This is a genomic window from Kocuria flava, assembly GCF_001482365.1.
GTDB lineage: Bacteria > Actinomycetota > Actinomycetes > Actinomycetales > Micrococcaceae > Kocuria > Kocuria flava.
On sequence record NZ_CP013254.1, the window covers coordinates 1,534,911 to 1,648,464 of the forward strand.

General features: G+C 75.7%; 101 protein-coding genes, 2 tRNA genes and 1 pseudogene (1 of these 104 running past the window's edge). 60 read left to right on the forward strand and 44 right to left on the reverse strand.

Annotation, left to right across the window (positions count from 1 at the left end; genetic code table 11):
- The 3 genes from AS188_RS06895 to AS188_RS06905 form a co-directional block, all read right to left on the reverse strand.
- Positions 1-61 carry the beginning of a beta-phosphoglucomutase family hydrolase gene (locus AS188_RS06895; RefSeq protein ID WP_058858236.1) on the reverse strand. It extends 3,242 nt beyond the left edge of the window, so 61 of the gene's 3,303 nt are visible here — the first part of the coding sequence; it begins with the start codon at positions 59-61; its stop codon lies beyond the left edge, outside the window.
- 210 nt (positions 62-271) lie between these two features.
- Positions 272-1,789: a sensor histidine kinase gene (locus tag AS188_RS06900; RefSeq protein ID WP_058858237.1), complete on the reverse strand. Its 1,518-nt coding sequence runs from the start codon at positions 1,787-1,789 to the stop codon at positions 272-274.
- Between the two features lie 6 nt (positions 1,790-1,795).
- On the reverse strand, positions 1,796-2,548 hold the full coding sequence (locus tag AS188_RS06905; RefSeq protein ID WP_058858238.1) for a response regulator transcription factor: 753 nt from the start codon (positions 2,546-2,548) through the stop codon (positions 1,796-1,798).
- Positions 2,549-2,776: 228 nt separating this feature from the next.
- On the opposite strand from AS188_RS06905, the gene AS188_RS06910 reads away from it, so the two are divergent.
- The 8 genes from AS188_RS06910 (at position 2,777) to AS188_RS06945 (ending at position 10,513) form a co-directional block, all read left to right on the forward strand.
- On the forward strand, positions 2,777-4,006 hold the full coding sequence (locus AS188_RS06910) for a heparan-alpha-glucosaminide N-acetyltransferase domain-containing protein (RefSeq protein WP_058858239.1): 1,230 nt from the start codon (positions 2,777-2,779) through the stop codon (positions 4,004-4,006).
- An 81-nt stretch (positions 4,007-4,087) separates the two neighbouring features.
- Positions 4,088-5,368, forward strand: coding sequence for a serine hydroxymethyltransferase (gene glyA, locus AS188_RS06915; protein WP_058858240.1), 1,281 nt, complete (start codon positions 4,088-4,090; stop codon positions 5,366-5,368).
- 5 nt (positions 5,369-5,373) lie between these two features.
- Positions 5,374-6,258, forward strand: a complete 885-nt coding sequence (locus tag AS188_RS06920) for a bifunctional methylenetetrahydrofolate dehydrogenase/methenyltetrahydrofolate cyclohydrolase (RefSeq protein ID WP_058859782.1) — start codon at positions 5,374-5,376, stop codon at positions 6,256-6,258.
- A 43-nt stretch (positions 6,259-6,301) separates the two neighbouring features.
- Positions 6,302-6,820 (forward strand): hypothetical protein, encoded by a 519-nt coding sequence (locus AS188_RS06925; RefSeq protein WP_236945074.1) that lies wholly within the window; start codon positions 6,302-6,304, stop codon positions 6,818-6,820.
- Between the two features lie 53 nt (positions 6,821-6,873).
- The gene (locus AS188_RS06930; protein ID WP_058858242.1) at positions 6,874-7,710 is read left to right on the forward strand and encodes an exodeoxyribonuclease III; all 837 of its coding nucleotides are present in this window, start codon (positions 6,874-6,876) and stop codon (positions 7,708-7,710) included.
- Between the two features lie 26 nt (positions 7,711-7,736).
- Entirely contained in the window at positions 7,737-8,804 is a 1,068-nt protein-coding gene (gene trpS / locus AS188_RS06935; RefSeq protein WP_058858243.1) for a tryptophan--tRNA ligase, read from the forward strand.
- 27 nt (positions 8,805-8,831) lie between these two features.
- Positions 8,832-9,395 (forward strand): 2'-5' RNA ligase family protein, encoded by a 564-nt coding sequence (locus AS188_RS06940; protein WP_058858244.1) that lies wholly within the window; start codon positions 8,832-8,834, stop codon positions 9,393-9,395.
- A gap of 5 nt (positions 9,396-9,400) precedes the next feature.
- The gene (locus AS188_RS06945; RefSeq protein ID WP_058858245.1) at positions 9,401-10,513 is read left to right on the forward strand and encodes a YhjD/YihY/BrkB family envelope integrity protein; all 1,113 of its coding nucleotides are present in this window, start codon (positions 9,401-9,403) and stop codon (positions 10,511-10,513) included.
- 155 nt (positions 10,514-10,668) lie between these two features.
- Here AS188_RS06945 and AS188_RS06950 read toward each other — a convergent pair whose 3' ends face one another.
- From AS188_RS06950 to sdhC, 4 genes are all read right to left on the reverse strand, one after another.
- On the reverse strand, positions 10,669-11,640 hold the full coding sequence (locus AS188_RS06950) for a succinate dehydrogenase iron-sulfur subunit (protein ID WP_236945075.1): 972 nt from the start codon (positions 11,638-11,640) through the stop codon (positions 10,669-10,671).
- Positions 11,640-13,391: a succinate dehydrogenase flavoprotein subunit gene (sdhA, locus tag AS188_RS06955; RefSeq protein WP_058858246.1), complete on the reverse strand. Its 1,752-nt coding sequence runs from the start codon at positions 13,389-13,391 to the stop codon at positions 11,640-11,642. The genes AS188_RS06950 and sdhA overlap by 1 nt, the downstream gene beginning before the upstream one ends.
- Before the next feature lie 113 nt (positions 13,392-13,504).
- Positions 13,505-13,993: a succinate dehydrogenase hydrophobic membrane anchor subunit gene (locus AS188_RS06960; RefSeq protein WP_058858247.1), complete on the reverse strand. Its 489-nt coding sequence runs from the start codon at positions 13,991-13,993 to the stop codon at positions 13,505-13,507.
- A 5-nt stretch (positions 13,994-13,998) separates the two neighbouring features.
- Entirely contained in the window at positions 13,999-14,379 is a 381-nt protein-coding gene (sdhC, locus tag AS188_RS06965; protein WP_058858248.1) for a succinate dehydrogenase, cytochrome b556 subunit, read from the reverse strand.
- 232 nt (positions 14,380-14,611) lie between these two features.
- On the opposite strand from sdhC, the gene AS188_RS06970 reads away from it, so the two are divergent.
- The 16 genes from AS188_RS06970 to AS188_RS07045 all read left to right on the forward strand — a co-directional run bounded on the left by AS188_RS06970 (position 14,612) and on the right by AS188_RS07045 (position 32,054).
- The gene (locus AS188_RS06970) at positions 14,612-15,727 is read left to right on the forward strand and encodes a mannose-1-phosphate guanylyltransferase (protein ID WP_058859784.1); all 1,116 of its coding nucleotides are present in this window, start codon (positions 14,612-14,614) and stop codon (positions 15,725-15,727) included.
- Positions 15,728-15,777: 50 nt separating this feature from the next.
- Positions 15,778-17,025, forward strand: a complete 1,248-nt coding sequence (locus tag AS188_RS06975; protein ID WP_058858249.1) for an amidohydrolase — start codon at positions 15,778-15,780, stop codon at positions 17,023-17,025.
- Between the two features lie 100 nt (positions 17,026-17,125).
- The gene (locus AS188_RS06980; RefSeq protein WP_058858250.1) at positions 17,126-18,265 is read left to right on the forward strand and encodes a BMP family lipoprotein; all 1,140 of its coding nucleotides are present in this window, start codon (positions 17,126-17,128) and stop codon (positions 18,263-18,265) included.
- A gap of 88 nt (positions 18,266-18,353) precedes the next feature.
- A complete protein-coding gene (locus tag AS188_RS06985) occupies positions 18,354-18,716 on the forward strand; it encodes a cytidine deaminase (RefSeq protein ID WP_058859785.1) in 363 nt (120 codons plus the stop codon).
- A 23-nt stretch (positions 18,717-18,739) separates the two neighbouring features.
- Positions 18,740-20,047: a thymidine phosphorylase gene (locus AS188_RS06990; protein ID WP_058858251.1), complete on the forward strand. Its 1,308-nt coding sequence runs from the start codon at positions 18,740-18,742 to the stop codon at positions 20,045-20,047.
- Positions 20,048-20,211: 164 nt separating this feature from the next.
- Positions 20,212-21,819 carry a hypothetical protein gene (locus AS188_RS06995; RefSeq protein WP_058858252.1) on the forward strand — a complete coding sequence of 536 codons (1,608 nt, stop codon included), beginning with the start codon at positions 20,212-20,214 and terminating at the stop codon, positions 21,817-21,819.
- Positions 21,820-21,826: 7 nt separating this feature from the next.
- Complete coding sequence (locus AS188_RS07000) at positions 21,827-22,954, forward strand: adenosine deaminase (protein WP_058858253.1); 1,128 nt, start codon at positions 21,827-21,829, stop codon at positions 22,952-22,954.
- Positions 22,951-23,694: a nucleoside triphosphate pyrophosphohydrolase gene (locus tag AS188_RS07005; protein ID WP_083529300.1), complete on the forward strand. Its 744-nt coding sequence runs from the start codon at positions 22,951-22,953 to the stop codon at positions 23,692-23,694. Before AS188_RS07000 ends, AS188_RS07005 begins: the two co-directional genes overlap by 4 nt.
- A 142-nt stretch (positions 23,695-23,836) precedes the next feature.
- Positions 23,837-25,120: a phosphopyruvate hydratase gene (gene eno / locus AS188_RS07010; protein WP_058858254.1), complete on the forward strand. Its 1,284-nt coding sequence runs from the start codon at positions 23,837-23,839 to the stop codon at positions 25,118-25,120.
- A 221-nt stretch (positions 25,121-25,341) separates the two neighbouring features.
- On the forward strand, positions 25,342-25,941 hold the full coding sequence (locus AS188_RS07015) for an FtsB family cell division protein (protein ID WP_169797987.1): 600 nt from the start codon (positions 25,342-25,344) through the stop codon (positions 25,939-25,941).
- Positions 25,942-25,949: 8 nt separating this feature from the next.
- Positions 25,950-26,552, forward strand: a complete 603-nt coding sequence (locus tag AS188_RS07020; RefSeq protein ID WP_058858255.1) for a DUF501 domain-containing protein — start codon at positions 25,950-25,952, stop codon at positions 26,550-26,552.
- Between the two features lie 113 nt (positions 26,553-26,665).
- Positions 26,666-27,631 (forward strand): Ppx/GppA phosphatase family protein, encoded by a 966-nt coding sequence (locus AS188_RS07025; protein WP_058858256.1) that lies wholly within the window; start codon positions 26,666-26,668, stop codon positions 27,629-27,631.
- 32 nt (positions 27,632-27,663) lie between these two features.
- On the forward strand, positions 27,664-29,067 hold the full coding sequence (locus tag AS188_RS07030) for a S8 family serine peptidase (RefSeq protein WP_058858257.1): 1,404 nt from the start codon (positions 27,664-27,666) through the stop codon (positions 29,065-29,067).
- Positions 29,068-29,113: 46 nt separating this feature from the next.
- The gene (locus tag AS188_RS07035; RefSeq protein WP_058858258.1) at positions 29,114-30,523 is read left to right on the forward strand and encodes an NAD(P)/FAD-dependent oxidoreductase; all 1,410 of its coding nucleotides are present in this window, start codon (positions 29,114-29,116) and stop codon (positions 30,521-30,523) included.
- Between the two features lie 68 nt (positions 30,524-30,591).
- Positions 30,592-30,665 (forward strand) — tRNA-Leu (locus AS188_RS07040).
- Positions 30,666-31,181: 516 nt separating this feature from the next.
- Positions 31,182-32,054 (forward strand): Bax inhibitor-1/YccA family protein, encoded by an 873-nt coding sequence (locus AS188_RS07045; RefSeq protein ID WP_058858259.1) that lies wholly within the window; start codon positions 31,182-31,184, stop codon positions 32,052-32,054.
- Between the two features lie 87 nt (positions 32,055-32,141).
- Here the strand turns inward: AS188_RS07045 and AS188_RS07050 are convergent, their stop codons facing one another.
- Positions 32,142-32,744 (reverse strand): nitroreductase family protein, encoded by a 603-nt coding sequence (locus tag AS188_RS07050; protein ID WP_058858260.1) that lies wholly within the window; start codon positions 32,742-32,744, stop codon positions 32,142-32,144.
- A gap of 140 nt (positions 32,745-32,884) precedes the next feature.
- Between AS188_RS07050 and AS188_RS07055 the strand changes: the two genes are divergently transcribed.
- Together AS188_RS07055 and ilvA are read left to right on the forward strand one after the other, a co-directional pair.
- Positions 32,885-34,219 (forward strand): AI-2E family transporter, encoded by a 1,335-nt coding sequence (locus tag AS188_RS07055; protein ID WP_058858261.1) that lies wholly within the window; start codon positions 32,885-32,887, stop codon positions 34,217-34,219.
- Between the two features lie 100 nt (positions 34,220-34,319).
- A complete protein-coding gene (ilvA, locus tag AS188_RS07060; protein ID WP_058858262.1) occupies positions 34,320-35,567 on the forward strand; it encodes a threonine ammonia-lyase in 1,248 nt (415 codons plus the stop codon).
- Positions 35,568-35,665: 98 nt separating this feature from the next.
- Here the strand turns inward: ilvA and AS188_RS07065 are convergent, their stop codons facing one another.
- The 3 genes from AS188_RS07065 to AS188_RS17415 form a co-directional block, all read right to left on the reverse strand.
- The gene (locus tag AS188_RS07065; protein ID WP_058858263.1) at positions 35,666-35,875 is read right to left on the reverse strand and encodes a hypothetical protein; all 210 of its coding nucleotides are present in this window, start codon (positions 35,873-35,875) and stop codon (positions 35,666-35,668) included.
- A gap of 7 nt (positions 35,876-35,882) precedes the next feature.
- A complete protein-coding gene (gene greA / locus AS188_RS07070) occupies positions 35,883-36,386 on the reverse strand; it encodes a transcription elongation factor GreA (RefSeq protein ID WP_058858264.1) in 504 nt (167 codons plus the stop codon).
- A gap of 249 nt (positions 36,387-36,635) precedes the next feature.
- Positions 36,636-37,076, reverse strand: coding sequence for a DUF4307 domain-containing protein (locus AS188_RS17415; RefSeq protein WP_058858265.1), 441 nt, complete (start codon positions 37,074-37,076; stop codon positions 36,636-36,638).
- Between the two features lie 238 nt (positions 37,077-37,314).
- On the opposite strand from AS188_RS17415, the gene mca reads away from it, so the two are divergent.
- Positions 37,315-38,193 carry a mycothiol conjugate amidase Mca gene (gene mca, locus AS188_RS07080; RefSeq protein WP_058859787.1) on the forward strand — a complete coding sequence of 293 codons (879 nt, stop codon included), beginning with the start codon at positions 37,315-37,317 and terminating at the stop codon, positions 38,191-38,193.
- Between the two features lie 7 nt (positions 38,194-38,200).
- Positions 38,201-38,575 (forward strand): hypothetical protein, encoded by a 375-nt coding sequence (locus tag AS188_RS07085; RefSeq protein WP_058858266.1) that lies wholly within the window; start codon positions 38,201-38,203, stop codon positions 38,573-38,575.
- A gap of 28 nt (positions 38,576-38,603) precedes the next feature.
- Here AS188_RS07085 and trhA read toward each other — a convergent pair whose 3' ends face one another.
- Positions 38,604-39,308, reverse strand: a complete 705-nt coding sequence (gene trhA, locus AS188_RS07090) for a PAQR family membrane homeostasis protein TrhA (protein ID WP_058858267.1) — start codon at positions 39,306-39,308, stop codon at positions 38,604-38,606.
- 181 nt (positions 39,309-39,489) lie between these two features.
- On the opposite strand from trhA, the gene AS188_RS07095 reads away from it, so the two are divergent.
- The 4 genes from AS188_RS07095 to AS188_RS07110 all read left to right on the forward strand — a co-directional run bounded on the left by AS188_RS07095 (position 39,490) and on the right by AS188_RS07110 (position 42,992).
- Positions 39,490-40,251 (forward strand): isoprenyl transferase, encoded by a 762-nt coding sequence (locus AS188_RS07095; protein WP_058858268.1) that lies wholly within the window; start codon positions 39,490-39,492, stop codon positions 40,249-40,251.
- A gap of 190 nt (positions 40,252-40,441) precedes the next feature.
- A complete protein-coding gene (locus AS188_RS07100) occupies positions 40,442-41,812 on the forward strand; it encodes a PhoH family protein (RefSeq protein ID WP_058858269.1) in 1,371 nt (456 codons plus the stop codon).
- A gap of 58 nt (positions 41,813-41,870) precedes the next feature.
- Positions 41,871-42,395: an A24 family peptidase gene (locus AS188_RS07105; protein WP_058858270.1), complete on the forward strand. Its 525-nt coding sequence runs from the start codon at positions 41,871-41,873 to the stop codon at positions 42,393-42,395.
- Between the two features lie 126 nt (positions 42,396-42,521).
- Entirely contained in the window at positions 42,522-42,992 is a 471-nt protein-coding gene (locus AS188_RS07110; RefSeq protein ID WP_058858271.1) for an NUDIX hydrolase, read from the forward strand.
- Between the two features lie 180 nt (positions 42,993-43,172).
- On the opposite strand, the gene AS188_RS07115 is transcribed toward AS188_RS07110, so the two are convergent.
- From AS188_RS07115 to AS188_RS07125, 3 genes are all read right to left on the reverse strand, one after another.
- Positions 43,173-44,606, reverse strand: a complete 1,434-nt coding sequence (locus AS188_RS07115; protein ID WP_058858272.1) for a class II fumarate hydratase — start codon at positions 44,604-44,606, stop codon at positions 43,173-43,175.
- A gap of 74 nt (positions 44,607-44,680) precedes the next feature.
- Positions 44,681-45,385 carry a carbonic anhydrase gene (locus AS188_RS07120; RefSeq protein ID WP_083529303.1) on the reverse strand — a complete coding sequence of 235 codons (705 nt, stop codon included), beginning with the start codon at positions 45,383-45,385 and terminating at the stop codon, positions 44,681-44,683.
- A complete protein-coding gene (locus AS188_RS07125; RefSeq protein WP_236945076.1) occupies positions 45,382-46,068 on the reverse strand; it encodes a DUF4245 domain-containing protein in 687 nt (228 codons plus the stop codon). Before AS188_RS07125 ends, AS188_RS07120 begins: the two co-directional genes overlap by 4 nt.
- A 259-nt stretch (positions 46,069-46,327) precedes the next feature.
- Here AS188_RS07125 and glpX point away from each other — a divergent pair, with 259 nt between their 5' ends.
- The gene (glpX, locus tag AS188_RS07130; protein ID WP_236945099.1) at positions 46,328-47,431 is read left to right on the forward strand and encodes a class II fructose-bisphosphatase; all 1,104 of its coding nucleotides are present in this window, start codon (positions 46,328-46,330) and stop codon (positions 47,429-47,431) included.
- Between the two features lie 77 nt (positions 47,432-47,508).
- Positions 47,509-48,729 carry a hypothetical protein gene (locus AS188_RS07135; protein WP_058858273.1) on the forward strand — a complete coding sequence of 407 codons (1,221 nt, stop codon included), beginning with the start codon at positions 47,509-47,511 and terminating at the stop codon, positions 48,727-48,729.
- A 30-nt stretch (positions 48,730-48,759) separates the two neighbouring features.
- On the opposite strand, the gene AS188_RS07140 is transcribed toward AS188_RS07135, so the two are convergent.
- The 4 genes from AS188_RS07140 to AS188_RS17425 form a co-directional block, all read right to left on the reverse strand.
- Positions 48,760-49,791: a lipid II:glycine glycyltransferase FemX gene (locus tag AS188_RS07140; RefSeq protein WP_058858274.1), complete on the reverse strand. Its 1,032-nt coding sequence runs from the start codon at positions 49,789-49,791 to the stop codon at positions 48,760-48,762.
- 44 nt (positions 49,792-49,835) lie between these two features.
- On the reverse strand, positions 49,836-51,446 hold the full coding sequence (locus tag AS188_RS07145) for an LCP family protein (RefSeq protein ID WP_236945077.1): 1,611 nt from the start codon (positions 51,444-51,446) through the stop codon (positions 49,836-49,838).
- Between the two features lie 47 nt (positions 51,447-51,493).
- Positions 51,494-51,979: a 5-(carboxyamino)imidazole ribonucleotide mutase gene (gene purE, locus AS188_RS17420; protein WP_058859789.1), complete on the reverse strand. Its 486-nt coding sequence runs from the start codon at positions 51,977-51,979 to the stop codon at positions 51,494-51,496.
- Positions 51,980-52,114: 135 nt separating this feature from the next.
- On the reverse strand, positions 52,115-53,230 hold the full coding sequence (locus AS188_RS17425; RefSeq protein ID WP_058858276.1) for a 5-(carboxyamino)imidazole ribonucleotide synthase: 1,116 nt from the start codon (positions 53,228-53,230) through the stop codon (positions 52,115-52,117).
- Between the two features lie 216 nt (positions 53,231-53,446).
- Here AS188_RS17425 and AS188_RS07160 point away from each other — a divergent pair, with 216 nt between their 5' ends.
- Positions 53,447-54,013, forward strand: coding sequence for a GtrA family protein (locus AS188_RS07160; protein WP_236945078.1), 567 nt, complete (start codon positions 53,447-53,449; stop codon positions 54,011-54,013).
- A 57-nt stretch (positions 54,014-54,070) separates the two neighbouring features.
- On the opposite strand, the gene AS188_RS07165 is transcribed toward AS188_RS07160, so the two are convergent.
- Positions 54,071-54,850, reverse strand: coding sequence for a TIGR03089 family protein (locus AS188_RS07165; RefSeq protein WP_147050675.1), 780 nt, complete (start codon positions 54,848-54,850; stop codon positions 54,071-54,073).
- Between the two features lie 312 nt (positions 54,851-55,162).
- Here AS188_RS07165 and AS188_RS17720 point away from each other — a divergent pair, with 312 nt between their 5' ends.
- From AS188_RS17720 to AS188_RS07190, 5 genes are all read left to right on the forward strand, one after another.
- Positions 55,163-55,678, forward strand: a complete 516-nt coding sequence (locus AS188_RS17720) for a WhiB family transcriptional regulator (RefSeq protein WP_058858278.1) — start codon at positions 55,163-55,165, stop codon at positions 55,676-55,678.
- A gap of 14 nt (positions 55,679-55,692) precedes the next feature.
- Positions 55,693-56,256 carry a DUF3499 domain-containing protein gene (locus AS188_RS17775; protein ID WP_058858279.1) on the forward strand — a complete coding sequence of 188 codons (564 nt, stop codon included), beginning with the start codon at positions 55,693-55,695 and terminating at the stop codon, positions 56,254-56,256.
- A 347-nt stretch (positions 56,257-56,603) separates the two neighbouring features.
- Positions 56,604-56,786, forward strand: a complete 183-nt coding sequence (locus AS188_RS16855) for a hypothetical protein (RefSeq protein WP_157570915.1) — start codon at positions 56,604-56,606, stop codon at positions 56,784-56,786.
- Positions 56,787-57,191: 405 nt separating this feature from the next.
- Positions 57,192-58,511 carry a L,D-transpeptidase gene (locus AS188_RS07185; protein ID WP_058858281.1) on the forward strand — a complete coding sequence of 440 codons (1,320 nt, stop codon included), beginning with the start codon at positions 57,192-57,194 and terminating at the stop codon, positions 58,509-58,511.
- Between the two features lie 67 nt (positions 58,512-58,578).
- Positions 58,579-59,607 (forward strand): TIGR01906 family membrane protein, encoded by a 1,029-nt coding sequence (locus tag AS188_RS07190; RefSeq protein ID WP_083529304.1) that lies wholly within the window; start codon positions 58,579-58,581, stop codon positions 59,605-59,607.
- A gap of 10 nt (positions 59,608-59,617) precedes the next feature.
- On the opposite strand, the gene AS188_RS07195 is transcribed toward AS188_RS07190, so the two are convergent.
- Positions 59,618-61,264, reverse strand: coding sequence for a dolichyl-phosphate-mannose--protein mannosyltransferase (locus tag AS188_RS07195; protein WP_058858282.1), 1,647 nt, complete (start codon positions 61,262-61,264; stop codon positions 59,618-59,620).
- Between the two features lie 195 nt (positions 61,265-61,459).
- Between AS188_RS07195 and rsmI the strand changes: the two genes are divergently transcribed.
- Positions 61,460-62,356 (forward strand): 16S rRNA (cytidine(1402)-2'-O)-methyltransferase, encoded by an 897-nt coding sequence (rsmI, locus tag AS188_RS07200; protein WP_058859792.1) that lies wholly within the window; start codon positions 61,460-61,462, stop codon positions 62,354-62,356.
- A gap of 122 nt (positions 62,357-62,478) precedes the next feature.
- Here the strand turns inward: rsmI and AS188_RS07205 are convergent, their stop codons facing one another.
- The 3 genes from AS188_RS07205 to AS188_RS07215 are packed head-to-tail and all read right to left on the reverse strand — an operon-like array spanning position 62,479 to position 67,318.
- Complete coding sequence (locus AS188_RS07205) at positions 62,479-64,842, reverse strand: transglutaminase TgpA family protein (protein WP_058858283.1); 2,364 nt, start codon at positions 64,840-64,842, stop codon at positions 62,479-62,481.
- Positions 64,839-66,371, reverse strand: a complete 1,533-nt coding sequence (locus tag AS188_RS07210; RefSeq protein ID WP_083529306.1) for a DUF58 domain-containing protein — start codon at positions 66,369-66,371, stop codon at positions 64,839-64,841. Before AS188_RS07210 ends, AS188_RS07205 begins: the two co-directional genes overlap by 4 nt.
- Complete coding sequence (locus AS188_RS07215; protein ID WP_058858284.1) at positions 66,368-67,318, reverse strand: AAA family ATPase; 951 nt, start codon at positions 67,316-67,318, stop codon at positions 66,368-66,370. Before AS188_RS07215 ends, AS188_RS07210 begins: the two co-directional genes overlap by 4 nt.
- Before the next feature lie 127 nt (positions 67,319-67,445).
- Here AS188_RS07215 and AS188_RS07220 point away from each other — a divergent pair, with 127 nt between their 5' ends.
- Positions 67,446-68,456 carry a TatD family hydrolase gene (locus tag AS188_RS07220; protein WP_058858285.1) on the forward strand — a complete coding sequence of 337 codons (1,011 nt, stop codon included), beginning with the start codon at positions 67,446-67,448 and terminating at the stop codon, positions 68,454-68,456.
- A 115-nt stretch (positions 68,457-68,571) separates the two neighbouring features.
- Here AS188_RS07220 and AS188_RS17665 read toward each other — a convergent pair whose 3' ends face one another.
- On the reverse strand, positions 68,572-69,513 hold the full coding sequence (locus tag AS188_RS17665) for a type IV toxin-antitoxin system AbiEi family antitoxin domain-containing protein (protein ID WP_058858286.1): 942 nt from the start codon (positions 69,511-69,513) through the stop codon (positions 68,572-68,574).
- Positions 69,514-70,201: 688 nt separating this feature from the next.
- On the opposite strand from AS188_RS17665, the gene rsmA reads away from it, so the two are divergent.
- Positions 70,202-71,101: a 16S rRNA (adenine(1518)-N(6)/adenine(1519)-N(6))-dimethyltransferase RsmA gene (rsmA, locus tag AS188_RS07230; RefSeq protein WP_058858287.1), complete on the forward strand. Its 900-nt coding sequence runs from the start codon at positions 70,202-70,204 to the stop codon at positions 71,099-71,101.
- A 5-nt stretch (positions 71,102-71,106) separates the two neighbouring features.
- On the forward strand, positions 71,107-72,045 hold the full coding sequence (locus tag AS188_RS07235) for a 4-(cytidine 5'-diphospho)-2-C-methyl-D-erythritol kinase (protein ID WP_058859793.1): 939 nt from the start codon (positions 71,107-71,109) through the stop codon (positions 72,043-72,045).
- Between the two features lie 193 nt (positions 72,046-72,238).
- Here AS188_RS07235 and AS188_RS07240 read toward each other — a convergent pair whose 3' ends face one another.
- The 8 genes from AS188_RS07240 to AS188_RS07275 form a co-directional block, all read right to left on the reverse strand.
- Positions 72,239-72,772, reverse strand: a complete 534-nt coding sequence (locus AS188_RS07240; protein ID WP_058858288.1) for a glycosyltransferase — start codon at positions 72,770-72,772, stop codon at positions 72,239-72,241.
- Between the two features lie 293 nt (positions 72,773-73,065).
- A complete protein-coding gene (locus tag AS188_RS07245) occupies positions 73,066-74,424 on the reverse strand; it encodes a YveK family protein (protein ID WP_058858289.1) in 1,359 nt (452 codons plus the stop codon).
- Positions 74,425-74,588: 164 nt separating this feature from the next.
- On the reverse strand, positions 74,589-76,190 hold the full coding sequence (locus tag AS188_RS07250; protein WP_058858290.1) for a lipopolysaccharide biosynthesis protein: 1,602 nt from the start codon (positions 76,188-76,190) through the stop codon (positions 74,589-74,591).
- Complete coding sequence (locus tag AS188_RS07255) at positions 76,187-77,464, reverse strand: hypothetical protein (RefSeq protein ID WP_058858291.1); 1,278 nt, start codon at positions 77,462-77,464, stop codon at positions 76,187-76,189. The genes AS188_RS07250 and AS188_RS07255 overlap by 4 nt, the downstream gene beginning before the upstream one ends.
- Before the next feature lie 7 nt (positions 77,465-77,471).
- Positions 77,472-78,455, reverse strand: a complete 984-nt coding sequence (locus tag AS188_RS07260) for a glycosyltransferase family 2 protein (protein ID WP_083529308.1) — start codon at positions 78,453-78,455, stop codon at positions 77,472-77,474.
- Positions 78,445-79,284 (reverse strand): CDP-alcohol phosphatidyltransferase family protein, encoded by an 840-nt coding sequence (locus AS188_RS07265; protein ID WP_058858292.1) that lies wholly within the window; start codon positions 79,282-79,284, stop codon positions 78,445-78,447. Before AS188_RS07265 ends, AS188_RS07260 begins: the two co-directional genes overlap by 11 nt.
- Positions 79,281-83,366, reverse strand: coding sequence for a fibrinogen-like YCDxxxxGGGW domain-containing protein (locus AS188_RS07270; RefSeq protein ID WP_058858293.1), 4,086 nt, complete (start codon positions 83,364-83,366; stop codon positions 79,281-79,283). Before AS188_RS07270 ends, AS188_RS07265 begins: the two co-directional genes overlap by 4 nt.
- 28 nt (positions 83,367-83,394) lie before the next feature.
- Positions 83,395-84,147: a hypothetical protein gene (locus tag AS188_RS07275; RefSeq protein ID WP_147050370.1), complete on the reverse strand. Its 753-nt coding sequence runs from the start codon at positions 84,145-84,147 to the stop codon at positions 83,395-83,397.
- A gap of 335 nt (positions 84,148-84,482) precedes the next feature.
- Here AS188_RS07275 and AS188_RS07280 point away from each other — a divergent pair, with 335 nt between their 5' ends.
- Together AS188_RS07280 and AS188_RS07285 are read left to right on the forward strand one after the other, a co-directional pair.
- Positions 84,483-85,724 carry an acyltransferase family protein gene (locus AS188_RS07280; protein ID WP_169797989.1) on the forward strand — a complete coding sequence of 414 codons (1,242 nt, stop codon included), beginning with the start codon at positions 84,483-84,485 and terminating at the stop codon, positions 85,722-85,724.
- Positions 85,721-86,167, forward strand: a complete 447-nt coding sequence (locus tag AS188_RS07285) for an FAD synthase family protein (RefSeq protein ID WP_058858296.1) — start codon at positions 85,721-85,723, stop codon at positions 86,165-86,167. The genes AS188_RS07280 and AS188_RS07285 overlap by 4 nt, the downstream gene beginning before the upstream one ends.
- Positions 86,168-86,171: 4 nt before the next feature.
- On the opposite strand, the gene AS188_RS07290 is transcribed toward AS188_RS07285, so the two are convergent.
- On the reverse strand, positions 86,172-87,797 hold the full coding sequence (locus tag AS188_RS07290; RefSeq protein WP_147050373.1) for a polymer-forming cytoskeletal protein: 1,626 nt from the start codon (positions 87,795-87,797) through the stop codon (positions 86,172-86,174).
- A gap of 269 nt (positions 87,798-88,066) precedes the next feature.
- Between AS188_RS07290 and AS188_RS07295 the strand changes: the two genes are divergently transcribed.
- The 3 genes from AS188_RS07295 (at position 88,067) to AS188_RS07305 (ending at position 92,770) form a co-directional block, all read left to right on the forward strand.
- A complete protein-coding gene (locus AS188_RS07295) occupies positions 88,067-89,383 on the forward strand; it encodes a ScyD/ScyE family protein (protein ID WP_058858298.1) in 1,317 nt (438 codons plus the stop codon).
- A gap of 171 nt (positions 89,384-89,554) precedes the next feature.
- Complete coding sequence (locus AS188_RS07300) at positions 89,555-90,601, forward strand: hypothetical protein (protein WP_157570916.1); 1,047 nt, start codon at positions 89,555-89,557, stop codon at positions 90,599-90,601.
- Positions 90,602-90,733: 132 nt separating this feature from the next.
- Complete coding sequence (locus AS188_RS07305) at positions 90,734-92,770, forward strand: BCCT family transporter (RefSeq protein WP_083529310.1); 2,037 nt, start codon at positions 90,734-90,736, stop codon at positions 92,768-92,770.
- A 358-nt stretch (positions 92,771-93,128) separates the two neighbouring features.
- Here the strand turns inward: AS188_RS07305 and AS188_RS17825 are convergent.
- The 4 genes and pseudogenes from AS188_RS17825 to AS188_RS07320 form a co-directional block, all read right to left on the reverse strand.
- Positions 93,129-93,209: pseudogene (locus tag AS188_RS17825) on the reverse strand (hypothetical protein); the annotation flags it as partial.
- Between the two features lie 78 nt (positions 93,210-93,287).
- Positions 93,288-94,565, reverse strand: a complete 1,278-nt coding sequence (locus AS188_RS07310) for an aminoglycoside phosphotransferase/kinase family protein (RefSeq protein ID WP_058858300.1) — start codon at positions 94,563-94,565, stop codon at positions 93,288-93,290.
- Complete coding sequence (locus AS188_RS07315) at positions 94,562-95,284, reverse strand: hypothetical protein (RefSeq protein ID WP_058858301.1); 723 nt, start codon at positions 95,282-95,284, stop codon at positions 94,562-94,564. The genes AS188_RS07310 and AS188_RS07315 overlap by 4 nt, the downstream gene beginning before the upstream one ends.
- A gap of 211 nt (positions 95,285-95,495) precedes the next feature.
- Positions 95,496-97,343 carry an ABC-F family ATP-binding cassette domain-containing protein gene (locus AS188_RS07320; protein ID WP_058858302.1) on the reverse strand — a complete coding sequence of 616 codons (1,848 nt, stop codon included), beginning with the start codon at positions 97,341-97,343 and terminating at the stop codon, positions 95,496-95,498.
- A gap of 825 nt (positions 97,344-98,168) precedes the next feature.
- Between AS188_RS07320 and AS188_RS07325 the strand changes: the two genes are divergently transcribed.
- The 4 genes from AS188_RS07325 (at position 98,169) to AS188_RS07340 (ending at position 101,684) form a co-directional block, all read left to right on the forward strand.
- Positions 98,169-98,936, forward strand: a complete 768-nt coding sequence (locus AS188_RS07325) for a hypothetical protein (RefSeq protein ID WP_058858303.1) — start codon at positions 98,169-98,171, stop codon at positions 98,934-98,936.
- A gap of 62 nt (positions 98,937-98,998) precedes the next feature.
- Positions 98,999-99,071, forward strand: a tRNA-Gln gene (locus AS188_RS07330).
- A 178-nt stretch (positions 99,072-99,249) separates the two neighbouring features.
- A complete protein-coding gene (gene glmU, locus AS188_RS07335) occupies positions 99,250-100,707 on the forward strand; it encodes a bifunctional UDP-N-acetylglucosamine diphosphorylase/glucosamine-1-phosphate N-acetyltransferase GlmU (protein ID WP_230779624.1) in 1,458 nt (485 codons plus the stop codon).
- Positions 100,704-101,684 (forward strand): ribose-phosphate diphosphokinase, encoded by a 981-nt coding sequence (locus AS188_RS07340; RefSeq protein WP_058858304.1) that lies wholly within the window; start codon positions 100,704-100,706, stop codon positions 101,682-101,684. The genes glmU and AS188_RS07340 overlap by 4 nt, the downstream gene beginning before the upstream one ends.
- 143 nt (positions 101,685-101,827) lie before the next feature.
- Here AS188_RS07340 and AS188_RS07345 read toward each other — a convergent pair whose 3' ends face one another.
- Both AS188_RS07345 and AS188_RS17440 read right to left on the reverse strand, forming a co-directional pair.
- Entirely contained in the window at positions 101,828-102,991 is a 1,164-nt protein-coding gene (locus AS188_RS07345) for a CAP domain-containing protein (RefSeq protein ID WP_058858305.1), read from the reverse strand.
- The gene (locus AS188_RS17440; RefSeq protein WP_147050375.1) at positions 102,988-104,904 is read right to left on the reverse strand and encodes a GH25 family lysozyme; all 1,917 of its coding nucleotides are present in this window, start codon (positions 104,902-104,904) and stop codon (positions 102,988-102,990) included. Before AS188_RS17440 ends, AS188_RS07345 begins: the two co-directional genes overlap by 4 nt.
- A 449-nt stretch (positions 104,905-105,353) precedes the next feature.
- On the opposite strand from AS188_RS17440, the gene AS188_RS07355 reads away from it, so the two are divergent.
- Positions 105,354-105,803 carry a VanZ family protein gene (locus AS188_RS07355; protein ID WP_058858307.1) on the forward strand — a complete coding sequence of 150 codons (450 nt, stop codon included), beginning with the start codon at positions 105,354-105,356 and terminating at the stop codon, positions 105,801-105,803.
- Positions 105,804-105,851: 48 nt separating this feature from the next.
- On the opposite strand, the gene AS188_RS07360 is transcribed toward AS188_RS07355, so the two are convergent.
- On the reverse strand, positions 105,852-106,466 hold the full coding sequence (locus AS188_RS07360) for a hypothetical protein (RefSeq protein WP_058858308.1): 615 nt from the start codon (positions 106,464-106,466) through the stop codon (positions 105,852-105,854).
- A gap of 128 nt (positions 106,467-106,594) precedes the next feature.
- Between AS188_RS07360 and AS188_RS07365 the strand changes: the two genes are divergently transcribed.
- From AS188_RS07365 to AS188_RS07380, 4 genes are all read left to right on the forward strand, one after another.
- Positions 106,595-107,107: a MarR family winged helix-turn-helix transcriptional regulator gene (locus tag AS188_RS07365; protein WP_058858309.1), complete on the forward strand. Its 513-nt coding sequence runs from the start codon at positions 106,595-106,597 to the stop codon at positions 107,105-107,107.
- 161 nt (positions 107,108-107,268) lie between these two features.
- On the forward strand, positions 107,269-107,526 hold the full coding sequence (locus AS188_RS07370; RefSeq protein ID WP_058858310.1) for a hypothetical protein: 258 nt from the start codon (positions 107,269-107,271) through the stop codon (positions 107,524-107,526).
- 60 nt (positions 107,527-107,586) lie between these two features.
- Positions 107,587-108,216 carry an arsenate reductase/protein-tyrosine-phosphatase family protein gene (locus AS188_RS07375; RefSeq protein WP_058858311.1) on the forward strand — a complete coding sequence of 210 codons (630 nt, stop codon included), beginning with the start codon at positions 107,587-107,589 and terminating at the stop codon, positions 108,214-108,216.
- 191 nt (positions 108,217-108,407) lie between these two features.
- Complete coding sequence (locus tag AS188_RS07380) at positions 108,408-109,841, forward strand: FAD-dependent monooxygenase (RefSeq protein ID WP_058858312.1); 1,434 nt, start codon at positions 108,408-108,410, stop codon at positions 109,839-109,841.
- 14 nt (positions 109,842-109,855) lie between these two features.
- Here the strand turns inward: AS188_RS07380 and AS188_RS07385 are convergent, their stop codons facing one another.
- Together AS188_RS07385 and AS188_RS07390 are read right to left on the reverse strand one after the other, a co-directional pair.
- Positions 109,856-110,248 carry a VOC family protein gene (locus AS188_RS07385; protein ID WP_058858313.1) on the reverse strand — a complete coding sequence of 131 codons (393 nt, stop codon included), beginning with the start codon at positions 110,246-110,248 and terminating at the stop codon, positions 109,856-109,858.
- On the reverse strand, positions 110,245-110,553 hold the full coding sequence (locus AS188_RS07390; protein ID WP_083529314.1) for an ArsR/SmtB family transcription factor: 309 nt from the start codon (positions 110,551-110,553) through the stop codon (positions 110,245-110,247). The genes AS188_RS07385 and AS188_RS07390 overlap by 4 nt, the downstream gene beginning before the upstream one ends.
- Positions 110,554-110,728: 175 nt before the next feature.
- Between AS188_RS07390 and AS188_RS07395 the strand changes: the two genes are divergently transcribed.
- Positions 110,729-111,352 carry a maleylpyruvate isomerase family mycothiol-dependent enzyme gene (locus AS188_RS07395; RefSeq protein ID WP_058858315.1) on the forward strand — a complete coding sequence of 208 codons (624 nt, stop codon included), beginning with the start codon at positions 110,729-110,731 and terminating at the stop codon, positions 111,350-111,352.
- A gap of 33 nt (positions 111,353-111,385) precedes the next feature.
- On the opposite strand, the gene AS188_RS07400 is transcribed toward AS188_RS07395, so the two are convergent.
- Positions 111,386-111,904, reverse strand: a complete 519-nt coding sequence (locus AS188_RS07400) for a hypothetical protein (RefSeq protein WP_058858316.1) — start codon at positions 111,902-111,904, stop codon at positions 111,386-111,388.
- 449 nt (positions 111,905-112,353) lie between these two features.
- Here AS188_RS07400 and AS188_RS07405 point away from each other — a divergent pair, with 449 nt between their 5' ends.
- A complete protein-coding gene (locus AS188_RS07405; RefSeq protein ID WP_058858317.1) occupies positions 112,354-113,463 on the forward strand; it encodes a VIT1/CCC1 transporter family protein in 1,110 nt (369 codons plus the stop codon).
- Positions 113,464-113,554 lie beyond the last annotated feature (91 nt).

A 113,554-nucleotide genomic window follows, 5' to 3' on the forward strand; every position in this document is an offset into this window, starting at 1 on the left:
TCTCGGCGGTGCGCACGCGGGGCAGGGACGCGGTGAACGGGGCCGTGGGAAGAGCGTTCACGGGGGGATCCTCCGGAGCGTGACGGGCAGTGCCCGGGGCCCCGGCGGGACCGCACGGGAAACCCAGCACGCGGCACGCTACGGACCCCGGACGCGGCGTTGCGGTTTCGGCGGGGGAGGAGCAACTGCCCCGCCCGTGCCGAACGGTTCCTGACCAGTTCATTAAAGGCCCCCGCCGTCCCAGGAGCAAGCAGGGCCCGCGGGGCCGGGCTCAGCCGGAGGCCGCGGGCAGGCGGACGGTGAAGCAGGTCGACCCGGGGGCGCTGTCGACCGTCACCGTCCCGTGGTGGGCGGCGACGATGGCCTCGACGATCGACAGCCCCAGGCCGGACCCGCCGGTCGTGCCGGCGCGGGCGTCGTCCTCCCGGGCGAAGCGGGAGAAGATGTGGTCCAGGAACTGCGGGTCGATCCCGGGCCCGTCGTCGGCGACCTCGAGCGCTGCCCAGCCGTCCTCGGCCGCCAGCCCGGCGGTGACCGTGGTCCCCTCCGGGGTGTGCTGGTGGGCGTTGGCGAGCAGGTTGATCAGCACCTGGCGCAGCTGCGCGGGGTCCCCGCGCACCAGCACCGGCTCGTCGGGCAGGCGCATCCGCCAGTCGTGGCCGCGCGCCGTGACCCGGGCGTCGCTGACCGTCTCCACGACCAGCTCCAGCAGGTCCACGTCCACGGCCACCACCGGGCGGCCCTCGTCCAGGCGCGCCAGCAGCAGCAGGTCCTCCACGAGCGCCGTCATCCGCGCCGCCTCGGACTCGACCCGGGACAGGGAGGTGCGGCCCTGCGGGCTCATCGGCTCGGTCAGCCGGATCAGCTCCGCGTAGCCGCGCACGCTCGCCAGTGGCGTGCGCAGCTCGTGGCTGGCGTCGGCGACGAAGCGGCGCACCCGCGTCTCGCTGCGCTGGCGGGCCGTGAGGGCGTGGGCGACGTTGCCCAGCATCAGCCCGAAGGCGTGGCCGAGGCGGCCGATCTCCGTGCCCGGGTCCTCGGAGGTGCGCACCGCGTCGACCGGCAGCACGATCTCCCCGCGGTCCAGGTCCAGCTCGGAGACGCGGGTCGCGACGTCGGCGAGCTCCTCGAGCGGCTGCAGCGTCCGGCGCACCAGCACCAGCCCCATCAGGCCGGTCCCGCCGATGGCCAGCACGGAGATCCCCGCGCTCGCGAGGCGGAACGAGTTCAGCGTGTCCTGCTTCTCCTCCGTGGGCAGGCCCACGAGCACGGAGCCCAGCTCCCACGGGTCGTCCACGGCCTGCACCCGGTACCCGCCGGTGGACAGCTGCGCGTCGACCGGCCCCAGCTCCGTCCCGCGGGTCCCGCCCGCGTCGTCCCCCAGCCGGTGGGCCAGCGCCTCGATCCGCCCGAGGTCCTCCTCGGGCAGGGCCTCGTGGGCGCCGTTGCCGGCGATCACGTCGGCCTCCACCACGTGGCCGTCGACCAGGCGCGCGCTGACGTTGCCCGCCCACGCGACCCGGCCCTCGGGACGGTCCTGCGGGCCGTCGTCGGGGCGCTCCGCGGGGTCGTCCGGCCCCTGCACCCCGGCGCGCAGGGTGCGGCGGACCTGCTGGTCGAGGTCCTCGTCGAGCTGCCGGGTCAGGAAGACGTCCAGCGCCGCCTGCCCCAGCAGCCCGACCGCGAGGCAGACCACGGTCAGCAGCGCCAGCAGCAGCAGCACCAGCCGGCTGCGCAGCGGCAGCGCCCGCGCGCGCAGCCCGCGCACGCCCCGGCCCGCCGTGTCCACGGCGGCTCAGGCGCCCGCGGCCGGGCGCAGCACGTAGCCCGCCCCGCGCACCGTGTGGATCATGGGCTCGTGGCCGGCGTCGACGCGCTTGCGCAGGTAGGAGATGTAGAGCTCCACGATGTTCGTCTGCCCGCCGAAGTCGTAGCCCCACACCCGCTCCAGGATCTGCGGCTTGCTCAGCACCCGGCGGGGGTTCTCCATCAGGTAGCGCAGCAGCTCGAACTGGGTGGCCGTCAGCTCCACCGCACGCCCCGCCCGGGTGACCTCCCGGGTGTCGCGGTTGAGCACGAGGTCCCCGACCACGAGCTCGGCGTGGTCGGCCCGGGCCGCGCCGGAGCGGTGCACGAGCCGGTGCAGCCGCAGCATCAGCTCCTCCATGTTGAACGGCTTGGTGACGTAGTCGTCCCCGCCGGCGACCAGGCCCATGATCCGGTCCTCGGCGCTGTCCTTGGCGGTGAGGAACAGGGCGGGGACCTCCGGGTCGAAGGCGTGGACCCGCTCCAGGACCTCCACGCCCGAGCACCCCGGCAGCATGACGTCCAGCACGAGCACGTCCGGGCGGAACTCGCGGGCCTCGGCGACGGCCGTCTCGCCGTCGTGGGCCGTGCGCACCGACCAGCCCAGCATGCCCAGGCCCATGCCCACCATCTGGGCCAGCAGCGGCTCGTCGTCCACCACCAGCACCCGCACGGGCGTGCCGTCCGGGTGGGTCAGCCGCGGCAGGTCCAGCGCCACCGGCCGCTGCTCCGCCCCGCTCACCGCGTGCGCCCCCGTCCCATCGGTCCTCCTCCCGACGGGCGCACCCGCGCCCGTCCCGGCCAGCCTAGCGGCGGGCCGGCGGCCTCCGGGGCTTTCACAGCGGACGCACACGATGCCGCTAAGACGGCCACATCCCCGGGTGGTCGACTGGTTCCCGCACCCCGGGGGACGCCCGGGGCGCCGTCGGGCAGGGGGCCCGGCGCGCACACCGAGGAGGGGACGGCACGCATGAGCAGCATCGAGGACCACCGGACGGGGGCGCCGGCCGCGGACGGGACCGCCGGCCGGTCCGGGCGCCGGCTGGTGGGCGTCGACGCCGCCCGGGGGCTCGCCCTGGTCGGGCTGATCGCCGTGCACATCCTGCCCGCCTGGGACCCCGCCGACGACGGGGCCACCCTGCAGTGGACGCTGTTCTCCGGCCAGTCCGCGGCACTGTTCGCGCTGCTGGCCGGGGTGGGCCTGGCCTTCACCACCGGGGGCCGCACCCCGCACCGGGGCCGGCGGCTGGCGGCCGACCGGGCCGGGATCGTCGTGCGCGCCCTGCTCGTGGCCGTCACCGGGCTGCTGATCAACGGGCTGATGCCCGAGGACCCGCCCGCCTACGGGATCCTGCTCTACTACGGCATGTTCTTCCTGCTCGCCCTGCCGTTCCTGCACCTGGGCGCCCGGGCGCTGCTGGGCTGGGCCGCCGGGACCGCCGTGGCCGGCCCCGTGGCGCTGCACGTGCTCGGGCCGCTGCTGCCCGCCCCCGACACGGTCAGCCCGACCCTCGTCGACGTCCTCACCGCCCCGGGCACCGTCCTCGCCCAGGTCCTGCTCACCGGCACCTACCCCGCCCTCGTCTACCTCGCCTACCTGCTGGCCGGGCTCGGCCTGGGCCGCCTGAACCTCTCCGCCCTGCGCGTGCAGACCGGGATGCTCCTGGGCGGGGCCGCGCTCGCGGTCACCGCCTGGTGCACCTACTGGGTGGCCGTGATCGCCGGCGGCGGCTACGACCGGATCCTGGCCGCCACCCCGTGGCTCGACGCGTGGCAGCTCGACGAGATCATCGTGTGGGGCCCCGGGGACACCCTGCCCACGACGACGTGGTGGTGGCTGCTGATCCCCGGCCCGCACGCCAACACGCCGGTGTCGGTCCTGCAGGACCTCGGCATCGCGGTCGCCGCGCTCGGCGGCATGCTCCTGGTGGCCCGGCGGGCCGGGGCCTGGCTGGCGCCGCTGGCCGCGATGGGCGCCATGACCCTGACCCTCTACAGCGCCCACCTGCTCGCGCTGATCCCCGAGCTGCACGTCGACCGGCCCGAGGCGTGGTTCACGGCCCACGTGGTGCTCGCCGCCCTGTTCGCCCTCGCCTGGGGCAACGCGTTCGGCCGCGGGCCCCTCGAGCGGGTGGTCGCCCGGGGCGCCGGCGCGGCCCGCGGGGCGTGGCTGCGCCGCGGGACCGGCGCGGCCGGCTGAGCCCGCCCGGGCGGGCCCGCCGCACGGGCCCCATCGCCTAGAATCGGGACCGAACCACAGGTCCCGAGCACCAGGAGCGGCATGTCCACGAGCGCGTCCGTCACCAACCAGCCCCTCGCCGAGGTCGACCCGGAGATCGCGGCGGCCATCGCCGACGAGCTCGGCCGCCAGCGGTCCACCCTCGAGATGATCGCCTCGGAGAACTTCGCGCCGCGGGCCGTGCTCGAGGCGCAGGGCTCGGTGCTGACCAACAAGTACGCCGAGGGCTACCCCGGCCGCCGCTACTACGGCGGGTGCGAGCACGTCGACGTCGTCGAGAACCTCGCCCGCGACCGGGCCACCGCCCTGTTCGGCGCCGAGCACGCCAACGTCCAGCCGCACTCCGGCGCCCAGGCCAACACCGCCGTCATGCAGGCGCTGATGAACCCCGGCGACAAGCTCATGGGGCTGTCCCTGGCCCACGGCGGGCACCTCACCCACGGGATGCGGCTCAACGTCTCCGGCAAGCTCTACGAGATCGCCGCCTACGAGGTCGACCCCGAGAGCTACGTGCTGGACATGGACAAGGTCCGCGAGCAGGCCCTCGCCGAGCGCCCCGACGTCATCGTCGCCGGCTGGTCCGCCTACCCCCGGCAGCTGGACTTCGCGGCCTTCCGCTCCATCGCCGACGAGGTCGGGGCCAAGCTGTGGGTGGACATGGCCCACTTCGCCGGTCTCGTGGCCGCCGGGCTGCACCCGAACCCGGTCCCGCACGCCCACGTCGTGACCTCGACCGTGCACAAGACCCTCGCCGGCCCCCGATCCGGGGTCATCCTCACCACCGGGGAGCTGAAGAAGAAGATCGACTCCGCGGTCTTCCCCGGCCAGCAGGGCGGGCCGCTGATGCACGCCATCGCCGGCAAGGCCGTGGCCTTCCGGATCGCGGCCACCGAGGAGTTCCGCGAGCGCCAGGAGCGCACCCTCGAGGGCGCCCGCCTGCTCGCCGAGCGCCTCGCCGCCCCGGACGTCGCCGAGGCCGGGGTCTCCGTGCTCACCGGCGGCACCGACGTGCACCTGGTCCTCGTGGACCTGCGCGACTCCGAGCTGGACGGCAAGCAGGCCGAGGACCTGCTGCACCGCGCCGGGATCACCGTCAACCGCAACGCCGTCCCGTGGGACCCGCGCCCGCCGATGGTCACCTCCGGGCTGCGCATCGGCACCCCGGCCCTGGCCACCCGCGGCTTCGGCACCGCGGAGTTCACCGAGGTCGCCGACGTCATCGCCGCGGCCCTGAAGCCCGGCGCCGACGTCGAGGCGCTGCGCGCCCGCGTCGACGCGCTCGCCGCGGACCTGCCGCTCTACGAGGGGCTGGAGCAGTGGTGAGCCCGGTGGCGCAGATCCTCGACGGGCGGGCCACCGCCGCCGCCATCAAGGACGAGCTCGCCCAGCGGGTGGCCGTGCTCGCCGAGCGGGGCGTGGTCCCCGGCCTCGGCACGGTCCTCGTGGGCGAGGACCCGGCCTCCCACTCCTATGTCGGCGGCAAGCACAAGGACTGCGCGGAGGTCGGCATCGCCTCGATCCGCCGCGAGCTGCCGGCCGACGTCTCCCAGGAGGAGCTCGAGCGCACCCTCGACGAGCTCAACGCCGACCCCGCCTGCACCGGCTACATCGTCCAGCTGCCGCTGCCCCCGCAGATCGACACCAACGCCGTGCTCGAGCGGATCGACCCGGACAAGGACGCCGACGGGCTGCACCCGACCAACCTGGGACGGCTCGTGCTCAACGTCGCCGAGCCGATGCGCTCCCCGCTGCCGTGCACGCCCAACGGCGTGGTCGAGCTGCTGCGCCGCCACGACGTGGAGCTGGCCGGCAAGCACGTGCTCGTCGTGGGTCGCGGCGTGACGGTCGGACGGCCCATCGGGCTGCTGCTGACCCGCAAGGAGATCAACGCCACGGTCACCCTCGCCCACACCGGCACCCGGGACCTGGAGACGCTGCTGGGCCAGGCCGACGTCGTCGTCGCCGCCGCGGGCCGCCCGCACATGATCGGCCCCGAGCACCTCAAGGACGGCGTCGTGCTCCTCGACGTCGGGGTCTCCCGGGTCGAGGACCCGGAGACCGGCCGGCGGAAGCTGGCCGGGGACGTGCACCCGGACGCCGCCGCCCGGGCCTCGTGGATCTCTCCGAACCCCGGCGGGGTCGGGCCCATGACCCGGGCCATGCTGCTGCTCAACGTCGTCGAGTCCGCCGAGCGGGAGGCCGGGCTGCGCTGAGCCCGGTTCGTGGGCGGGGCGCGGATTTGAGACAATGGGCGCCATGCGCTCCCTCGGATCCCCGACCCCGTCCGCCCCGGCCCGCGAGAACCGCACCGCCCTGTGGGGGACGGTGGTGGGCCTCGCCGTGCTCGTCGTGATCTTCGTCGTCGCCCTGCTCCGGGCCGCCGACGCGAACTCGGTGCTGGGCTGGGCCCTGGCGGGGATCGCCCTGGGCTGGCTCATGCTCGCCGTGTGGGTCGTGCTCATGGTCCGGCGCGCCGCGGCGTTCGGCCGCCGCCAGGTCGAGGAGGCCCGCGAGCAGCTGCGCGCCGAGCACGGCCGGGCACCGGCCGCGACGGCCTCCGGCCCGGCCGCCTCGATGCGCGACGAGAAGCTCTCGCACAGCTTCCAGATCGTCCTGGTCCAGTCCAAGGTCATCAAGCAGGAGCTCGACGGGCTGCCCGTCGGGAGCGCCGAGCGCGAGGCCCTCGACCGGGCGCTGGAGACCATCGACATCACCGCCGGCAACGGGATGAGCATGCTGCGCCAGGAGCCGCTGCACGGCACCGTCGTCGACTGACGCCCCACCCCTTCCCGTCCCGACCCCGACCCCCGAGAACAGGTGCCCCCCGCATGACCCGCCCCGAGAACTGCCTGCGCGTCGCCACCGTCAACGTCAACGGCATCCGCGCCGCCTACAAGCGCGGCATGGCCGACTGGCTCGCGCAGCGCGACGTCGACATCCTGTGCCTGCAGGAGGTCCGGGCCCCCGACGGGATCGTGCGCGGCCTGCTCGACGAGCAGGTCTGGGACGTCCACCACGCCGAGGCCGAGGACAAGGGCCGCGCCGGGGTGGCCACCGCCACCCGCCGCGACGCCCGCGGGGGCGCGCTGGTGCCGACCGCCCGGCGCGGGTCCATCGGCGTCGAGCACTTCGCCGCCTCCGGCCGCTGGGTCGAGACCGACCACGCCATGGCCGACGGCTCGACCCTCACCGTGGTCTCCGCCTACGTCCACTCCGGGGAGGTCGGCACCGTCCGCCAGGACGACAAGTACCGCTTCCTCGAGGTCATGACCGAGCGGCTGCCCGAGCTCGCCCGCGAGGCCGACCACGTGCTCGTCGTCGGGGACCTCAACGTCGGTCACACCGAGCTCGACATCAAGAACTGGAAGGGCAACGTCAAGAACGCCGGGTTCCTCCCCGAGGAGCGCGCCTACTTCGACCGCTTCTTCGGGGAGCTCGGCTACAAGGACGTCGCCCGCGAGCTCGCCGGGCCGGTGCCGGGCCCCTACACGTGGTGGTCCTACCGGGGAAAGGCCTTCGACACCGACGCCGGCTGGCGGATCGACTACCACATGGCCACCCCCGGGCTCGCCGCCCGCGCGGTCACGGCCGTCGTGGACCGTGCCGAGAGCTACGACACCCGCTTCTCCGACCACGCCCCCGTGGTCGTCGACTACCAGTTCTGATCCCGCCGACCGAAGGAACCCCGCCCGTGCGCACCGACCCCGCCCCGTTCGACGTCCCCACCCCCAGCGGCCGGCCCCGCGTGGTCTCGGGCGTCCAGCCCTCGGCGGACTCCCTGCACCTGGGCAACTACGTGGGGGCCGTGCGCAACTGGGTGCGGATGCAGGACGAGAACGAGTGCGTGTTCTTCGTCGCGGACCTGCACGCCGTGACGGTCGAGCAGGACCCCGCCACCCTGGCCCGGCGCACCCGGGTCACGGCCGCCCAGTACATCGCCGCCGGCATCGACCCCGAGCGCTCGACGCTGCTCGTGCAGTCCCACGTGCCCGAGCACGCGCAGCTCGCGTGGGCGCTGAACTGCATCACCGGCTTCGGCGAGGCCTCCCGGATGACCCAGTTCAAGGACAAGTCCGCGAAGCAGGGAGCCGACAACGCCACGGTCGGGCTCTTCGCCTACCCGGTGCTGATGGCCGCGGACATCCTCGTCTACCAGGCCCACGCGGTGCCGGTGGGGGAGGACCAGCGCCAGCACCTGGAGCTGACCCGCAACCTCGCCCAGCGCTTCAACACCCGCTTCGGCGACACCTTCGTGGTGCCCGAGCCGAAGATCCTCGCCGAGACCGCCAAGGTCTACGACCTGCAGCAGCCCACGGCGAAGATGTCGAAGTCGGCGGCGAGCGAGAACGGCCTGATCCGCCTGCTGGACCCGGCGAAGAAGAACGCGAAGAAGATCAAGGCGGCCGTCACCGACGACGGCACCGAGATCCGCTTCGACCGGGAGGCCAAGCCGGGCGTGTCCAACCTGCTCACGATCTACTCCGCGCTCACCGGCCGCCCCGTGGACGAGATCGTCGCCGAGTACGAGGGCCGGATGTACGGGCACCTGAAGGTCGGGCTCGCGGAGGTCGTCACCGAGGTGCTCACCCCCATCCAGCAGCGCGCCCAGGAGCTGCTCGACGACCCCGCCGAGCTGGACCGCATCCTCGCCCGGGGCGCGGAGAAGGGCCGGGAGGTCACCGCCGCGACGCTGTCGACGGTCTACGAGCGGATGGGCTTCCTGCCGCGCCTGGAGCACGCGGGGACGCCCCTGGGCTAGGCTGGGGGCCGTCCGTGAGGAGACGAGTTGAGCCGACCGCAGCAGTCACCGACCATCCGCCCGGGCCGGGTCTACGCCGGCGTGGTCATCGAGCTGCCCGAGCCCGTGGGGCGTGAGCTGCAGGACTGGCGCGCGTCCTTCGGCGACCCCGCCTCCTACGCGGTCCCCGCCCACATCACCCTCATGATCGCCCCCCAGGACGCCTCCTGGGAGGACGTGGTCGAGCGCGTGCGCACGGTGGCCCGCGAGTGGGAGCCCTTCCGGGTCGAGATCGACGGGACCGGCACGTTCCGCCCCGTCACCCCGGTCGTCTACCTGCGCATCGCCGAGGGCGCCGAGCAGTGCCGGGCGCTGCACGAGGCCCTGCACGGGGAGCGGCTGGTCTCCGCCTCGCCCTTCGCGTTCCACCCCCACGTCACCATCGCCCAGGCCGTCGAGGAGGAGGACCTCGACCGGGCCCAGCAGATGCTGCGCACCTACCGCGCCGGCTTCCTCGTGGACCGGATCGGCCTCTACGAGCTCGACGCCGACGGGACGTGGCGGACCCGCGAGGAGATCCCGTTCGCGAACGGCGGGCGCGGGCGGGCCTGAGCCCGGTGGCCAGCACCCGCGCCCGGCCGCGACCGGGGCCCGCCCCGCCGATGCCGCCGCGGGCCCTGGACCGCCACGGTCTGCGCGTGGAGGCCCTGCGCCGGCGGGCGCTGCTGCGCGAGCACCGCGCCGCCGGGGCCGGGCCGGGGGCCCTCGCCGGGTCCGTGCTGGCGGTGGTGCTGGCCGAGCTCTTCCGCCGCCACCCGGTCCGGGTGGGGCTGCACTACCTCTTCCACGGCGGTCCGCTGATGGCCGCGGGGCTGTCCTTCGTGCTGATCTTCGCCTCCACGGCGCTGCTCGTGGTCGGCTTCTCGGCGATCGGCGTGTTCCTCGGCAACGACCCCCAGGTGCGCGGGGCCGTGGTCGCCGCCGTCACCGCGCGGGTGCCCGGCCTGCTCGACACGGGGCAGGGCGGGATCATCCCCCTGCGCCTGCTCGAGGACTCCCGGCCCTTCACCCTGGCGACCGTCATCGGCACGGGCGTGCTCCTCTTCTCGGGCTGGCGCTGGGTCTCCGGGGTCCGGCTGGCCTTCCGGCGGCTCTTCGAGGTGCCCCCGGCGCAGGGGATGCCCGTGGCCGCCGTGCCGCGGGACCTGCTCGGGCTGGGCACGCTCGGGGTGCTGCTGGCGCTGTCGGTCGTGGCCAACGGCGCGGCCTCGGGGTTCCTGGGCTTCGTGCTGGACCTCACCGGCGAGCTCGGGTGGGGCAGCGGCCCGGAGTGGCTGCGCACGGGGCTGACGTGGGCGCTGTCCACCGTGGTCGTGATCGTGCTCGACGCCCTGTTCGCGCTCGAGCTCGTGCGCGGGGTCGCGGGGCTGCGCCTGTCCCGCCCGGCGCTGCTGGCGACCGTGGCCGCCGCCGCGGCCGGCAACTTCGCGCTGCGCGTGCTGGGCGGCACGGTGATCGCCGGGTTCACCGCCAACCCCTACCTGCTCTCGGTCGCCCTCGTGGTCGGGGTGCTCGTGTGGTTCTACCTCTTCAGCCAGGTGCTGCTGCTCTCCGCCGCCCTGGGGGCGGTCGTGCAGGCCGACGGGCACGGCGGGCGCGTCCAGCCCGCCGGGGAGCCGGTCGAGCTCGTCGTCCGGCCCGCGCGCGTCCCGCAGGACCCCTCCGCCTGAGCCGCCGGGACCCCGGGCCGCAGGAGGACTGCGCCACGGTCCGGCGGGCAGGACCGCCGGGCACCGGCGGAGCGCGGCGGGGGAGGGGGCGGGAACGACGGCGGCCCGTCCCCCGCCGCAGCGGGGAACGGGCCGCCGAGGGCTCCGGACACGGCTCACATGGAGCGGGAGAGGATCGCGTTCTTCACCTCGGCGATGGCCTTCGTGATCTGGATCCCGCGGGGGCAGGCCTCGGTGCAGTTGAAGGTCGTGCGGCAGCGCCAGACGCCCTCCTTGTCGTTGAGGATCTCCAGGCGCAGGTCCCCGGCGTCGTCGCGGGAGTCGAAGATGAACCGGTGGGCGTTGACGATCGCCGCCGGGCCGAAGTACTGCCCGTCCGTCCAGAACACGGGGCACGAGGAGGTGCACGCCGCGCACAGGATGCACTTGGTGGTGTCGTCGAAGCGGGCCCGGTCCTCCTGGGACTGGAAGCGCTCGTAGGTGGGCTCGTTGCCGCCGGCCACGAGGAAGGGCATGATCTCGCGGTAGGACTGGAAGAACGGCTCCATGTCCACGATCAGGTCCTTCTCGCACGGCAGGCCCTTGATGGGCTCCACGGTGACGGGCTTGGACAGGTCGAGGTCCTTCAGCAGCACCTTGCAGGCGAGCCGGTTCTGGCCGTTGATGCGCATCGCGTCCGAGCCGCACACGCCGTGGGCGCAGGAGCGGCGGAAGGACAGCGAGCCGTCGATCTCCCACTTGACCTTGTGCAGGGCGTCCAGCACGCGGTCGGTGCCGTACATGGTGAGCTTGAACTCGTCCCAGCGCACCTCGTCGGAGAGCTCCGGGTTGTAGCGGCGCACCTGCAGGGTGAGCTCGAAGGTCGGGATCTCGGCCCGGCCCTCCTCCTCCTGCACGTCCGTGCGGGCCGCGGGGGCGCCGGCCTCGGCGTGGGCCGCGGCCGGGTCGGACCCGTCCCCGGCGCCCTCGGCGTCGCGGGCGTCGACGGCGGGGGAGTCGGCGTCGGTCTTGTAGCCGGCGCGGTCGTCCTGCTCGTGCCCCGGGGCGTGGCCGTGCTCGGGAGCGCGGTCCTGCGGATCGTTCGTGCGGCCGTCCTCGGGCCGGTCGGGGTTCTGTGCGGTGGACATCAGTACTTACGCTCCATCGGCTCGTAGCGGGTGAAGATCACGGGCTTCGTCTCCTGGCGGATCCCGGCGGTCGGCGAGGACGGGTCGAGGTAGACCATCGAGTGGGCCATGAACCGCTCGTCGTCGCGCTCGGGGAAGTCCTCGCGGAAGTGCCCGCCGCGGGACTCCTCGCGGTGCAGGGCGGCGACGGTCATGACCTTCGCCAGCTGCAGCAGGAAGCCCAGCTCCACGGCCTCCAGCAGGTCCAGGTTGAAGCGCTTGCCCTTGTCCTGGATCGAGATGTTGGCGTAGCGGGCCTCGAGGGCGGCGATGTCGTCCAGCGCCGCCTGCAGGGTCTCGGCGGTGCGGAACACCTGGACGTTGAGGTCCATGGTGTCCTGCAGGTCCTTGCGGATCGCCGCGACCTTCTCGGTGCCGGTGCCGCTGCGCGCGTTGTCGAGCAGCGCCACGGTGGAGTCCAGGGCGGTGTCCGGGACCGGGACGAAGTCGGCGCGCTGGGCGTACTCGGCGGCGTAGATCCCGGCGCGCTTGCCGAAGACGTTGATGTCCAGCAGCGAGTTGGTGCCCAGGCGGTTGGAGCCGTGCACCGACACGCAGGCGACCTCGCCGGCCGCGTACAGGCCCGGGACCACGGTCTCGTTGTCGGCGAGCACCTCGGCCTTGATGTTGGTCGGGATCCCGCCCATGACGTAGTGGCAGGTCGGGAACACCGGCACCGGCTCCGTGTAGGGCTCCACGCCCAGGTAGGTGCGGGCGAACTCGGTGATGTCCGGCAGCTTCGCGTCGATGTGCGCGGGCTCCAGGTGGGTGAGGTCCAGCAGGACGTAGTCCTTGTTGGGCCCGGCGCCGCGGCCCTCGCGCACCTCGTTGGCCATCGAGCGGGCCACGATGTCGCGCGGGGCGAGGTCCTTGATGGTCGGGGCGTAGCGCTCCATGAACCGCTCGCCGTCGGCGTTGCGCAGGATCCCGCCCTCACCGCGGGCGGCCTCGGAGACGAGGATGCCCAGGCCGGCCAGGCCGGTCGGGTGGAACTGTATGAACTCCATGTCCTCCAGCGGAAGGCCGTTGCGGAAGGCGATGGCCATGCCGTCGCCGGTGAGCGTGTGGGCGTTGGAGGTGGTCTTGAAGACCTTGCCCGCGCCGCCGGAGGCGAAGACCACGGACTTGGCCTGGAAGACGTGCAGCTCGCCGGTGGCCAGCTCGTAGGCCACGGCCCCGGCCACGCGGCGGACGCCGTCGACCTCGGTCATGACCAGGTCCAGGACGTAGAACTCGTTGAAGAACTCGACGTTGTGCTTGATGCAGTTCTGGTAGAGCGTCTGGAGGATCATGTGACCGGTGCGGTCCGCGGCGTAGCAGGCCCGGCGCACGGGCGCCTTGCCGTGGTCGCGGGTGTGCCCGCCGAAGCGGCGCTGGTCGATCTTGCCCTCGGGGGTGCGGTTGAAGGGCAGGCCCATCTTCTCCAGGTCCAGGACGGCGTCGATGGCCTCCTTGGCCATCACCTCCGCGGCGTCCTGGTCGACCAGGTAGTCACCGCCCTTGATGGTGTCGAAGGTGTGCCACTCCCAGTTGTCCTCCTCGACGTTGGCCAGGGCCGCGCACATGCCGCCCTGCGCCGCGCCGGTGTGGGACCGGGTGGGGTACAGCTTGGTCAGTACGGCAGTGCGGGCGCGCTGACCGGCTTCGATGGCGGCGCGCATACCGGCACCACCGGCGCCGATGATGACCACGTCGTACTTGTGAACCTGCATACCGGAATGTTCTTTCTTCTCGAGTGTTTCTCAGCAGTTCTGCGTGCGCCGCGCGGTCGTCGTCGACCCGGCGGCGGGCGGCCCGTCCGTCGGGACGGGCCGCGCCGGAGGCCTCAGCCCGCGGTGCAGAAGGACGCCAGGAGGGCGGGGTCCGCGCCGGTCGGGCAGGGCTCGAAGGTGAAGATCACCAGGGTGCCGAGCAGGATCACGAAGGCGGAGGTCACGGCGAGCAGCACCTTGAGCCAGAAGCGGGTGCGGTCGCGCTCGGCGTAGTCGTCGATGATCACGCGCAGGCCGTTGGTGCCGTGCAGCATCGCGAGCCACAGCAGGACCATGTCGAAGACCTGCCAGAAGGGGCTGGCCCACTTGCCGGCCACGAAGGCGAAGTCCACGGCGTGGACGCCGCCCTCCTCGACCAGCAGGTTGACGTAGAGGTGGATGAACACGAGCGCCAGCAGCACCGCGCCGGACAGGCGCATGAACAGCCACGCGTACATCTCGAAGTTGTTGCGCTTGGTGGAGGAGCGGTTGTACTTGACGCCGTCGACCTCCAGGTCCTTGCTGCGCGGGACGGCGATGCGGGCCTTGATCGGAGTGCTCATGCGGTTCAACCCCCGAAGACGTTGGAGAGGTGGCGGACGAGGAAGGGGATCATGACGACGAGCCACAGGCCCAGCACGCCCCACAGCAGCTGCTTCTGGTAGCGGGTGCCGTGCTTCCAGAAGTCGATCAGGATGATGCGCAGGCCGTTGAAGGCGTGGTACACGATCGCGGCGACGAGGCCGGCCTCGCCCAGGCCCATGACCGGGTTCTTGTAGGTCTCCATGACCGCGTTGTAGGCCTCGGGCGAGACCCGCACGAGCGCGGTGTCCAGGACGTGGACCAGGAGAAAGAAGAAGATGGCCACGCCGGTGATGCGGTGGGCGACCCAGGACCACTGGCCGTGGGCCTGGCCCCTGTACAGGGTGCCCTTGGATGTCTTCGCCACTGAAAAACCTCCCTGAGTCGCTCGTCGTCGTGCGCCTGGTGGTACCGGGGAATTCGCACGGTGCACGGCGGGAGCGGAGCCCTTCCGGGCCTGTGTCGGATATTGCGCGAGTTCCGTTCCACGATACCAGCGCCCTGGCAGTTTGCTGACAGCCTGTCCCGCGCCGCGTGCAGGACGCCCGCCCCGTGCCCGCGGGGCGGGGACGGGCCCGCGCGCCGATACAGTGGGGGCCGTGACCACCCCGATCGAGCACTTCCACCCCTTCGTCCCCGCCGGCGGCGTCGGCTCCCGGCTGTGGCCGCTCTCGCGCGCGGACGCCCCCAAGTTCCTGCTGGACCTCACCGGTTCGGGCTCCTCCCTGCTGCGGGCCACCTACGACCGGCTCGCGCCGCTGAGCGGCGGGCGCGTCATGGTCGTGACCGGGCGCACGCACGCGCCGGCGGTCTCGGCCCAGCTGCCGGAGCTCGCGGCCGCGGACCTCGTGCTGGAGCCCTCGCCCAAGGACTCCGCGGCCGCGATCGGGCTCGCCTGCATGCTCCTGCTGCGCCGGGACCCCGAGGCGATCGTCGGGTCCTTCGCCGCCGACCACGTCATCCAGCCCGCCGCCGCCTTCCAGGAGGTCGTGCGCGAGGCCGTGGCCGCGGCCGCCTCCGGGCGGATCGTGACGATCGGCATCCCCCCGACCTCGCCCGCGACCGGCTTCGGCTACATCCGCGCCGGCGCGCCCCTGGGCCTGGAGGCCGCCCCGCACGCCCTGCAGGTCGAGGAGTTCGTGGAGAAGCCCGACGAGGAGACCGCCCGCGCCTACGTGGCCGGCGGCGACTACACCTGGAACGCCGGGATGTTCGTGGCCCCCGCCGCCCTGCTGCTGGCCCACCTCCGGCGGAGCGAGCCCGAGCTGCACGCCGGGCTCGCCGAGATCGCCGACGCGTGGGGCACCCTCGCCCAGGACGAGGTCGTGGACCGCGTCTGGCCGGGCCTGCCCAAGACCGCGATCGACTACGCCGTGGCCGAGCCGGCCGCGGCCGCCGGGGACGTGGCGATGGTCCCGGCGACCTTCACGTGGGACGACGTCGGGGACTTCGCGGCCATCCACCGGCTGAACCGGGTGGACCCGGCCGGGGACTCCGACGTCGCGGTGCTCGGGGAGAACACCCGGGTGCTCGCCGACGCGTCCTCCGGCGTCGTCGTCTCGGACACGGGCCGGCTGGTCGCGCTGATCGGGGTCGAGGACATCGTCGTCGTCGACACGCCCGACGCCCTGCTGGTGACCACGCGCGAGCACGCCCAGCGGGTCAAGGACGCCGTGAACTCGCTCAAGCGCAGCGGCGACACCGACGTCCTCTGAGGCGCCCCGGCCCGCCCGGGAGCGCCCGCCGCCGGGAGTATCCTGGGCAGATGCCTGACGCGTCCTCTTCCGCCCCCGCCACGGAGGCCGGCCTGCCCCCGGCCATCGGCCCGCTGCTCAAGCGGTACCTGCCGGAGCTCGTCGGCTTCCGGCGCGACCTGCACCGCCACCCGGAGCTGTCCTACCAGGAGTTCCGCACCACCGACCGGATCGTGGCGGCGCTGGAGGAGATGGGGCTGAGCCCGGTGCGGCTGGCGGACACGGGCTGCTACGTGGACATCGGCCACGGGCCGATCGCCGTGGGCCTGCGCGCGGACATCGACGCCCTGCCCATCCAGGAGGCGACCGGGCTCGAGTACTCCTCCGTCAACGACGGCGTGGCCCACTCCTGCGGCCACGACATCCACACCACCGTGATGGTCGGCGTCGCCCGCGTGCTCGCCGACCTGCACCGCACCGCCCACATCGCCGGGACGGTGCGCGTGGTCTTCCAGCCGGCGGAGGAGCAGCTGCCCGGCGGCGCCCTGGGCGTGCTCCGCCAGGGCGTGCTCGAGGGCGTGCCGCGGATGTTCGCCCTGCACTGCGAGCCGAAGGTGGACGTCGGGCGGGTGGGCACCCGCATCGGGGCCATCACCTCCGCCTCGGACACCGTGCGGATCGAGCTCTCCGGCCGCGGCGGGCACACCTCCCGCCCGCACCTGACCCAGGACCTCGTCTACGCGATGGCCCAGATCGCGGTGAACGTCCCCGCGGTGCTCTCCCGGCGCATCGACGTCCGCTCCGGGGTGGCGGTGGTCTGGGGGCAGATGCACGCCGGGGTGGCGCCCAACGCGATCCCCGCGACCGGGTTCATGTCCGGGACCCTGCGCTGCCTCGACGCCGACGCCTGGCACCGGGCCGGGGCGCTGCTGGACGAGGTCGTCCACCAGGTCGCGACCCCCTACGAGGTGGACGTCCAGCTCGAGCACGTGCGCGGGGTCCCGCCCGTGGTCAACGGCGAGACGGAGACGACGCTGCTGGAGAACGCCGCCCGCGCCGAGCTGGGCGAGGACGCCGTGGTGCTCGTGGACCAGTCCATGGGCGGGGAGGACTTCGCCTGGTTCCTGCAGGAGGTCCCCGGGGCCATGATGCGCCTGGGCACCCGCACCCGGGGCGGGCACACCTACGACCTGCACCAGTCGGACTACATCGCCGACGAGGCCGCGATCGGCTGCGGCGTGCAGGTGATGGCCTCCGCGGCCCTGCGGGGCATCCGCCTGCACGCCCGGGAGCAGGCGGAGGGGCCCGCCGTCCCCTGAGGGCGTGGCGCGGATCACCGTCCTCCGGTCCGCGGGTACACTGGCCCCGTGCCGCGCCCGCCGCGCCCACCACCGCCGCGCCGTGCCCCCTGGAGACGCTGTGACCCTTCCGCCCGGAGCCGTCCGACGCCTCCCCGCCGCCGTGCTGGGCCTCTCGGTGCTCGCGCTCGCCGGTTGCGGCCTCCCCCTCGCGGACGGCGGTGAGGTCCAGGAGCAGGCCGCCGGCTTCACCGGGTGCATCGTCTCGGACGAGGGCGGCTTCCAGGACCGGTCGTTCCACGAGAGCACCCGCTCCGGCCTGCAGGCCGCCCGTGCCTCCCTGGGCATCGAGGTCCGGGAGGCGGAGTCGCAGGTGGCCGCGGACCTCGAGCCCGGCCTCGTCGCCATGGTCCAGGCCGGGTGCGACGTGACCGTCGCGGCGGGACACCGTCTGGCCGCCGCGACCCGGACGGTCGCGGCGGCCGAGCCGAGCACGAGGTTCGTCGTCGTCGACGACGCGACGGTCGGGCTGCCCAACGTCAAGCCGCTCGTCTTCGACACGGCGGGGGCGGCGTTCCTCGCCGGCTACGTCGCCGCCGGCAGCACGCGCACCGGCACGGTCGCCGCCTACGGCGGCATGGACGTCGCGCCCGTGCGGGTGATCCTGGACGGCTTCGCCGACGGCATCGCCCACTACAACGAGACCGAGGACGCGGAGGTCCGGCTGCTGGGCTGGGACAGGGACTCCCAGGAGGGCACCTTCGTCGGCGACTTCAGCGACACCTCCGGGGCCGCGACGATCACCCGGGGCTTCGTCGCGGACGGCGCCGACGTCGTCCTGCCGGTCGCCGGTGAGGCGGCCCTGGGAACGGTCGACGCGGTCGTGGAGGCCAACACCGGCGGCGACGAGGTCCGCTTCGTGTGGGTCGACGCCGACGGCCACAGGACCCTCGAGAAGGGAAAGGAGTACCAGCTGACCTCCGTGCTCAAGCAGCTGAGCATCTCCGTCCAGGACGCCGTCGAGTCGGCCGCCCGCGGCGAGTTCAGCAACGAGCCCTACGTCGGCACCCTCGAGAACGGCGGCGTGGGCATCGCCCCGTACCACGACCAGGAGGACGCCGTCGGCGAGGAGCTCGCCGACGCGGTCGAGCAGCTCGAGCAGGACGTCATCGACGGCACGGTCCCCGTCGCGTCCGAGAGCTCGCCCTCGCTCCGACCCGCCGCCCCGGCGGCGTCCGGCCGTCCCGGCACGAAGGAGTGAGCACCCCGTGAGCACGTCCCCCGAGGTCCCCGGAGGCACCGCCCCCGGCGAGGACGTCCCCGCCGCCGGCGCGGTCGACTGGGCGGGCCTGCGGGCCGCCGCCACTGCGGCCCTCGAGCACGCCTACGTCCCCTACTCGCGGTTCCCGGTCGGGGCCGCGGCCCTGACCGAGGACGGCCGGACGGTGGCCGGGTGCAACGTGGAGAACGCCTCCTACGGGCTGACCCTGTGCGCCGAGTGCTCCCTGGTCTCCGCGCTGCACATGGGCGGCGGGGGCCGGCTGACGGCCTTCGTGTGCGTCGACGGCCGGGGCGAGGTGCTCATGCCGTGCGGGCGCTGCCGGCAGCTGCTGCACGAGCACCGCGCCCCCGGCATGGTGCTGCTGACCGTCTCCGGCGTGCGCACCATGGCCGAGGTGCTGCCCGACGCCTTCGGCCCCGAGAACCTCTGACCCCTCCCGGAAGGACCCGTACCGTGACCGAGCCGTTCGACGCCGTCGACGTCATCCGCACCAAGCGCGACGGCGGGAGCCTCTCGCCCGCCCAGATCGACTGGGTCGTGGACGCCTACACCCGCGGCGCCGTGGCCGAGGAGCAGATGAGCGCCCTGGCCATGGCGGTGTTCCTGCGCGGGATGGACCGCGCCGAGATCTCCCGGTGGACGCACGCGATGATCGCCTCCGGGGAGCGGCTGGACTTCTCCCCGCTCGTGGCCTCGGGGGCCCGCCGGGCGACCGCCGACAAGCACTCCACCGGCGGGGTGGGGGACAAGATCACCCTGCCCCTGGCCCCGCTGGTCGCGGTCTTCGGGGTGGCCGTCCCGCAGCTGTCCGGCCGGGGCCTCGGCCACACCGGCGGCACGCTCGACAAGCTCGAGGCGGTGCCCGGGTGGCGGGCGGCGCTGTCCAACGACGAGATGCTCGCGCAGCTGCGCGAGGTCGGCGCCGTGATCTGCGCGGCCGGCTCCGGGCTGGCCCCGGCCGACAAGAAGCTCTACGCCCTGCGCGACGTCACCGGCACGGTCGAGTCGATCCCGCTGATCGCGTCCTCGATCATGTCCAAGAAGATCGCCGAGGGCACCCAGGCCCTCGTGCTCGACGTCAAGGTCGGCTCCGGGGCCTTCATGAAGGACCTCGGCTCCGCCCGCCAGCTCGCCCGCACCATGGTCGACCTCGGCACCGACGCCGGGGTGCGCACCACCGCGCTGCTCACCGACATGTCCACGCCGCTGGGCCTGGCCGTCGGCAACGCCGTGGAGGTCGAGGAGTCCGTCGAGGTCCTGGCCGGCGGCGGCCCGGCCGACGTCGTCGAGCTCACCGTGGCGCTGGCCGAGGAGATGCTCGCCGCCTCCGGGGTCCCGGGCGCGGACCCCGCCGCGGCGCTGCGCGACGGCCGGGCCATGGACGTGTGGCGGGCGATGCTGCGCGCCCAGGGCGGGGACCCCGACGCCCCGCTGCCGCGGGCCCGCGAGACCGAGACGGTCACCGCCGCCGAGGACGGGGTGCTCACCGGCCTCGACGCCTACCGGGTCGGGGTCGCGGCCTGGCGCCTGGGCGCGGGGCGGGCCCGCAAGGAGGACGCCGTGCAGGCCGGGGCCGGCGTGGTCCTGCACGCCAAGCCGGGGGACGCCGTCCGCGCCGGGCAGCCGCTGCTGAGCCTGCGCACCGACACCCCCGAGCGCTTCGCCCGGGCCCGCGAGGCCCTCGAGGGCGCCGTCGTGATCGAGCCCGCCGCCCCCGCCGGGGCCGCCCGGAGGTCGGTGGTGCTCGAGACCGTGCGCTGAGCCGGGGCGCCGGGAACGCGCCCCGGGGGCGCGCCTATACTGCGGGAGAGCCGCGCGGGCACCGCACCGCGCGCACGAGACGCGAGAACGAGACACGACACCAGCACCGTCACGAGCGGCGAGCGAGAACCGAGGGCGCACACGCGCCCGGAAGGGTGGGTCCAGTGGGTCTGCGAGGCATTTTCCGGAAGAGCACGGGCGAGGACGCGCCGCGGGGCCCCGAGCAGCCGCACCCCGGGACCCCGCCCGGCGCCCCGGCCGGCGACGAGCACCCGCCCGCCGACCGGGAGGGCCCGCGGCCCCTGCCCGCCGGGAGCCCCCTCGCCACGCTCGTCGAGCGGCTCACCGCCCGCGGCGCCGAGCACGCCGTGCTGACCCTGGACCAGCGCGGCAGCACCATGACCCAGCAGACCGAGCAGTCCTCCGAGGGCTCCGCCCCCGCCGTGGAGTCGGGCACGGTCGACCACGACTCCCCGCTCTTCGACCCCGTCGCCGACCTCTACAGCGAGGCGATGGCCGGCCCGCGGGGGGCCTGGCAGCGGGCCCGGATCGAGGTCGGCCCCGAGCACGAGGGCGTGCGGCCCGTGACGGTCGCCTACGGCTGGCCCGACGGCGGCGAGAGCGTCGAGACCTGGGAGTCCGGCCGGCGCACCGAGGACGCGCGACCCGACGGGGAGCCCGCCGGTGACGCGGACGACGAGCGCCCGGAGGCCGGACCGTCCGGCGACCGCCCGGACGCCTCCGGGACGGCCGCGGGCCCCGGCGCCGAGGAGCAGCGGGCGCAGCCGGGCGACGGCACCGCCGGCACCGCGGGCGGGACCACCGGGACCGCGCCGCGGCCGGGCGCCCCCGTGCTCGAGGAGGTCGAGCAGCCCGGTGCGGCGTCCACCGGCGCGGGGCCCACCGGCGCGGGCTCGACGGCCGCCGGGCTCGGCGCCGCAGCGCTCGCCGGCCGGTCCGAGGAGCCCGGCACCGCCGCCGGTGAGCAGGCCGGCGGCGCACCGGGCCCGGACCGGCAGGCCGCGGACGAGCGGGCCGGGGACGAGCGGGTCCCGGACGAGCACGCCGGGGACGAGCGGGCCGGCGTCCCCGCCCCGGCGGACGCCCACGGCGTGCCCGACCACGTCGACCACGAGGAGTGGCACGAGGACGACGAGCCGGCCGCCCCCACGGGCCACCGCGCGGCCGCCGGCGCCGCCGGCGAGGGGAGCGGGGCCTCGGCCCCCGGCACGGCCTCCCGCACCGACGTGCCCCCGTCCTACCGCGCCCACGAGGCCGCCGACGAGCGCCCGGCCCAGGACCGCCTGGCCCAGGGGAACCTGGTGCTCGCGGAGGCCGACGTGCTCCGCCGCCTCGCCGACGCCCAGCGCCGGCTCTTCGGCGAGGACGGCACCGCGATGGACGTCTCCACGGTGCTCGTGCGGGTCCGGGCCCTGGGCACGTACTACGACGCGCTGACCCACGTGCGCAAGAACGGGTTCTGGGACCAGCGGCGCACCTTCGACCTCGTCCCGGAGGAGCTGCTGCACGTGCAGGAGCTCAAGGACGAGTCCTACGTGGAGGGCGCGGGCTCCCCGCTCGCCATGATGTTCCGCTTCCGGCCCGGCATCCCCCCGGAGGTCTCCTTCGACTACGGCGACGAGGAGGCCTTCGTGCGCTACGAGCAGCGCCTGCCCGCCCAGAACTACCTCGAGGAGCTGCGGATGTACCCGCGCACCGGCGCGAACATCCCGCAGCACATGAACGAGGCCCTGCAGGACTGGACCTACTGAGCCGGCCATGACGACCTCCGCCGCCGAGCTGCGGCCCGACCGGGTGCCCGACGGCATCCTGCGGGACCTGCCCAAGATCTGCCTGCACGACCACCTCGACGGCGCGCTGCGACCGGCCACCGTGGTGGAGCTCGCCGACGCCGCGGGCCACCGCCTGCCCGTGACCGACCCGGCCGGCCTGGGCCGCTGGATGCGCCGCAGCGCCGGGTCGGGCTCGCTCGTGCGCTACCTGGAGACCTTCGAGCACACGGTGGCCGTGCTGCAGACCCCCGAGGCGCTCGTGCGCTGCGCGCGGGAGTACGTGGAGGACCTCGTGGCCGACGGCGTCGTCCACGCCGAGGTCCGCTGGGCGCCCGAGCAGCACACCCGCGGCGGGCTGTCGATGGTCGAGGCCGTCGAGGCCGTGCGCCTCGGCCTGTCCGAGGGCGTGCTCGCGGCCGAGGACGCCGGGCACCTCGTGTCCGTCACCCAGATCCTGTGCGCGATGCGCCACGGCGACCGCTCCCTGGAGGTCGCCCGCCTCGTGGTGGCCGACCGCGACCGCGGGGTCGTGGCCTTCGACCTCGCCGGGCCCGAGGACGGCTTCCCGCCGGCGCGCCACCGCGAGGCGCTCGAGCTGCTGGCCGACGAGCTCGTGCCCGTCACCCTGCACGCCGGGGAGGCCGCCGGCATCACCTCGATCCGCGACGCGCTGGCCACCGGGCGGGCGCTGCGCCTGGGCCACGGCGTGCGCATCGCCGAGGACATCGACATCGACCAGGAGGACGGGGTGGCCGTGGTCGACCTGGGCCGCACCGCGGGCTGGGTCCGCGACCGCGGGATCGCCCTCGAGATCTGCCCCACCTCCAACCTCCAGACCGGGGCCGTGGCCGCGTGGGGCACTTCGCCCGACCGGCACCCGGTGGACATGCTCTACCGCACCGGCTTCAACGTCACCGTCTCCCCGGACAACCGTCTGATGAGCGGCACCACCGTCACCGGGGAGCTGTCCCTGCTCGTGGAGCACTTCGGCTACGGCCTCGAGGACCTCGAGCGCCTCCAGCGCAACGCCGCCTCCGCCGCGTTCCTGCCCCTCGAGGACCGGGACGTGCTCGACGAGCTGATCACCGAGGGCTTCGAGGGGCTGGGCGCATGAGCCAGGGACACGGCACGGACGGGCCCGGCGGCACCGGGGCGGGCGCCCTGGGCGTGCCCGGGCACACCGGTCAGCGCTTCGCCGAGCTCGTGGCCGTCATGGACCGGCTGCGCTCCCCGGGCGGGTGCGCGTGGGACGGCCAGCAGACCCACGAGTCCCTCGTGCGCTACCTCGTGGAGGAGGCCTATGAGGTGGTCGAGGCGATCGAGGCGGAGGGCGGGCCCGCCGCCCACGCCGAGCTGCTCGTCGAGGAGCTCGGGGACGTCCTGCTGCAGGTCGTCTTCCACGCCCGGGTCGCCCAGGAGCGGCCCCGGGCCGAGGGCGGCTTCGACGTCGCCGACGTCCTCGAGGCGCTCACCGCCAAGCTCGTGCGCCGCCACCCCCACGTGTTCGGCCCCGGCGCCGCCGGGGACGCGGCCGGGGAGCACACCCCCGACCAGCTCCACGCCCGCTGGGAGGAGCTGAAGACCGCGGAGAAGCCCGAGCGCACCGGCCCCTTCGACGGCATCCCGCCCCACCTGCCCGGCCTCGCGCTCGCCGAGAAGGCCCTCGCCCGGGCCCGCAAGCACGGCCTGGAGCCCCCGGCCCCGGCCGGGGACCCCGCGGCCCCGGGGGCCGAGGAGGAGCTCGGCCGGACCCTGTTCGCCCTGGTCCGCGACGCTTCCGCCCGCGGCCTGGACGCCGAGCGGGCCCTGCGCGCCGCCGTGCGCGAGTACGTCCGCGCGCACGAGCAGGGCTGAACCGCCCCGCACCGTCACGCGGCGCCGCCCGGTCGCGGCCCCCGCCCCCGGACTCGGTAGGCTGGGACCCGCGCGGCCCGGACCACGTCCGCCCGGCCCCGCGGTCCGGTGACCACCCACCCCTCGACGTCAGGAGCTATCCATGGCCATGATCACCGCAGTGCACGCCCGCCAGATCCTCGACTCCCGCGGCAACCCGACCGTGGAGGTCGAGGTCCTGCTGGAGGACGGCAGCTACGGGCGGGCCGCCGTGCCCTCCGGCGCCTCGACCGGCGAGTTCGAGGCCGTCGAGCGGCGCGACGGCGACAAGAAGGTCTACCTGGGCAAGGGCGTGCTGGACGCCGTCAAGGCCGTCGACGAGCAGATCGGCGAGGCGATCGTGGGCCTCGACGCCACGGACCAGCGGCTGGTCGACCAGGTCATGCTCGACCTCGACGGCACGGAGAACAAGGCCGGCCTCGGCGCCAACGCGATCCTCGGCGTCTCCCTCGCCGTGGCCCGCGCCGCCGCCAACGCCTCCGACCTGGAGCTCTACAAGTACCTGGGCGGCCCGAACGCCCACGTGCTGCCCGTGCCCATGATGAACATCCTCAACGGCGGCTCCCACGCGGACTCCAACGTGGACATCCAGGAGTTCATGATCGCCCCGATCGGGGCCCCCACCTTCTCCGAGGCGCTGCGCACCGGCGTGGAGGTCTACCACTCCCTCAAGGCCGTGCTCAAGGAGCGCGGGCTCTCCACGGGGCTGGGCGACGAGGGCGGCTTCGCCCCGGACCTCGAGTCCAACCGGGCGGCCCTGGACCTGATCTCCGAGGCGATCGAGAAGGCCGGCTACACCGTGGGCACCGACGTCGCCCTCGCCCTCGACGTCGCCTCCTCCGAGTTCCACGAGGACGGCACCTACGCCTTCGAGGGCCAGCAGCGCACCGCCGAGCAGATGGTGGCCTACTACGAGGAGCTCGTGCGCGACTACCCGCTCGTGTCGATCGAGGACCCGCTGGACGAGAACGACTGGGAGGGCTGGAAGGCCCTCACCGCGTCCGTGGGCACGACGGTCCAGCTCGTGGGCGACGACCTGTTCGTCACCAACCCCGAGCGCCTCGCCCGCGGGATCGAGGAGGGCGCGGGCAACGCGCTGCTCGTGAAGGTCAACCAGATCGGCTCCCTCACGGAGACCTTCGACGCGATCTCCCTGGCCCAGCGGCACATGTTCCACTGCATGATCTCCCACCGCTCCGGCGAGACCGAGGACACCACGATCGCCGACATCGCGGTGGCCACCAACGCCGGGCAGATCAAGACCGGCGCCCCGGCCCGCTCCGAGCGCGTGGCGAAGTACAACCAGCTGCTGCGCATCGAGGAGGAGCTCGGCGACTCCGCACGCTACGCCGGGGCCGCCGCGTTCCCGCGCTACCGCAGCCGCTGACCGGCCCGCCCGGCGCGCCGCCCGGCGCACCGGACCCGCGCTGCGCCGGCCCTCCGCCCCGGGGGCCGGCGCCGCGCGGGCGCTAGACTGGAGCCCGTCCCCGCCCGCCCCACCGTGAGGTCCGCATGCCCGCACCACGTTCCCGATCGGCCCGCCCCGCCGGCGGCCGGGAGCCCGCGCGGGGCGGCCGGGGCCCCCGGCCGCAGACCGGGTCCAGCGCGGTGGGCGAGCCCGAGCCCGCCCGCAGCTTCAGCGGCCGCTTCCTGGTCCTGACCCTCGTGGCCGTGCTCATCGTCTTCCTCGCCGCCCCGACCACCAAGATCTGGCTCGAGCAGCGCGCCGAGATCGCGGCCCTGGAGGAGTCCATCGCCGAGATGCGCGCGCGCGAGGACTCGCTCGGGCAGCAGGTCGACCAGTGGTCGGACGAGACCTACGTCCGGCAGCAGGCCCGCGACCGTCTGCTCTACGTGATGCCGGGGGAGCGGTCCTACCTCGTGGTGGGCGCCGAGCAGATGGAGGGCGCCGTGGTGGACTCCTCGGCCGCCCAGGTCGAGGCGGAGCGGCCCGCGTGGGTCGACGCCCTGTGGCAGTCCGTCGTCGCCGCCGCGCACGTGGACGAGGCCGGGGGCGCACCCGCGGACGGCGCGACCGGGGACGGCACCTCCGGGCAGGACGGGACCGCGGGCGACGACGACGCCACCACGACCGGCCCCGACCCCGCGCAGGAGGCGGAGCCCGCCCCGGCGGCGGAGGACGACCCGGCGGGCATCCCGGACCCGGCGAGCCCGCCGGACCCGGCCGAGAACGACGGCACACAGTGAGGAACGGCGTGAACGACCAGCACGGACCCGACAGCCCCGCGGACCCGCGGCCCGCCCCGCGCGGACTGGGGGTGACGGCGGAGACGCTCGAGCCCACCCCCCTGGACCTGCAGGTGCTCTCGCGCCAGCTCGGGCGGCCGGTGCGCGACGTCGTCGAGATCCCCGCCCGCTGCACGTGCGGCAACCCCCTCGTGGCGGCCACCGCACCCCGGCTCTCCTCCGGGACCCCGTTCCCCACGGTCTTCTACCTGGCCCACCCCGTGCTCACCGCCGCGGTCTCCCGGCTCGAGGCCGGCGGGCTGATGTACGAGATGACGGACCGGATCGCCGCCGACGACCGGCTCGCCGCCGCCCACCGCGCCGCCCACGAGGACTACCTGGCCGAGCGCGCCCGGATCGGGGCGAAGGCCGGCACCGGGCCCGTGCCCGAGATCGAGGGCATCTCCGCCGGCGGGATGCCCGTGCGGGTCAAGTGCCTGCACGTGCTGGCCGGCCACGCCCTCGCCGCCGGCCCCGGCGTCAACGTCCTCGGCGACGAGACGCTCGAGGCCGTCGCGCCCTGGTGGACCCCCGGCACCTGCGCCTGCGACCCCGCCTGGCGCGAGGACTGAGCGGGGCCCCTCCCCGCCGGCGGCAGGCCCGCCCGCACCCGACCCCGCCGGGCACCGCCCGGCACCCCGACCCGCCGTGCCCCGCGCCGGCCCGTCCCCGCCAGGAGCACCCCATGCGCACAGGCGCCATCGACTGCGGCACCAACTCCATCCGCCTGCTGATCGCCGACACCCGGGAGGAGGACGGGCGCACCGTGCTCGACGACGTCGTGCGCGAGATGCGCGTGGTCCGCCTCGGCCAGGGCGTGGACGCCACCGGGTGGCTCGCCGAGGCCGCCCTGGAGCGCACCTTCGCCGCGGCCGAGCACTACGCCCGCCTGCTGGCCGAGCACGGGGTGGAGCACCTGCGCTTCGTCGCGACCTCCGCGACCCGCGACGCCGGCAACCGGGACGTGTTCCTCGAGGGCATCCGCACCCGGCTCGGCGTGGTCCCCGAGGTCGTCACCGGCGACGAGGAGGCCCGCCTGTCCTTCCTCGGAGCGGCCGCGGCCCTGCCCGGGCTCGCCCCCGAGGACCGGGTGCTCGTGGTCGACCTCGGCGGCGGCTCGACCGAGTTCGTCCTGGGCGACGCCGAGGGCGTGCGCGTCGGGCGCAGCGTCGACGTCGGCTGCGTGCGCATGACCGAGCGCCACCTCGGCTCGAACCCGCCCACGCCCGCCCAGCAGGAGGCCGTGCTGCGCGACGTCGACGCCGCCCTGCGCACCGTCGCGGCGAGCGTGCCGCTGGCCGCGACCACCCACCTGGTCGGCGTCGCCGGGTCCGTCACGACCGTCACCGCCCACGCCCTGGGACTGCCCGGCTACGACCCGGCGGCCATCGACGGCGCCGAGCTGCCCCTCGAGCGGATCGAGGCCGCCGCCCGCGAGCTCACCGCCATGACCCGGGAGGAGCGGGCCCGCCTGCCCTACATGCACGAGGGCCGGGTCGACGTCATCGGCGGCGGCGCCCTGGTGTGGCGGCGCATCGTGGCCGCGGTGGCCGAGGCCACCGGCGGGCGCGTGCGCTCGGCTGTCGCCAGCGAGCACGATATTTTGGACGGCATCGCCCTGTCCCAGGTCGTCCCCTCCCCGGTGGAGTGACCCGCCGCCCGGCCCCGACCCGGAAGGTCCCCATGCCCCCGACCGAAGCCCGTCCCCGCCGCGCCCGCGGCGCCGCCCTCGGCGCGGCCGCGGCGCTGCTCGCCGGGCTCGCCGTGCCCGCGCAGGCCGTGCCCCCGGCTCCCGCGCCCAGCATCCCGGTCGAGGACCCCGTCACGGAGCCGCCCGAGGCCCCCGACACCTCCCGCATCGCCGAGGACGACATCCGCGCCCGCCAGTACTGGCTCGACGAGTACGGGGTGCGCGAGGCGTGGAAGGAGTCCACGGGGGAGGGCGTGCGCATCGCCGTCATCGACACCGGCGTGGACCGCTCGCACCAGGACCTCGAGGGCGCCGTCGTCGGCGGCACGGACGTCTCCGGCGCCGGTGCCGCGGACGGGGGCCGCGGCCTCGGCGCGGAGCCCGAGCACGGCACCCTCGTGGCCTCCGTGGCCGCCGGGCGCGGGCACCTGCCCGAGGGCGGGCGCGACGACCCCGCCCCCGGGCGCCCCGCCGGGATCGTCGGCGTCGCCCCCGGCGCCGAGGTCCTGGCCGTGTCCACGTGGCTCGGGGAGGAGACCCCCGAGGTGCGCAGCGTCGACGAGCAGCTGCCCGACGCCGTGCGCTGGGCGGTCGACAACGGCGCCGACATCATCAACATGTCCGTGGGCTCCAGCACGACCTCCTGGCCGGAGAGCTGGGACGAGGCCTTCCTCTACGCCGAGGAGAAGGACGTGCTGATCGTCGCCTCGGCGGGCAACCGGGGCTCCGGGCTCGTGCAGGTCGGCGCGCCCGCGACCATCCCCGGGGTGCTGACCGTCGGCGGGGTGGGCCGCGACGGCGAGGCCAGCTGGGAGTCCTCCTCGCAGGGGATCTCCATCGCCGTGGCCGCCCCCTCGGAGGACATGGTCGGCGCCCTGCCCGGCGACCGCTACGCGGCCTGGGCGGGCACCTCCGCGGCCACCCCGGTCGTCGCCGGCGCCGCCGCCCTCGTCCAGGCGAAGTGGCCCGAGCTCAGCGCCGAGGAGGTCGCCCACCGCCTGACGGCCACGGCCCGGGACGCGGGGGCCCCCGGCAAGGACCCCCTCTACGGCTACGGCGTGCTCGACGTCGAGGCCGCCCTCACCGAGGACGTCCCCGAGGCCGGCGGGAGCCCCCTGGGCAGCATGCGCGAGTGGGTGCGCGTGCACCGGCGCACCGCGGCGGCGACCCCCGCCCCCACGGCCTCCGCCCCGGCCGGCACCGAGCAGGTCGAGGCCGCGGTGGCCCCGCCCGAGCCGGTCGCGCCGCTCGACGAGACGGGGATGCTGCCCGTCGTCGTGCTCGCGGGCTTCGGGCTGCTCGTGCTCGGCCTGACCGCCGGTGCCGTGGTGCACATCCGGCACATCGTGCGCGCCACGGCAGGGGCGGGCGGCGGCCGGGAACACGACGCCCCCTGACGGTGGTCGAGCGGGGGAAGGGCCCTTTCCGACTAGACTCGGGGGCATGTCTTTCACTCAACTGGCCAAGGACCGTCCGCGCCTTCTGATCGTCGGCGGCGGCTACGTCGGCTTCACCGTCGCGCAGGAGCTGCAGAAGCGGATCAAGGACTCCGGCGGGGTCGTCACCGTGGTGGACCCCAACCCGTACATGATGTATCTGCCCTTCCTCCCCGAGGTGGCCGGCGGCAACGTCTCGGCCCGCAGCGCCGTGGTGCCCCACCGCCAGCACCTCAAGGACAGCGAGATCGTGACCGGTCACGTGCTGGGCGTCGACCACGCCTCCCGCACCGCGACCGTCAAGGGCATCGACGAGGGCGAGACCTTCGAGCTGGCCTACGACGAGATCGTCATCGCCGGCGGCTCGGTGACCCGCGCCTTCCCGATCGAGGGGCTCGCCGAGAACGGCATCGGCCTCAAGACCATCGAGGAGGCCGTCGCCGTGCGCAACTGGGTCCTCGAGCGCATCGAGGTCGCCTCCCTGACCTCCGACGAGGCGAAGAAGCGCCGCGCGCTGACCTTCGTGGTCGTCGGCGGCGGCTACGCCGGCACCGAGACCATCGCCGAGATCGAGGACATGGCCCGCAGCGCCGTCGAGCGCAACGAGCGGCTGCAGGTCTCCGACCTGCGCTTCGTGCTGATCGAGGCCATGGGCCGGATCATGCCCGAGGTCTCCGAGGAGCGCGCCGAGAAGGTCGTGGAGCACCTGCGCGGCCGCGGCATCGAGGTGCTGCTCAACACCTCGCTGGACTCCGCCGTGGACAAGCACCTGAAGCTGATCAACATGCAGGACAAGTCCCCGGCCGGCGAGTTCGACACCGACACGCTGATCTGGACCGCCGGCGTGCAGGCGAACCCGCTCGTGAAGAACACCGACTTCCCCCTCGACCAGCGCGGCCGCGTCCGCACCGGGGCGGACCTGCGGATCACCGGCGACGACGGGCCCCTCGAGGGCGCCTGGGCCGCCGGCGACGTCGCCGCCGTGCCGGACCTCACCGGCGGGGGCGTGGGCGGGTTCTGCGTGCCCAACGCCCAGCACGCCGTGCGCCAGGCGCACCAGATGGCCAAGAACATCCTGGCCGCCCGTGCCGGCAAGCCGCTCGAGGACTACTACCACGAGAACCTGGGCGCGGTCGCCGGGCTGGGCCTGTACAAGGGCGTGGCCAGCATCAAGGGCCTCCCCGGCCTGCCCGCGAAGGGCCTGGAGTTCTCCGGGCCGGCCGCCTGGGCGATGCACCGGCTCTACCACGGCTACGCGATCCCCACGCTGGACCGCAAGGCCCGCGTGTTCACCGAGTGGGCGCTGAACTTCGTGTTCGGCCGCGACACCACCTCGCTGCGCCACACCCGGGACCCGCGCACCCGGTTCCAGACGGCCGCCGGCAAGGCGCCCGAGCCGCGCAAGGTCGGTCTCTGACCGGAGTCCCTCCCGGACCGGCCGGTCCCGCCGCGGGCGATCCCCGCGGCGGGACCGCCGCCGGTGCGGCCCCCATAGCCCAATCGGCAGAGGCAGCGGACTTAAAATCCGCTCAGTCTGGGTTCGAGTCCCAGTGGGGGCACGTCGAGCACGCCCGGCGCCACCGCTCCGGCGCGCCCGCGACGGCGGTGAGCGCGGGAACCGGGGCGTGGCGTGGACGTCCCGGCGGACGTGCGGACGGCCGGACGACGCAGCTGACGACGAAGGAGCGCCACCGTGCGGGGCGGGCGGGCGCTCGCCGGGGCCGGGACAGCCCCCCAGCCGTCCCGGCCCCGACACTGCACCCGTGCCGTCCGCCGACCCCCCGTCGGCGCTGCGGCATCGGTGCGCGATCCGCTGAGCGGATCCACGGGTTGCCCCGTGACAAGCACTGTCGCCCATCGCGCCGCCGCTGTCCACGGTCGGGCGCAATGTTGCCTCCCAGGTGCGACACAAAACATTGCGACCGTGAATCCGGGTCCCGCCGGCGCCGCTCCGGCGCGAAGGCGCCGTGGCTGCTCGCCCACGGCGCAATCCCAGCTTCTCTCATGCTTCCGTGATGCAGCCGTTGCTAGGCTGGGTGCACAACACGTGCCACAGCGCCAGGGAAGGACCACACATGGCCGGCGGAAACCCGCTCCTCCGCGATTTCTCGAGGACGGGCGCACAGGGCGCCCAGCCCTCGACCCCCCAGTACGGACAGAGCCCCTACGGGGCCGGCTACGGCCGCCCCCAGCCCGGCTACGGACAGTACGGCCAGGGCGGCTACGCGCCCTCGCCCGAGAACCTCGACGCCCTCTACAACGCCCCGGCGGCCGGGACGAACCAGACCGGGCGGATGACCTACGACGACGTCATCATGCGCACGGCCACGGTGCTCGGCGCCGTGATCCTCGGCGCGCTCGCCGGCTGGGCGTTCCCCGTGCTGGTGCTGCCGGGCCTCGTCGTCGGCCTGGTCCTCGGCCTGGTCAACGCCTTCAAGCGCCAGCCCTCGCCCGGGCTGATCCTCGCCTACGGGCTGTTCGAGGGCATGTTCCTCGGCGGCATCTCGCGCGCCTTCGAGGGCATGTACCCCGGCATCGTCGTGCAGGCGGTGCTGGGCACGATCGCCGTGTTCGTCTCGGTGCTGGTGCTCTTCCGCTCCGGCAAGCTGCGCGCCTCCGGGCGGGCCACGCGCATCTTCATGGTCGCGCTCATGGCCTACGCCCTGTTCGGGCTGGTGAACCTGGGCGCGGTGCTGCTGTTCGGCTTCAACATCCGCACCGACAGCCCGCTGGGGCCCTGGCTGGGCCTGGCCATCGGCGCGATCGCGATCCTGCTGGCGGCCTACAGCTTCGTGCTCGACTTCGAGAACATCAAGCACGGCGTGGCCACGGGCGTGCCGCAGAAGATGGCCTGGTCCGCCGCGTTCGGCCTGACCGTGACGCTGGTGTGGACCTACATCGAGATCCTGCGCATCCTCGCGATCATCCGGGAGATGACCTCCGAGTGATCCCGCGCTGAGCGCTCGCGCGCCGCAGCGGCGCACGCCACGGCCCGGCACCCCCAGGGGTGCCGGGCCGTGGCGCGTCCGGAGGGCTCAGCGGTAGCTGACCGGCGGGTCGGCGGGAGGCAGGGTCGCCGTGAACTCCGCGGCCGCGGCCCGGGGCGGGCGGCCCACGAACAGCCAGCCCAGGACCTGCTCGTGCTCGGCGAGGTCGTAGAACGCGCGCACGGGCTCCTGGTCGGCGCCGTCGCGGGAGGCCCACCGCGTGCCCCACCCGGCGGCCCAGAACGCCGCCTCGAGCAGGGGCCGGATCCCGTGCGCGGCGGCCTTCTGCTCCTTGACCGGCACGTCGGCGGACTCGACGGGGCTGAACACCACGGCACAGCACAGCCCGCCCGTGGACGCCCACGCGAGCGTCCCGCGGAACGCCGCGAGCCGGCGCAGCTGCTTGCCCTTGAGCCGGGGGAGGGGCCGGTGCATCTCGGGCACGCGCGTGAGCCCGGCCATCGCCGCCGCGAGCTCCGGGGCCGAGCGGCGGGTCGTCACGACCACCCGCCACCCCGGGCCGGGACCGCCCGGGGCGGTCCCGGCGACGGCGCGCAGCACCTCCTCGAGCTCCGCGCGGGGCGGGGCGTCCGGGGTCAGGGCGGGGGCCTGACGGCGCTGGCCGAGGATCCTGAGGAAGGTGCGCGACATGCCCCCAGTCTCGCACCGGGGGGCCGTGCCGCTCCGGCACCCGGCCCCTCGCGGGCTGCGCCGCGCCGGGGGCGGAAATCCCGGCGGGACGCACCCTGCGGGCGCCGCGGGCGGCGGCGGGCTCGTGGGAGGATGGCACCATGCCATCGACCTCGCACGGCGCGCAGCCGCCCGCGATCCCCGAGCGCACCCCCGAGCTGCCGCCGCTGCACGGCAACGCCGCCGGCGGCGTGACCGTGCCCGTGCGCGTGGCCGCCGCCTGGTCCTGGCGGCTGATCATCATCCTGGCCGCCGTGGGCCTGCTCGGGTGGATGCTCTCGCGCGTCACGGTCGTGATCATCCCCGTGCTCGTGGCGGGGCTGCTCGCGGGCCTGCTGTTCCCGGTGGTCAAGTGGTTGCGCGGCCGGCACGTGCCCGCGGGCCTGGCCTCCGGGCTGACCGTGCTCGGGCTGATCGCGTTCGTGGCCGGGCTGCTCGTGGTCGCCGGCCGCCAGATCGTCCTGGGCTTCGCCCAGCTCTCCGACTCCGTGGTGGTCGGCACCCAGCAGCTGCTGGGGTGGCTCGAGGACGGGCCGCTGAACATCAGCGCCGACATGCTCAACGAGTGGATCGACGAGCTCGGGGCCACGGTCCGGGACAACAGCCAGGCCATCCTCTCCGGGGCGATGTCCTTCGGCTCGACCGCCGGGAACCTGCTGACCGGGCTGATCATCCTGCTGTTCACGCTGCTGTTCTTCCTCATGGACGGCGAGCGGATCTGGCTGTTCCTCGTGCGGCTCTTCCCCGTCAGCGCCCGGCGGGCCGTCAACGGCGCCGGCCGGCAGGGCTGGCGCTCCCTCGTGCAGTACGCCCGGATCCAGGGGTTCGTGGCGTTCGTGGACGCCGTGGGCATCGGCCTGAGCGCCTTCTTCCTCGGCGTCCCGCTGGCCCTGCCCATCGGCATCCTGGTCTTCCTGGGCTCCTTCATCCCCATCGTGGGTGCGGTGATCACCGGGGCCGTGGCGGTGCTCGTGGCCCTGGTCGCCAACGGCTTCACCAACGCCCTGATCATGCTGGCCTTCGTGCTGCTGGTCCAGCAGATCGAGTCCAACGTGCTCCAGCCCCTGGTGATGGGCAAGGCCGTCTCCCTCCACCCGCTCGCCGTGTTCCTCGCGGTGGCCACCGGCTCGGTGCTCTTCGGCATCACGGGCGCGCTGTTCGCGGTGCCGCTGATGGCCGCGCTCAACACCGTGCTGCGCTACCTGGTCGGGCAGCACTGGCGCACCGACGACGAGATCGCCTGGCAGCCCTACTACTTCCCCTGGGAGATCAAGAAGCACGCCCGGCGCAACGAGCTCAGCCGCGAGCAGGTCATGGAGCAGCTCCAGCGCTTCCGCCGCACCCGCGCCAAGGAGCGGCTGCAGGCGGCCCTCAAGCGCCGCCCCCGCTCGGAGCGGGGCGCCGGCGGCCCGGGCCGGTCCGGGCGCACCGACTAGGATGGGACCCGCGCCCGCCGCCGGCGGGCGCGCTCCGTGCCCCGGTCCGTCCCGCCCGGCCGGGACGCGCCCCACCCCGCACCGCACCGGAAGGACCGCCGTGAGCCTGGCCGATCTGCCCGTCCGCCTCGCCGACGTCGAGGACGCCGCCGCCCTGCTCGAGGGCGTGATCGAGCGGACGCCCATGGCCCACTCCCGGGCGCTGTCCGCGCTGATCGGCTCCGAGGTGAACCTGAAGGCGGAGAACCTGCAGCGCTCCGGGTCCTTCAAGGTCCGCGGCGCCTACGCCCGGATGGCGAAGCTGACCCCCGAGGAGAAGGCCCGCGGCGTCGTGGCGGCCTCCGCGGGCAACCACGCCCAGGGCGTGGCCCTGGCCGCCGACCGGCTCGGGATCACCGCCCGGATCTACATGCCCCTGGGGGCCGCGCTGCCCAAGATCGCCGCGACCCAGGACCACGGGGCGGAGGTGATCCTGCACGGCTCGGCCGTGGACGAGGCGCTCGTCGAGGCCCAGCGCCACGCCGAGGAGACCGGCGCCGTGTTCGTCCACCCCTTCGACCACCCCGACATCGTGGCCGGGCAGGGCACCCTGGGCCTCGAGATCCTCGACCAGGTCCCCGAGGTCGACACCGTCATCACCGGGGTGGGCGGCGGCGGGCTGCTCGCCGGGCTCGCGGTGGCGGTCAAGGCGCGCGCCGAGCAGCTCGGGCGCCCGATCCGCGTGATCGGCGTGCAGGCCGAGAACGCCGCGGCCTACCCGCCCTCACTCGCCGGCGACGCCCTGGTGACCCTCGAGCGGGTCTCCACGATGGCCGACGGCATCGCCGTGGGCAAGCCCGGGCAGCTGCCGTTCAGCATCATCAAGGAGCTCGCCGACGACGTCGTGACCGTCTCCGAGGACGCCCTCGCCCAGGCGCTGATCTTCCTGCTGGAGCGCAACAAGCTCGTGGTGGAGCCCGCGGGCGCGGTGGGCGTGGCCGCGCTGCTGGACGGGCGGCTGCAGCAGGCCCACCCCGACCTGGGCAACACCGTGGTGCTGCTCTCCGGAGGCAACATCGACCCGATGCTCATGCTGAAGGTCATCCAGCGGGGCCTCTCGGCGGCCGGGCGCTACATGACCATCCGGATGATGCTCGTGGACCGTCCCGGGGAGCTGGCCCTGATCTCCCGGATCATCTCCGAGCGGGACGCCAACGTCACCGGCGTGGACCACACCCGCATCGGCGGGTCGCTGAGCATGGGCGACGTCTCCATCACCATCGACATGGAGACCAAGGGCCACGAGCACTGCCGGGAGGTCCTGCGCGCCCTCGAGGCGGAGGGCTACCACCCCGTCGTCGTGCACTGAGCCCCCTCCGTTCCGCCCCGGGCGGGCCCCGGCGGGGACGACGACGGCGCCGGACCTCCTGCTGGAGGTCCGGCGCCGTCGTCGCGGTGGCGGCGGGCTCAGCCGCGGCCGCGCCCGGAGACCCAGGCCGCGAAGGCGCAGACGAACGTCGCGAACAGCGCGATGTTGCGCGCGCTGCCGGGCTCGCCCGCCGCCGGGTCCCCCCGGCCGGCGAGGTGCAGGAGGACCGTCGCCACCGCAAGGACCGCGGTGAGGACGATCAGCACCCACGAGGCGGGGCCCGGGTCGCGCAGCCAGTGGGAGGTCACCGCCGGATCAGGCCTCGAACGGCTTGGCGGAGATGATCCGCACCGGGATCTGCTTGCCGTTGGGGGCCGCGTAGGTCAGCTCGTCGCCGACCTTGTGCCCGGAGATGGCCGCGCCCATGGGCGACTTCTCCGAGAACACCTCGAGCTCGGTGCCGCCGGCCAGGTCCTCGGCGACCTCGCGGGAGCCGATCAGGAAGGTCATCTCCTCGCCGGCGATCTCGGCGGTGACGACCATGCCGGCCTCCACGACGCCGTCGTCGGCCGGGGCCTCCCCGACCTGCGCGTTCTCGAGCAGCGCCTTGAGGTGGGCGATGCGGCCCTCGTTCTTGCCCTGCTCCTCGCGGGCGGCGTGGTAGCCGCCGTTCTCCTTGAGGTCGCCCTCGGAGCGGGCCTGGTCGATGCGCTCCACGATCTCCTGGCGGTAGGGGCCGGAGATGTAGTCGAGCTCCTTCTTCAGGCGGTCGTAGGCCTCCTGGGTCAGCCAGGCGCCGGTCTTGTTCGTGGTGGTCACTGTCTCTCCTCGGTGGACGGTCGGTCCGCCGTGCCCGGTCGGTCCGGGGCGCGCGGCGGGCCCGGCGCGGTGCGGCGGGGCGCTCGCACCGGGGCGGGGGATCCCCGCGAACACGAAGACCCCGCCCGTGCGCCGGCCGGTCCGGTGCGGACGGTGCCGGCGCTGCAGGGGCGGGGAGTCCTGCCCCCAGTCTAGGCGGGGCCCCGACGGGGCCAAAAGCAGGGTGACGGTTGTGTCGTCGCCCTGCGCTCAGGCCGCGCCCCCGCGCTCGTCGATCCAGCAGGAGTCGACGACGGCGGTGGTCGCGAGGTTGGTGGTGCGCAGCTCGGCCCGGTGGGAGCTGGTCCGGCCCTCGTGCAGCCGCTCCTCCGGCAGCGCGCCGACGGTCACCTCGGTCCAGCCGACCACGGCGTACTCCTCGTTGAGGGCCTGCACCGCGCAGGTCACGACGTCGTCGGGGTGCTTGGTGAGGTCGAAGTCGGCGGTGGCCCGGGCCTCGGAGAGCACCTGGAAGCCGACGTCCTTGAACGTGGGCTGGCGCTGCTGACCGCCGAGCACCCACACGGCGAAGGCCGCCGCGAGCAGGGAGGCGGCGGCGACCAGGGCGATCCAGCCGCGGCGGCCGAGCCGGCGGTCGCGGCGCGGGGCGCCGTAGCGGCTCCGGAGCAGGTCGGGGGAGTCGGTGGACACGGGCGGCCTCGGTCGGATCTCGGGGGCGGTCGGGGCGGGAGCGCGCGGCTCCGCGGCGGGCGGGGCACCGTCCCTCCGGGGCGGCACCGCACCGGTCACTGTAGCCGAGCACCCTGGGAGGCTCCCGGGCACGGAGGCCCCGCCCGGGCGCGTAAAATGGACGGCGGCCGTGCCCGCGGCCGCCGTCCCGCCGCCCCGTCCGCTCCCGAGAGGACCCCGAGTGACCTCCCTGTCAGAGATGCGCCTGCTGGCCGTCCACGCCCACCCCGACGACGAGTCGAGCAAGGGTGCCGCGACCATGGCCCACTACGTCCAGCAGGGCGTCGAGGTCATGGTCGCCACGTGCACCGGCGGGGAGCGCGGCTCGATCCTCAACGCCGAGATGGAGGGCCACCCCCATGCCGAGCGCGACCTCACGGGCCTGCGCCGGCTCGAGATGGCCCGTGCCCGGGAGTCCCTCGGGGTCCGGCACCGGTGGCTGGGCTTCGCCGACTCCGGCCTGCCCGAGGGCGACCCGCTGCCGCCGCTGCCCTGGGGCTGCTTCGCCCTGCAGCCCCTCGAGCGGGCGGCCGCACCGCTCGTGCGGCTCGTGCGCGAGTTCCGCCCGCACGTGATCCTCACCTACGACGAGAACGGCGGCTACCCGCACCCCGACCACATCCAGACCCACAACGTCTCCGTGGAGGCGTTCCGCGCCGCCGGGGACCCGCAGCGCTACCCGGGCCTGGGCGAGCCGTGGACGCCGCTGAAGCTCTACTACGACCGGGCCTTCAACCTCGAGCGCTTCGTGGCCCTGCACGAGGCCCTCGAGGAGCGCGGGCTGCAGTCCCCGTACGCGGCCCGCATCGCCGCCTGGCAGGAGAGCGACCCGGAGGGCCACCGCCCGCCCGTGGCCCGGCACGAGACCACGACGAAGGTCGAGTGCCCGCACACCTTCGCGCAGCGCGACGACGCGCTGCGCGCCCACCGCACCCAGGTGGCCCCGGACGGGATGTTCTTCGCCGTCTCCGCGGAGCTGCAGGCCGAGGTGTGGCCCTGGGAGGACTACGTGCTGGCCGAGTCCCGGGTGCCCGTGGAGCTGCCCGAGTCCGACCTCTTCGCCGGGATCGGGGGCTGAGGCCCCGATGAGCCCCCTGCCGGCCGTGCTCTCCGCCCTGGTCCCCGCCATGGGCCCCAACCCCATCGACGAGGGCACCCTGCGGCCCGGGCTGGATCCGAGCCAGGTGACCCCCGGGATGATCGGCTTCCTGATGTCGCTGCTGCTGGCGGTGGCGGTCATCCTGCTCGTGCTCGACTTCAACCGCCGCAACCGGCGGCTGCGCTACCGGGCGGAGTACGCCGAGCGCCGCGCCGCCGAGGAGCGGGTCGGCGGCTACGCGGGCACGGGCGGGGAGCCCGCGGCGGCGGCCGGGGAGGATCCCGCCGCCGGGCGCGGGGACGCCCCCGGGGCGTCCCCGGCCGCGGAGCGGCCCGGCGAGGGCACCGACCGGGAGCGCTGAGCCCCGGCGCGGTCTCGCGCGCCGGGGCTCAGCGGGCGAGCATCGCCACGAGGATCGCGGCGTAGTGGAGCAGGAAGCCCACGACCGTGCACGCGTGGAAGAGCTCGTGGAAGCTGAAGGTCCGCGGCAGCAGCCGGGGCCGCTTCGTGGCGTAGGCGAGCGCGCCGCCGATGTAGGCGGCCCCGCCGGCGGCCGTGAGCACCGCCGCGGCGGGGGAGGCCTGCCAGAACTGGGGCAGGTAGAGCACGGCGAGGCAGCCCAGCACCACGTACAGGGGCGTGTAGAGCCACCGCGGGGCGAGCGTCCACAGCACCCGGAAGGCCACGAGCCCGGCCGCGCACGCCCAGATGACGGTGAGCAGCACCCGGGAGGAGCCGGCGGGCAGCAGGGCGACCGCGAGCGGGGTGTAGGTGCCCGCGATCAGAAGCGCGATGTTGGAGTGGTCCAGCCGGCGCAGGACCATGTGCAGCCGCCGCGGCCAGTACGCCCGGTGGTAGATCGCCGACACGCCGAAGAGCAGGATGCCGGTCACCCCGTACAGGGCGGCCGCGACCCGCAGCACGGCGGTGGGGGCCAGGGCGATGGCCACGAGGCCGAGGACGACGACGACGGGCGTGAAGCCGGCGTGGATCCACCCGCGCCAGGCGGGCTTGCGCTCCAGGAAGTCCTCGATCCGCTCCTCGACGGCGTGCTCGAGGCGCTCGGCCGCGCGGCGGGGTCCGCGGTGGTCCATGGGTGCGCTGCTCCTCCCGTGCGGGCGGCACCGGTGCGCGCGCCGACCCGGTGTCGGCCGCCCGGGGCGTCCACCGGGTAGTTTAGGACCGGTCCCCGGACGCGCGCTGGGCGCGGGCCCCCACCCCGCCCGGCAGGCCCCGCTGCCCGGGACCCACCACGACACCACGGGAGGAGACCGCATGGCGAGGCCGCACCCGCTCTACCGCTTCTACGAGCGTCGCCTCGCCGCGGGCCTGGACCGCCGGCGCCTGCCCAAGCACGTCGGCGTCCTCGTGGACGGCAACCGCCGGTGGGCCCGGCAGAGCGGGACGAGCACCGAGGCCGGCCACGCGGCCGGGGCGCAGAAGATCGTCGAGTTCCTCGGCTGGTGCCACGAGCTCGGGATCGAGGTCGTGACCCTCTACATCCTCTCGACCGAGAACCTCAAGCGCCCGGCCGCCGAGCTGGAGCCGCTGCTGGGGATCATCTCCGACCTCATGGACACCCTCACCGAGCAGGGCGTCTACCGCGTCCAGCCGGTGGGCGCGCTCGAGCTGCTGCCGCCGCGGCTGGCGGCCTGCCTCGAGGACCTCGTGGAGCGCACGGCGGGCAACCCGGGCCCGCACCTGAACATCGCGGTCGGCTACGGCGGGCGCCAGGAGATCGTCGACGCCGTGCGGGAGGTGCTCACCGACGCCCTCGAGGCCGGGGCGGACCTGCGGGAGCTGGCCCAGCACCTGTCCGTGGAGCACATCTCCGAGCACCTCTACACCCGCGGCCAGCCCGACCCGGACCTGCTGATCCGCACCTCCGGCGAGCAGCGGCTCTCCGGGTTCCTGATGTGGCAGTCGGCCTACAGCGAGTACTACTTCTGCGAGGCGCTGTGGCCGGACTTCCGGCGGGTGGACTTCCTGCGCGCCCTGCGCGACTACGCCTCCCGCCAGCGCCGCTTCGGCTGCTGAGGCCCCGCCCCGCGCGGCCGGGCCCGGACGCGCGGGCCCGGCGGTGCCGCCGCCCGTGCGGCCACCGGTGCCGTCACCGGCATTTTCCCTCGCGTTCGCCGTTTTTCCTCGCGCGGCCCCGCCCGCCTGCGTACGTTGGCAGTGGGCGGACGGCGCGGGCCGGCCGCCGGACCGAGAAGGAGAAGCCACCATGAGCATCACCGAGAAGCCGGAGCGCGTCGTCGAGGTCCTGGCCCCGCTGGACGCCGGGGGCGGGTCGGCCCGGACGGGGGTGCGCTCCTACGTCGTCGACACCTCGGTGCTGCTCGCGGACCCCCGGGCCCTGCTGCGCTTCGCCGAGCACGAGGTCGTGCTGCCGGTCGTGGTGATCACCGAGCTCGAGGGCAAGCGCCACGACCCCGAGCTCGGCTACTTCGCCCGCCACGCGCTGCGGCTGCTCGACGACCTGCGGGTCGAGCACGGCGGGCTGAACCGGCCCGTGCCGCTCGGGGACCAGGGCGGGAGCCTCGTGGTGGAGCTCAACCACGTCTCGGACACCGTCCTGCCCGTGAGCTTCCGGCTCAAGGACAACGACTCCCTGATCCTGGCCGTGGCCCTGAGCCTCGCCAACGAGGGCAAGGACGTGTGCATCGTCTCGAAGGACCTGCCGATGCGGGTCAAGGCCTCCGCCCTGGGCCTGGAGGCCGAGGAGTACCGGGCCGAGTGGGTCGGCTCCGACGTCGAGTGGTCCGGGACCGCCGCGCTGGAGGTCCCCGACGACGTCGTGGACCGGCTCTACGGCGGCGAGGCCGTCGTGGTCCCGGGCGCCGAGGGGCTGCCGGCCAACACGGGCCTGACCCTGCACTCCGTGCGCGGCAGCGCCCTGGCCCGGGTCCGCGCCGACGGGGCCGCCCGGGTGGTGCGCGGGGACCGGGACGTCTTCGGGGTGCACGGGCGCTCCGCCGAGCAGCGGCTCGCGATCGACCTCCTGCTGGACCCCGAGGTGGGCATCGTGTCGCTGGGCGGGCGCGCCGGCACCGGCAAGTCCGCCCTGGCGCTGTGCGCGGGCCTGGAGACGGTGATGGAGCGCCGCGAGCACCGCAAGGTCATGGTCTTCCGCCCCCTCTACGCGGTGGGCGGCCAGGAGCTCGGCTACCTGCCCGGCTCCGAGGAGGAGAAGATGAACCCGTGGGGCCAGGCCGTCTTCGACACCTTCGGGGCGCTGGTCTCGCAGGAGGTCGTCGAGGAGGTGCTCGACCGCGGGATGCTCGAGGTCCTGCCGCTCACCCACATCCGCGGCCGGTCCCTGCACGACGCGTTCGTGATCGTCGACGAGGCGCAGTCGCTCGAGAAGAACGTGCTGCTCACGGTGCTCTCGCGCATCGGGCAGAACTCGAAGGTCGTCCTCACCCACGACGTCGCCCAGCGCGACAACCTGCGGGTGGGCCGCCACGACGGGGTCACCGCCGTGGTCGAGGCGCTCAAGGGCCACCCCCTGTTCGGGCACGTGACCCTCACCCGCTCGGAGCGCTCGCCGATCGCGGCGCTGGTCACCGAGGTGCTCGGGGACCTGGACGCCTGAGCCCCCGGGGCGGGGCGTCCACAGCCCGTCCCGCCCCGGCCGGGCCGGTGCGGCTACGATGCCGTCCGTGACGGCCTTCCTCGGTGAGCAGTTCGCCCGCGGCGACGCCGCGGGCTGGGCCGCCGGGGTCCTGGCCGCGGCGGCCTTCGCGCTGCTGGCCGGGGCCGGGGTGTGGCTGGGGGCGGTCGACGTGCGCGAGCACCGCCTCCCGGGGCGGGTCGTGCGCCCGCTCTACCCGGCCTGCGGGCTGCCGCTGGCCGCGGCGGCGGTGCTGGGCGGGGAGCCCGTGCGCCTGCTGTGGATGCTGTGGGGGCTCGTGCTGGTGGGCGGGGCCTACGTCCTGCTGCGGCTGCTGAGCCCGGCGGGCCTGGGCCTGGGCGACGTGCGGCTGTCGGGGCTGCTGGGGCTGTGCCTGGGCTTCGTCTCCGTGGGCCACGCCGTGCTCGGCGCGCTGGCCGGCTTCGTGGCGGGCGGGCTGGCCGCCGCGGTGCTGCTGGTGGCGGGACGGGCCGGGCCGCGGACGCGGATCGCGTTCGGCCCGGCCATGCTCGCCGGCGCCCTCGCGGTGCTCGTGCTCGGGTGAGCGCCTCGCCCGGGCCGGCCCCGGCCTGCCGTCCGGTCCGCTGCCGCCGGGCTGGTTGAATGGGGGCGGCCCGTTCCCCGGGCCCCGGTCCCCGGACCGGCCGGTGCGAGCAGACCAGGAGGCCCCGTGCCCGTCCCCGACTTCGTCCTCGCCCTGCGCGAGAGGATCGGCCACGACCTGCTGTGGCTGCCGGCCGTCACCGCCGTGGTGCTGCGCGAGGACGGCCGGGTGCTGCTGGCCCGCCGCGCCGACAACGGCAACTGGGGGCTGGTCAGCGGGATCGTGGAGCCGGGCGAGCAGCCGGCGGCCACCGCGGTGCGGGAGTGCCTCGAGGAGACCGGCGTCGTCGCCGTCGTCGAGGATCTCGTGCAGGTCGGCGCGGGGGAGCCGGTGCAGTACCCCAACGGGGACCGCTGCCAGTTCCTCGACCACACCTTCCGCTGCCGGTGGGTGTCGGGACAGGCGCGGGTGGCCGACGACGAGTCGCTCGAGGTCGGCTGGTACGACCCGCAGGACACGCCCCCGCTGCCGCCGCACCAGCGCGCCCGGCTCGAGGCCGCCCTGTCCTTCACGGGCCGCACCCGCTTCGTCTCCTGAGGCCGCCCCCGGACCCGCCGGGGTGCCCGGTCCCGGACCACGTCGGTTACGGACCACGCCGGTGACGGACGGCGCCGGTGACGGACGGCGCCGGTGACGGACGGCGCCGGGGGCGGCGCCGTGCCCGGGTGCGGTGGGCACCCCGGCCGGCGCCGCCCCCGGCGGCGGTGCGGTCTCTGATCAGGCGTTGGGACCCGTCATGGTGGTGACGTCCAGGGCCTCGTCGAGCTGCTGCTCGGTGAGCGAGCCGTCCTCCACGTAGCCCAGGGCGATCGTGGCCTCGCGCACGGTCATCTTGTTCGCCACGGCGTGCTTGGCGATCTTCGCGGCCGCCTCGTAGCCGATGGCCTTGTTCAGCGGGGTCACGATCGAGGGGGAGGCCTCGGCCAGGAAGCGGCAGCGCTCCGTGTTGGCCTCGATGCCGTCGATCATCTTCTCCGCCATCACGCGGGAGGAGTTGGCGAGCAGGCGGATCGACTCGAGCAGCGCCGAGGCCATCACCGGGATGCCCACGTTGAGCTCGAACGCGCCGTTGGTGGAGGACAGGGACACGGTGGTGTCGTTGCCGATCACCTGGGCGCAGACCTGGATCGTGGACTCGCAGATCACGGGGTTGACCTTCCCCGGCATGATCGAGGAGCCCGGCTGCAGGTCCGGGATGAGGATCTCGCCCAGGCCGGTGTTCGGGCCGGAGCCCATCCAGCGCAGGTCGTTGTTGATCTTCATGTAGCTGTAGGCGACCGTGCGCAGCTGCCCGGAGGCCTCCACGAGGCCGTCGCGGTTGGCCTGGGCCTCGAAGTGGTTGCGGGCCTCGGTGATCGGCAGCCCCGTCTCCTCGGCGAGCAGCTCGATCACGCGCGCGGAGAAGCCGGCCGGGGTGTTGATCCCGGTGCCCACCGCGGTCCCGCCCAGGGGCACCTCGGCCACGCGCGGCAGCGCGGAATGCACGCGCTCGATGCCGTAGCGCACCTGCGCGGCGTAGCCGCCGAACTCCTGGCCCAGGGTGACGGGGGTGGCGTCCATCAGGTGCGTGCGCCCGGACTTCACGACGTCCTTGAACTCGGCGGCCTTGCGCTCGAGGGACTCCGCGAGCTGCGTCATCGCCGGCACGAGCTCGTTGACCAGGGCGCCGGTGACGGCGACGTGCACGGAGGTCGGGAAGACGTCGTTGGAGGACTGGGAGGCGTTGACGTGGTCGTTGGGGTGGACCTCGGTGCCGGTGCCCTCGAGGGCGCGGTTGGCGAGGGTCGCCAGCACCTCGTTGGTGTTCATGTTCGAGGAGGTCCCCGACCCGGTCTGGAAGACGTCGATCGGGAAGTGCTCGTCGTAGGCGCCGGTGGCGACCTGGTCGGCGGCCTCCGCGATCGCCCGGGCGCGCTCCTCGTCGAGCACCCCCAGCTCCGCGTTGGCCCTGGCGGCGGCCTTCTTGATCTGCGCCAGCGCGACGATGTGCTGGGGCTCCAGGGTCCGGCCGGAGATCGGGAAGTTCTCGACGGCGCGCTGCGTCTGGGCACGGTAGAGGGCGTTCGCGGGAACGCGGACCTCGCCCATCGTGTCGTGCTCGATGCGGTACTCGGTGTGCTCTGCGGTCGTTGCAGACGTGGTGTTTGCCATGGCGCCAGTCTAGGTCAGCGCGCCGCGGGCCCGGGCACGGGGACGCCGTGGCCGGACCCGCGGAGGGGGCGGGCTCAGGCGGAGGGCAGCCAGGTCCCGTGCCCGTGGACGAGCTCGGCCTCGCCGTCCTGCAGGTGGTAGAAGACGCCGACGACGGCGACCTCCCCGCGCGAGACGGCGTCGTTGATCACCCGCGACTGCTCCAGCAGCCGCCCGGAGGTCTGCTTCGTGTGCTCGACCACCGCCGCGTTGACGTCGTCGTGGCCGTCGCGGCGGGTCTGCAGCACGGAGGGCATGATCCGCTCGATGAGGTCGCGCTGGAAGCCGCGGGGCATGTCCCCCGAGTGCGCGGTCGCGTGCGTGGCGGTCACGGCCCCGCAGGAGTCGTGGCCCAGGACCATGATCAGCGGGGTGTGCAGGTTCTCCACCGCGTACTCGATGGTCCCCAGCACGGCGTCGTCGATGACCTGCCCGGCGGTGCGCACCACGAAGGCGTCGCCCAGGCCCAGGTCGAAGATGATCTCGGCGGCCAGCCGGGAGTCGGAGCAGCCGAAGATCACCGCGAACGGGTGCTGCCCGCCGGCCACGGACCGGCGCCGGGAGGCGTCCTGGTTCGGGTGCCGGGACTCCCCGGCGACGAAGCGGGCGTTGCCCTCGCGCAGGCGCTGCCACGCGGCGGCCGGCGTGGTGGGGGCGGGCTCCGCGCGCGGCGCGGGGGTCTGCGGGGGCTGCGGCGCGGTGCCGCCGGCCGGTGCGGAAGTGGTGGGCTGGTCCGTCATGGTCCCTCCGGGGTCTCGGGTGCGGTCGGGGTGGGGGCGGGGGTCTCGGGGGCCGCGGCGAGCGCCTCGACGGCGGCGGCGGCCAGGTGGTCCAGCTCGGCGCGGTCGGCGTCGCCCTTGACCACGAGGGTCGAGCCGGCGGCCTCGCCGGTGTATACGGTCAGCGCCCCGGCGTCGTCGGAGGCCTCCCGGACGTGGACGTCCCAGCGCGTGCCGCCGGCGTCCGCGGTCCCGGTGGCCGGCAGGGTCTCGGCCTGCTGGGCGAGCCAGGTGGGGTTGGCCAGGGAGGTCTGGACGAGCTCCACGAAGCGGCCCCCCGGGGTGACCCAGCCGATCTCCCAGTAGGGCACGCCCTCGGCGGCGCCGCCGTTCCAGCGGGCGTAGTTGGCCGTCCACTCCTCGCCGGGCTCGGGCACCACCGGGGGGAACGGCGACTGGTCGGCGACGTAGGAGGCCTCCTGGGCGACGTCGACGTCGGGGCGGTACGGCTCGCCGTCCGGGCGGGGCTGCAGCCACACGAGGGGCAGCACCAGGAGCAGGAGCACGGCCATGGAGATGATCATGCCCTGGACGGGGGCGTTGATCCGCTTCGCCTGCTTCGGGGTGATCTGCGGCAGCGGGCGGGCGTCGTCGTGGTCCCGGTGAGTCCGGGCGGCGGGGCGGTCGGGGGTCGGGGAGCTCACCGCACCATTGTGCCCCGGATCCGGAGGTGCCCGTGCCCGCCCGTCCCCGCCGCGGGCGGCCCCGGCCCGGGCGGGCGCCCCGGCAGGGCGCCGGGGCGGGCGGGGCCCCGGACGATATGCTGGCGGGGACGGGACCGCGTCCGCGGCCGAGCCGGACCCCGGCGTCCCGCGAACCGTGAACTCGAAGGTGAGGAACAACGTGGCCGAAGCATCCACCGCACCAGCCCCCGCGTCCAACGTGGCCGACCGGAACCTGGCCATGGAGCTGGTCCGCACGACCGAGGCGGCGGCGATCGCCGGCGGCCAGTGGGTCGGGGCCGGGGACAAGAACGCGGCCGACGGCGCCGCGGTCGACGCCATGCGCTCGCTGCTCTCGACCGTGCACTTCAACGGCACCGTGGTCATCGGTGAGGGCGAGAAGGACGAGGCGCCCATGCTGTTCAACGGCGAGCAGGTCGGCGACGGCTCCGGGCCCGCCTCCGACGTCGCGGTCGACCCGATCGACGGTACCCGCCTCACCGCGCTGGGGATGAACAACGCCCTGGCCGTCATCGCCGTGGCCGACGGCGGGTCGATGTTCGACCCCTCGGCCGTGTTCTACATGGACAAGCTCGTGGTCGGGCCCGAGGCCGCGGACTTCGTGGACCTGCGCCTGCCGGTCAAGCAGAACCTGCACCTCGTGGCCCGGGCCAAGGGCGTCCACGTCAACCAGCTCACCGTGTGCGTCCTGGACCGGCCCCGCCACCAGCGCCTCGTCGACGAGATCCGCGCCACCGGCGCCCGCACCCGGATGATCCTCGACGGCGACGTCGCCGGCGCGATCGCGGCCTGCCGCGAGGGCACCGGCGTGGACGTCATGATGGGCATCGGCGGCACCCCCGAGGGGATCGTCGCCGCGTGCGCCGTGAAGGCCACCGGCGGGATCATCCAGGGCCGGCTGGCCCCCACCGACGACGACGAGAAGCAGAAGGCGCTCGACGCCGGGCTGGACCTCGACGCCGTCCTGAGCACCGACGACCTCGTCACCTCGGACAACTGCTTCTTCGCCGCGACCGGCATCACCGACGGCGACCTGCTGCGCGGGGTGCGCTACCGCGGCCAGCGGGTCACCACGCAGTCGATCGTGATGCGCTCGCGCTCGGGCACGGTGCGCATGGTCGAGGCCGAGCACCTGGCCTCCAAGTGGGGAGGGCCCCGGACCGCACGGTCCGGGGCCCTCGCACGCCCGTTCCCGGTGGCGCGCCCGTGCCCGGCGCGGTTCGTGCCCCGCGCCGCCCGTGTCCCGCGCCGTCGGCGCCCCGCGCCGCCGGTGCCGCCCGTGCCCGCCGTGTCCGCTCGGCGCGGGGCGGGGCCGGCGACCTAGACTGGTGCCCGAGCCGCGGACGCCGACCTCGTTCCCCCACCGGGGCGGACCGCCCGCGGTACGAGGAGGATGTCGGCGTGAGCACCACGGTCAGTCCCAGCCCGAACCGCAAGACCTGGGACGCCACCGTCCGCGTGACGGGCGGGCACCCCCAGCAGCTGTGGGGGATCGGCGAGGCCCAGGCCTCCGCCGAGGGCCCGCAGCTGCGCGTGGAGCGCGTCCTGGTCCACGACGACGCCCGGCGCACCCTGGGCTACGCCCAGGTCCTGCTGCGCTCCCGGGCCGAGCGGGTGATCGCCGAGACCGTCCAGTGCCACGTGCACCGGCCCGGCGACGTGCCCGTCGTCGCCGGCGCCCTGGCCGCCTGGGCCCGCGACGAGCACGCGGCCGCCCTGCTCCGCTTCGACCCCGACACCCTGCGCACCCCCGGGACCGGGGACGCGCTGACCGAGGCCGGCTTCACCCGCCGCGGCACGGTCGTGGCCGGCCCGCAGGGCCCCCGCCGCCTGCAGGTGCCGCTGGCCGACTCCGAGCGCGACCTCGCCCGCCGGCTCTCCCAGCAGACCCTCGACCGCTGCCGCGCGGCGCTGCGCAGCTCCGGGGTCACGGTCCGGGAGGTCACGGCCGGCAGCGGGGAGCTCGGCCGCGTGGGCCTGCGCACCCGGCTGATCGACCGGCTCCTGGAGGACCTCGGCGAGGACTCGCTGCTGCTCGTGGCCACCGAGTCGGCCGGCGGTCCGGACGGCGGCACGGACCAGGGGGCGGGCCCGGGCGAGAGCGCCCTGGGCTACCTGTGGTTCGTGCACACCGGGGAGCTCGCGATGCTCTACCGGGTGGGCTTCACCCGGCGCGCCCGGGACCTGGGCGTGGACGACGCGCTGCTGCTGACGGGCCTGGTGGAGCTGCGCAAGCGCGGGGTCCGCGCCCTCGACGGCGGCGACCCCGCCGAGCCCGACGTCCCGCTCGTGCTGCGCGAGCTCGCCGCGGGCGAGCGGCCCGTGCTGGGCACGTGGGAGATCGCCCTGGGGCGCGGGCGCAGCGGGGAGTTCACCGGCACCACGGACGCGGTCGAGGCCGCCGACGCCGCCGTGCGGGCCACCGGCACCGCGGTGGCCCAGGAGCTGGGGGTCGCCGACCCCGTCCCGGCGGTGCCCGAGCCCGAGCCGGAGGAGGAGCCCCGCGGCGGGGCGGAGCCCGCGGGCGACGAGCGCGCCGGCGGGGTGCGCCGCGTGGGCGCGTTCACGAAGCGCCTGCTGGGCGAGGGGGTCTCGGCGCTGCGCAGCGCGGCGGGGCGCTGAGCCCCGGGCCGGTGCCGGGCGGGCGCCGGGTCAGTCCTGCGGGCGGCGGACCCGGGCCAGCACCGAGCGGGCGGCGCCGCGGGCTCGCCCGGGCAGCGCCGGGGCGGCCCGGCGCGCGCGGCCGGCCGCCTCGCGGGCGGCGCGCACCCCCGTGTAGGCGGTGTAGCGCCCGCGGTGCAGGGGCAGGTCCCAGGTGCCGGGATAGGACTCGGGGCGCCCGCCGAAGGACTTCTTGAACTTCGTGAAGCCGTACCACTCGTGCTCGGGGCCGGCGTCCTCGGGCGCGGTGCCGAAGAGGTCGAAGCGGGTCAGGCCCCGGGCCTTCGCGTCGAGGACCGTGCGCACCACGAGCGGGATGCCGGCGGAGAGCTTCCGGTGGGCGAAGTCCGAGGCGGCGTGCGCGTAGGTGCGGGTGTCGTCGGAGTCGTAGACGAGGGCGGCGCCGATGGGCTCCCCGTGCAGGCGGGCGACGTAGAGGGACGCGGCCCCCAGCGGCATCAGCGACCGGGCGGCCTGGCGCAGGTAGTCGTCCTGCTGGCGGGTGAAGTCCTTGCGCTCGGCGGTCGCGTCGAGGAAGCGCAGCAGGACCTCGACGTCGGCCGGGTCGGTCGAGACCGTGAAGTCCACGCCCTTCTTGGCGATGTTGCGGTGCAGGTTGCGGTTGGTGGACCGCATGTCCTTCAGGATGGCGTCCTCGTCCTGCGTCAGGTCGATCACCTGGGTGTGCCCGGGCTGGACCTGGCGCGGCGCGGGGCGCAGGCCGCGCCGGCGCAGGGACTGCTCGGGGGTCTCGAAGCCGTCCGGCAGCGCGGCGGCCACGGGCTCGACGCGCACGAACCAGCACCCGTGCTCGCGCCCGGCCCGCTCCAGCGCGGCCAGGGCCTCATCGAAGGCCTGCGGGGTGGCGGCCACCGGCCCGTAGGGGCAGTACAGGTAGCGCCCGGTCCGGCCGCCCTCGACGACGGCGAGCCAGTGCCAGCCCTCCCCGGCGTCCTCGAGCACCGTGCGCCCGAGGTCGCGCTGGAAGACGGCCCATGCGTTCGACTGGAGAATGTTGACCACGCCCCCACTGTACCGGCGGCGGGGGAGGGGTCCGGACGGGCCCGTCAGGGCACGGAGCAGGTGCCGTTGGGCGTGAGCTCCTGGGCCGGCAGCACGGGCAGCGCGGCCGGCACGACCGCCGCGGAGCCCAGCCGGGCTCCCGCGGCCCCGCCGGCGAGGGCCCGGGCGTCCTGCTCGGCCTCGCGGGCCCCGCGGTCGGTGGCCTCCTCGAGCACGCGGTCGAGGTCGGCCTGGAACTGCGCGTAGTCGGGGTAGGTCGGGAAGGACGGGTCGTAGAACGGCGGGCCGGCCGCGTACTGCCCGAGCTCGTGCTCCTTGGCCTTCAGGGCGAGGTCCACGAACCCGCCGAGCTGGCTGCCCGGGATGTCGGTCTGCACGACCTGCGTGCCGGACTCGGCCAGCTCCTGGAAGCGCGCGACCACGTTGACCGGGTTGAGCTGCTCGAGCATCGCCGCCTGCACGCACCGCTGGCGGGCCTGCCGGTCGTAGTCGGTGGCGCCCTCGCGCGAGCGGGCGTACCAGGTGGCGGTGTAGCCGTCCATGTGCTGGACGCCGGGCTCGATCCATCCGAAGATCTCGTTGGGCAGCCCGGTGGCCAGGTCGGTGCCGCCGCCGATGGGCACGCGCCCGCCGACGTCGATGGTCACCCCGCCCAGGGCGTCGATGAGCTGCTCGAAACCGCTCATGTCGACCATGGCGTAGGCCTGGATCTCCCGGCCGGTGATCCCCTCGGCGGCGTCCTTCATGGCCTCGGCCCCCGGGTCGGCGGCGTCGGGGTAGAGCTCGGCGTGGTTGTTGGTCACGTCGGTGTACAGGGCGTTGAGGATGCACTCGTCGCCGCAGTCGAAGCCCTCGGGGTAGACCTCGTGCAGCGGGGAGTCCTCGGGGAACGGCGTGTTCTGCAGGTTGCGCGGCAGCGAGACCGACACGGTGCGCCCCGAGCGGGCGTCGATGCTGACCACGCTCATGGAGTCCGGCCGCAGCCCGGTGCGGTCCTCGTCGGCGTCCCCGCCCATGAGCAGGATGTTGTAGCGGCCCTCCGAGGGGCGGAACGGCAGCCCGCCGGCGAAGACGTCGGAGACCGCGCCCCGGGCGACCGAGAGCAGGTACGCGGACCAGCCCAGCCCGCCGGAGGTCACCAGCACGGCCGCCACCGTGGCGAGGGTCACGGCGCGGCGGACCTTCGGGGCGAGCAGGCCCGGGCGGATCAGCCGCAGCGTGTCGGCGAACAGGTACGCCCAGCCGGCGGCCAGGCCCACGAGCCCGGCGATCACGGCCAGGGAGGTCACGGAGTTCGTCAGCACCCACACCAGCGGGGTGCGCCAGGCCAGGGCGCTGAGCAGCGCGAGCAGCAGCGCGGCCCACGCGGCGACGACGACCTTCAGCGCGGCCCGGCCCGTGGCCCGGCGCCCGGCGACCAGCTGGGCGCTGCCGGGCACGAGCAGGGTCGAGGCCAGCAGCGTCCAGGCCCGCCGGGCGCGGGCGGACCGGCCGGCGTGCTCGGGGTGGCGCAGCGGGTCGGTCAGCCGCGGCGGGGTCCCGGGCTCGTCGAGCCCGCGGACGGCCCCGGGGCTCCCGGCGTCGGCGGGGTCCGCCGCGTCCCCGGGGGCGCGGTCGGGGAGGTCGGGCTCGACGCGGGACGATCGGCCGTTCACGGGCAGCTCCGGCGGGGACGGGGGGCGGGGAAGGACGGGGGAGCGGCTCAGCCGTCGAGGCGCTCGCGCAGGGCCGCGCCCTTGGCGTGGGCGCCCTGGCGCAGCTCGGCCGCGAAGTGCTGGAGGCGCCCGCGCAGCTCGGCGGCGCGCTCGTCGTCGCCGGCGGCGAGGATCCGGGCGGCGAGCAGGCCCGCGTTGCGGGCACCGCCGATCGAGACGGTCGCCACGGGCACGCCCGCGGGCATCTGCACGATCGACAGCAGCGAGTCCATGCCGTCGAGGGTCTTCAGCGGCACGGGCACGCCGATCACCGGCAGCGGGGTCACGGAGGCGAGCATCCCGGGCAGGTGCGCGGCCCCGCCGGCGCCCGCCACGAGCACCCGCAGTCCGCGCTCGTGCGCCCGGCGGCCGTAGTCGATCATCTCGAGCGGCATCCGGTGGGCCGAGACGACGTCCGCCTCGTAGGGGATGCCGAACTCCTCGAGGGCGGTCGCGGCGGCCTCCATGACGGGCCAGTCGGAGTCCGACCCCATGACGACGCCGACGACGGGGCGCTGCTTCTCGTTCACTCGGTGCCTCCTGGGCGGTGTGCGGGTGGCGCCGGGAGCCCGGCGCGGACCGGGGTCACGCTACCGGCCCCGGCTGGACGGGCGGTGGGAGGCGCGCCCTCAGGGGGCGCCGTCGCGCAGGACCGCGGCGGCGTGCCCGGCCCGTCGGCGCAGCTCGGGCAGCTCCCCGGCCTCGCCCGTGACGTTGACGTGGCCGATCTTGCGGCCCGGGCGCACGGCCTTGCCGTAGTTGTGGACCTTCGCGCGGGGCTCGGCGCCCAGCGCGGCCCGGTAGGCCGAGAAGAGGTCCTGGTTGGCCCCGCCGAGGTAGTTCTTCATCACGGTCGCCCCGGTCAGCGCGGCGGTCTCGCCCAGCGGCAGGTCGAGCACCGCCCGCAGGTGCTGCTCGAACTGGCTGGTGACGGACCCGTCCATCGTCCAGTGCCCGGAGTTGTGCGGGCGCATGGCCAGCTCGTTGACGAGGAAGCCGGGGCCGCGCCCGGGGGCCTCGAACAGCTCCACGGCCATCACGCCGGTCACCCCGAGCTCCGCGGCGATCGTGCGGGCCGTGCCCGCGGCGGCCGCGGCGACCTCGGGCAGCAGCGCCGGGGCGGGGGCGAGGACCTCGTCGCACACGCCGTCGACCTGGATCGACTCGACGACCGGCCACGAGCGCACCTCCCCGGAGGGGGTCCGGGCCACGAGGGCGGAGAGCTCACGGGTGAACGGCACGCGCTCCTCGGCCAGCAGCGGGCCCTGCGTCCGCCCGAACCACGCGGCCGGCTCGGGGCCGCGGGCGGCCTCCGGCCCGGACAGGACCATGACGCCCTTCCCGTCGTAGCCGCCGCGCGGGGTCTTGAGCACCACGGGCCAGCCGGTGCGCTCGCCGAAGGCGACGAGCTCGTCGACGTCGGCGACCGCGGCCCAGTGCGGGTTGGGCAGGCCGAGGCGGTCCACGGCCGCACGCATGGCCAGCTTGTCCTGGGCGTGGACGAGGGCCTCGGGCCCGGGCCGCACGGCCACGCCCTCCCGCACCAGGGCGTGCAGGTGCTCGGTGGGCACGTGCTCGTGGTCGAAGGTCAGGACGTCGACGTCCGCGGCGAAGCGGCGCAGGGTCTCGAGGTCGGTGTGGTCGCCGACGGGGGCGGTGGCCACCGCGGCCGCGGCGGACACGTCGGGGCCCTCGGCGAGCACGCGCAGCTCGAGGCCGAGGGCGGTGGCGGCGGGCGCCATCATGCGGGCCAGCTGGCCCCCTCCGACGACGCCGACGACGGGAGCGGTTCCGGGAGTTCTCACCCGACCAGGGTAGCCGCCCGCGGCCGGGGCGGGCGCCCGCCCCGGATCCGACCGGGGCCGCGGGGGTAGGATGGCGCGCAGTCCGGGGCGTCGCCCCGCACGGCCGCGGCGCCGACCGGTGCCCGCCCGCACACCAGCCTGGAGACCTGAAGCCGCGTGAACAGCCTCGCCGCCCGTTTCGATGCCCTCTGGCACCTCTTCGTCAAGGAACTCATGAAGTTCGGCGTCGTGGGCGCCCTCGCCTTCGTGATCAACGCGTCGCTGACCTGGATCCTGATGCACACCGTCTTCACGGACGGCCACCTCAAGGCGAAGTTCGCGGCCACGGTCGTGGCGATCCTCTTCGCATGGGTCGCGAACCGGCTGTGGACCTTCCGGCACAAGCGCCAGTCGGACAAGCGCAAGGAGCTCGTGCAGTTCCTCGTGGCCAACGGCATCGGCATGGCCATCGAGCTCGGCTGCCTCGGCTTCAGCTACTACGTGCTGGGCCTGACCAGCGCCTACGCGTCCTTCGTCTCCGGCACGATCATCGGCACGATCCTGGGCACCGTCTTCCGCTACTTCGCCTACCGGTTCTGGGTCTTCACCGAGGAGCTCGACGAGGACCCGGACTTCGCCGACACCGCGGCCCTGGAGATCGCCCGGATCACCGGCCGGGCTCCCGCCGGCCGCTCCGCCGCCCCGGGGGCGCCGCGCCAGGGCGACGAGCCCGAGGACGGCTGAGGACCCGCGCCGCCCTCCCGCCGAGGGCGGGTCCCGCGCGCGGCCCCGGCCCGGCGCTCAGAAGCCGGTGGCCCGCTCCGCGGCGAGCACGTCCTGCCACGACGCCTGCCCGGTGTCCCGGTCGGTGAGCAGCACGGCCCGCCCGCTCGCGAGCACCGCCAGCACCCGCAGCAGGAACGCGGCGTCGGCCGCGGCGCCCGGCACGTGCACGGCCGCGGCCCGCCCCCACGCCTCCTCGCGCCCGGCGGCCGCCTCGCGGGCCCGGTCGAGCAGCGCGGCGTGGGCCACCGCCGTCCCGCCCGCCGCCACCAGGGCGGGATCGGCGTCCACCGGCTCCGCCACCGGCGACCACACGTCGTCGTGGGCCCGGATCTCCGCGCAGTAGTCCACGTCCGCCCCCGCGGGCAGGCCCCCGCGCAGCCCCAGGGACAGCGCCGGCGGGTCGGCCAGGACCCGGACCGTGCCGGCGGGCGCCCCCGTCAACAGGGGAGGGGCGGACCCGTCGGTCCCCGCGAGGGCCAGCACCGCCCGGTCGCCCGGGGCCGCGGCCCCGGAGACGGGATCGGCCGGGCGCACGGCGGCCCCGGCGAGCCAGGCCCCCAGCACCGCGACCACCGTGCGCCAGTGCACCTGCGCGCCCACGGTCACCGCGTCCCCGGGCACCACGTCGAGCTCCTCGGCCCACAGGTTGGCCGTCTTCGCAGCCCAGTTCTCCAGCACCCGCCCGGAGAGCTCCACGCGCTCGCCGCCGGAGCCGTACCACAGCAGCGCCGGCCGGGGGCTGCTGCGCAGGGTGTCCACCAGTCGGGGGACAGAGGGAACGGGGGAGGAATTCATGCCGGCTCCTGACGAGGTCACGGGGTGGTGGTGCGGAGAGCGGAATATGCATCCCGGAGCATGCCTCCGGGACGGGCGGAGGATCTGTCAACCCCCTTCCGACCAGCGCGAACACCGCCGTCCTGAACCTTTGTCCAGGTTCTCGCAGATCGGAAGGACGCTTCTGAAAAGTCTTGACGCGACAGTAGTCACACACGTGTAATTGGGGCGTCCGGCAGGCGATCACCAAAGATGCGTTCTCCGGGATGCACTGCGCCGGCACCCCCCGGATTATGCCAGGCCAGCGCGAACGTGTCGTACGGAAGGAAAGTCATGGAAGAGGCCGCACCCCGCCAGCTCGCCGAAACCACCCTCGCCCCCCGGCGCCGCAGCGTCAGCTCGGCGCCCGAGGACTGGTTCGTCGACCCCGTCGATCCCCGGGCCGCCGAGCGGCACGCGCGGGGCGGGCCGAGCCTCGAGGACCAGGCCACCGCCCTGCTCCTCGAGCACGCGAGCACCGTCGAGGACGCCCCGCGGGCCACGGTCGTGGACCTGCTCGAGGCCCCCGCCGGGGAGGCCGACCCCTGGGGCGCGGTCGCGGAGCTCTACTCCGTGGAGGAGGACGAGGGCGAGCTCGCGTGGCAGACCGACGCCCTGTGCGCCCAGACCGACCCGGAGGCGTTCTTCCCGGAGAAGGGCGGCTCCACGCGCGACGCCAAGCGCGTCTGCGAGGCCTGCCCCGTCCAGTCCGCCTGCCTGGACTACGCGATGAGCAAGGACGAGAAGTTCGGCATCTGGGGCGGGCTCTCCGAGCGCGAACGCCGCCGCCTGCGCCGCCTCGGCCGCTGAGGTAGCTTCGGGGGATGAGCTCTTCCGGCAGCCCCGCGCGCCGCTGCTCCCGCCAGACCTGCACGCGGGACGCGGTCACGACCCTGACCTACGTGTACTCCGACTCCACGGCGGTCGTGGGGCCGCTGGCCTCCCACGCCGAGCCGCACGCCTACGACCTGTGCGCCGTGCACGCCGACCGGCTCACGGCACCGCGCGGCTGGCGGGTCGTGCGGCTCGAGCCCCCCGAGGGCTTCGGCGGCGCGGACGAGCTCGGGGCCGTGGCCGAGGCCGTGCGCGAGAGCGCCCCGCCCGCCCCCGCCCGGCAGGGCCGGCCCCGGCTGCGCGACGTCTCCCTGCCCCGGACCCGGGACGCCGGCGCCGGTTCCGCCGGCGCCCCTGCCGCCGCGGTCCGCCCGGCGGCACCCGCTCCGGGCGCTGCCGCCGCCGACGGCACCCGCGCACCGGCGCCCCGCCGCGGTGACGGGCCGGTGGCGGGGCGCGCCGCCGGGTCCCCGCCGATCCCGCCGGCCGCCGGGGACCACCGCGACGTCCCGCTGCCCGAGACGATGCGGCGCCCGCACCTGCGCCGCCCCTGAGGCCCGCCCCGCTCCGCCGTCCGTGCACCCGGCGTGTCCCGGCACCGGTCCCTGTGCGATCGCAACCGGACTCCCTAGGATGGGCCCCACCGCGCCTGCCCGGCGCGCACGCTCTTCCCCCCGGAGCACCAGGAGAACCGATGCCGGCACCTGCGACGACGCAGACCACCCCGCGGGCCCCGTCCCGTCCCGACGTCCACGGGAGGCCCGCCGCCGGCCCCCGTCACGAGCCTGCCGCGCGCCCCGTCCCCGCCGCCGGCCCCGCCCGGCGCACGCCGCCGCGCCCAGCGCCCTGGGCCGCGGCCCCCGGCGCCGCCGCACCGGCGGCGCCGGGCGCGGACGAGGCCGTGACCGAGCCCCTTCCCGTGGTCGCCGCCGGCCTGGCCGCGGTGCTGCGCTGCCCGCTCACCGGCGGCCGGCTCGTGCCCGTGGACGCCGACCGGCTCATGAGCGACCGGCCCTTCCGCGACGGCGTCCACCCGGTCTACCCGGTGGTCGCCGGCATCCCCTGCCTGGCGCCCGCCGCCTGAGGTCCCGGCCGCCGCGGCCCCCGGGCCGCCCGCGGCGGAGCCCGAGCCTCTCCGCTCGGCGCGGGCGCCCGGCAGCGGCCCGGTGTGCCCCGGCACGGTCCGCGGTGCCTCCGGGCCGCCCCGGCCGGCCGGTGCGCCCGGGAGTGGCCCGCGGTGCCTCGGGGGCCCCGGCCGGCCGGTGCGCCCGGGGACCGTCCGCGGTGCGCCTCGACCGCCCCGGACGGCGGGTTCGTCCCGGCCGGGGCGGTGCCGGTCCGGCACCGGGGTTCCTCCGGTCGTCGTCACAAAGTGATTAACAATCGCACCCAGGCCGGTCCCGATGCCTCCGGGGAGCTGGGCCGCCCCTACGCTGGGAACATCCCCTGTGCGTTCCCCCGCACCCCCCGACGCCGAGGTGATGCCCCCGTGCCCCGCTCCTTCCCCCTGCCCGCGGACCCGTCCGCGCCCCGGCCCGTCGCACCGGCCGCTCTCCCCGGCCCTGCCCGCCGGCGGGGCCTGCTCGCCGCCGGGACGGTCGCGCTGCTGCTGGCCACCGGCTGCGCCGCCCCGCCCTCCGGCGACGCGCACGCGGGTCCCGGCGAGCCCGCCGGGACGCCGGCGGCCCCGGCGCCCAGCGCCGGATCCGCCGGGACGCCGTCGCCCACGGCGACGGCGGAGGCCGCGGCCCTCCGGGGCGCGGTCGAGGTGCTGCCCGGCGACGGGGCGCTCGAGCACAACCCGGTCGAGCCGGTCCTCGTGCACGCCGGGCCCGAGCCCCTGAGCGGGGTCGTGCTGCGACCGGCCGCCGGTGGCGCCCCCGTGGCCGGCGAGCTGGCGGAGGGCGGCAGCCGCTGGACCAGCACGGAGGGCCTCGCCTTCGACACCGCCTACGTCCTCGAGTGGACCACCGGGACCGGCGGCGGGACGAGCACGTTCAGCACCGTCTCGGCGGCCCACGAGGTCGACGTGCGCCTCAACGTGGCCGAGGGGCAGGTCTACGGCACCGGCCAGGTGCTCGAGCTGCGGTTCTCGGAGCCGGTCGTGCACCGGGAGGCGGTCGAGCGCGCCGTCGTCGTCGAGGGCGGGGGCGGGCACGCCGGGGCGTTCCGCTGGTACGACGAGCGCACCGTGCGCTACCGGCCCGCCGAGCGGTGGGACCCGCACACCGAGGTGCGCGTGCGCGTGGAGCTGCTCGGCCTGGACGTGGGCCACGGGATGATCGGCAACGCCGACGTGCACCGGAGCTTCACCGTGGGCGCGGAGCACTACGCCCAGGTCGACAACCGCACGAAGACGCTCACCGCGTGGGTGGACGGCGAGGTCGTGGGCACCTTCCCCGTCACCCTCGGCAACCCCGACTGGCCCTCGACCACGGGCAAGAAGGTCATCATGGAGCAGGCCCCGAGCTACCTGTTCAAGGCCTCCTCGCTCGACCTCGCCCCGGGCGACCCGCACTGGTACGAGACCTTCTGGGCCTCGAACGTCTCCCGGCTGACCGCCAGCGGGGAGTTCGTCCACGAGGCGCTGCCCTCCGCCCAGCCGGTGCTGGGCACGGCCAACGTCTCCCACGGCTGCATCGGGATGTCCCCGGAGGGCGCGGAGTTCGTCCACGACGTCTTCCGCCCGGGCGACGTCGTGGAGGTGCTGCACACCGGCTACCCGCAGGCCGACCCGGACGACGGCTACGGGGACTGGAACATCCCGTTCGAGCACTACGCCGACGAGTCCTGGCACGGCGACTGGTGAGCCCGCCGGGGCGGGCGGCTCGGTAGGATCGGGACCGACCTCCCCCGAACCCCCGAAGGACCGCCCCGTGCCCTCCCCCAGCAGCGACAAGGCCCCCTGGCAGCGCAGCGAGCCCGAGCCGCCCGCCGCGCCCCGCGAGGAGCCGGTGTGGACGGGGCTGATCCCCGCCGTGACCCCGGCCGGGAGTCATGACTCCGGCGCCCCGGCTGCCGGCGCCCCGGCCGGGCGGGAGCCGAGCGGGCCGGACGCCCGGCCCATGCGCGGCAGCGGGCCCGCCCTCGGCCACGACGAGGCCGGTCCCGAGGACGGGTCCGCGGACGAGGACGAGCAGGCCCGGTGGCGGGCCGCCCGCCGCCACGAGGCGGTCGCCGACGAGCCGCGCCTGCCCCGCGTGCAGCAGGTCTTCCTCGCGGTGCTGCTGCCGCTCGTGCTGCTGGCCGCCGCGGTGCGCGCCGTGGCCACGCCGCTGTTCCTGTGGGCGGAGTACCACCGGCCGGGCTTCCCGGCCGACCCCTGGGGCTTCGGCACCGAGGAGCGCACCGTGCTCGGCTCCTACGGCCTGGACTACGTGCTCAACTGGGCCCCGGCCCCGTACCTGGCCGACGTCCGGGACGACGAGGGCAACCGGCTGTTCCTGCCCACGGAGGTCGCGCACATGACCGACGTGAAGATCGTGCTCCAGGTGGCCCTGGCCGCGGTCGTGGTGCTCGCCCTCGTCGGCCTCGTCTCGGCCCTGTACCTGCGCGCCCGCGCGCCGGGCGCCGCCTCCGGCGCGCTGTTCTTCGGGTCGTGGCTGACCGTGGTGCTGCTCGTGCTGCTGGCCGTGGCCGCCCTGGTGGCCTGGCAGCAGTTCTTCACGGTCTTCCACTCGCTGTTCTTCGCCGACGGCTCCTGGACCTTCCGCGCCTCCGACACCCTCATCCGGCTCTACCCGGCGCAGTTCTGGACGGACGCGGCGATCGCCGTCGGCGCCCTGGCCCTGCTCGGGGCGCTCGCGGTCATGGCCGCGACGTGGCCCACGGCCTTCCGCCGCCACCGCGCCCTCGACCGGGTGCGCCGGCGCCAGGAGCTGCGCCGCCGCCTCGCCGGGCGCTGAGCGGGCCGCCTCAGATCCAGGCGTCGAACCACATCCGCTCGCGCCACTGCGCGTAGGGGATCGTCTGCCCGTACCACAGCGGGGCGAAGTGCGCGCTCAGCGCCAGCACCGTCGCGACGAACACCCCCACGACGACGACGCCCGCCCGCCGCCGCGCCACGGAGTCCCCGGGCCGGCCCAGGACGAGGCCCAGCACCCCGGCCAGCACGAGCACGAGGAAAGGCTCGACCGGCAGGGCGTAGAAGAAGTACATGGTGCGCTCGGGGAAGAGGAACCACGGCAGGTACCCGGCCGCGAAGATCCCCAGCGGGGCCCCGAAGCGCCAGTCGCGCCGGACCGCCCACAGCCACGCGGCCACCACCAGGGCCGCGATGCCCGTCCACCACAGCAGCGGGTTGCCGATGTTGAGGATCGCCTGCGAGCAGTGCTCCACCGTGCACCCGGCCGTGCCCCGCCCCGGCGACTCGTAGTAGTAGGACGTGGGCCGGCCCAGGGTCAGCCACAGCCACGGCAGCGCCTCGTAGGAGTGCGGGGAGCCCAGGCCCTGGTGGAACTCGAACGCCGAGGCGTGGTAGGCCCACAGCGACCGCAGCGGCGCCGGCAGCCAGGCGATCCCCTCCCCGGGGTGCTCCTGCGCCCACGTACGCGAGTACCCCCCGGAGGACGCGAACCACCCGGCCCACGAGGCGGTGTAGACCACCGCGCCCGTGCCGACCACGGCCAGGAAGGCCGGCAGCCCGTCCTTCAGCACCCCGGCGCGCAGCCAGTGCCGCACCCCTGCGACCCGCCGGGCGTTGAGGTCCCACAGCACCGAGAGCACCCCGAGGCCGGCCACGAGGAACAGCCCGTTCCACTTCGTGCCCACGGCCAGACCGCACGCGAGGCCCGCCGCGATCCGCCACCAGCGCACCCCCAGCCACGGGCCCCCGGACAGCCGGCGCCGCGCCTGCTCCTCCGGCAGGGGGCTGCCGGGGGCCACCCCGAGGCGGGCGACGAGCCGCCGGCGGCCGTGCTCGCGGTCCAGCAGCAGCGCCACGAAGGCCAGCAGCACGAAGAGCATCAGGAACACGTCCAGCAGCGCCAGGCGCGACTGCACCAGGTGCAGCCCGTCCACGGCCAGGAACAGGCCCGCGAGCGTGGCCACGGCCACGGAGCGGAACAGCAGCCACCCCGCGGCGCACACCAGCGCGATCGACAGGGTCCCGGCCACCGCGGCGGAGAACCGCCAGCCGACGGGGTCCTCGACCCCGAACAGGGCCATCCCGGCGGCGATCGCCCACTTGCCCACGGGCGGGTGCACGACGTAGGAGGGGCCCTCGAGCGGCTCGGGGGGCGTGCCGGCCACGAACGCGTCGTCGGCCCCCTCGGGCCACTGCCGCTCGTAGCCGTGCAGCAGCAGCGACCAGGAGTCCTTCACGTAGTAGGTCTCGTCGAAGACGATCGCGTCCGGGTGGCCCAGATCCCAGAACCGCAGCACTGCGCCCAGGAGCACGACCAGCACGGGGGCGAGCCAGGCGGCCCGCGGCACCGCGACGGGGGCGGGCAGCAGCCGGGCCCGCAGCGCGGCGGGTTCCAGCGCCCGGCGGACCGTGCCCACCGGGGCCGGCGCCCACGGGGCGGGGGAGGGGGCGCGGACCGGGGAGCTCACGCCTGCCATCGTAGGGGAGGCGCCCCGGCCGGCCGCGGAGCCCGGCGCCTCCGGCCCGGGGCCCGCGGGCCGCGCCCTGCGCGGTCCGGCCGGGGACGCCCGGGAGGGGAGCGTCCGGGACCGGGCCGACCCGGACGGGGACCGGCCCCGGGAGCGGGCCGGCCGGAGGGGAAGGGCTCCGGGGCGGGCCGTAGAGTGGGCCCCGTGCAGAGCGAACCCCACGACGACGCCCCCGCCCCCGCCGATCCGCCCCGCCGCGAGGGCCCCGGGGCGGTCGTGCTCGCGGGCACGCCCATCGGCAACCTCGGCGACGCCTCGCCCCGCCTGCGCGAGGCCCTCGAGCGGGCCGACGTGCTCGCCGTGGAGGACACCCGGCGGCTGCGCCGGCTCGCCGCCGGGCTCGGGGTCACCACCCGGGGGCGGGTGCTCACCCACCACGAGCACAACGAGGCCGGCCGGGTGGCCGAGCTGCTCGAGGCCGTGCGCGCCGGGTCGACCGTGCTCGTGCTCTCCGACGCCGGGATGCCCACCGTCTCCGACCCCGGCTACCGCCTGGCCGAGGCCGCGGCCGCCGAGGGACTGACCGTCACCGCCGTGCCCGGGCCCTCCGCGGTGCTCACCGCCCTGGCCGTCTCCGGGCTGCCCACCGACCGGTTCACCTTCGAGGGCTTCCTCCCGCGCAAGGCCGGGGAGCGCTCGGCCCGGCTCGCCGAGCTGGCCGGGGAGCGGCGCACCATGGTCTTCTACGAGGCCCCCCACCGGCTCGCCGCGATGCTCACCGCGCTGCGGGAGGCCTTCGGCGCCGGCCGCCGGGCCGTGGTCGCCCGGGAGCTGACGAAGCTGCACGAGGAGGTCGTGCGCGGGGACCTCGACCGGCTGTTCGCCTGGGCGCAGGAGGGGCCGGTGCGGGGGGAGATCGCCGTCGTCGTCGCCGGCGCCCCCGCCCCCGGGCCCGCCCGGGCCGAGGACCTCGTCGCGGACGTCGAGGCCCTCGTGGCCGCCGGCACCCGCCTCAAGGACGCCGCCGGCCAGGTGGCCGAGCGGGCCGGGGTCGGCAAGCGGGAGCTCTACGAGACGGTCCTCGGCGCCCGGAAGGGCTGAGCTCCCGCACCGGCCCGGGCCCGCCCGCGGTCGCCCGTCCGGAGCCGTCCACCCCGCGCGGGCGGACGTCGCGCGGGGGCCGGCCCTCCCGCGCCACGGCGGACCGCCCGGTGCGGCCGTCCTCAGCGGCCGCGCAGCACGGAGGGCGGCAGCCAGCGGGCCCGCCGGGACCCCGGCCGGTCCGCGAGCGCGACCTGCAGCGCGCGCACGTCGCCGTCGCCCGCCGCCGGCACCCACGTCCCCGCGGCCGGCCCGTAGAGCGCGCGCTCGACGTCCGCTACGAGCCGCTGCAGGCCCGGCGCCGCGGCCGGCAGCAGCCCGGCCAGGCGGTCCGTGAACGCCCGCGGGGTCTCGGCCGGGGCCCGGCCCAGCCCGTGGTCGACGGCGAGGTCCTCGACCTCGGCCCAACCGGCCAGCACCCGGGCCGCCGGGTCGGCCCCGGGGTCCTCGAGCAGGCGCAGCCGCCGGGCCCGCCGCCGTCCGCGCAGCAGCCGCGGCAGCGCCGCCGGCAGGACCAGCAGCAGCGCGCCGGCGGCCGCGAGCAGCCACGGCAGCCACACCGGGACCGTGGTCCGCTCCACGGGCTCCTCGGCCGGGGCCGGCTCGGCGCTCGCGGGACCGGTGACCGCCGGCTCGGGGCTGGTGCTGGGCGTCGCCGTCGGCGGGGCGGTCGGGGGAGCGCTCGCCGGTCCGGTCTCCGGCGCGGAGGGATCGGCGCTCGGCCGTCCGTCCGGCCCGGACGCGTCCGGGTCCTCGGGCCCGGAGGGGTCCTCGTCCGCGTAGCCGGGGACGTCCTCGGTGCCGGGGGTCGGCTCGAAGCGCACCCAGCCCGTGCCCTCGAACCACAGCTCGGGCCAGGCGTGGGCGTCGCGCGGGCGCACCCGCACGGCCTCCTGCGCCCCGGCGAAGGCGGTGTCCTCGGCGGCGGGCGGGAGGTAGCCGACCGCCACGCGGGCGGGGATCCCGAGCTCCCGGGCCATCACGGCCATCGCCGGGGCGAAGTGCCCGGAGTAGCCGGTGCGGGTCTCGAGGAACGTGTCCAGGGCGGCCATGCCCCCGGCGTCGTAGCCGCCGGCCAGCGGGGCGTCGACGTCGTGGACGAACTCGTCGGAGCGCAGCCACTCCTGCAGGGCCAGGGCCCGGTCGAAGTCCGTGCGGGCCTCGCGGGTCCGGCGCTCGGCGGCCTCCCGCAGGGCGGCGGGGGTGTCCGCGGGCAGGGCACGGAAGGGGTCCAGGGCGGGGTCGCGGGCGGCGGGGGCCTCCCGCAGCTGCCGGGCGGTGGGCGTGGGCTCGACCGCGCGGACCTCGTAGGCGGTGCCGGGCTCCGGGGCGGGATCGGCGTGCACCGTGAGGTCCCGGGGGCTCCAGGACCAGTCCTCGCCCGCGGGGGCCTCGACCTCGAGCGGGGCCCAGGGCAGCGGCAGCCACCGCCCCGGCCGGTCCCGCAGCGTCACCGCGGTGGTCCGTTCCGCGCCCGGGCCCACGGGGGTCAGCGGGCTCGGGCCGAAGTCCTCCAGCCCCTCCTCGAGCCCGTCCTCGGCGGGGAACCACTCGGGTGCGCCGAAGTCCTCGAGGGTCAGCACGCGCAGCAGCTGCGGCTCGCCCGTGTGCTCGAGCACGGGGGCCTGCTCGGCCGTGCGCAGGTCCTGGCCCACGGCCCGCAGCGGGCCCACGCCGGGGGCGCGCTGGCCGGCCGGGCCGCTGCCCTGCGGGAAGGCACCGCTGACGAAGCCCGGCACGAGGCCCGGCAGCACCAGGGTCACGGCGAGCACCCCGGCGCCCACGACCAGGGCCCGGGGCACGCTGCCCGGGGCGGGCGCGGTGCGGGCCTCGCGCACCGCGCCCCAGTGCCGCCCGCCGGCGAGCAGCAGCAGGGCCGCGAGCACCGCCGCGGCCGTCCCGGCGGGGCCCACGCTGCCGGGCAGCACGAGCGCGGGGACGGCGAGCACGGCCAGCACCCCCAGCGCGCTGAGCCCGGGCAGGCGCAGGACCGTGAGCAGCACGTCGATCAGCAGGGCCACCAGCCCGGCGAGCAGGGCCGCGGTGAAGGAGGCCGCCGGCCCGGCCTGGTAGGGAGCGGGCCGGCGGCCGACGACGCCGGCCGCCTCCCGCACCAGCTCCTGCGCCCGGGCCAGGGCCGCCGGGGTGGGCACGAAGCCCAGCAGGGCCGGCTCGCGCAGGAAGACCACGGTCAGCACGAGGACCAGGGCGCCGGCCCCGAACAGGGGAGCGGTGAGCGCGGGCAGGCCGACGAGCCGGGCCACGGCCGTGGCCGCGACCGTGCCGAGGGCGGCCAGCAGGGCGCCGGCCACCCAGCCGGCGCCGTCGAGCACCCCGGCCAGGGCGACGAGGGACAGGGCGGTCGCGGCGAGCACGGTCCCCGCCGGGCCCAGGACGGCGGCGGGGGAGCGGCCGGGGGCGGCCGTGGACGGGGCGGCGGGGACGGGGGCCGTCGCCGGACCGGGCGCGGGGCGGCGGGGGCTCACCGGCCCGCCCCCGGCGCCGTCCCGGTGCCCTGCGGTCCGTCCGCGGCGCGCCCGGGCCCGCCCGGCCGGTCCGGCGCCCCGGGACCGTCCGCGGCCCGCGGGCCGCCGGCCGGTGCGGACCCGGAGCCCGCCCCGGCCGCGGGCCTCCGGGGCGCGGCGGCCGGGCCGCGGGCGCCCAGCCCGGCCCAGGCGTCCTCGGGGTCGGTGCCCGGGGCGGCGAGCACGACCGTCCAGCCGGCGGCCTCGAGCACCGCGGCCCCGGCGGGCGGGGAGCCGTCCTCGATCACCAGCACCGCGCTGCCGGCACCGGCGCGCTCGGTCGCCGCGAGCACCCGCTCGGCGGCCCCGGCGCCCAGGTCCCCGGAGACCAGCAGCACCGGGTGCACGAGCCGCTCCCGGTCCACGCGCTCGGCCAGGGAGGCCCCGCGGGGAGCGGGCACCGGGCGCACCCGGGCCAGTCCGTGCCGGACGTCCTCGGCGCCCTCGTCGGTCACCGCGGTGACGGCGCGCGCGGCACCGTCGTCGTCCTCGCCGCCGCGGGGCAGGGCGCGGCCGAAGCCGTCGAGGGCGTGCACGAGGGTCTCGCGGCGGGCCAGGTGGTCGAGGACCGCGGCGGTCAGCCCCACCGCCCACTCCAGGGCCGCGGTGCTCGGCAGCACGCCGGCCCAGACCCGCTCGCCCGGCCACGAGCGCTCGTCGAGGTCCAGGACGAGGCTGAGCCGCCGCACGCTGCGCGGGTCCTCCTGCCGGACCATCAGCTGCCCGTGGCGGGCCGAGGCCGCCCAGTGCACGCGGCGCATCGGGTCGCCGTGGCGGTACTCGCGGGTCGTGACGTTGTCGGGCCCGGGAGCGGGACGGCCCGTGCGGGAGGGCTCGGCGCCGGCCTCGCGCAGCCGGTCGGGGCTGATCTCGGGCAGCGGCACGGCGGCCGGCGCCACGTGCAGGACGCCGCGCTCCGAGGCGTCGAGCAGCTCGGTGGCCAGGCCGAAGGGGTCCGCGACCTGCACGGTCGCGGGCCCCAGCGGCCACAGTCCGCGCGCCAGGGGGCGCACCGTGTAGCCGGCCGGCGTCCCGTCGGCCCCGACCTCGAGCTCGCGGTCCCCGCCGAGGGCCGCGGGCACCGTCTCGCGCACGGCCACGGCCCCGTGGACCTCCCGGCCGCGGCGTGCCCGGTGGCGCACCCGCAGCCGCACCGTCGCCGGGTCGCCTGCGGTCACGAGCGCCGGGTCCACGGTGCGCTTGAGCAGCACCCGCGGCCGCACCACGTACAGCGACAGGGCCGCGAACAGCGGGGTCCCGCCCAGGAACAGGGCCAGCGCCAGCACGTCCTTGCGGCCCAGCCACGTGGCCGCCAGCAGGCTCAGCGCGCCCGCGGCCAGGAACGCCCACCCGCGCCCGGTGAAGCGGGCCCGGGAGTCCACCGGCCGCTCGGCGCGCTCACCGGCGGCGTCGAGCTCCTCGGCCCTGCGCTCCCCGGTGGTGCGCTCCCCGGTCCTGCCCTCCTCGGCCCCGCGCCGGACCCGGCTCATCGGCCCCGGGCGGAGGGCTCGGCCGGGACCCGCACGTCCGACAGCACCGACCGCACCAGCTCCTCGGCCGAGCTCGCCCCGGCCCGGCGGTCCAGGATCAGGCGGTGGGCGAGCACGGGCACGGCGACCGTGCGGACGTCGTCGGGCAGCACCCAGTCGCGTCCGCTCAGGGCGGCCTCCGCGCGGGCGGCCGCCTGCAGCTGCAGCAGCGCCCGGGGGCTCGCGCCGAGCCGCAGCTGCGGGTGCGAGCGGGTGGCCGCGCCCAGCGCCACGATGTACTCCCGCACCGCGTCCGAGACGTGGATCCCGCGCACGTGCTCGACCAGCCGCGCCGCGTCCGCCACGGAGACGACCGGCCCGAGCCCCGCCAGCGGCGAGCCGCCGCCGTGGTCGGCGAGCATCGTCGCCTCCGCGGCCGCGTCCGGGTAGCCCATCGAGATCCGCGCCGTGAACCGGTCCCGCTGTGCCTCGGGCAGCGGGAACGTCCCGTCCATCTCGACCGGGTTCTGGGTGGCCACCACCATGAACGGCGCGGCCAGCCGGTACGTGGTGCCGTCCGCGGTGACCTGGCCCTCCGCCATGCACTCCAGCAGCGCCGACTGGGTCTTCGCCGAGGCCCGGTTGATCTCGTCGCCGATCACCACGTTCGCGAACACCGGCCCCGGCTTGAACTCGAACTCCCGCCGCGCCTGGTCGTAGACCGACACCCCCGTGATGTCCGTGGGCAGCAGGTCCGGGGTGAACTGGATGCGCGCCACCGTCCCGCCGATCGCGCTCGCCAGCGTGCGGGCGAGCATGGTCTTGCCCACACCCGGGACGTCCTCCACGAGCAGGTGCCCGCCCGCCAGCAGGACCGTCAGCGCGGTCCGCGCCGCCTCCGGCTTGCCGTCGATGACCGCGTTGACGCGGTCCAGGATCGCCTGCGTGTGCTGGGGAAAGGACTCCATGGTCTCCTCGGTCTCCGCTCGGGGCTGCTGCCCCCAGTATGTGCGGTCCCGCCGCGGCCTCGTAGATTGGTCCCGGCACGGCGCGCCCGCCCGTGCCGCCGCCCCGCCGACCCCGAGGTGCCCGCCCGTGACCGACCCGAACGCCCCCCGTCTCACCGCCACCCTGTGGGCCGACCCCGCCCGGCGCCCGGCCCAGGAGCCCGGCGCCGTCCCGCCGGCCTACGACCCGGCCCGCTACGCCGTGCCCGAGGACGTGCCCGACGGCGAGGGCACCCGCCGCCGCTCCCGCTCCGACGAGGGCCGCCGCCGCAACCTCCGGTACCCGCCGGCCCCCGAGCCGCTGCCGCACCCGGTCGCCGACAACCACACCCACATGGACCTCCAGGACGGGGAAGTGGCCGTCTCCGTGCGCGACGCCGTGGACGCCGCCGCCCTCGCCGGCGTCGCCGGGGTCGTGCAGGTCGGCTGCGACGTGCCCTCCTCCCGCTTCGCCGTCGCCGCCGCCGAGGCCGATCCGCGCGTGCTCGCCGCCGTCGCCCTGCACCCCAACGAGGCACCCGGGCTCGCCGCGGCCGGACGGCTCGACGAGGCCCTCGCCGAGATCCGCCGCCTCGGCGACCACGAGCGGGTCCGCGCCTTCGGCGAGACCGGCCTCGACTACTTCCGCACCGAGGGGGAGGGCCGCGAGCACCAGAAGCGCTCCTTCCGCGAGCACATCCGCTTCGCCCGGGAGACCGGCAAGGCGCTGCAGATCCACGACCGTGACGCCCACGCCGACGTCGTCGCGGTGCTGCTCGAGGAGGGCGCTCCCGAGCGCACCGTCTTCCACTGCTTCTCCGGCGACGCCGAGCTCGCCCGCACCTGCAACGAGCACGGCTGGTACATGTCCTTCTCCGGGACCGTGACCTTCAAGAACAGCACCGGGCTGCGGGCGGCCCTGCACGAGGCCCGTCCGGAGCTCGTGCTCGTGGAGACCGACGCCCCCTTCCTCACCCCCCACCCGTACCGGGGCCGGCCCAACGCCAGCTACGTGACGAACTGGACGGTGCGCGGCATGGCCCAGGAGCTCGAGCAGGACCTCGAGCAGCTGTGCCGGCAGCTGTGGACCAACACGCGGGACGTCTACGGCGACTTCTGAGCGCCGACGCCCCACCGCCCCGCTGGGGACTCACCGAGTCCCCACCCGACCCACGGCCGGCCCGCCGAGTCCCCTCGGTCGCGTCGTTCGCGGACGGACGGGCGGCGGGGCAGGGTCAGGGGCGGTGGCCGCCTGCCTGCAGGGCTTTCTTGATGCGGGCGACCGTGGTCTCCGGAGTGCTCACCACGTCCTTCCACCCGATCCGGATCACCGTCCAGCCGAGCTCCTGGATCTCGACCTCCCGTCGTCGTTCGTCGCGCAGGACGGAGGCCACGACCGCGGGGTCGGCGTGGGCGTACTTGAGCCGGCCGTCGAACTCGAGGACCACACGGTGCTCCGGCCACGCGAGGTCAGCGCGGTAGCGCCCGGACCGGCCGTCGAGGACCCACTGGAGTCGCGGCTCGGGCAGGCCCCACTCGGCCAGCATCAGGCGCGTCAGCGTCTCGCCCACGGACTCCGCCCGGACGTCCATGGCGCACAGGACCCGGTGGGCCCGGCGCACCCCGCGCCGGCCCCTCCACTCCGGCAGGCGCCGCTCCAGGCGGGCTCGGGTCACCCGGACCGCGGCCGCCTGGTCGGCGAGGACCACGGCATCGGTGAAGGGCAGCAGCCGAGCGCAGTCCAGCAGCGTGCGCTCGGCGGAGGTCACCCGGATGCCGCGCACCTCGACCACGTCCGCCGGCGGCAGGGGCTCCTGGTGGCGGACGACGTCCGGGGCGCCGTTGTGCGTGCCGCGCCCCGGGGCCGAGACGGTGTGGACGCGGGTGGGGACCCGGTACAGGCGCAGGCCGTGCACCAGGGCGGCCGAGGCGTGGCAGAGCACCGGGTCCGCCGTCGACGACCGGGCGTAGGCCAGATGGCCCAGCAGCATCCGGTCCTCCTGCCGCAGGGCCCGGTACGGCTCGCCTCGGACGTACCAGCCGGCGCGGAGGCGGACCAGCCGGCCCTCCTGGACCTGTCGGTGGACGGCGCGGTCGCCGAGCCCGGCGTCCTGGAGGTCCGCGGTGCGGAGCAGCGGCGGCAGGTCGGCGCCCGGACCGGGATCGAGTGCAGTCATGGCTCGGTGGTAGCAGTCGCCCGGCCCAGGCCGTCTCGGCCCGGAGCGGGGTGTGGACGGTGCTCGACGGCCGGCGTGGGAGCCGCTGTGGTGCAGTGCGGATGGTGCTCGCGGTGCAGCAGGTGCTGCGTGCGCGGCGGCTTCCGGGGCGCGACAGGTGCAGCAGTTTCGGGGGCGCGACGGGTGCAGCAGCTTCCGGAGCGCGACAGGTGCCCGGATTCACTGATGCCGGTGCGGTGGCGGTGCCGGCCCTGGGCGGTCGGCGCGCCGGTGGGGTGCTCTCGGTGGTGCAGTCGCCGGCCGGACCGCGGACGGAACCCGATCGGAACGTCCGAATGGTGTCGCCGCCGAGTCCCCTCGGTCGCGGCATTTCCCCCGTGGCGCCACGGGGGAAATGCCGCGACCGAGGGGACTGGGCGGGATTGAGGTGGGTGGAGTGGGGAGTCGGCGGGGCGCGGTGCGGTTCGGATGGGGGCTCGGCAGGTGGGGTGGGGAATCGGCGGGTGATGTGTTGCGGAGCGGGGAGTGGGCGGGTGATGCGGTGGACGAGGTGGGGAGTCGGCGGAGGAACTGCGGGCGGTATGGGGTCTCGGTGGCGAGGATGGGGGCTCGACGGTGTCCCTGGCAGCGGCGGTGGGGAGTCGGCGGGGGGGGCGGGAGGGCCGGGGCGGGCCGATACGATGAGCCGGTGACAGAATCCACCGACCCCGCCGCCGCCCGCCCGCTGCTGGGGCCCGCCGAGATCCGGGCGCTCGCCGGGCAGCTGGGCATCCGGCCGACCAAGACGCTGGGGCAGAACTTCGTGATCGACCCCAACACCATCCGGCGGATCGTCGCCGCCGCGCAGCTGGGGCCGGACGAGACGGTGCTGGAGGTCGGGCCGGGGCTGGGCTCGCTGACGCTGGGGCTGCTGGACGCCGCCGAGCAGGTCGTGGCCGTGGAGATCGACCCGCCGCTGGCGGCGCAGCTGCCGCACACGGTCCGGCGGTTCCGCCCGGAGCGCGCGGACCGGCTCACGGTGCTCGAGCACGACGCCCTGCGGGTCCAGCAGCTGCCGGCGGAGCCCACGGCGCTCGTGGCGAACCTGCCCTACAACGTGGCCGTCCCGGTGCTGCTCCACCTGCTGGGGCGCTTCGGCTCGATCCGCCACGGGCTGGTCATGGTCCAGGAGGAGGTCGCCGACCGGCTCGCCGCGGCCCCGGGATCGAAGGTCTACGGGGTGCCGTCGGTGAAGGCCGCCTGGTACGCCGAGGTCACCAAGGCCGGCACGATCGGCAAGAACGTCTTCTGGCCGGCCCCGCAGATCGCCTCGGGGCTGGTGCGCCTGGTCCGCCGCGACGCACCGGTCGCGGACGTCGACCGCGACCTCGTCTTCACGGTGGTCGACGCCGCCTTCGCCCAGCGCCGCAAGACCCTGCGCGCGGCGCTCGCGGGCTGGGCCGGCTCGGGGGCCGCGGCTGAGGAGGTCCTGCACACCGCCGGCATCGACCCGGCCCGCCGGGGCGAGACGCTCGACGTCCACGAGTTCGCCCGGATCGCCGGTGCCGCCGCGGCGGCGGGACTGGGCGCGGAGGTGCGCGGGGCGTGACCACGATGATGCTCGCCGAGCAGGCCCGCGCCCCCGGCAAGGTCAACCTGTTCTTCGCCGCCGGCCCGCCGCGCCCGGACGGCTACCACGACGTCGCCAGCCTGTACTGCGCCGTGAGCGCCGCCGAGACCGTGACCGCCACGCTGACCCGCGGCGACGGCATCGCCGTGGACGTCGCCGCGGTGCCCGGCTCCCTCTTGGACCAGCAGATCGCCGCGGGCACCTTCTCCCTCGACACGGTCCCCACCGGCGCGGCCAACCTGGCGGTGCGGGCGGCGCGGGCGGTCCTCGAGCGCTTCCCCCGGCTGATCGGCGGGCTGCACCTGCGCATCGACAAGGCCGTGCCCGTGGCCGGGGGCATGGGCGGGGGCTCCGCCGACGCCGCGGCCGCGCTGCGGGCCGTCAACCGCCTCGCGGCCCGGGTCTCCGGGGAGCCCGCGCTCGACGACGACGTCTTGCGGCACCTCGCCGCCGGTCTCGGCGCGGACGTGCCGTTCGCGCTGGCGGGCGGGGCGGCGGTCGGCACCGGCACGGGGGCGCAGCTGCGGCCCGCGGCCGTGGGCGCGCCCCTGCACCTGGTGCTCGTCGCCGACACGGCCGGGCTGTCGACGCCCGCCGTCTACGCCGAGCTCGACCGGCTGCGGGCCGGCGCGGACGTGCCCCCGCCCGCGCTGCCGCCGGAGCTCGAGCCGGCCCTGGCCCGGGGCGACCTCGGCCGGGCCGCGCCGCTGCTGCGCAACGACCTGGAGCCGGCCGCGCTGTCCCTGGCGCCCCACCTCGCGCGGACGCTCGCGCTGGGGGAGGAGGCGGGGGCGCTCGCGAGCCTCGTCTCGGGCTCGGGGCCGACGGTCGCCCACGTGCTCGACGGCGCCGCCGCGGCCGCCGCGCTCGCCGAGCGGCTGCGCGCCCGGGGACGGCCCGCGCTGGCGGTGCAGGCCCCCTGAGCCCCGTGCGGCCCCGCGGTGTGCGCAACCTCCCGTGGTCCGCTCTCCGCGGCCGCTCCCGCGCCGGGTGCCGCACCCGGAGGCGCTGACCGTTCCGGGTGGCAGGCCGTGCCGGAGCGGCCAGGGATGCGGGGACGGGGACGGGGCGCCGCGGCTTCGCGCGGGGCCGCGGCGGACCGGGCCGCCGCCGGGCTCAGACCGCGATGCGCGGCCGCTCGCGCCGCTCCGGGGCCGCACGGTGCGGGGCGGGACCGTCACGGAAGAGCGCCGGCCGGGCGAGCGCCAGGTCCAGCAGGACCGCCAGCTCCTCGGCGGAGTCCGGCCGGACGACCTCGCCCGCCTGCGCCATCAAATCGGTGACCGCGGCCTGGTGGTCGTCCCGGTGCTCGCCGAGGGCGGGTCGCCGCGGCACGGCCAGCGGCCGGATCCCCAGACCCCGCGCGTCGGCGATCGAGGACGGGCCGCCCTGGACGACCACGGCCGAGGCCTGCCGGTACTGCTCGAGCAGCTGCGGGCGCGGGACCCGGCGCACCGAGCGCGCCAGCGGCGACGGGCGGGAGAAGCCGTGCTGCAGCAGGCAGCTGACCTCGGGACGGCGGACGAGCCAGGCCTCGACCCACTCGACGAGCCGGTCGAAGCCGTGCTCCTGGGCGCCCAGGGAGACCACGACGTCGTGGGCGGGCAGGACGACCGGGACGGGGGCGGTAGAGCGGGTGGTGGGTTCCACGGCGGACTCCTCACAGCAGGTGGCGGACGACGGGACGGACGGACGACGACGGGGCGGCCGGGCCGGGAGGCGCCGGCCGGTGTGGACGGGGACTCGCCCCGGTGCCGCGACCGCCCCGGGCGGACGACGGCGAGGCCGACGGGAGCCGGTGCCGCGGCCGCCCCGGCCGGACGACGGCGGGGCCGACGGGAGCCGGGCGGGCGCCGGACGGCGGCGGCTGCGCCGGACCGGGGATGCGCCCGTGCCGGGGAGCGGGCTCCTGGGGAGCCGCTCCCCGGCAGGGGCGGGTGTGCTCAGTCCTGGGCGGCGTGCGCCGGGGCCGGCTCGGTGCGGGCCTGGCGCTGGGCCACGAACGCGGGCACCACGGCGGCGCCGCGACCGGCGAGCCGCGCGAACAGGCTGCCGAAGCGGCGGCGGTCGCCGCGGGGCTCGACGGCCAGGACCACGCCGTCGACGCGGTCGGCCAGCGCGGCCAGCTCCGCGACGCCGGCGCGCGGCGGGACCACGGCGGCCAGCAGGGCGGGCGGGGCGTCGTCGAACTCGGGCCAGTCGGGCCCGGCCATCGGGCCCACGGTCTCGGCGAGGGCGTCGGCGCCGACGAGCTCGATCGACCCGCCCCACGAGGTGAGCACCTCGTCGAGGGCGTTGACGACCACGGCGGCCTGGCCCGGGCGGGCCGAGTGCACGGCGATCCGCGAGCCCGGCCGCGGCACGGCCCGGCCCTGGTCCTGGGCCAGCCGGCGCAGCAGCTCGAGGGCGCCGTCGGCGTCGTCCTCGGAGCGCAGCACGACCACGGGGGTGCCGGTCACCTCGGCGAGGCGATCGGGACGGCGCACGGTGTGGTCGGCGCGCTCGCGCAGAGCCCCGGCGAGGGCGCCCAGCAGCAGCCCGCCGGCGAGCCCGCCGGCGAGGAAGAGCAGCAGGCCCGCGGAGGAGGGCTGCTCCGGCGGCGTGGCCTCGCTGATCACGCGGCCCGGGGTCGGGGAGATCAGCGCCAGCGCGGTGCGCTGCTCGCGCAGCTGGCGCAGGCTGTAGGCGTCGTCGTCCGAGCGCTCGAGGCCCGCGATGGACTCGTCGATGCGCTTGAGCGTGTCGTCCGCGGTGGTGCGCACGTCCTCGGCCCGGTCGGCGAGGTAGGCCTCGGCCAGGGCGTTGGCGCGCTCGGCGGCCTGGTTCGGGTCGCCGGCGGTGACGGTCACGCGCAGCACCTGGGTGTCGTCCGGGGCGGCGGTCTCGAGCTGCTCGACGAGCTCCTGCGCGAGCGCGGGGTCGGCGTCCTCGACGGGCACGTCCTGCAGCAGGGCGGCCGCGCGGGTCGTGATGCGCTGGGAGGCCATGGTGGCCATCTCGGTCTGCATCTCGACCTCCTCGGTGCCGGAGGCCCCGGTGAGCGGGTTGACCGCGCTCGGGGAGACGGTCATGGAGGCCGTGGCCTGGTAGCTCGGCGGCCACAGCAGCCCGGCCACGAGGGCCGCGACCAGCACGAGCAGCCAGGTGCCGAGGATGGTGGGCCAGCGGCGGGCCAGCCGCCGCCACGGCGGCGTCGTGGCCGGCGGCGCGGGCGGGGTGCCGGGCCCGCCGGTGCCCCCGCGGGCGTCCTCGGCCCGGGTCCGGCGCCCGTCGGCGCCGATGGTGTGCAGAGTCTCGCTCATGTGGATTTCCCCCCTGGTGGATCGCGGGTCGGCTCGGCGGACCGGTCGCGGCCGGCGCTCGCCCCCCGGCGAGCCCCGACCCGGTCCCCAGCGACGGCTGCCGGGGTCGGTCCCGGCGGCGTCCTGCTCCGATGTCGATCGCTTTGAATGTTACAGATGCAAACTCATCGGGACCACAGCGGGTCCTTCCCGGCCCGTGGTCTCTTCGGGCCACAGTCCGCCTCCGCCGTCCCCCGGACGGCGGAGGCGGAACCCACGGCGGGCGCCGTGGTGCCGGGGCTGACGGCGGGTGCCGTGGTGCCGGGGCGCTGCTGCGCGGCACGCCGGCGGGCGAGCAGCACCCCCGCCGCGGCGGCGAGCAGCAGGCCCAGCACCGCCCCGTGCACGAGCAGCCCCGGGATGCCCGGGCCCAGCAGGGCGCGCACGCCCAGGCCGGAGGCTCCGGTGGCCAGTGCGGCGGCCGCGGCGGTGGCGCCCACCACGGACCAGCGGGGCGAGATGCCCAGCAGCCGCACGGACTGGAACAGCGCGAGCCCGGTGTCGGTGAGCACCGAGGCGGCCCACGCCGTGGCCGCGCCGACGAGCCCCCACTGCGGGATCAGCCACAGGTTCAGGGCGACGGCCACGGCCAGCGCGGCGGACTTGTTCATCAGCTGCCACCGGCTGCGCCCGGCCATCAGCAGCAGCGACTGCACCCCGCCGGCCGAGACGGCCAGCAGCATCGCCGAGGCGATCACGACCATGGCGGGGTAGCCGGACCCGAAGCCCTCGCCGAAGACGGCGAGCACCCCGGGGCCGAAGAGCAGCAGCGTGAGGTAGAAGGGCCAGGCCCCGGCCACGAGCACCGCGGTGGTGCGGGTGAACACGGAGCGGGCCGTGGCGTGGTCGTCGACGGCCAGGGCGGCGCTGATGGAGGGGCCGGTGACGATGCGGGCGGTGTGGTCGAGCATGGCGCCGACGCGGATGCAGCGGTTGACCACCCCGTAGACCCCGGCCGCGGCCGGGCCCAGGAACGCGGCGACGAGCAGGACGTCGAGCCACTCGAGCAGCGCCTCGACCACCGCGGTGACCCCGCGGGCCGAGGAGAAGGACCAGAACGCCCGGCGCTGCCGGTCCGGCGGCGGCGGGGGAGCGGCTCCCGGCGCGCGGTCCAGTCCGCGCAGCAGCCGGCGCAGCAGGAGCAGGGCCGCCACGGCCACGGCCGCGACCGGGACGCTCCACGCGGCGGTGAGGGCCAGCAGCCCGCCGCCGGCGGCGACGACGGCGGCGACCGCCGCGACGCGCAGCGAGGGCAGGGCCACGTTCTGCAGGAAGGAGAAGGTCGGCACCCGGTGCAGCCCCCGCAGCGTCCCGAAGGCGAGGTTGAGCAGGGCGCCCAGCACGAGGAAGGGCGCGGCCAGCAGCACGGCCGGGCCGACCTCGGCGGGCAGCACTCCGGGCAGCAGCGCCAGCAGCACCGCGGTGGCGGCGACCCCGGCCGCGAGCAGCAGCACGGGCCGGGCGGCGATCCGCAGCACGGCGGCCACCCCGTCACCCTGCCCGCGGGCGGTGAGCGCCGGCAGCGAGCGCACCAGCCCGGTGTCGGCGCCGAAGGTGGACACGGTCGTGGCGATGGCCAGGACGGCGACCACCTGGAAGAACTGCCCGGCCGCGGCTGCGCCGGCGGCGTTGGAGACCACCAGGGTGGCCCCGAAGGCCAGGCCCGCCCCGGTGACGACGAACGCGAAGGTCAGCGACCCGCTGCGCGCCAGGCCGGGCCCGCTCACAGCCCCTCCCCGTACCGGCGCGAGCGCAGCAGCACGGCCAGGCTCAGGCTGATGAGGATGAACTGCACGGCGTCCAGGCCGTAGAAGGTGAAGAACACGCACGCGGCCACGGGCACGGCGTGGATCAGGATCCCCGTGGTGGTGCGCGCCCGCAGGGTCGCGAGGGTCGTCCCGTGCAGGTAGGTCATGAACAGCCCGAGGCCCACGAGCCCGTAGCAGAACATCAGGGTCCAGACGTAGCCCTGGGTGCCCATCTCGATGCCGACCGTCTCGTCGTAGACCGGAGCCCCGTAGCCCAGCAGCGGGGCCTTGAGGGTCGCCAGGAAGGTGTCGCGGTAGAGGTCGGAGCGGGTTCCGGTGCTGTCGCTGTACTCCTGGCGGCCCAGGATCCGCTCGACCGCCCCGCTGGCCACGAGCCACGCGCCCACGGCCGCCACCGCCCCGCCGCCGGCCAGGGCGATGCCCACGCGCCCGCGCAGGACCATGCGGACCAGCACGTAGCCCAGGGCCAGGCCGAGGGCCAGGAACATGCCGCGGTTGGTCGTGGCCACGGCCGGGGCCAGGGAGGCCAGCAGCCCGGCGACGATCAGCAGGTGCCGAGCGCGGAAGCGGACGGTGGTCAGGTGGGCGAGCACGAGCGGGGTGAGGATCACGAACCCGGAGCCCCACCCGTTGGTGTACGGGAACGGGGCGGCGGGTCGGTTGTAGGCCTCGGGCGCGCCCCAGGGCAGCTGGACCTCGGCCAGGGGCGGGAAGAAGTAGTTCTGCACCAGGGCGTTGGAGGTGATCCCCTGGGGCAGCAGCAGCCCCACCGGGGTGGTCAGCCGGGCCTCGGGGATCACGAACGTCAGCAGCCCGAGGCCCACGAGCGTGGCCCAGGCGACGACGGCGGCCCGCAGGAACCGCCGGTGGTCGAGGCTCTGCCGGGCGTTCCAGTAGTAGACGACGTAGACGAGCGCGGCGGCGAGGTTGATCCAGCGCAGGGCGAACCCGGCCCAGGAGCCCACGCTGTCGATCTGCACGGAGCTGGCGAGCATCCACAGCAGGAACGCGCCGAGCACCCACGCCGGCCAGGGCACCCGGACCTCGCGCCGCTGCAGGAGCAGCAGCAGGAGCATCACCACGGCCAGCACCGTGGGGGCGAACTGCAGGGCGCCCGAGGCCCAGAACAGGGGCAGGCCCCAGAACAGGGACAGCAGCGGCCAGGCGGGGAGGACCCCGGTGCCCCGGCGCACCGGGGCCGGGGCCACCACCGTGGGGGTCGGCGCGGTCACGGCCGTCTCACAGCCCTCGGCCGAAGAAGGACACGGCGTTCTGCAGCCGCTCCGCGCCGATCAGCCCGGTCGCCACGACGAGCGCGCCCCAGGCCCGCAGCTGCGTGGCGTCGTGCTGCAGCGCGGCGCGCGCCCAGCGCACGGCCTGCCGGCGCTGCCCGGAGGCGGCGTGGGCGAAGGCCACCTGCCCGGCGAGCAGGGCGGTGCCGCGGTCGCTGGTCTCGAACTCGGGGAACTTGCGCAGCATGTAGTCCAGGGCCGCGGCGATGTCCGCCCACTTCTCGCGGAAGAACGAGGGCCGGTCCCAGCGCACGGTCAGCACGGTCTCGGGCACGGAGTGCACCGGGGCGTGGCGGGCCAGGCGCAGCAGCAGGTCGTAGTCCTCGCCGTAGGAGGCCGGCAGCGCCTCGTCGACGGTGCCCACGGGCCCGAGCAGGTCGGCGCGGCGGCAGATCAGCGCGGAGGGGTGGATCTCCATCATCCGGTCGGCCAGCAGCTCCGGGAAGGTGGCCACCGGCTGGGGCGTGCGCGAGATCTCCCGGTCGTGGGAGACGATGCGGATCGTGCCGGCGATCGCGGAGGCCTCCGGGTGCAGGGTCCAGTGCGCGACCTGGCGGGTGAGCTTGCGCGGGGCCCACACGTCGTCGTCGTCGCAGAAGGCGATGATCTCGCCGGTGGCGGCCGCGATGCCGGTGTTGCGCGCCCCGGCCAGGCCGGGGGTGCGGGTGTTGGGCACGGTCAGCAGCTCGACGCCCGCGGGGACGGCGACGTCGGCCAGCGCGTCGACGTCGATCCGGTCGAAGACCACCACGACCTGCAGCGGGCCGGCGTAGTCCTGCGCGACGATCGCGCGCACGGCCTCGCGCAGCATCTTCGGCCGCCCGGCGGTGGCGATGAGCACGGAGACCGAGGGCTGGTCGGAGCCGAAGCCGGCCGCGGTGCGGGGCGCGGTGGTGGGTGCGGAGGCGGGGGCGATCAGGTCAGCGGACATGGCGGGTGCTCCTGTCGGTGAGGGGGACGACGACGGCGCCGTCGTCCGCGGTGGTGCCGGTGGCCGGGCGGGCCGGCCGGGTGGTCAGGCCCAGGTACTTGCGCCGCATCGACACCGCGCTGATCGCCGCGAGGGCGGCCAGCAGCAGCGCGTAGGCGGGGGTGAACAGGGCGGGGACGCCCCACAGGAGGAAGATCCAGCAGGTCACCCCGGCGTCGGTGGGCAGGTTGAGGAAGGACCGCAGGGTCCCGCCGGCCGGCGGGCCGGCCAGGCCGTCCTTGCGGCGCAGCTGCTCGGCGAGGATCTGGCTCATGAACTGGCCGACCTCCACGAGCACGAACGCCGCGGCGAGCACGGCCAGGGCCGCGGCGGGGAAGGGGCCGGGCCGCGGGTGCAGCAGCGCCGCGGCGGCCACGGCCAGGTGGATGCCCGGGGTCCGGACCGCGTCCACGACGTGGTCCAGCCACTCCCCGGCGGGCGAGCCGGTGCCGGTGAGCCGGGCGACCTGCCCGTCGGCCGAGTCCAGGACGTAGCCGGCCGCGAGGAGCACGGCGACGACGACGCCGGTGGCCGGCGCGACCGGTGCCGCCACGAGCACGACCAGCCCGGCGGCCGAGAGGGCCGCGCTGAGGGCGGTCACGCCGTTGGGCGTCAGCCCCGCCGCGGCGGCCTCGGCCGCCGCGTACCGGGCCAGCGGGCGGTTGACCCACCGGGTGTAGGCCGGGACCCCCTGGCCGGGCTTCTGCGCGGCGCGCAGCCCGGCCAGGGCCTCCGGGAAGGTGGGCCGGCGCCGCGCGGCGCCGGTGCTGGTCTCGGGCGCGGTGCTCATGCCGCGTCCTCCGGCCGGGGCGTGAGCTCGAGGTCGAAGCTCGCGTCCGGGGTGGAGCGGTAGTCCACGTGGACGCTGACGGTGATCACGTTGACCCCGGGCTTCAGCGCCGAGACCGGGACCACGGCGGTCACCGGGTCGGCCAGCGCGGCGGTGGTCCGCGGGGCGCTCAGCGCGTACTTCGTCCAGTCCAGCTCGCCCTCCGGCATGTTGGCCCGGGTGATCTCCTTGCCGTTGACCTTCACGACGATCCCGTCGTCGGCCCGGGTGGTGAGCAGCAGCTCGCCCAGGGCGGCGGGGTCGGCGACCGTGAACTCCTTGCGGAACTGGGTGGCCAGCGGCCGGCGGCCGTCGGTGGTCAGCTCCGTGGCCACCGGGGTGCCCCAGCCGAACGGGGCCCGGCCGCTGGCCCAGTCGAGCACCGTGCCGGCCTGCTCCCAGTCCTGCTCCGGGGCGGAGTCGGCGTGGCGGTAGGACCACTCGGCCCCGCGGGCGATCACGTCCGGGACCTCGGCGGGCGCCTCGGGCTGGGCGCCCTCGACGACCTCGGCGCGCAGGTCGAAGCTCGCGTCCGTGGTGTTGGTCCAGTTGGAGTGCATCTCGGCGGCGATGACGTTGCCCCCGTCGCGCAGCATCCACCCGGGCACCTCGACCCGGACCGGCTCGGCCACCGCCGTGGCGGTCCGGCGCGGTGCGGTCGCGTAGGTGCCGGAGGCCAGGACCCCGTCGGGCAGGTTCGAGCGCACGACCTCCTCGCCGTTGACGTAGACCGCCACGCCGTCGTCCGCGCGGGTGGTGAGCACGAGCTTCTCCACCGTCGAGGCGTCGGCGACCTCGACGTCCTTGCGGAAGTACGTGGTCAGCGGGCGGGTGCCGTCGGCCACGAGCGTGGTGCCCAGCTGCTCCGAGCCCCAGCCCAGCACGGCCGAGCCCTGCTTCCACGCCGCGTCGTCGAAGTCCGGGGCGGCCCAGTCGCGGGCCGGCGGGTTCGCGCGGTCGTGGTGGTAGCGCCAGTCCGAGCCCTCGGCCACGAGCGCGTCCGGGTCGGCGGGCTGCTCCGGCTCCTCGACCGGGTCCGCGGGGTCCGCCGGCTCCTCGACGGGCTCCTGCGGGTCCTCGGGCGCGGGCTGGTCGGCCGGGGCCTGGGGCTGGGTGCCGGCCGCGGCCTCGACCCGGAGGTCGAAGCTGGTGTCGGTGGTGTTCGTCCAGCTGGAGTGCATCTGGGCGGCGACCACGTTCTTGCCGGTGCGCAGCATCCACGCGGGCACCTCGACCTCGACCGGCTCGGCCACGGCGGTGGCGGTCCGGCGGGCGGACAGGGCCCAGGGGTGGTCCTCGAGGGAGCCGTCGGTCACGTTGTCGCGCAGCACCTCGTGGCCGTTGACCCACACCACCACGCCGTCGTCGGCGCGGGTGGTGAGCTTGAGCGTCGCGACCTTCGAGGCGTCGGCGACGTCGACGGTGCGGCGGAACTGGGTCACGATCGGGCGGGTGCCGTCGGCCACGAGGGTGGTGCGGACCTGGTCGGAGCCCCAGCCGAGCACGGCCGAGCCCTTCTTCCAGGCGGCGTCGTCGAAGCCGGGCTCGCGCCAGCCCTCGCCGGGGGCGACCTCCTTGTTGTGGTGGTAGCGCCACTCGGAGCCGGCGGCCACGAGCGTGCTGCCGGCGGCCGGCGGCTGCTCGACGGGCTCCTCCGGGGCGTCCCCGGCGGTGACCACCGGGGTCGAGGCGGAGCGGTTGTCGGCGGCGTCGGCGGCGCGCACGGCGTAGCGGGCGCCGTCGAGGTGGGCCACCTTCGCGGTGGTGCCGGTGACGGTGGCGACCGGGCGGTCGTTGCGCAGCACCTGGTAGCGGACCCCGGCCTCGGGCGAGGCGGTCCACGTCAGGGTGTCCTCCGCGGTGCCCGTGGCGACCTTGAGGTCCGACGGCGCAGCCGGGGCGGCGGCGTCGCGCGGGGCGAAGCGCAGGAACCCGCCGGCCCACTGGGCCGAGCCGGTGCGGGAGACGGCGCGGTTGATGTCGCCGCCGACCCACAGCACCCCGCGGCTGTCCACGAGGGTGGCCCACACGCCCCAGCCGCCGAAGCCCTTCAGCTCGGGGTTGAAGTCCGGCAGGTAGGTGCCGCTGGCGGCGTCCCACGCGCCGACCGCGTTGATGCGGTCGGCCACGGTCACGGGCTGGGTGTTGCCACCCTTCTTGATCCACTTGTCGGCCCCGGCGTTGAACCAGTGGAAGCAGTGGCAGGCGCCGAAGACGGTGCTGTCGGTCGAGGTGATGGCCTGCATGTCCCCGCCCAGGGAGGTGATGCCCCAGGAGGTGCGCTGGAACGTGGAGCGGTCGTAGCCGAACATCGAGTGCTCGGCGCCGCCGGCCCACACGGTCCCGCCCTGCTCGCGCACGGCGAGCTGGAAGGCGGTCTGGCCGGGGTCGGCGTAGTCCACGGCCACGGAGGGCTCCCAGTTCCAGGTCTCCAGCGGGGCGCCGGCGGTGGTGCGCACGGCGGCCAGGCGGAACGCCGAGGCGCCCTGGGACTGGTTGAAGTACCCGGCCGCGTAGAGGCGGTCGCCCTTCGGGGAGGCGTCGAGGCTCGCCACGGTGCCGTTGAACTCGGGGTTCCAGGAGGCGTCCGGGGTCCTCGTGGAGATCTTCACGCGGGCGCCGCTGCGGGCGTAGACCCGCCCGGTGGCGTCCCCGCCGGAGAGGTGGGTGAAGGCCCCGCCGAGGTAGAGCCAGTCGCCCTCGACGTCGAGGGTGCGCACCTGCAGCACGCCGTTGGTGAGCAGGTTCTCGACCTTGAGGTTCCAGGAGCCGTCCACCTGCCCGGTGGCCGCGTCGAGGACCACGAAGCCGGGGGTGCGCACCCCGTTGACGGTGCTGAAGCGCCCGCCCACGGCGAGCTTGCCGCCGGGCAGCTCGGTGAGGGCCTTGACCTGGCCGTCGAAGACGGGGCGGAAGCCGGTGCGCAGTTCGCCGGTGGCCACGTCGAAGGCCGCCAGGTAGGACTGGGCGACGCGGCCGGTGCCGGTCGAGCTCTTCTGCATGGCCTTGAAGTTGCCGCCGGCGAAGACGGTCGAGCCGATCTGCTCGAGGGCCTGGACCTCGGTGTTCATCTCGCCGTCCTGCCCGTCGGCGCGCTCCACGGCGCCCCAGGTGGTCGGCTCGGCGCCGCTGTTGGGCAGCGCCCGCTGGGCCGCGGCCGGGGTTCCGGCCGCGGGGATCGCCTTGCCCTCGAAGGCCTGCTGCGTGACCTTGGGCCGCACGTACATCTGGGTGAAGGGGATCGCGCCCTTGCCGCCGGCGGCCGGGGTCCAGTGGTAGGTGGTCGAGGTGTTGCTGCCGGTGATCTCGTCGCCGTAGCGGAAGCCGCGCTGCCAGCTGGTCTCGGTCACGTCCTGGAAGCGGACCCGGGCGGTGCCGTTGTTGGTGCCGAAGTCGTTGGTGGTCCCTGAGGTCCCGGAGGCCACGCCCGTGCCGTAGACGAGCGAGAAGGAGGTCACCGGGGTGCGGGAGCCGAAGGTCCAGTTCCAGTGGGGCTTGGCGGAGATCTTCATCCGGCCCTCCTGCCACGTGCTGCCCTGGGCGTCGCGGGCCCGGCGCAGCCGGATCCCGTCCTCGAGCTGGTCGGGGCGCTGGCCGTTGAGCAGGGCGTCCACGGTCTTCGAGGGCAGCTGCTTGGGCGCGAACGCGGCCGGGCCGGTCACGGTGGAGGAGACCTCGGCGGGCGTGCCGACGCCCTCGTAGTACTCCTTCCAGTCGTTGCGGCCGCGGCCCACGAGGACCCAGCCGCCGCCGTCGGTGACCTGGTCGCAGTAGAACTGGCCGGGCTCGGACATCTGCGGGGTCACGAGCCAGTAGACCCCGGACTTCGAGGCCGGGTCCTTCTGCTTGATCTCCCAGCAGGAGGCGGCGGCGCTCGCGGAGGTCTTCCCGTCGACCGGCGCCGGCGCGGGCTCGGCCGCGGTGACGGGGGCGAACGGGAGCAGGGTCGCGGTCATGGCCGTGACGGTGGCCAGGACGAGGGGCAGGCGCCGTCGGCCGGCGCGGCGGCGCCGGTGCGGGGCCGCGGAAGAGTTGCTGTGCATGGTCGGTTTCCTCACCGGGCTCGGGGTCTCAGCAGGTCGGGTCGTCGGGGAAGCCGTGCTGGACGACCTGCCACGACTGGCCCGGTTGGCGGAAGAGGTCGTAGTTGTGCAGGGCCCGGCGGTCCTTCTCGGGTCCGCGCACCACGGCGCCGTCCCGGTCGACCACGGTCACCGCGGAGGAGTCCAGGCACACGGTCACGCGCACGGCCTCCCCGTCGGGGCCCTCCTCGGGGGCGGGCAGCGGGGCGGTGACGGGCTCGCCGACGACGACGGGCGTGCCCTGCTGCTCCCACCCCTGGTGCTCGAACTCGGCGAGGGTCGCGAGGATCTCCTGCAGCGCCGGTCCGCGGGCGCTCTCCTGTGCGGCGGCGACGGCCTCGGGGTCCAGCTCGGCGGCGGCCTCGGCGGCGACCGCCGCGTCCTGGCCGGTCTGCTGGGCCGAGTCGGCGCCTGCGCCCTCGGGCTCGGCCGCGGCGCCGCCGGCCGGCGGGTCGGAGGGCGTGAAGGCCTCCTGCGCCTCGAGGGCGGCCGCGACGGCCTCGACCTCGGGGGCGTCGGCGGCCACGGGCGCGGACGACTCCAGCTCGGGGGCGGGCACGTCGACCGGGGTGGTGGCCACCCCGGCGGTGTCGGCCTCGAACGCCTCCATGGCGCCGGGCTCCTCGGCGCCGGCGCCGCAGGCGGTGAGCGCGGCGGCCAGGACGGCTGCCGTCAGCAGCCCCTGGGCGGCACGGGTCCTCGGCCCTCGGACTGGTCTCGAGCAGGACGGATCGCAGCTCATCGGTTCAGCTCCCCCCGGATCTGTGTCCCCGGGACCCCCTCGGCCCCGGCGGTGATCGCGGCGAGGCCCCGGAATTCGGGTGGGGCCCCGCGGTCCCCGGACGCCCCCGCGCCCAGTTCATCGGATCGCATGAAGCCTAACCCCGGCCGTTCACCATCGGGAACGCGGGTGGTGTCCCCTCTTGTGACCTCCGTTATTGAATGCAAATAGATGCGACTGCGTCGTACAGTGAGGCGATCAACGGGGTGCCCCGCCGCTGCGGGGACCCCACGGGGGAGATCGGGCCGGGGCACGCTCGGGGGAGCGGCCGGCCCGGGGAACACGGGGGAGGCGCTGTGCCAGCGCAGTCAGTCGTGCCGCGCGCACGGGCCGGGAAGGCCCTGCCGCTGCGGCAGTTCGCGCACCTGGACGCGCTGCGGGCCGGGGCGGTGATGCTCGTCGTCCTGGGCCACGCCGGCCTGGACGTCGTGCCGGGCGGCAGCGGGGTGACGATCTTCTTCGTCATCTCCGGGTTCATCATCACGCACCTGGTGCTCAAGGAGCACCGGCGCACCGGGGGCTTCGACATCGGCGGGTTCTACCGCCGCCGGGCCCTGAAGCTGCTGCCCCCGCTGCTCGTGGGGCTCGTGGTGCCCACCGCCCTCTACGCATGGCTCGTGCGCCCCGTGAGCCTGCCCGACGTGCTGGGCCAGGTGTTCTTCTTCTTCAACTGGCGCTACACCGACTCGGCCGTCGACGTCCTGCCGGGCTCGATCGTGGTCTGGAGCCTGTCCATCGAGGAGCAGTTCTACGTGGGCTTCGCCCTGGTGTGGCTGCTGCTCGTGGGCCGCGCCCGCCCCGCGCTCGCGCTGGGGGTGCTGGCTGCGGCCGCCGCCGCGGCCTCTGCCGCGGCCCGGCTGGTCCTGCACCTGGGCGGGGCGAGCGCGGACCGGATCTACTTCGGCACCGACACCCGCCTGGAGGCCATCGCGATCGGGGTGCTCGCCGCGGTGTGGCACCACCGGCTCACCCGCGACCCGGCCGGGCCCGGTCTGCCGGGCTGGTGGGGCCGGGACGCGGTGGTGGTCGCCGCCCTGGGCCTGTACCTGCTCTCGCTCGGGATCCGCGAGGAGCTCTTCCGCGAGACGCTGCGCTACTCGCTGCAGGCGGTGGCCGCGTGCCTGGTCGTGCTCTGGGGCCTGCGCGGGCCCGCCGGCCCGCTCGGGCGGGCCGTGCTGGGGCTCATGCGCCTGCGCCCCGTGCAGGTGATCGGGCTGGCCAGCTACAGCATCTACCTGCTGCACCTCGTCGTCTCCCGGGGGCTGACGGCGCTGGTGGGGGAGCTGCCCGGACCCGGCGGGGTGGCCGTGCACGTGGTGCTCGGCACCGGCGCCGGCCTCGCCTGCTGGTGGTTCGTCGAGGAGCCCGTCCAGCGCTGGAGCCGCCGCCGCCGCCGCGAGGCCGCCGCCACACCCGCTCCCGGACCGGGCTCCGTCCCGGGGGCGGCCGCACCGACCACGGCCCCGGCTGCTGCGCCGGGGACCGCACCGACGCCCGCGGGGACCCCCGCGGGCCCGATCCTGGGGGGAACCAGATGACCATCGACCAGCACGGGCCGCGGGTGGGCTATGCCGCCGGCGCCTTCGACCTCTTCCACGTGGGGCACCTGAACATCCTGCGGCAGGCCCGGCAGCACTGCGATCACCTGATCGCCGGGGTCGTCTCCGATGAGCTGCTCGAGATCACCAAGGGCCACCGCCCGGTGGTGGGCCTGGCCGAGCGGATGGAGATCGTCGAGCACATCCGCTACGTGGACCAGGTCCACGCCGAGGTGCTGCTGGACAAGCTCGACACGTGGCGCCAGCTGCGCTTCGACGTCTTCTTCAAGGGCGACGACTGGAAGGGCACCCCGAAGGGGGACCTCCTCGAGCGGGAGTTCGCCGCGGTCGGGGTGGAGGTCGTCTACTTCCCCTACACCCGGCAGACCTCCTCCACGAAGCTGCGGGCGGCCCTCGACGTGCTGACCCTCCCGGCGGCCTGATCCGTCACCGGGGACGGTCTGGCCCGGTGCGCGGGCCGGAACCTGCTCCGCGGTCCGGACCGTCCGCGGGCCCCGTCCCGGGCGGCCGGCCGCTTCCGGCGTCCCGGCCGGAGGCGGCGCCCGCCCAGGGCACCGGCGTGCCGTCCCCGGAGCGCCGGGGACGGTCCCCCGGGGCCGGGGCGCCGTGTCCCGGCCCCACGGGCGCGCCCGCCGGGGCCCACGTGCCGCGGTCCGGGGGGCCGCCGGGCCCGCCGCGGGCCCGGCGCGCCCGCCGGGAGCGCAGCGCGCCCCAGGCCGCCACGAGCAGCGCACCGGTGCCGAACAGGGCCACGGCCAGGGCCAGCAGCGGTCCCAGGACCGGCACGGCGCGCAGGAGGGCGTAGGCGAGCAGGCCCAGCGCCAGGGCCGCGGCCCGGCGGCCGAAGGACGCGGCGGCCGGGGTGCGCAGCACCGCACCGCCGGCCGCGAGGGCGACCACGACCGGGGCGAGCAGGCTCAGCGCGAGCACCAGTGCCAGGACCAGCACCAGGTCGGCCACCACCGCGGTGGTCACGACCGCCGCCGCGAGACCGCCCAGGGTCGCCCAGCCCAGCAGCACCGCGAGCAGGACCGCCGCGACGAGGAGCACGCCCGCCGCCAGGGCCGCCCCGGCCGCGCCGAGCACGCCCCAGCCCAGGCTCAGCCACGGGTGCGCGCGCAGCGCCCCGGCCGCGGCCCCGGCGGCCCGGGGCGCGAGCCACAGCACGAGCAGCCCGACGAGCAGCAGCGTCACCAGCCGCCGCAGCGCGAGCAGCACCACCGCGAGCGGGCCCGCCGGGGCCGCGTCCTCCGGCGCCGGGGCGCCGACCTGCCGGAAGTCGACCGTCCCGGCGACCTCGGCCCCCGGGGCGAGCTCGGCCTCCCGGGCGCCCTCGTAGGAGAGGTCCCCGCCCACGCGCGCCGTCTCGCGCAGGCTCAGCCCGGAGGGCACGGCCGGCAGCGCGACGTCGGTCCCCGGCACCCACGGGGTCGCGGGGGCGGGGCTCTCCGCCGTGCTCACCGAGGCGCGCACGTCCCCGCCGACCGTCCCGGCCAGGGCCAGGGCCTCGACGCCGGCGGTCACGGAGCCCTCGACCGTCCCGGCCAGCTCGCCCTGGTAGGCGGCCAGCAGCACGTCCCCGCCCACCTCGGAGCCGCGCTCGGTCTGCAGGCTGTAGCCGGCCACCGCGAGCCCGTCGCCGATCCGGGCGCCCTCGCGCACCACCAGCGCCTGGCCGGCGAGCCGGACGTCGTCGCCCACCGTGCCCTCGACGACCACCGTGCGCGCGGCCGCGAGGACGTCGCCCTCCACCGTGCCGGTGACGGTCACGGTGCCGGCGGCCACGACCAGGTCCCCGCGCACGGTCCCCTCGACCACGACCTCCCCGCCGACCGCGTAGAGGTCCTCCCCGACGACCTCGCCGGCGCCGACCACGAGGCGCTCGCCCTCGCGCAGCTCGGCGGCCCCGGCCCCGGGCAGGGTCAGCAGCGCCCCGGCCACCACGAAGCCCAGGGCCAGCACCAGCACCACCACCGCCCGCAGCACCCGGCGCGCCGGGCGCTGCGCTCCCGTCGTCGTTCCCGTCCTCGTCCGTGCCTGCGTGCGGGCCATGGTGGTTCCTCCTCCGGCGCGGGACCGCGCTCCCGCTCCGAGTGCACGCCGGGTCCGCGGGCGAGTCAAGGGTGGGCCCCGGGAACACGCCGCCGGGCCCGTCCCGGGCCGCGGGCGGGGCGCTCCCGTGACCGCCGCCGCCCGGCAACCGACGAGTAGGTCGCGAGCCGGTCACGGTTGGTCCCCGCCCGGGTGGGGCCCGGGCCCCCGGGCGTAGCCTGGGCCCGTCGCGCGGCGGGCGCGCGGCAGGGGTGGCGGAGGTGGGGGCCATGAGAAGACTGGGGACGGGCGCGCTGGCGGCCGCGGTGGTGCTGTCGGCGGCGCTGCCGCCGGCCGTCGCGCACGGGCGCGGGGAGGCCCCGGGCCACCGCGTCGTCGTGGACGGCCTGGACAACCCGCGGCAGCTGGACTGGACGAACGACGGGGCGGACCTGCTGGTCGCCGAGGCCGGGCGCGGGGGCCCGGAGTGCTCGCCGGACGGGGCCTGCGCGGGACCCAGCGGGGCGGTGACGCTCGTGGAGCGCCCGGGCAGCCGGTCGCCGGAGGTCTCGACCCCCGTCGAGGGGCTGCTGAGCATCGCCACCGCCCCGGGCGGCGTCGCGGCCGTGGGCGTCAACGGCGTGGACACCACCGACGTGCCCGGCCAGTACCTCGTGGCCGGCTACGACGCGGCCGGCCCGCCCATGGCCAACGGGTCGCTGCTCGTGGCGGTGCAGGAGGCCTCGGACGTCACCTCCGTGCTGGCGTGGGCGGACCTGCAGGCCGCGGAGGAGGAGCTCAACCCGGACGGGGCGCAGGTCCACTCCAATCCCTACGCCGTGCTCTACGTCGACGAGGACCCCGGGGGCGCCCCCGACGGCTACGCCCTCGTGGCCGACGCCGGGGCGAACACCGTGTGGAAGGTGGTCCCGGACCTCTCCACGCAGACCGAGGAGCAGGCCCCCGAGCACGAGATCACCGCGTGGGCGACCTGGCCCACGACCGCCCTGCCCGACGGCACCGACGACCCCGCGGGGCCGGCGGAGTTCGTGCCCACGTCCCTGACCTCCGACGGCGACGGCAACGTCTACGTCGGCGGCCTCGGCTCCGAGCGGCCGGGGGCGGCCTCGGTCGTGAAGTTCGACGCCGACGGCACCGAGCTCGACCGCTGGGACGGCTTCACCGCCGTCACCGGCGTGGCCGTGGACGGCGAGCACCTCTACGTCTCCGAGCTGTTCGGCCCGACCCCGCCGGCGCTCGGCGGGGAGCCCGGCGCCGAGGAGAGCGCCGCCGGGTCCGCGGACGGCTCCGAGGAGGCCGCGGACCCCGGCGCGGAGGAGCCCGCGCAGGTCCCCGGCCGGGTGGTCGTGCTGCACACCGGCGACCCGGAGGCCACGCGCTGGGGGGTCGACGTCCCGCTGCCGGCGGACCTGGCCACCGACGGCCGCCGCGTCTACGCCTCGGTCAACAGCCTCGCCCCGGCCGAGGGCATCCCGGCCGGGCCGCAGAACCCGTTCGGGGCCGTCGGCGGCGGCGCGGTCTGGGCCCTGGACTTCTCGCAGGCCCGGCGGGTCGAGCCCGTGGAGGCGGCCGGCCCGGGACGGTGACGGGCCCCGGCGGCTAGGGTGAGGGGCGCCGGCCGGTCCGCGGCCGGCGCCCCGCCGCGGGCTCCCGAGCCGACCAGGAGGCAACGCGATGACCGTCCGGGCCGTGACCGCCGACCCCCGCCGCCCCGCATGAGCCACCGGTCGGGCCCGGACGCGCGCACGGTCGGGATCATGGCCGACCCCGGACTGCCCGAGAAGGTCGCCCGCTCGGTGGTCCGCGGCCTCGAGGAGGACCTGCGCCGGGGCGGGGACGGGCACCCCGGCGGCTGGGCGGTGGAGGTCAGCCGGGAGACGCTCCCGCTGACCGGCGAGGGCACCATCCCCCTGTTCGACCACGCCCCGCGGCTGCTCGAGGAGCACGGCTGGGACGTCGTGGTCTACCTGACCGACCTCCCGCGCGTGCACGAGGACGAGCCGCTGCTGCTCGAGGTGGACCTCGAGCAGCGGGCCGCCCTCGTGTGCCTGCCCGCGATGGGCGCCGACCTCTTCCGCCGCAAGATGCGCCGGCTCACGGACGTGCTCGTGGACGCCGTCGCCGCCGCGGACGCCCGGCGGCCCACCGAGGCCGAGCTGCGCCGGGCCCTGGGCCGCCGCACCGTGCGGCGCGCGGGCCCCGGGGACGGCGACGACGTCGTGCGCGCCGTGCTGCCCGGGGCGCTGAACCGGCTGCGGCTGCTGGCCGGGATGGTCCACAGCAACCGGCCCGGGCGCCTCGTGCGGGCCCTGTCCAGCTGCGTGGCCGCCGCCACGGCCACCGGCGCCTTCGGCATCTTCTACGCCTCCATCTGGAACCTCTCCGACGGCCTGTCCCCGCTGCGCCTGCTGGGCATCAGTGCCATGGTGGTCGCCGCGCTGAGCACGTGGCTGATCGTGCACAACGGCCTGTGGAACCGCCTGCACGGCTCCTCCCGGCCCTGGCGGGAGGGCCTGGACAACGCCTCCACCGTGCTGACCGTGGGCCTGAGCGTGGCCCTGATGTACCTGCTCCTGTGGGCGGTGCTGTTCGTGATCGCGCTCGCGGTCGTGGACGCCGACTACCTCGCCGGGCAGCTCGGGCACGGGATCGACCTCTTCGACTACGGCCACCTCACCTGGCTGGCCGCCTCGCTGGGGACGATGGCCGGGGCGCTGGGCTCGAACTTCGACGGCGACGAGGCCATCCGGGAGGCGACCTACAGCAAGCGCGAGCACCAGCGCCGCCTGCTCGCCGACGGCTGACCGGGCCCGGCCGGGCACCCTGCCACGGGCCGGCGGCGCGCGCACCCCTCCGGGCCGGAATGCGCATCGGGGGGCGTCTCGGTCACACTGGGTGGTCTGTGCCACTTCCTGTTCCCGATCCCGAGGAGTTCCGTGACACCGCCCGAGAACGAGCACGAGAGCACCGCACGCCCCGGCGAGGACGGCCGCCGGCCCGCCCCGGCCGGCGGCGCGAGCCCCGCCGCGCCCGCGCACCGGCACCGGCTGCAGGAGCGCGTGCGCGCCGGCCGGCGCTTCATCCGCGAGGTCTCCTACCCCCACGACATCCACCCCGCGCTCGTGCCCGGCGTCTCGATCGAGGACCAGCGGGTGCGCTACGGGCTGGACCGCCCGATCCTGCTCAGCGTCGGCACGGCGGTCATCGCCTTCGTGGTCTGGGGGGTCCTGCGGCCGCAGGCCGTCCTGGAGCTCTCCTCCGCGGCCCTGACCTGGGTGACGCAGAACCTGGGCTGGCTGTTCACCTCCCTGGCCGCGGGCCTCGCGGTGCTCCTGCTCGTGCTCGCGCTCTCCCGCTACGGGAAGATCCCCCTGGGCCTGGACGGCGAGAAGCCGGAGTACTCCACGGCCTCCTGGGCGGCCATGCTCTTCGCGGCCGGCATCGGGATCGGGATCATCTTCTTCGGCCCGTTCGAGCCGATGACCTACTACCTCAGCCCCCGGCCGGGCACCGTGGATCCCGCCACCGACGAGGCCGTCACCGCCGCCATGGCCCAGGCCGCCCTGCACTGGGGCGTGAACGCGTGGGCGATCTACGCGGTCGTGGGCCTGGCCGTCGGCTACGTCTCCTTCCGGCGCGGGCGGGTGCCCCTGATGAGCTCCATCCTCACCCCGCTGTTCCCCGGGATGACGAGCAAGAGCGCCGGCGCCCGTCTCATCGACGGCCTGGCCATCGTGGCCACCCTGTTCGGCACCGCCGCGAGCCTGGGCATCGGCGCCATGCAGATCGCCCGCGGCACGGAGATCGTCACCGGCCTGGGCCCCACCGGCAACGCCACGGCCATCGGCATCATCGCGGTCCTGACCGTCGCCACGATCGTCTCGGCGGTCTCCGGCGTGGGCCGCGGCATCCGCATGCTCTCCAACGTCAACATGGTGCTCTCGGTGGGCCTGGCCCTGTTCTTCTTCGTCGTCGGCCCCACCGCGTTCCTGCTCAACGTCATCCCCGGCGTGCTGCTGGAGTACGTCGGGACCCTGCCGGACGCCCTGGCCGCGAACATGTCCGAAGGCGAGGCCATGCAGTCCTTCCTGTCCTCGTGGACCATCTTCTACTGGGCCTGGTGGGTGAGCTGGGCGCCGTTCGTGGGCATCTTCGTCGCCAAGATCTCCCGCGGGCGCACCATCCGCCAGTTCGTGCTCGGCGTGCTGTTCATCCCCTCCACGATCATCGTGCTCGCCTTCACCGTGCTCGGGGGCACCGCGATCTGGCTCCAGCGCGAGACCGGCGCCGTGGCCCCCGACGGCACGACGGCGTCCCTGCCCTCGCCCGAGGAGATCTTCTTCGTGGTCCTGGACATGCTCCCGGGCGCGCAGCTCGTGGCGCCGCTGGTGATCGTCGTGCTGGGGATCTTCTTCGTCACCACCGCGGACTCGGCCTCGCTGGTCAACTCCCAGCTCTCCCAGGGCGGGCGCCCGGACCCCCGCCGGCGCGTCACCGCGTTCTGGGCCGTGTGCATGGCCGGGATCGCCGTGGTCATGCTGCTCACCGGCGGCGCGAGCGCGCTGCAGGGCCTGCAGAACCTCATCGTCGTCACCGCCCTGCCGTTCTCGGTGATCATCGTGCTCATGTGCTTCGCCCTGTACAAGGAGCTGCGCAACGACCCGCAGGCGATCCGCCACCGGTTCGAGCGCTCCGCCGTGGAGAAGGCCGTGCGCTACGGCGTGACCGAGCACGGGGACAACTTCGCCCTGGCGGTGACCCCCACCGAGGCCACCAGCGAGTACGCCACCGGCCACGGCTTCGACTCCACGGCCGACGAGGTCACCGGCTGGTACGTCCGCCGCGACGAGGAGGGCAACCCCGTGGCCTACGACTACGGGACGGGGGAGTACCTCGACGACGCCGCCGGACCCGAGCCGGCCCCCGCCCCGGAGGAGGCGGCGCAGCCGGCGGCGGCGCGCCGCGACCCCTGACCGTGGTGCCCTGACTCGGGCGCCCCGGCCCGGGGACCCCGATCCGGGTGCACGGCACCGGTCGCCAGGTCCTGCGGGGCGGCCCGGGGACCGCGGCAGTCGTCCGGGCCGACGCGGGCGGGCGACCGTGCGGTCCTCCGCGGACAGGCGGCCGCCCCGGACCCGCCGGGGGACGGGCGGGTTCCGGGGCGGCCGCGCCGCAGCGCCGGGGGTCGTGAGCGGCTGCGGTGCGAGGACCCGGGGTGGTCCTCGCGGATCACGCTACGCCGCGCTGCGCGAACCGGCTACGGCTGGGGCATCACCGATCAGCCACGGATCGGCAACGCCGCGCTGGGTGCGACCTGGGCGTCCGCCCAGGTCAGGGCGGGTGCGCCCGCTCCGCGGCACGGTGCCGCCGGCCGAGGGTCCCGGCGGTTCCCGCGCCGGCGAGGCCCGCGGCGGCGGCACCCGGCGCGGCCGGTGCCGCCTGGCAGCCGGTTCCTCAGCCGGACTGCCGCGTCCCGGACCGGGTCCGGGCTCAGCCGGCGCGGGCCAGGAACTGCTCGGCGAGCTCGAGCCGGCGCAGGGCCCGGTCGGGCGGGCCGCCGGTGCGCCGGGCCCCGGCCACGAGGGAGAGCACGACGCCGGCGGCGCGCACCCGCAGCGCCGCCGGGTCGACGACCGCGTCGAAGCCCGCGAGGAACCGCTCCGCCGCGGCGGGGGCGTGCCGGTAGCGCCGGTCGACCGTCGGCAGCACGGCGAGGTGGGCCACGAAGCACCCGAGGTCGTCCGCGCGCCGGCCGGGACCTGCGGCGTCGACGTCGAGCAGGCCCGTCACGGGGCCGAACGGGCCCCGGACGGCCGGGTCCACGAGCAGGTTCGCCTCGTAGAGGTCCCCGTGGGTGGGCACGAGCGGGCCGGGGCCGGTGGTCCGGCGGGCGGCGTCGACGGCGTGCGCCAGGTCCCGGACGCGGGCGGCCTCCTCGGGCAGGGCCACCGCCGCGGCACGGCCGTGGTCGAGGACCCGGTCGGTCCAGGACGGGCGCGCGGGCAGCTCGAGGACCGCCGGGGGCAGCGCCCCGAGCAGCGCGAGCACGTGCTCCGGGGCCAGGGCGGCCGCGCCGTCGGCCCGCACCGCGGCCGCCAGGGGCGTGCCGGCCAGGGCGTGCAGCACCACGACGTCGTCCACCGGCTCCCCGTCCGGGGCGGGCACGGGCAGCCCGGCGTCGCGCAGCAGCCGGTGCCGGCCGTGCAGGGCCGCCGCCCGGCCTCGGCGCAGGACCTTCAGGAACCGCACGTCGCCCTCGTGCACGGCCCGCAGCACCGCCCGGCGGGTGGGCCGGTAGGACTGCGGCACCAGGGCCGCGGGCACCGTCGAGCCGAAGACCTCCCGCCCGACCGCCTCCGGGGACGAGGCCAGGGGCAGGCCGGGCAGCCACGGGTCGTGCGGCAGCCACCACGTGATCAGCCCGAGGTCGTCGTGGTCGGCGCGCCGCACGGTCGCCGGCCACGGCGTCGGCGGCGCGGCGGTGCTCAGGCACAGCGTGCCGCCCGGCCGGCCGGCGCGGGCCGCGACGTCCACGACCGCGGTGACGCTCGCCCCGGGGCGGTGGTGCACCCGCCGCAGGGTCCAGCGGGCCGGGTCGGCGCCGGCGGGCTCCCCGGCGGGCCCGGAGTGCTCCCCGCCGCGCCCGGCGTCGTCGTCGTTGCCGCTGTCGTGGCCGCGGAGCACGCCGGCGACGAGCGCGTCCAGGCCGGGACCCGTGAAGAGCGCGACGGCCGCGGCCTCGGCGTCCGGGGACCCCGGCCCCCTCACCGGGCGATCCAGCCGTCCACCAGCGTGAAGGAGATGGTGGAGGCGGTCAGCGGGCCCGGCTGGTCGGCGGTGCCCGCGGAGAGGGAGTACCGGCCGTCCGGCAGATCGCGGACCACGGTCACCGGCAGGTGGTCGGTGTTCAGCCGCACCGGGACGGCCCCCTGGTGCAGGGACCAGTGCACCCTGTCGGCCCGGTCCGCGGGCACGACGACGCGCACCGCCCCCGGCCCGGCCTGCCACAGCCCGACCTCCTGGCCGCGGGGGGAGGAGATCTGCTCGACGTCGACCAGCCGACCGTCCTCGACCACGGCGAGCGCCCGGCCGATGCCCAGGATCGTCCAGGTGGCCGTGTCCGTGTCCAGGTAGCGCAGGTCGTGGACGCCGTCGCCCTCGACCCGGACCGTGGTCGAGGTCCCGGAGGTCTGCACGGTCGCGTTCCCGCCGCCGGGCAGGGAGCGGCCCAGCTCCTGCTTCGACGCGGGGCCCAGGCCGTCCGGGTGGGTGACCAGCAGCGACCCGTCGGCTGCCTGGGTCACCCCCAGGGGCAGGTCCACCGCCTCGACGACCACCACGCCCTCGGGCGCGGGCGGGGCGGCGGGGGCAGCCGGTGCCGGGGCCGGCGGCGCGGGAGCGCCGGCGAGGACGGGGGCCCCGAGCGGGGCGGCCACGAGGACGGCGGCGCTGAGGGCCGAGAGCACGGAGCGGGAGCGGGGGACCACGGTTGCCTCCTCACCGGGCCCCGGGGGAGGACCGGCAGACGTCGGTCCCTCCATGGTGGACCCGCGTTCGCGGAAGGGAAGACACGATCCGGTCACGAATGCGGCGCCCCCGGGGCCGGGGAAGTGCTCGACGACCCGGCCCGCGGCGTCCTCTCCGGCATCCACCACGCTCCGCCCGGGCCCGCGACGGCCGGCGCGGGCGGCCGTCCGCCTACTGGCCCAGGTCCTCGGAGAGCTCCAGCCAGCGCAGCTCCAGCTCCTCGATCTCCGCCTCGACCTCCCGCAGCCGTGCGGTGATCGCCGCGAGCCCCTCGTAGTCGGACTGGTCGTGGGCCGCGAGCTCGGCGTGGATCTGCTCGACCCGGCCGGTGAGCTTCTCCAGCTTGCGCTCGGTCGCCCCGACCTCCTTCTGCGCCGCACGGGCCCGGGCGCCGGTCAGCTTCGGCGCCACCGCCGTCGTCGTCCCCCCGCCCCCGGCGGCCGGACCGGTCGCGGCCAGCGGGTTCGAGGCGGAGGAGGCGCCCGCCGCGGTGCCGGTGCGCGAGCGCGCGGCGAGGTCCAGGTACTGGTCCACACCGCCGGGCAGGTGCCGGAAGCGGCCGTCGATCACCGCGTACTGCTGGTCCGTGACGCGCTCCAGGAGGTACCGGTCGTGGGAGACCACGAGCAGCGTCCCGGGCCAGGTGTCGAGCAGGTCCTCCATGGCCGCGAGCATGTCGGTGTCCAGGTCGTTGGAGGGCTCGTCGAGGATCAGCACGTTCGGCTCGTCCAGCAGGATCAGCAGCAGCTGCAGCCGCCGCTTCTGCCCGCCCGAGAGGTCCTTCACGGGCGTGGCGAGCTGCTCGTTCGTGAAGCCCAGCCGCTCGAGCAGCTGGCCCGGCGTCATCTCCTTGCCGTCGGCCAGGTAGGTCGTGCGCTTGGAGGCCACCACGTCCGAGACCCGGTCCTCCGCGACGTCCTCCAGCTCCGAGAGCTGCTGGGTGAGCACGGCGATCTTCACCGTCTTCCCGCGCTTGACCCGCCCGCTCGTGGGCTGCACGGCACCCGTGACCAGGCCCAGCAGCGTGGACTTGCCCGCGCCGTTGACCCCCAGGATGCCGGTGCGCTCGCCCGGGGCGATCAGCCACGTGACGTCGTGGAGGACCTCGCGGGTCCCGCCGTCCTCGGTCGGGTAGGACACCGAGACGTTCTCCAGGTCCACGACGTCCTTGCCCAGCCGCGTCACCGCCAGCTGCGACAGCGCCACGGAGTCGCGCGGCGGCGGGACGTCGTCGATGAGCTGGTTGGCCGCCTCGATCCGGAACTTCGGCTTCGACGTGCGCGCCGGCGCGCCCCGGCGCAGCCACGCCAGCTCCTTCTTCATGAGGTTCTGCCGCTTGGACTCGGCCACCGCCGCCTGCCGGTCGCGCTCGACCCGCTGCAGCACGTACGCCGCGTAGCCGCCCTCGAAGGGCTCCACGATCCGGTCGTGGACCTCCCACGTGTCGGTGCACACCGCGTCCAGGAACCAGCGGTCGTGGGTGACCACCGCCAGCCCCCCCTGGGTGCGCGGCCACCGGTTGTTCAGGTGCCGGGCCAGCCAGGTGATGCCGTCGACGTCCAGGTGGTTGGTCGGCTCGTCGAGGAAGATCACGTCCCAGTCCCCGGCCAGCAGCGCCGCCAGCGCCACCCGCCGCTTCTGCCCGCCCGAGAGCTCGCCGACCTTCGCGTCCCAGTCCAGGTCCTTGACCAGCCCGCCGATGACGTCGCGCACCTTCGCGTCGCCCGCCCACTCGTGCTCCGGCCGGTCCCCGACGACGGCGTGCCCCACCGTCTGCTCCGGGTCCAGCACGTCGGCCTGGTCGAGCATGCCCACCCGCACCCCGGAGCGCACGGTCACGCGGCCCCCGTCCGGCTCGAGCCGGCCGGCCAGCAGCTTCATGAGCGTGGACTTGCCGTCGCCGTTGCGGCCCACGATGCCGATCCGGTCGCCCTCGTCGATGCCGAGGCTCACGCCGTCGAAGACCGTCTTCGTGGGGAATTCCAGGTGCAGGTTCTCGCCGCCGAGTAGATGTGCCACCCGTCAAGGGTACTCGCGCCCCGCTCGTCCCGGCCCGGCCCGGCCATGCCAGGCTCGCCCCGGCCCGGCTCGCCCATGCCCGGCGCCCCCTTGCTCACCTCCGCCCCGCTTGGCCCATCCCTGCTCGCCTCTGCCGAGTTCCCGCCACGCCGCCGCTTTTGCCGCCGAGTCCCTATGCGGCTGGCGCTTCTGCCGCCGAGTCCCCTCGATCACGGCATTTCCCCCGTTGCTCTATGGGGGAGATGCCGTGACAAGGGGGATTCGGTGACAAGCAAGAGGGTGCGCTGTGGATGCGCTGCGGTCCGGTCGTCGACGGTCAGACGGACCGACCTCTCCAGGTGTGCCAACGAAGGAACGGGCTGATCGGCGGTTCCTGCAGCACGAAACTCCCTGACAGCCTCATTCCCGCCTCGACTCCCCAAGCGCGCGACCCATCCACGCCGAGTCCCCTCGATCGCGGCATTTCCCCCGTTGCCCGATGGGGGAAATGCCGCGATCGAGGGGACTCGGCGAGCCGAGCGTGACTCGGTTGGGGACTCGGCGGGGGAGGGTGTCGGCGTGGTGGGGAGTCGGCTGGCGTACTGGGGGCTCGGCGAAGTGGATGCGGGTGGGGTGGGGGCTCGGCGGCGTGGGGTGCCGGTCGAGTGGGGAGTCGACGCGAGGGGTTCCGATGGGGTGGGGGAGTCGGCGGGGCCGGAGGGGGACTGCCGGAGGGGGCGAGAGGGCGCACCAGGGGCGCGGGAGCGCGCAAGAGGGGACGGCCCCGGGGGTGTGCCATCGGGAATCTCTCAGCGGGGACTCAATCGACCGTGGGAGAATCACGGCATGCAGGACAACCCCAGCGACCGGACCCGACCGTCCCGGCAGCAGCGCGCCCACGGCGTGAGCCTGGACGGCGTGCACGAGCTCGCCGCCGCCGTCGAGGCCGTGCGGGAGCACCCCGGCCCGGTGGAGCTGCCGGTGGGACCGGACCAGCTCGCCGGCCGCCACCTCGGAGCCCTGCCCCGCCGCCAGATGGGGGAGGCGCTCCGGGAGGCCGGCGCGGACCCGCTGCTGGTGCGCGCGACCGTCTCGCTGGACGACGACATCCCGGACGAGGGCGTCATCGCCGTCCTGGACGACCACCTGAGCCTCGCGGCGGGCCTGGGCGCCCGCTTCCTGGTGGTCCCGCGGGCCGGGGTGGACAACCGGGGCCGCAGCGAGGAGCGCGTGTACTCGATGCTGGCGGCCCTGGCCGAGGCGGCCTCCGCCCACGGCGTGCACCTGCTCCTGGAGACCGAGGGCGCCACCGAGGACGAGCTGGACCTGCTGGGCGCGCTGGAGCGGGCCCGGGAGGAGGGCGTGCTCGACGTCGACGACCGCTACGTGGCCTCGGTGGCCTGGAACGTCGGCGGATCCACCGGCGCGGGCGAGGACCTGGCCGCGGCGTTCCAGCGGATGCGCCCCCTCCTGGACCGGGCGCCGCTGGTGCTGCGGGGCCTGGATGAGGCGACCCTGGAGGCGCTGTTCGCGGCCGTCCCGGACCTCGAGGAGGCCGCCGCGCAGCGCCGCGTGCTGGTGCTCCTGGACGGCCCCGGCCCGGCGGCCGGCTGAACCGCCGGTGGTAGGGTGGGCGACTGTGCACAGCGTGCACCACTGCCGTTCCACGGCGGTGCTCCGCCTTGGTGTAACTGGCAGCACCCCGGCCTTTGGAGCCGCGGAGTCTAGGTTCGAACCCTAGAGGCGGAACGTCCGCGTCCCGTCCGAGGAGCGGACCCCGTGTCGGACCGGCGCACCGCGCCGGGACGTGACGACGACCGAGGAGCAGCATCGCGCCGTGAGCACCCCTGAGACCACCCCCGAGCGCGCCGGCACGGCGGGCGGCCCCGCCGCCGTCGTCGTCCTAGCCGCCGGCAAGGGCACGAGGATGAAGTCCAAGACCCCCAAGATCCTGCACCGGATCGGGGGTCGTTCCATGATCGGGCACGCGCTCGTCGCGGCCCGCAGCCTGCACCCGCAGCGGCTCGCGGCGGTCGTGCGCTTCGAGCGCGACCAGGTCGTCCCGCACGTGCTGGAGCAGGACCCCGAGGCGCTGATCGTGGACCAGGACGAGGTCCCCGGCACGGGCCGGGCCGTCCAGGTCGCGGTGGAGGCCCTCGACGCGCAGCAGCGGCTGGCCGGGACCGTGGTGGTCACCTACGGCGACGTCCCGCTGCTGACCCCCGCCGTGCTGGCCCGGCTGGTGGACCGCCACGAGCAGCGGGGCAACGGGGTGACGGTGCTGACCGCCGACCACGAGGCCCCGGGCGGCTACGGCCGGGTGCTGCGCGACGCGGACGGGTCCTTCCGGGAGATCAAGGAGGCCAAGGACGCCACCCCGGAGGAGCTGGCCGTCACCGAGATCAACTCCGGGATCTTCGCCTTCGACGCCGACGTCCTGCGCACCGCCCTCGCGGAGGTCACCTCGGACAACGCCCAGGGCGAGATGTACCTCACCGACGTCCCGCTGCTGGCCCGGCGGGCCGGCCACGCCGTGGACGCGCTGCGGATCGAGGACCGCTGGGAGGTCGAGGGCGCCAACGACCGCGTGCAGCTGGCCCAGCTCGGCGCGCACCTCAACCGCCGGGTGCTCGAGGAGCACATGCGCAACGGCGTGACGATCGTGGACCCGGCGACCACCTGGATCGACGTGCAGGTGCGCCTGGCCGCGGACGTCACGGTCCTGCCCGGCACGCAGCTGCACGGCGGCACCCGCGTGGCCGAGGACGCCGTGGTCGGCCCGGACACGACCCTCACCGACGTCGAGGTCGGCCCCGGCGCCCACGTGGTGCGCACCCACGGGTCCGGCTCGGTGATCGGCCCGGGCGCGTCCGTGGGCCCGTTCGCCTACCTGCGCCCCGGCACGGTCCTGGGCACCGGGGGCAAGATCGGCACGTTCGTGGAGACCAAGAACTCCCGCATCGGCGACGGCTCGAAGGTCCCGCACCTGTCCTACGTGGGGGACGCGACGATCGGGGAGCACTCCAACATCGGCGCGGCCTCGGTGTTCGTCAACTACGACGGCGTGCGCAAGCACCGCACCGTCATCGGCGACCACGTGCGCATGGGCTCCGACAACATGTACGTCGCCCCCGTCACCGTGGGGGACGGCGCCTACTCCGGCGCCGGCACCACGATCCGCAAGGACGTCCCCGCGGGGGCGCTGGCCCTGACCGAGGGCGCCCAGCGGATCGTGGAGAACTGGGTCGTGGACCACCGCCCGGGCAGCGCGGCGGCCGAGGCCGCCCTGCGGTCCCGCGGCGGGGACGACGACGGCGCGGCCGGCACCACCGGCCCCGGCACGGGAACCACCGAGGACACCACCGAGGAAAGCGAGAACAGATGACCGGCATCACCAACCCGGGGGCGAAGCGGATGGTCCTCCTGTCGGGGCGGGCCCACCCGCAGCTGGCGGAGAACATCGCCGCGGAGCTCGGCACGGAGCTCGTTCCCACCGACGCGTACGACTTCGCCAACGGCGAGACCTACGTGCGCTTCGGCGACTCGGTGCGCGGCGCGGACGCCTTCCTGATCCAGTCCCACCCGGCGCCGATCAACCAGTGGATCATGGAGCAGCTGATCATGATCGACTCGCTCAAGCGCGCCTCGGCGAAGTCGATCACGGTGGTCTCGCCCTTCTACCCCTACGCCCGGCAGGACAAGAAGCACCGGGGCCGCGAGCCCATCTCGGCCCGCCTGATCTCGGACCTGTACACGACCGCCGGCGCGGACCGGCTGATGTCGGTGGACCTGCACACGGCGCAGATCCAGGGCTTCTTCGACGGCCCGGTGGACCACCTGATGGCCATCCCGCTGCTGGCCGGGCACGTGCGCTCCGTCGTCGACCTCGACAACGTCACGGTGGTCTCCCCGGACACCGGGCGCGTGCGCGTGGCCGAGCAGTGGACGGAGCTGCTCGGCGGGTGCCCGCTGGCGTTCGTGCACAAGACCCGCGACATCACCCGCCCGAACCAGGCGACCTCGAAGGAGGTCGTGGGCCAGATCGAGGGCCGCACCTGCGTGCTCATCGACGACATGATCGACACCGGCGGGACGATCTCCGGCGCCGTGCAGGTGCTCAAGGAGAAGGGCGCGAAGGACGTCATCATCGCCGCGACCCACGCGGTGTTCTCGCCCCCGGCCGTCGAACGGCTCTCGGGCTCCGGGGCCGTGGAGGTCGTGGTGACCGACACGCTGCCCGTGCCGGCCGAGCACCGCTTCGAGAACCTCACGGTCCTGTCGATCGCCCCGCTGATCGCCCGGGCGATCCAGGAGGTCTTCGAGGACGGCTCCGTCACGAGCCTGTTCGACGGCCGCTCCTGACCGGTCCGACGACGACGCGGCCCCTCACCGTTGCCGGTGAGGGGCCGCCGTCGTCCCGGGGCCGGCGCACCGGCGCTCGCCCGGGAACGGGCCGGCCCCCGACCGCACGGAGCGGTCGGGGGCTGTCCCGGGCGGGGGAGTGGTCAGCGGGTGACCCACACCCGCTTCGTGACGGAGGACCAGTGCACGGTGTGACCGTTGGAGAACCGCTGCTGCACCTCGGTGCCCCACCGGTACTCGTCGGTGACGGGGAAGCCGTAGCCGCGCTCGTAGCCGGCAGCCTTCCACTTCTGGCCGATGGCGCTGTTCTCCTTGACCGTCCGGGCGCCGTTGCCGGGGCTCCACAGCACCTTGTGCACGTTCGCACCGCTGCGGAAGACCTGGTAGGCGCCGCCGGCGATCCGGCGCTCGTCGGTGGTGGGGTAGCCGTAGCCGTACTCGTGGCCGGCGGCGGCGAAGCGCTGGCCGATGGCCCCGGTGAACTGCACGGGCCAGGCCCCGGTCGGGGCGGACCAGTAGAAGGTCGCCCCGCGGGAGAACTGCTGGTAGACGCCCCCGCCCACCAGCCCGCCGCGCTCGTTCATGGTGGGGGTGCCGAAGACCGCTGCGCCGCCCAGGGCCCGGTACTTGGTGCCGATCCCGCCGCGGACGTCGTAACCGGTGGCCGCCCCGGGCTCGGGCGTGAGCGCCGGGGAGGGTGAGAGCGTCGAGCCCGGCGGGTTGCTCACGGTGGTGCGGGTGTCGGCGGGGGCCTGGCCCGCGGCGTAGCCGTAGGAGGTCACGGTGCCCACGAGCTTCCAGCCCTGCTTGTTGCCGGAGAGCTGGCCGTCGACGTAGGTCAGCCCGATGCCGATGACCTCCATGCGCGGGTCGGTGAGGACCTTGTTGTGGGCGGTGGAGCCCTTCCACCAGCTCATCAGCTCGTCGACCGTGCCCCGCCAGGAGACGGAGTGGATCTCGCCGGCGGCGTTCCAGGACCCGGCACGGGGGTCCTTGAGGAACGTGTCGGTGTGGTCGATGACCTCGTCGCGGGTCAGCCGGTCGGACTGGCTCTGGGCGATGCCCGAGACGGTCGAGGAGTACTTCACCGGGGACAGGCCCTTGGCCTTGCGGTGGGCGTTGATCAGCTCCAGCAGCCGCTGGGCGTCGGTGGTGCGGGTGTTCGTGGTCACCGAGACGATGTCCTTCGCCGCGGCGGCCGCCGGGGCGGCGGTCAGCAGCGCGGTGGAGGGCAGGGCCAGGGTCAGGGCCGCCGCGGTGAGGGCGAGGCGTCCGGGGGTGCGGGTCACGTGCTTGCGGTGCTTCATCGGGTCACCCAGATCCTCTTGGTGGTCGTGGAGTAGTGGACGGTGAAGTTCTTCGAGAACTGCTGGCGGACCTCGGTCCCGTACCGGTACTCACCGGTGACGGGGTAGCCGTAGCCGCGCTCGTGGCCGGCCGCGCGCCACTCGGCGCCGATCGCGCTGTTCTCCTTCACGGGGTGGGCGCCGCTGCGGGCGCTCCAGAGCACCTTGTGGATGCTGTTGCCGCTGCGGAACATCTGGTACGCGCCGCCGTCGACCAGCCCGCCGCGCTCGTCGGTGGTGGGGTAGCCCAGGCCGCGCTCGAAGCCGGCGCGCTTCCAGGCCGAGCCGATGCCGCTGTTCTCCTTGACGGGGTAGGCGCCCGTGCCGGGGCTCCATAGGATCTTGTGCACGTTCGCGCCGCTGCGGAACACCTGGTAGGCGCCGCCGCCGACCAGCCCGCCGCGCTCCTGGGAGGACGGGTAGCCGAGGCCGTTCTCGTAGCGGTGGGCGGCGAACGTGCGCCCGATGGCGCCGTTGAAGTTCACCGGCCACGCCCCGGTCGGGGCGGACCAGTAGAAGGTGGAGTTCTTGGCGAAGCGCTGGTAGACGCCGCCGCCCACCAGCCCGCCGCGCTCGTTCATCACCGGGGCGCCGAAGACGGACGCGCCGCCGAGGGCCCGGTACTTCGAGCCGATCCCGCCCTTGACCGTGTAGCCGGAGGGGCTCACGGTCGTGGCGCCGGCCGGGGCCCTGCCGCCGAGGGGCTTGTGGTAGCGGTTGCGGGCGAGGTCGCCCAGCTGGGCCGCGGTGCCGCGGTAGACGTTGGCGTCGATCCGCTCGGCGAAGCCGGCGTCGGTGTACTGCCAGATGTCCCACGTGGTCCAGCCGCCCGGGTTCTGCGGCGCGGCGCCGTAGGAGGCGATGTGCAGCGGGTGGTCGTTGAACGCGGTGGAGTTGCCGGTGCAGTCGCGCCAGAAGTAGTAGTTCGTGTAGATCGCCGGCAGCCGGCCGGTGCGGGCCTTGTACCGGTCGGAGAAGTCGCGGATCCAGCCCACCATCTCGGCGGGGGAGAAGCCGTAGCACTGGTTGCCGTAGAGGGAGGGGTACGGGTTGTTCTCGATGTCGAGCAGCCCGGGCAGGGTCTTGCCGTCGGCGGACCAGCCGCCGCCGTTGTTCACGAAGTAGTCGGCCTGCTTCGCCCCCGAGGAGTCCCGGGTGGGGATGGCGAAGTGGTAGCCGCCCCGGTACATGCCCACCCGGCCCGCGCCGGCGTACTGCTCGCCGAAGATGCGGTTGGTGATGCTGTCGCCCTCGGAGGTCTTCACGTAGGCGAAGCGCGAGCCCTGGTTCCACAGGCTCGACCAGTTCACGGTCGGCTGCCAGTTGGAGACGTCGGTGCCCTTGATCCCCGCCGGGGCCGACGCGGCGGTGGCCAGCGAGGAGACCGCGGCCACGGGCTCCTCCGCCGCGGCGGCGGGATCCGCGCTCTCGGCGGCTCCCGCCTCCTCGGCGGCGGTGGCGGCGTCGCCGGCGGCGTCGTCGTCGGGGGTGGTCGGCCCGCCGGTCCCGGGCTCGTCGTCGAGCTCGGCGGCGGTGCGGGCGGAGGCCTTGGCCAGGCGCTCGAAGTGCTCGGGGCTCTTGGCCCACTGGCCCATCACGGCGCCGCCGTCGAGGCCGTCGCCGGTGGGCCGGGTCCCGGCGGTGGCCGGGTCGGGGAGGACGGCCTCGCCGGTGGCGGCGTCCTCGGTGGTGGTGACGATCTGCCCGCCGGAGTCCACGACCTTGGAGACCAGGCCGCCGCGGCGGTCCTCGGACAGGGTGACGGGGTCGGTGCCGGCGGCCCCGTCCGTGGCCGCGGCGGGGGCGAGGGAGCTGATGGCCAGCACGACTGCCGTCAGGGCAGCGGGCAGCGCCAGGGTGGGGGGTGCTTTCACGTGGGACGCCTAACTCAATGGGATCAGATAGGACGACTCGTGCAGGCCATGGGGGAAATGGGGGGAAGTTCCTTGGGAGCCACGGCAACTATAAATGTGTGTTTGCATCAACAAACGCATGCCATCGCATATTACGGGCGCGTAGAACGTGCCCGGTCGGGCAGGTCGGTCGTGACCTGGCCGTGACCTGCGGAAATCCGCGGCGCCGGATCACGGCACGTCCGACCGGGATCCGGCACATTTATTGTTTTGTTACGTTCGCCGGTGCTGTCCCTACTTGGGGAGCGGTGCCGTGGGCGGCTCCGGGGACGCGGCCCTCACCCGTCGGCCGCCGCTCCGCCCGCCGACGGGGGCCCGCGGGCACCCGTTGCATCGACCTCGCATGAGCGCGCATGAGAATCCCGCGCTGACCTGCGGGAACGTCTCCGTGTCGGGTCTACGCTCGGTGTGTGAACGCGTTTCCCCACCCCGACGACGACGGTGCCCGCCGCCCGCGCCCGCCGCACGCGGTGCTCGTGCTCTACGCCGTGTACCTCGTCGCCTCGGCCGTGCTCTTCCTGGGCCTCGACGGGCCGCGGGTCGGCGGGCTGCAGGTGCGGGTGTGGGCGCTGCTCCAGGACCTCGGGATGCCGGGGTGGGTCTCGCTGGAGCTCTTCGAGTCGCTCGCCAACGGGGCGGCCTTCGTGCCCCTGGTCCTGGTGCCGGTGCTGCTCGTGCGCAGTGGCGCCTGGTGGGTGTGGGCCGCGCTGGGGATCGGGCTCAGCGCCGGGATCGAGTTCGCCCAGTTCCTCCTGCTGGACTCCCGGGTGCCGGACCTGCGCGACGTCGTGGCCAACGGGCTCGGCGGTGCGCTCGGGGCCTGGCTGGGCACGGTCTGCACGAGGGTCCGCGTCGCGTAGGGCGGCGGGACCGCCGGTCCGGGCGTTCCGGCGCGCGGGCCGGGTGCGCTACGCGGCCTGCAGCGTCTCCCGCCCGGCCGCCTCGGCCAGCTGTTCGGCCGGCACGCCGTGCTCGGCGGCCAGGCGCACCGCCGCCTCGAGGTCGAGCTCGGCGGTGTCCACCGCCCAGGCCGCGGACTCGCGGTCGGCCTCGGCCAGCCACTGCTCGGCAGGGTCGTCCGCGGCGCCCTCCTGCGCGATGAGCTGGTCGCACGCCCACAGCACGGACTCGACGACCCCGGCGGCGGCGTGCACGCGCTGCAGGAGGAGCTCCGTGAAGACCGGCCGCTCGTGCGGGGCGCACAGGGGCTGGGTCCGCCCGGGGTTCGCCGGGAGGGTCAGCAGATAGCCGCACGCACAGGCGTGGACCCGCTCGCCGGCCAGGGCGGCCTCGAGCACGGCCCGGTTGGCGTGACTGCCGGGCACCAGCGGGTCCAGGCGGCGCACCGCCATGGGGCCACCGCAGTGGACCGGCTCCTGGGGTCCCGTGCTCCCGGCGGCCTGCTCCGCGCCCCGCTCGGACGCGACCGGCGGCGCGGGCCACTGCGGCGCCGGCGGCAGCTCCACCGCACCGATCTCGAGGGTCGGGGCGGGGCTTGCTGGGGCGTCGTCGAGCACGGTCATGATGCACCTTCCGGTCGTTCTCCTCGGTCGCCGCGGCGGCGGCCACCGGTGCCCCCACCCAATCACAAACTGTGTAGCTTGTCTAACAATCAGTGCATCGAATCGTCAGTTCGTCTAGAGTGCGCTCCATGGCCACCCCCTCTCCTCGTCCGTCCGGATACTGGTACGGCACCGACCGTCCCGGGGCCGTCGAGGTGCTCGAGGCCCTGCGCGGCTACCGCACCGCGGAGCAGGCCGTGCGCCGGCGCACCCGGGAGTCGATGGGCATGGGGGAGAAGGACGTCCAGGCCCTGCGCCACCTCATGGAGGCCGACCGTGCCGGGGAGCCCCTGACCCCCCGCATGCTCGCCACGAAGCTCGGCATCTCCTCGGCCTCGACCACCGCGCTGCTGGACCGCCTCGCGCGCAGCGGCCACGTCGAGCGCCGTCCCCACCCCACCGACCGGCGCTCGCTGGTCATCGTCGCCACGCACGAGGCCGACTGCGAGATCCGGGCCACCCTCGGGCAGATGCACGAGCGCATGCACGCCGCCGCCGCGCGGCTGGGCCCCGAGCAGGCCGCGACCGTCGTCGCCTTCCTGCACGAGATGAGCGCCGCCGTCGACCCGGAGGGCACCGCGACCGCCGACCGGCACCGCTGAGGCCGCCGCACCGGCGCCTGCGGCACCCGGCGTCCCCGACCGTTCCCGCTCCACCGGGAGGGCCGCCCGGCGGCGCCGTCCTGTCCCCGCTACCGTCCACAACGGCGCCCCACGCCGGGCGGACGGTTCCGTCGTTGCGCGGATCCTTCTACGGTCGGAGCATGCGCGCGCAGTTCGTGGACGAGAGCGGACAGCCCGTCGACGTCTCGCTCGCCGTCGACGGGCTGGTGCTGGGCGCCCTCGTCGGGCTGGTCTCCTGGCTCGTCGGCCACTTCACCGCGCCGGTCCTCATGCTGCTCGTCACCCCCGCGCTGGGCGCGCTCGCCGTGTGGCGGATGTACTCGACCGTCGTGGCGCAGGAGGACGCACGGGCGCAGGAGCGGGAGGACGGCGCGCAGGAGGGCGCCGCGGAGCACTGAGGCCGTCTCCCGCGCCCCAGTAGGCTGGAGGGCAGCCACCCCCGCTCCCCAGGAGGATCCTTGCCCCCCACGCGCATCCTGACGGTCTGCACCGGCAACGTCTGCCGTTCGCCCCTGGCCGCGGTCGAGCTGCAGCACGGGCTCGACGCCGTGTCCCCGGGCGGGTTCGAGGTCACCAGCGCGGGGCTGCACGCCCTCGTTGACGACGCCTTCGAGCACCGGGTCGGCGCCCTCGCCCGCGAGCGCGGCCTCGACGCCGACACCCACCGGGCCCGGCAGCTCACCGCGCAGATGCTGACCGACGTGGACCTCGTGCTCGTCATGGCCCGGGAGCACCTGCAGCCGGTGCTGCAGCTGTCCCCGCGGCTGCTCAAGCGCACGTTCCCGCTGCGGGAGTTCGCCCGGGTCCTCCAGTACGTGGCCGGGGACCCCGCGCTGGATGCCGCCGTGCCCGCCGACCGTGCGGAGCGGTGGGCGTGGCTGCGCAAGCAGGCCCCGCGGCTGCGCCAGCGCGTGCCGGTGCGCCAGGCCGAGCGCAACGACGTGATCGACCCGTACCGTCGGCCGGACGCCGTCCTCGAGCAGATGGCCGACGAGCTGCTCGAGGCGACCGGCGCGATCGTGGCCTGGGAGCGCCGCCACGCCGAGCGGGCGGGCACCGTCCCGCCGCCGCAGGGCGCCGGCGGCTGAGCCCGGGAGCCCCGCGGGCGGTCCGGGTCCTCATCGGTCGGGGCGCGTGCGCTCCCGTCACCTCCAGGATGCGCCCGGACCCCGGTCTTGCCGCAAGCCCCCGGCCGGGGCGCACACTGCCGGGGCGGCGGTCCGCACGGGCGGCCGGAGGGCCCGGCCCCTGAGGGGCCGGGCGAGGAGCGGAGGACGCGATGACCGACGTGGTCGTGGCCGGCGGCGGGCCGACCGGGATGATGCTGGCAGCGGAGCTGCGGCTGCACGGGGTGGACGTGCTCGTGGCCGAGAAGCGCCTGCACCCGCCGGGGTTCGTGCGCGCCCTGGGCCTGCACGTGCGCAGCATCGAGGTGCTGGACCAGCGCGGGATGCTCCCGCGCTTCCTCGCCGAGGGCACCCGGTACCCGCTCCGGGGACTGGTCGCCGGCATCGACCGCCCCGCGCCCGAGGACCTGGACACGGCCCACCCCTGGGTCCTGGGGATCCCGCAGCCCGTGACCGACCGGCTGCTGGCCGAGCACGCCGCCGGGCTCGGCGCGCGGGTCCGCCGCGGCGCCGAGGTCGTGGGCCTCGACCAGGACGACGACGGGGTGGTGGTCCGGCTCGCCGACGGCACGCACGAGCAGTGCCGCTGGCTGGTGGGCTGCGACGGCGGGCGCAGCACCGTGCGCCGGCTGCTGGGGGTGGGCTTCCCCGGTGAGCCGGCGCGCACGGAGTTCCTGGTCGGGGAGATGGCGGCCACCGCCGCCCCGGAGGAGATCGCCGCCGTGGTCGCGCGGGTGCGGGCGACGGAGCGCCGCTTCGGCCTCGGGCCCCTCGGCGGCGGGCTGTGGCGCGGGGTCGTCCCCGCCGACGGCGTGGCGGGGGAGGGTGCGGGGCCGCCGACGCTCGAGGAGTTCCGCCGGCGGCTGCGGGCCGTCGCCGGCACCGACCTCGGCGTGCACTCCCCGCGGTGGCTCTCCCGCTTCGGGGACGCCACCCGGCAGGCCGAGCGCTACCGCAGCGGGCGGGTGCTGCTGGCCGGGGACGCCGCCCACGTCCACCCGCCGGTGGGCGGGCAGGGGCTGAACCTGGGGCTCCAGGACGCGTTCAACCTGGGCTGGAAGCTGGCGGCCGCGGTCGCCGGCCGGGCCCCGGAGCGCCTGCTGGACAGCTACCACGCCGAGCGCCACCCCGTGGCCGCCGACGTCCTGAGCACCACCAGGGCCCTGACGGAGCTACTCTCGCCCGAGCCCGGCCCGCAGGCCGTGCGGCGCCTGGTGGCCGAGCTCCTGGGGCTGGAGGACGTCCACCGGCACCTGGTCGGGAAGATCACCGGGATCGGCATCCGCTACGACCTCGGCGGCGGCCACCCGCTGGTGGGCCGCCGTCTGCGCGACCTCCCGCTGGCCCGGGGGCGGCTCTACGAGCGGATGCACACCGGGCGCGGCCTGCTCCTGGACGCCACCGGCCGGCTGTCCCCGGCGGGGTGGGCAGACCGGGTGGACCACGTCGTCGGGCCCTGGGCCACGCCGGTGGACCCGGAGGTCCAGGCCGTGCTGCTGCGCCCCGACGGGCACGCCGCGTGGGCCGGGGCCGACCGGCAGGGGCTGACGGAGAGCCTGGGCCGCTGGTTCGGCGCCCCCGCCTGAGCGCGGTGCGCCGCTCAGGCCTCCGGGACGCTCGCGATCTGGATGAGGTTGCCGCAGGTGTCGTCGAGCACGGCCGTGACGGCCGGGCCCATCCGGGTCGGGGGCTGCACGAAGCGCACGCCCAGCGCGCTGAGCCGCTCGTGCTCGGCCTGCACGTCCTGGACCCCGAAGCTGTTCCACGGGATGCCGTCGGCGACCAGCGCCTCCTTGAACGGGGTCACGGCCGGGTGCACGGAGGGCTCCAGCAGCAGCTCGACCCCGTCGGGGGCCTCGGGGGAGACCACGGTCAGCCACCGCGCGCCCCCGGCGGGGACGTCGGTCTTCAGCCGGAAGCCGAGCACGGTCGTGTAGAACTCCAGGGCCTGGGCCTGGTCGTCGACGAAGACGCTGGTGGTGGTGATGATCATGACGGGTCCTTCGGGTCGGCCGCCCCGGACGGGGACGGGAGGGTGTCCAGCCACGTGCGGGCCGCGGCCAGAGGGGTGGGATCGAGGTGGTGGACGGTGGTGCGCCCGGCGGTCGTGGCGGTCACCAGCCCGGCCTCGCGCAGCACGGCCAGGTGCTTGGTCACGGCCTGGCGGGTCATGGCCAGCCCGTGGTTCTCGATCAGGCGCACGGTGAGCTCGAAGAGGGACTGGTCGTTGCGCGCGGCCAGCTCCTCCAGCAGGATCCGCCGGGCCGGGTGCGCGAGGGCCTGGAAGAGGATGTCCACGACCGCAGAATAGGCAACTTGCTGGTTGCCGGTCAAGAGGTGTGCGCGGCCGCCCGCGGCCCGTCGTCGTCCCTGCGCTAGTCTCGGCACGGTCGGGCCCTGCCGCCCCGGGCACCGCACCGCAGGAGAGGTCCTGCCGGGCCCGGTGCGGGGCGTCCGGGGAGGGAGGCATCCGATGCGCCACGAGGTCTGGCCCGTGGTCCACGCCGAGCGGGCCGCCCTGGCCGCCGACCTGAGACGCGTCCCGCGCGCCCGGTGGAACACGCCGTCCTTGTGCCCGGGCTGGGACGTCCACGACGTGCTCGCCCACCTCGTCGACGACGCGAGGACCACCCGGCTCGGCTTCCTCCGGGGTCTCGTGGCCGCCCGCCTCGACTTCGACGCCCTCAACGCCCGCGGGACCGCGCGCGAGAGGGCCGAGGACCCGCAGCGGACCCTCGCGCGGTTCCGGGCCGTGGGCACCCGCACCACCAGCGCCCCGGCGGCCCCGGCCACCCGCCTGGTCGAGGTCTTCGTGCACGGGGAGGACATCCGCCGCCCGCTGGGGCTGTCCCACGCCTGCCCGCCGGGGCCCGTGGCGGTGGCCCTGCGCCACCAGGCCGCCACCCGGGTGTCGTTCGGCGGCGGCCGGGAGCGCATGGACGGCCTGCGCCTGGTGGCCACGGACACCGACCTGGTCCTCGGGGCCGGCGCGGAGGTCCGCGGCACCGCGCTGGCCCTGCTGCTGGCGGTCTCCGGCCGCCCGGTGCGGGCGGGGGAGCTCACCGGCCCGGGTTCGGCCCGGCTGACCGACTCCTGACCGGTCGGAGTGGTGGGTCCGCGGCCCTCGGGCTCAGGAGCGGTCCACGCGGTCGCTGGCGGCTCCGGTCAGGACGCGGGCTGTGTCGACGAGGTGCGCGGTGCGCTCGGCCGCCCGCCGCGGGACCCAGGCGGGCATGCGCGCGTACCACCCCAGGTCGTCGCGGCACCGGGCGCGCAGGACCGAGCCCGACCCGGTGTCCGTGGCGGTGACGGTCAGCTCGGCGGGCAGGGCCCGCCGGCCCCGGGCCGAGGCGGCGCCGGTGAGGCGGAAGCGCAGGTCCGAGCCGACCGTGACGACCACGCGCCGGTGCTCCCGGCGCACCCCGGCCCGCTCGGCCGCGAAGTGCTCGGCGAGCCGGTCCAGGGCCTGGGCGGGCGGCAGTCCGGAGGTCCACTCGTCCTCGAGCACCACGCGCTCATGGCGCGGCGCCCGGCGGGCCCACCGGCCGACGGCGGTGCAGGCCGCGGCCCCGACCACCGGCCAGCCCGCGGCCGCCCACCACGGCAGGTCCGCCCGGAGGAGCAGCCACGGCGGGACGAGGAGCAGCACAGCCCCCGCGGCTCCCGCAGACCAGCACGGTCCGGTGCGCATGGCGACCCCCGTTCCCGGCCGCCGAGCCCCCGCCGGCCGTCCTCACTGTCTTACGGGGCGGGGGTTTGCCATCGCAAGACACGGATGCGGGGACAGCGACACCCCGCGGTCCTGCCGGTCGCCCCGTCGCGGGCCGGCCGCTCCTCGCCGCGGCCCGCCCCGGCGCCTCCGGAACGATCCGGAGTGCCTGGGCTGGTAGCGTGGACGGCGTCGAAGGGGAGTAGTTCCCCGGCCGTCCCCGGGCGGCCGCTGCGGCGTGTCGACATACTGGTCGCTTCCGATGGGGGCCCGGCACGCCACCCGAGCCCGTCAGGGCCCGGGCGAACGAGACCTTCGGCCGGACACCGCTCCGGCCGAGGTCCACCGTCCGCCGGTGCCGCCGCCGGGGCCCTGCCTCGAGGACGACCATGACCCCTTCCTCCGACTCCCCGGCCACCGCTCCGGTGACCCACGAGCCCACCCCCGCCGAGATCCGCCGCTGGCGCCGCTACCTGGCCGACGAGCGCGCCGAAGCCGCCGTCTACCGCGACCTGGCCGCCCGCCGCACCGGCGAGGAGCGGGAGATCCTGCTCGGCCTGGCCGAGGCCGAGACCCGTCACGAGGACCACTGGCGCACCCTGCTCGGACCCCACGTGGGCCACCCCCGCCGCGGGTCGCTGCGCTCGCGGCTGCTCGGCTTCCTCGCCCGCCACTTCGGCTCCGTGTTCGTGCTGGCACTGCTCCAGCGCGCCGAGGCCCGCTCCCCGTACGAGGCCGACGACCACGCCACCGACGCGATGGCCGCCGACGAGCAGATCCACGAGGAGGTCGTCCGGGCGCTGGCCACCCGCGGGCGCAACCGCATGGCCGGCAGCTTCCGGGCCGCCGTCTTCGGCGCCAACGACGGCCTCGTCTCGAACCTGGCGCTGGTCATGGGCATCAGCGCCAGCGGCGTGGGCAGTTCGGTCGTGCTGCTGACCGGGCTGTCCGGGCTGCTGGCCGGGGCCCTGTCCATGGGGGCCGGCGAGTACGTCTCGGTCCGGTCCCAGCGCGAGCTGCTGGAGGCCTCCACCCCCAATGCCGAGACCCGCCACAAGGTCCCGCTGCTCGACGCCGAGGCCAACGAGCTGGCCCTGTTCTACCGGGCCCGCGGCCTGGGGGCCGAGGAGGCCGAGGCCAAGGCCGCCGCGGTCCTCGGCGGCGGGCACGCCGAGCACACCGGGCCCTCGCCGGCCGTCGGGACCGACGAGCACGAGGCGGTCGGCACCGGCCTGGGGGCCGCCGCCTCCAGCTTCTGCTTCTTCGCCTCCGGTGCGGTCCTGCCGATCCTGCCTTATCTCTTCGGGCTCGAGGGCACCGTGGCGGTGGTCGTCGCGGCCGTGGTCGTGGGGCTGGCGCTGCTGTCCACCGGCACGGTCGTGGCGCTGCTCTCGGGCAGCTCCCCGGTGCGGATGGCGCTGCGCCAGCTCGCCATCGGCTACGGCGCGGCCGGGGCCACCTACGCCCTGGGCCTGCTCTTCGGCACCACGGTCGCCTGAGCGGTGCGCACCCCGACGACGACGGAGCCGCCGGCGCTGCCGGATTGATGACCGTTCAATGATCAGTCGAGACGCGGCAGACGAGTACTCT

Excerpts from the sequence above, each read along its gene's own strand:
- AS188_RS07045 (WP_058858259.1), top strand. The coding sequence starts at position 31,182 with ATGGCCGGCGGAAACCCGCTCCTCCGCGATTTCTCGAGGACGGGCGCA.
- AS188_RS07035 (WP_058858258.1), top strand. The coding sequence starts at position 29,114 with ATGTCTTTCACTCAACTGGCCAAGGACCGTCCGCGCCTTCTGATCGTC.
- AS188_RS07005 (WP_083529300.1), top strand. The coding sequence starts at position 22,951 with ATGAGCCAGGGACACGGCACGGACGGGCCCGGCGGCACCGGGGCGGGC.
- AS188_RS07100 (WP_058858269.1), top strand. The coding sequence starts at position 40,442 with ATGAGCATCACCGAGAAGCCGGAGCGCGTCGTCGAGGTCCTGGCCCCG.
- AS188_RS07370 (WP_058858310.1), top strand. The coding sequence starts at position 107,269 with ATGCGCGCGCAGTTCGTGGACGAGAGCGGACAGCCCGTCGACGTCTCG.
- AS188_RS07055 (WP_058858261.1), top strand. The coding sequence starts at position 32,885 with ATGCCATCGACCTCGCACGGCGCGCAGCCGCCCGCGATCCCCGAGCGC.
- AS188_RS07325 (WP_058858303.1), top strand. The coding sequence starts at position 98,169 with ATGCAGGACAACCCCAGCGACCGGACCCGACCGTCCCGGCAGCAGCGC.
- AS188_RS07260 (WP_083529308.1), bottom strand. The coding sequence starts at position 78,455 with ATGTCCGCTGACCTGATCGCCCCCGCCTCCGCACCCACCACCGCGCCC.
- glyA (WP_058858240.1), top strand. The coding sequence starts at position 4,088 with ATGTCCACGAGCGCGTCCGTCACCAACCAGCCCCTCGCCGAGGTCGAC.
- AS188_RS07165 (WP_147050675.1), bottom strand. The coding sequence starts at position 54,850 with ATGAATTCCTCCCCCGTTCCCTCTGTCCCCCGACTGGTGGACACCCTG.
- AS188_RS07215 (WP_058858284.1), bottom strand. The coding sequence starts at position 67,318 with ATGGAGTCCTTTCCCCAGCACACGCAGGCGATCCTGGACCGCGTCAAC.
- AS188_RS07285 (WP_058858296.1), top strand. The coding sequence starts at position 85,721 with ATGACCATCGACCAGCACGGGCCGCGGGTGGGCTATGCCGCCGGCGCC.
- AS188_RS07275 (WP_147050370.1), bottom strand. The coding sequence starts at position 84,147 with ATGAGCTGCGATCCGTCCTGCTCGAGACCAGTCCGAGGGCCGAGGACC.
- AS188_RS07270 (WP_058858293.1), bottom strand. The coding sequence starts at position 83,366 with ATGCACAGCAACTCTTCCGCGGCCCCGCACCGGCGCCGCCGCGCCGGC.
- AS188_RS06910 (WP_058858239.1), top strand. The coding sequence starts at position 2,777 with ATGAGCAGCATCGAGGACCACCGGACGGGGGCGCCGGCCGCGGACGGG.
- AS188_RS07365 (WP_058858309.1), top strand. The coding sequence starts at position 106,595 with ATGGCCACCCCCTCTCCTCGTCCGTCCGGATACTGGTACGGCACCGAC.
- AS188_RS17665 (WP_058858286.1), bottom strand. The coding sequence starts at position 69,513 with ATGACTGCACTCGATCCCGGTCCGGGCGCCGACCTGCCGCCGCTGCTC.
- AS188_RS07115 (WP_058858272.1), bottom strand. The coding sequence starts at position 44,606 with ATGGCAAACACCACGTCTGCAACGACCGCAGAGCACACCGAGTACCGC.
- sdhA (WP_058858246.1), bottom strand. The coding sequence starts at position 13,391 with ATGCAGGTTCACAAGTACGACGTGGTCATCATCGGCGCCGGTGGTGCC.
- AS188_RS07300 (WP_157570916.1), top strand. The coding sequence starts at position 89,555 with ATGGCCGACCCCGGACTGCCCGAGAAGGTCGCCCGCTCGGTGGTCCGC.
- glmU (WP_230779624.1), top strand. The coding sequence starts at position 99,250 with ATGAAGTCCAAGACCCCCAAGATCCTGCACCGGATCGGGGGTCGTTCC.
- trhA (WP_058858267.1), bottom strand. The coding sequence starts at position 39,308 with ATGGACCACCGCGGACCCCGCCGCGCGGCCGAGCGCCTCGAGCACGCC.
- AS188_RS07395 (WP_058858315.1), top strand. The coding sequence starts at position 110,729 with ATGCGCCACGAGGTCTGGCCCGTGGTCCACGCCGAGCGGGCCGCCCTG.
- AS188_RS07210 (WP_083529306.1), bottom strand. The coding sequence starts at position 66,371 with ATGAGCCGGGTCCGGCGCGGGGCCGAGGAGGGCAGGACCGGGGAGCGC.
- AS188_RS06950 (WP_236945075.1), bottom strand. The coding sequence starts at position 11,640 with ATGTCCACCGCACAGAACCCCGACCGGCCCGAGGACGGCCGCACGAAC.
- AS188_RS07235 (WP_058859793.1), top strand. The coding sequence starts at position 71,107 with ATGATGCTCGCCGAGCAGGCCCGCGCCCCCGGCAAGGTCAACCTGTTC.
- AS188_RS07380 (WP_058858312.1), top strand. The coding sequence starts at position 108,408 with ATGACCGACGTGGTCGTGGCCGGCGGCGGGCCGACCGGGATGATGCTG.
- AS188_RS06925 (WP_236945074.1), top strand. The coding sequence starts at position 6,302 with ATGCGCTCCCTCGGATCCCCGACCCCGTCCGCCCCGGCCCGCGAGAAC.
- AS188_RS07345 (WP_058858305.1), bottom strand. The coding sequence starts at position 102,991 with ATGAAGCACCGCAAGCACGTGACCCGCACCCCCGGACGCCTCGCCCTC.
- AS188_RS07385 (WP_058858313.1), bottom strand. The coding sequence starts at position 110,248 with ATGATCATCACCACCACCAGCGTCTTCGTCGACGACCAGGCCCAGGCC.
- eno (WP_058858254.1), top strand. The coding sequence starts at position 23,837 with ATGGCCATGATCACCGCAGTGCACGCCCGCCAGATCCTCGACTCCCGC.
- AS188_RS07405 (WP_058858317.1), top strand. The coding sequence starts at position 112,354 with ATGACCCCTTCCTCCGACTCCCCGGCCACCGCTCCGGTGACCCACGAG.
- glpX (WP_236945099.1), top strand. The coding sequence starts at position 46,328 with ATGGAGCTGGTCCGCACGACCGAGGCGGCGGCGATCGCCGGCGGCCAG.
- AS188_RS07085 (WP_058858266.1), top strand. The coding sequence starts at position 38,201 with ATGAGCCCCCTGCCGGCCGTGCTCTCCGCCCTGGTCCCCGCCATGGGC.
- AS188_RS17775 (WP_058858279.1), top strand. The coding sequence starts at position 55,693 with ATGAGCTCTTCCGGCAGCCCCGCGCGCCGCTGCTCCCGCCAGACCTGC.
- AS188_RS07245 (WP_058858289.1), bottom strand. The coding sequence starts at position 74,424 with ATGAGCGAGACTCTGCACACCATCGGCGCCGACGGGCGCCGGACCCGG.
- AS188_RS07195 (WP_058858282.1), bottom strand. The coding sequence starts at position 61,264 with ATGGCAGGCGTGAGCTCCCCGGTCCGCGCCCCCTCCCCCGCCCCGTGG.
- AS188_RS17425 (WP_058858276.1), bottom strand. The coding sequence starts at position 53,230 with ATGATGGCGCCCGCCGCCACCGCCCTCGGCCTCGAGCTGCGCGTGCTC.
- AS188_RS07360 (WP_058858308.1), bottom strand. The coding sequence starts at position 106,466 with ATGACCGTGCTCGACGACGCCCCAGCAAGCCCCGCCCCGACCCTCGAG.
- purE (WP_058859789.1), bottom strand. The coding sequence starts at position 51,979 with ATGGGGTCGGACTCCGACTGGCCCGTCATGGAGGCCGCCGCGACCGCC.
- AS188_RS07025 (WP_058858256.1), top strand. The coding sequence starts at position 26,666 with ATGCGCACAGGCGCCATCGACTGCGGCACCAACTCCATCCGCCTGCTG.
- AS188_RS07120 (WP_083529303.1), bottom strand. The coding sequence starts at position 45,385 with ATGACGGACCAGCCCACCACTTCCGCACCGGCCGGCGGCACCGCGCCG.
- AS188_RS06960 (WP_058858247.1), bottom strand. The coding sequence starts at position 13,993 with ATGAGCACTCCGATCAAGGCCCGCATCGCCGTCCCGCGCAGCAAGGAC.
- AS188_RS07000 (WP_058858253.1), top strand. The coding sequence starts at position 21,827 with ATGACGACCTCCGCCGCCGAGCTGCGGCCCGACCGGGTGCCCGACGGC.
- AS188_RS07030 (WP_058858257.1), top strand. The coding sequence starts at position 27,664 with ATGCCCCCGACCGAAGCCCGTCCCCGCCGCGCCCGCGGCGCCGCCCTC.
- AS188_RS17720 (WP_058858278.1), top strand. The coding sequence starts at position 55,163 with ATGGAAGAGGCCGCACCCCGCCAGCTCGCCGAAACCACCCTCGCCCCC.
- AS188_RS07295 (WP_058858298.1), top strand. The coding sequence starts at position 88,067 with ATGAGAAGACTGGGGACGGGCGCGCTGGCGGCCGCGGTGGTGCTGTCG.
- AS188_RS07265 (WP_058858292.1), bottom strand. The coding sequence starts at position 79,284 with ATGAGCACCGCGCCCGAGACCAGCACCGGCGCCGCGCGGCGCCGGCCC.
- AS188_RS07290 (WP_147050373.1), bottom strand. The coding sequence starts at position 87,797 with ATGGCCCGCACGCAGGCACGGACGAGGACGGGAACGACGACGGGAGCG.
- AS188_RS07105 (WP_058858270.1), top strand. The coding sequence starts at position 41,871 with ATGCCGTCCGTGACGGCCTTCCTCGGTGAGCAGTTCGCCCGCGGCGAC.
- AS188_RS07050 (WP_058858260.1), bottom strand. The coding sequence starts at position 32,744 with ATGTCGCGCACCTTCCTCAGGATCCTCGGCCAGCGCCGTCAGGCCCCC.
- AS188_RS07095 (WP_058858268.1), top strand. The coding sequence starts at position 39,490 with ATGGCGAGGCCGCACCCGCTCTACCGCTTCTACGAGCGTCGCCTCGCC.
- AS188_RS07340 (WP_058858304.1), top strand. The coding sequence starts at position 100,704 with ATGACCGGCATCACCAACCCGGGGGCGAAGCGGATGGTCCTCCTGTCG.
- AS188_RS06975 (WP_058858249.1), top strand. The coding sequence starts at position 15,778 with ATGCCTGACGCGTCCTCTTCCGCCCCCGCCACGGAGGCCGGCCTGCCC.
- mca (WP_058859787.1), top strand. The coding sequence starts at position 37,315 with ATGCGCCTGCTGGCCGTCCACGCCCACCCCGACGACGAGTCGAGCAAG.
- AS188_RS06930 (WP_058858242.1), top strand. The coding sequence starts at position 6,874 with ATGACCCGCCCCGAGAACTGCCTGCGCGTCGCCACCGTCAACGTCAAC.